Source organism: Stenotrophomonas sp., from assembly GCF_032061965.1.
In the GTDB taxonomy this organism is placed as follows: domain Bacteria; phylum Pseudomonadota; class Gammaproteobacteria; order Xanthomonadales; family Xanthomonadaceae; genus Stenotrophomonas.
Window position 1 is genome coordinate 1 of record NZ_DAMBEF010000019.1, and the last position, 81,963, is coordinate 81,963.

The following is an 81,963-nucleotide window of genomic DNA, read 5'->3' on the forward strand; positions in this document are numbered from 1 at the left end:
CTCGGCAGAGGCCCCACCAGCAATGCCACTGTAGTGCCGAGCCATGCTCGGCAGACGCCCCACCAGCAATGCCACTGTAGTGCCGAGCCATGCTCGGCAGAGGCCTTACCAGTAAAGCCCAAGCCGAGCATGGCTCGGCGCTACAAAACCCGGCTCAGCGCATTGCCTTGGCATGGTGTGCGATGTGCTCACCGATGAAGCTGCTGATGAAGTAATAGCTGTGGTCGTAACCCGGCTGCACGCGCAGCTCCAGCGGATGCCCTGCGGCTTCACATGCAGCCTGCAGCAACTGCGGGCGCAACTGGTTCTCCAGGAACTCATCCGCGCCGCCCTGGTCGATCAGCAGCGGCAACTTTTCCTGCGCGCGCGCCACCAACTCCGTGGCGTCATAAGCCTTCCACAGCTCACGGTCCTCACCCAGATAGGCCGCAAATGCCTTCTGCCCCCACGGCACCTGCGACGGCGCCACGATCGGCGAGAACGCCGACACGCTGCGGTAGCGGCCCGGGTTCTTCAAGGCAATGGTCAGTGCACCATGCCCGCCCATCGAATGCCCGCTGATTGCACGCACGTCGCTGGCCGCCGGATCCGCCTCAACCCAGGCCGGCAGCTCTTCCACGATGTAGTCGTACATGCGGTAGTGCCGTGCCCAGGGATCGCGCGTGGCGTTCACATAGAAGCCCGCTCCCTTGCCCAGGTCATAGCCCTCGGCATCGGCGACCGATTCACCACGCGGGCTGGTATCCGGCACCACCAGAATGATGCCGTGCTCGGCCGCGTAACGCTGTGCACCGGCCTTGGTGATGAAGTTCTGCTCGGTGCAGGTCAGGCCGCTGAGCCAATACAGCACCGGGCACGGGCCGTGCTCGGCCTGCGGCGGCAGGTAGACACCCACCGTCATCTCGCAGCCCAGCACCTTGGATTCGTGCCGGTAAACGTCCTGCCAGCCGCCGAAGCAGGCGCGGTGTTCGAGTCGTTGCATGGTTTGGAATCCTTTCTTGCTGGTTGCTGGATGCTGTGCGACGGAGCGGCGCCGACTTCGCGGCTTATGCCGTTCCTGCACGCGCTTGTATCAGTAGTGGATGACCGAGCGGATCGACTTGCCTTCGTGCATCAGGTCGAAGGCTTCGTTGATCTTGTCCAGTTCCATCGTGTGGGTGACGAACGGCGCCAGTTCGATATCGCCCTTCATCGCATCCTCCACCATGCCCGGCAGCTGGCTGCGACCCTTCACGCCGCCGAATGCCGTGCCCAGCCACTTGCGGCCGGTCACCAGTTGGAACGGGCGGGTCGAGATTTCCTGCCCGGCGCCAGCAACACCGATGATCACGCTCTGGCCCCAGCCACGGTGCGCACATTCCAGCGCCGCACGCATCACGTTGGTGTTGCCGATGCACTCAAAGCTGTGGTCCACGCCCCAGCCGGTCATTTCAACGATGACCTGCTGGATCGGCTTGTCGTGGTCCTTCGGGTTGACGCAATCGGTGGCGCCAAACTGCTTGGCCAGCTCGAATTTTGACGGGTTGGTATCGATGGCGATGATGCGGCCGGCCTTGGCCTGGCGCGCGCCCTGGATAACCGCCAGGCCAATACCGCCCAGACCGAACACGGCAACGCTGTCGCCTTCGGCCACCTTTGCGGTGTTGTGCACGGCGCCGATGCCGGTGGTGACGCCGCAGCCCAGCAGGCAGACGTGCTCCGGGTTGGCGTCCGGATTGACCTTGGCCAGCGAGACTTCGGCCACCACCGTGTACTCGGAGAAGGTCGAGCAGCCCATGTAGTGGTAGATCGGCTCCCCGTTGTACGAGAAGCGGCTGGTGCCGTCCGGCATCACGCCCTTGCCCTGGGTAGCGCGCACCGACGTACACAGATTGGTCTTGCCGCTCTTGCAGAACAGGCACTCGCCGCACTCGGCGGTATACAAGGGAATCACGTGATCACCCGCCTTCACCGACGTGACGCCCTCACCCACCTCGACCACGATGCCAGCGCCTTCATGGCCCAGCACGCAGGGGAACAGGCCTTCCGGATCGTCACCCGACAACGTGAAGGCATCGGTATGGCAGACACCGGTATGGGTGATCTTGACCAGCACCTCGCCGGCTTTCGGCGGCGCGACATCAATCTCGACAATCTGCAACGGCTGGCCCGGGCCAAAGGCGACGGCGGCACGTGATTTCATGACTTTCTCCTGCGGAAATGACGAAGGACGGCGCAACGCACCGACCAGAATTATTTGAGATAGGAACGGATCAGGCTGGACATCTCGGCAACACGCGTAGCGCGCTGCGCATCGGAGCGCGCAGGCTGGCCGAACTCCTCGCGCAGGTGGGCTTCCATCACCTCGGACATCAGCCCATTGACCGCACCACGGATGGCCGCGATCTGCTGCAGCACCGGGTTGCAATCGGCACCGGCCTCCAGGGCACGCTCCAGCGCATCGCACTGGCCACGGATGCGCTTGACCCGGGCCAGGACCTTTTTCTTCTCTTCAGGGGAATGCGGCATGCCAGCGCCCAATATCCTGTACTGGGGGATAGTATATTTGGACTGCGGGACGAATGCCATTCGGCTGCGGAATGTACGGATAGCCATAGTCAGTGCCTCATGTACGGACCATGGCTAATAGTGGGTGTACAGACTATGGCTGATGCCCTCTACGAGGGCCCTAGCAACGGACGCAGGTCCTGCGGTCCAGAATGGGGGCGAATCTATTCCGTTCCGCGGCACCACTGATCGCTTCCGGCCAGGAGCGGACGTCAAACCATCAGTGAAGCCATTGATGTGATCAGCTAACGTCGGCAGCAAATCGGGCGGACATCAATCTTGCAAAAGCGATAGCGAGCCAAAGGGTCTTTACCATCCCAATCAGGGGGCATGCGTTTTATTAGCGAACCGGAACCGTCGGCCAATCGCGCCTTGAGCAATTCATCTTCCTTCTCCGTCAGCCACGCGAGCGCCGTTGAGGCTCGGATGATCTTGACGACAAGAGCGATACGAGGATTACCTGGAAATCCATCGAGTGCGCCGGGCTTGGCTATTACGGCCGCCATCTCTTCATCGAGCCGTTCCTTTGCCTCTGCCAATGACTCTGCAGAGTACGGGGTTGAAAGGGCGGCGACAATCTCATCGCGTATGCACGTGACTGGAATCGCATGTTCCTTGCGCAGCCCACATCCTTCCCATGTTCCTCCGTTAGTCACACATACCTTTAGAGCCTCCACGCTCGCGTATGGCACGCCATTCTTTCCAGTGAGAGTGTCTGTTGCTCTTCGCACTGCAAAAAGTAGTACGGCTCGCGTTGCAGTTGTACCGGGCATGTGCTCGATGAGCTGAGCTATGGTGGCGCAGTACCAGTAGAAGTGCACCATCTCACTTGCAGTAGACATCAGTAAGACCTCGTTTTTCACTCTGGGCTGTATCAGGAAGTTAATTCGTCAGAGCACGGCCAGGCGCGGTCGGTCGCAGCAGGTACCAAGACCGAACCGCGAAGCGGCTTCGGCTTGAATTGCCTGCCAGGTGCCCGCCGCGGGGTCATATCTGATCTTGCGTGCGTTCCACTCTTGAGCCAAACCTCTGCCACAGACGACATGCTCATCTACCTCCATCTCAGCATCCCAGTCGATCACTCTGTCGGTCTGGTCGATGCAAACTAGCTAGTACGTACCGATGCCGTCGTCTCCGAGCACCACTGATCGTTGGATCAAGTCGGGGAAGTAGCGTTCTCCGCGTAACCAAACATTTGTCTCGATATTGAATAGGGGCGGCCCACGCACAGTAGCGACATCTTCCGCAGCAGCAGAATGAAAACACATGCCTGCCTATTCCTCCCGCGCCCAACGTGACAGATCCTGCTTGATCTTGTCCATGCCTTGCCACGGGTCCTTGCGACGCCGCCTGAGTGTGGCCGGGACGTCGCGAAGCGTGAATACGTCGGCCGCTTCCAGCTTCCCCAACGCCGCCCACGCCAAAGGCATCGCCACGGGCGCGCCGGGCCGCGCGCGCAACGAATAGGACGCTACGGCGGTGGCGCCCCGACCGTTGCGCAGGTAGTCCACAAAAATACGCCTATTGCGCAGGCGCTTGCTCGCCGTGGCGAGGAATCGGTCAGGCTGCGACTGCGCCAACGCCTCCGCAAAGCTGCGTGCAAAACGCTTGGTCAAGTCCCAGTCGCAGCCGGGGCTCAGTGGCACCACGACATGCAGACCTTTACCGCCGGATACCCTTAGGAATGACTCCAGCTCCAAGCCTTCAAGCAGCTTGCGGATGTCTCGCGCAGCCTGTTTGACCTCAATGAAAGGAACGCCGCTGCCTGGGTCCAGATCGAACACGATGCGATCCGCGCGTTCGGCGGCCCACGCATGCGATCCCCATGGATGGAATTCCAGCGCGTTGAACTGCACCAGTTCCATCAGGCCCGCGACATCTTCCACCACCAGATAGTCGGCGTTGGCACCGGATTCTTCCTTCAACCTCACCGTGGACACACGCTCGAATCCAGCGGACAGGTGCTTCTGGAAGAAGCACGCCTTGCTGATACCCGATGGGCAACGCACCACCGAAAGCGGCCGTCCTGCGATCTCTGGAAGTAGCTCATCCGCGACGGCCAGGTAGTACTCCCACACCTCCTTCTTGGTGGCCTTGATGTCCGGGAAAACCACCTTGCTTGGGCTGGACAAGGTGGGTAATGCTGCAGCCTTCACCGTTGCGGACTTCCTGGGGGCGGCTTTCATGGTCTTGGCATCCTGGGTTGCCGCACTGAACCGGGGCGCGGCAGCGCTATCGCTATCACGCAGATCGGCCGTGGATTTGTCAGCGCGCAGCGCCTTGAATGAGGGCTGGCGCAGCAGTTCCTGGCGGCCAGTGCCGCGATAGAAAACCTCAACCACAAAGCGCGGCGGAAACCAGGTGGCTGCACGGAGTTCCGGATCGCTGACGGTGAGGCGAACCGATGGCTGCTTCATGCCATCGTTGTGCAGCTTTGCACTTACTTCGCGGATCAGCGCATCGTTGAAGCCCGTCCCCACCCGTCCTGCGTACACCCAACCATGCTCGGAGTCCGGACGCGCCAGCAATAAAGAACCAAATCCACTACGACTGCCTTTGGGAGCCGTATAGCCGACCACCGCGAACTCGTCGCTGCTCATCTGTTTGGTCTTGCGCCAGTCATCGCTGCGGCCGGGGTGATACGCCCCGCTCGCACGCTTTGAAATGATACCTTCAAAGCCATGTTCGCCTGCCAAGCGAAACGCGCTGTCGCCATCTCCGATCACATGCCCACTGAAGGACAGATGGCCTTCCGCCCCATCAAGCACTTCACGCAACAGCAGCTTGCGCTCTTCCAGTGGCGCACGCGTGATATTCACGCCATCCACGTAGAGCAGGTCGAACAGCACGTAGCTCAAGCGCGCCTGACGTTCACCTGACAACGTGGCTTGCAGCAAATTGAAATCGTCCGTGGTGCCTGCGCCCGCGATCAACTCACCATCCAGAGCTGCGGATTTGAGTGCCAGCGCCTCGACGGCTTCGCGGATTTCAGGCAGCCTTTCGGTCCATTCCAGCGCATTGCGTGACCACAGTTGCGCCTTCCCATCGGTCACTGTTGCCAAAATTCTGTAGCCATCCCACTTGATCTCATGCAACCACTGCTCTCCTTTCGGTGGTGCCCCCCCAAGCTTGGCCAACTGCGGTGAGTACCCAGTGGATGGCGCCGTTTGTTTGAAAGCGGCGGAAAGACCAAGCGCCCTGGTTGCCCATGCACGCGGTTTACGACGAACGCTGGCTACGCTGCTGTGCTTGCGCACGGTCTTCTTTCCAGCGCCTGCACGCTTCAGGTCTTCAGCCGGCGGCGCAACAACACCGCCCAGCAGATCGTCGGCCTCCAAGGTTCCTGCGTAGGCATCGTCGTCCTTGAACAGCAGCCACTGCGGCTGCTTGGCCGGTCTACCGGAACGCACCAGATGCCAGCCACCCTTGAGCTTGTCGCCAAAAAGCTCGAAGCGCAGATGACCGTCGATCAATTGCTGCTCGGCATCTCCCTCAGTGCACCAGACTCCTGAATCGAACTGCGCGACGTGCCCGCCGCCGTACTGTCCCTTGGGGATCTCCCCTTGGAAATCCGCATAATCCAAAGGGTGATCCTCAACCTCAACCGCCATGCGCTTCACCGCAGGGTCGTAACTTGGCCCCTTGGGCACCGCCCAGCTACGTAGCACCCCGCCCACCTGCAACCGGAAGTCGTAATGGCGACGACTGGCATGATGCAGCTGCACCACGAAGATGGCGCGCCGCCCGTCATCGCGCATCCCGCCCTTCGGTTCGCGGGTGCTGTCAAAACGACGCTTTCGTCGGTACTGCTGCAGGCTCATGCCAACGACCTCCGATCATGATGGTGACAGGCTGTTGCGTCGGAGCCAGGCCTGCAAGGCGGGCGATACGGCATCGTCCAATGGAAGCTGAAGCACATTGCAGGCATCCAAAGCGTCGCGCAGCGACGACAACGTGGGATGCACCCTCGCCGCCGGCCAGGTTTCAACCGCTCCAAGCTGAGCAACCAGATTCCGCTCCACGCCATCGAGCTGATCCCGCCATGGCTGCAGCTGCTCTCTTACCCAGGCGGATAGCCGCATGTGCACCGGGAAGCCCTGTGCAGCGAGCTCGTCACGCGCCTGCTGCAATTGCGTCGAAGCGCCGCGAAACCATTCGGTGTGGCCGCCGGCCCGCAAGGACACCGTGAGGGGCGCAGGGGCGCTGTGGCTACGCAGCTCTCGCTTCCAGCGTGTCTCCCACGCGCGGGCTTCGCGTGTGGTTTCCGCTTCCACCAGCCAGCCGGCTCCCAGCTCGAAAAAGTCGTAATACCTTGGCGAGAACGCCTGCAGCCGAACCAGAGGATCACGGGCGATTCCAAGCTTGGTGAAATCCTCCCCCGCGCGCGGGAACGCATACAGGAACGTCCGCCCGTGGGGCCCCGACCCAATACCATCCAGTGGCACGACCTGGCGTCTCACGTTGCGCCTTCACCTTGCGGACGTCTTGCGTGCGGAATTTTTGGGAGATTTTTTGGCCGCCTTGGCCGGCGACTTCTTCGCCGCCTTCTTGGTCGCCACCTTCTTCGCTGCCGGGGTGCGACGGTTGCTGTCGAGGCTTTTTTTCAGCAGCGTCATGAAATCCACTACGTTGGTAGTGGCATCTTCGTGTTCGGTCGCACCTTCATCGGCGATCCTGGTGGTAGCACCCTTTGCCTTGACGCGTTTCTTGATGATGGCTTCCAGCCGTGAACGAAACTCGTCGTGATATGCCTCCGGCTCCCAGTGGGCGGTCATGGAGCCGATGAGATCCTTGGCCATCTGCAACTCCTTGGGGGCGATGCGGTATTCGCTGGCCTTCCCCGCCGGCAGCTTGTAGTCACTGGGCTCCACCAGCTCCTGCGGGTAGCGCAGCATCATCAGCACCAGTGCGTCATCCTCGGGGACAACAGCGCAGAGATACTCGCGGGTGCGAATCACCACACGTGCTACACCCACCTTGCCGGTGCTCTTCAGGGTCTCACGCAAAAGTACATAGCCTTTTTCTGCCTTCTTGCCCGGCACAAGGATGTAAGGCTTCTCGTAGAAACGCATGCCGATCTCATCACGATCGACGAAGGCCTCCACGTCCACCGACTCATGTGTCTGCGGCGCAGCGGAGGCAATGTCCTCTTTTTCAACCACGACATAACTTCCCTTGTCGTACTCGAACGCCTTGACGATGTCCTTCCAAGGGACTTCTTCACCGGTATCCGCGTTGACCCTCTCAAAGCGGATGGGCTTCTTGTCCCGCGAGTCGAGCATTCGAAAACTCAGGTCGACGCGTCGCTCGCCCGACATCAACGAAACAGGGATATTCAATAGCCCAAAAGACAGCGTTCCGGTCCAGATAGGGCGTGCCATGGCGGCCCCCACGAAATGAGCAGTAACGTAAAGCTGGACATATCCGCCTAAAGCGCATGTGAAGAACCGTGTATTTACTCGCACATGCTCTTGTGGGGTCAGCTTTCACGAGGAGAATGCGAGCGTCAAAGGCGGCGTGAGTTGTACCTCGCCGGCACGCCCGCCATGAAAAACGTCACTGAATCAGGTCGAATCAAGGTCTATCCGACCGGTACGAATCGATTTTGGGGACGTGGGATTCAGCTAGCGAATGGTCACAACGGCCGTTGCCAGGGGACATATGGCACAGACAACCATGCACTCTGTTGTCCGGGGTGCATGAAGCCCTGCAGCCAATTGGGGGCATCAGCATTCATAGACGGTATTGACCTTCGCCTCAATACGTAACATCATTTGTTACATGAAAAAAGACAGCCGACTTTCAGCCGTTCTCCATGCCTTGCTTCACATGGCCGAACGCACCGAGCCAATGACCTCGGACGAACTGGCGCTGTGTTTGGGCACGAACCCCGTCGTCGTCCGACGAACCATGGGGCTACTGCGCGAAGCAGGGCTCGTTGCTTCCACGCGGGGGCATTCGGGTGGTTGGCACATCACCGCCGATCTGTCCAAAGTGAGCCTGCGCCAACTGCACGAAGCGCTGGGCGAACCTACGTTGTTGGCTACAGGAAACCGGCAGGAGAACCCCGCCTGCCTGGTCGAGCAGGCGGTGAACTCTGCCCTCAATGACGCTTATAACGAAGCCGAGGCGCTGCTCCTTGAGCGCTTGGCATCGGTGTCGCTGGCGGACCTTGCGGCTGACTTTTCACGCCGACACAAGCAACATCTGAAGAAGGCAGCGCCATGAAAAATTACGACGTCATCGTTGTGGGCGGCAGCTATGCGGGTATGGCGGCTGCATTGCAACTTGTACGCGCGCGGCGCAGCGTGCTGGTCATCGACGCGGGCAAACGGCGTAACAGGGCAGCCTTGCACTCGCACGGGTTTCTCTCCCAGGACGGTGTAGATCCTGCGGTAATCGCCAGCACAGCACGAGCGCAGCTGGAGCGCTACCCGACATTGTCTTGGGTTGATGACCTTGTAGTGAAAGCATCGGGATCGCGCGATGCTTTCACCGTCGAGCGGGCGGGTGGCGATATCCATGGTGCTCGCCGGCTGCTGCTGGCAACCGGCGTCTCAGACATATTGCCGGCGGTGCATGGTTTGGCTGAGCGTTGGGGAACAAGCGTCTTCCACTGCCCCTACTGTCATGGATATGAATTGGATAGGGGACGGATCGGCGTGATCGCCGCCAGCCCCTTGTCTGTCCACCAGGCGCAGCTACTTCCGGAGTGGGGATCCGTCACGTTCTTTACCAATGGCGTGCTGGAGCTGGATGAGGCGTCACAACAGGATCTCTCGATGCGAGGCGTAGAGGTAGAGACTGCCCGCATCGATAGAATCGAGGGGCATGCCGAAGTGATGATGGCAGATGGCAGGCAGCTCAGCTTCGCCGGTCTCTTTACCGCCCCGAAGAACGCACCATCCACTTCGATAGCGGAAGATCTGGGGTGCGTTCTTGCCGACACGCCGATGGGCACGCAGATCCAGACCAGCGATAGCAAGGAAACCAATATCGCTGGCGTCTTCGCATGTGGCGATGTCGCGCGGGTTCCGCATTCTGTCTCCCTTGCCGTCGCAGACGGAGCATGGGCGGGCGCGCAGATACACCGCTCGCTGGTGTGGCCCGAAAACTAGTTGCGCCCAAATCGCCTGAGGTTGGACGCAAAGAGTGGCCCCCTCACCGCGTAGTCAACAACCCCTGCCCGCCTGCCCATTGGTTGATGTCATCCCGACGAATCGCGGCAGCCATCAAGCCGGGAAACGCATCTGGCGTGCAGGCGAATGACGGCACGCCCAGTGCTGCCAGCTTTGCCGCCAATGCATGGTCGTAGGACGGCGTGCCTTCGTCGCTAAGCGCCAGCAGCACGATGAACTGTACGCCGGCTTCCAGCAGCTCGCGCGCACGCGCCAGCAGGCCATTTTCCACGCCGCCTTCGTACAGGTCGGATATCAGCACCAGAATGGCGTTATGCGGTTCGCGGATGCTGCTCTGGCAATAGCTGACGGCGCGATGGATGTCGGTGCCACCGCCCAGTTGCACGCCGAACAGCAGGTCCACGGGGTCATCGAGCTGTTCGCTCATGTCCACTACTTCGGTGTCGAATACCACCAGGCGCGTGGATACCGCCGGCAGCGACGCCATCACCGCGCCGAAGATACTGGAGTACACCACCGACGCCGCCATTGAGCCGCTCTGGTCGATGCACAGCAGAATCTCGCGCTGCGGCTTGCGTGCCTTGCGCCCGTACCCCACCAGCTCCTGCGGCACCACGGTGCGCAACTCGGGCTGCCAATGCCGCAGATTGCTGCGGATGGTACGGTGCCAATCGATCTCGGCAAGGCGCGGTCGGCGATTGCGGCGGGCACGGTCGAGCGCGCCACTGACGGCCGAGCGCATCGGTTCTTCCAGTTGCCGCAGCAGGTCTTCCACCACCTTGCGCACGACCAGCCGCGCCGTCTGTTTGGTCTCTGCGGGAATCACGCGGCTCAGGCCGATCAGGTTGGCCACCATGTGCACATCCGGCTGCACCTGCTCCAACATTTCCTTTTCCAGCAGCATCTGGGTGAGATCCAGACGTTGCAGGGCGTCGCGCTGCATCACCTGCACCACGGACGACGGAAAATAGCGGCGGATGTCTCCCAGCCACCGCGCGACATTGGGCGAGGACGCACCGCGCCCGCCGCGCCGGCCCAGGCCACCGGGGCTATCGGGCTCGTACAAGGCCGCCAGCGCCTGATCCAGGCCCTGCAGGTCCTTGGGCAGCGCGCCGCAGCTATTGTCGGCTTGCTGGCCCAGGATCAAGCGCCAGCGCTGTTGCCGCGTGGTGGCGGCGATATCCAGTGTCTCGGGGGCATCACTCATGCGGGTAGTCCCAACAGTTCACGCAACATGGGAAGCGCGCGTTCGGCGCGGGCCGGGTTCCAATCCGGGACCAGTGCGGCCACCGCCTTCTCGACGGGCGCCTGTTGCACGCGGCTGCCCAGATCACGGCGGTCGGCCGGCTCGAAGGTCGCAAACGTGCGCCGCACCAGCGGCAACACGCGCACCAGCTGCGCCTCATCCAATGCCATCACCCACGCGTCGATCATCTGCCACACCGCGTCGTCATGCAGCAGCACGGTGGCGTTGCGGTTGAGGAAGCCGTCCAGCCATTGCGCGGACTGCAGCGGTTCGGCGCCGGGTGACAGCTCCTGCTGTAACTGCACGTGTACGACGTCTGGCGCAGCGGTCTGCGTATCGAACAGTAGACGCAGCGCGACGCCGCGCAACAGTGCGCTGCACGACGGCGACATGGCTACCCGCTGCAAGGCCTGTTGCCATGCCGCGCTGCCGTCGGCATCGTTGCGCAGGCTGATGGCGCGGTCGGCATCCAATACAACGGTTCGCGCCTGCTCGGCGCGTGTCTCGTCCAGGCTGGACAATGCCAACGTTAGTCCTATGACCGCGCGCTCCAGCATGCTGTCAAACAGATGTGCGACCTGTACACCCTCGGTTTGGCGCACATTGCCGTAGCGGTGGATGTTCGCCAGCGGCGGCAATGCGCCGAGCAGCGCCAACGGGTCGGCATCGGTGGCGGCGCGCGCCTCCAATTCGGCCGCGATAACACGCACGGCATCAGGCAGGTCGGCCAGCAACACCTGGTCAACCAGGGCAGAAAGTTCGGGCAGGTCTTCGGCCGCTCGTGCCTGGCTGATGGCCTTGCTGGATGCCGCGTCCAGCAGCGTCTGGCCATGACGACTGGCTTCCACCAGATCAACCAGGAATTGCGGCTGCCATGCCAGCTGCCAGACTTCGTGGAAGGTGCCGCGTGCGGAATGCCCGGTGCGCGACAGGCGGCCCCAGCCAATGCCCAACAATTGCAGGCGGTGCAGCAAGTGGCTGCGGGCAAGGTCATTGTCCTTGCGCAGATCCAGGTCCAGGGTCTTTTCAAGTGCTTCGGGCTTGAGCCGCAGCCGCTTCTGCTGCGCCTCCAGATCCCGCTGCAATGGAACCACCGGCACGCTCGCCGGCACCTGCCCCAGCGCATCGCCCACCATCAGGCGTTCACGGATCAAGCGCATCGGCGCATCGTCGCCATTGCAAATGACCGCTAGGCTGGCCTCGCCAATGTCATCAAGCCCCGGGGCCGGTCGGCCGCGCAGTGCCGCCAGGGTATCGGCCAGGCGCGTTGCTTCGATCAGATGCGCCGACGAGCAGTCCAAACCGTGCTCGCGCAATAGCCGCCCTACCCGCGCATACCAGCCAACGGCACGCTGGGTGTGGTCGCCGGCGTTGCGCCACAGGAAGTCGTACCAGCCGGGGGCATTCACGCCTGCGCCATAGCCGCTTTCCACGCTCAGGTGTCGATACGTCCACGGCACCCAGGTACTCTGCGTCTTGCGTTTGGGCATGCCTTTCAGCAGACGGTTGTCCGCCGCGGCGCTGTTGCTGCGCAATGCCGACGGCTGCAGCGCCGGCACATGCCACGCACCACAGACCACGGCAATGCGTTGGAATTCCTTGCAGGCGGCACGCAGTGCGGCCCGCATATGCGCCTCGCGCACGGCCTCATGCTCGCCGCGCAGGCCGGGATGCTCGGGGGTACGCTCACGCACCGCGGCCATGGCATCGGCGATGGCGTCAAACAGGCCCTGGCCGTCACCGCGCTCTTCGACCATGTGGTTCCACCAGGTCTCGCCGTCGGCGTGACCGGCCGCACGCGCCAACCAATCCAACGGGTCGGCCGGCCGCCCCTGTTCGTCGTCATCGATACCACTGACGGCGGCTGCGTCCGGCTCTGCTTCGACGTCGGTCGCAGCCTCAGGTTCAGTCGCTGCGGCCAACGGCACGTCGTCCAACGCATCAGGCACATCGGCAACGCCTACGGGCGCATTACCCGCCCGCGCCTGGGCCTGCCATTCCAGCGTCAACGCCGGCGGCACATCCATGAAACGCACCGGTACGCTGTTGCGCAGCGCCCACGCCATCGCCTGCCACTCCGGGGAGTACAGCGCGTAGGGATGGAATACGGCCAGCTGCGGATCGTCCACGCCATAGGACAGCAGCGCCACCGGCGGCTGCATGTCCGCATCCACTACGTGCGCCAGCAGCGCCTCGGTACCGGCCGGCCCCTCGATCAATACGCAATCCGGCTGCAACGCCTCCAGCGCGGCCAGCAGGCTGCGTGCGCAGCCCGGGCCGTGGTGACGAATGCCGAACAGGGAGATGCCTTCACTCATTGGCGCCGGCCTGATCAGACGTGTTCGCGGAATGCGCGGTACAGGTCCTTCCACTCATCGCGTTCCTTCACCACCGTCTCCAGGTATTCCTTCCACACCAGGGCGTCCTGCACGGGGTCCTTCACGATCGCACCGATCATGCCGGCCGCCATGTCACCCGGGCGCAGCACGCCGTCGCCGAAGTGGCCGGCCAGCGCCATGCCATTGTTGATCACCGAGATGGCCTCGGCCGTGGACAGCGTAGCGGTGGGGCTTTTCAGCTTGGCCTTGCCGTCTTCGGTAACGCCATTGCGCAACTCGCGGAAAATGCGCACCACACGCGCGACTTCCTGCAGTGCCGGCGGCTCGGCCGGCAAGTCCAGCGCGACGCCCATTTCGCCGACGCGCTTGAGCACGATCGCCACCTCATCTTCCTCGCTGGAAGGCACCGGCAGAATCACCGTATTGAAGCGGCGCTTCAGCGCGCTGGACAGTTCATTGACGCCCTTGTCGCGGTTGTTGGCGGTAGCGATCACGCTGAAGCCGCGCACGGCCTGCACTTCGCTGCCCAGCTCCGGCACTGGCAGGGTCTTTTCCGAAAGCACGGTGATCAGCGCATCCTGTACATCGGCCGGAATGCGGGTCAGTTCTTCGATACGCGCGATCTTGCCCAGGCGCATGGCATTCATCAGCGGGCTTGGCACCAAGGCCTTCTCGCTCGGCCCGTTGGCCAGTAGCTGGGCGTAGTTCCAGCCATAGCGGATCTGTTCCTCGCTGGTGCCGGCGGTGCCCTGCACCAGCAAGGTGGAATCACCGCTGATCGCGGCGGTCATATGCTCGGACACCCAGGACTTGGCCGTGCCCGGTACGCCAAACAGCAGCAGCGCCCGGTCGGTGGCGATGGTGGCCACCGCGATTTCCATCAGGCGACGGTCACCGATGTACTTGGGGCTGATGACGAAACCGTTCTCCAGCGTGCCACCCACCAGATAGGTCACTACCGCCCAGGGCGACATGGTCCAGTTGGCCGGGCGCTGGCGGTTGTCCTGGCGGCGAAGCTCTTCCAGTTCTTCGGCGTATTGGTGTTCGGCGTGCTGGCGCAGGACGGCAGTGGTCATAGGGGCTCCAGTGAAAGGCTTTGATAATCAGAATGTGGAATGCAGCGTCTGCCGCGTGGCCAGCAGCTGGCGGGCCTGTTGCAGGCAATCGAGCATCGCTTCGGTCGCTTCGGTGGGCGCGTCGGCAATCTGCACGCGCGCCAAGGCCGATGGATGCAGCACGGCCAGCAGCTCCAGCAGCGGTTCCCGCTGGTAGTAGTCGTAGCGCAGGGACGGGTCGCCAAACTGCTGGCCCAACCCGGCCGCCAGCTGCTGCGAATAGGCTGCACTCAAGGTCTGGCCCGGGCCGGTACTGGCCAATACGTCGCCCAGGATGCCTTGCTGGTGCAGTTCCTTGACCGTGGTCGGCCAATGCCGCTCGCGCTGCGCTGCCGGCAGCATGGCCAGCAACTCGCCCAAGCGCAGCTGCCGTTGTTCCGTCGCGATCAGGGCTTCCACCCAGTCCGGCGCAGCAGGCCCCACGCGTTCCATCCAGGCGCGCAGCAGGGCGTCGTACCAATCGGTACCGCGCGCCCACGCCAGCACCTGTTCCGGGGTCTTTTCCAGTGTCTGGCACCACCAGGCCAGCGGCAGTTGCCGGGCAATCTGGTAAAGCCACCACGCGCGCTCGCCCAGCAGATCACTGTTCGGGCGCTTGCCATCAATGGCAGCGTCGGACCAACCTGCAGCCGCAACAGTGGGGGCATCCAACGCCCAGCTCATGCGGCGCAGCAGGCCGCTACGCTGCTGCTGCAACAATCCAAGCATCTGCGCCCGCACATACTGCGCATGCGGCGTGTCGGACAGCTGCGCCAGCATCGGCCCGACCAACATGCGGACCTCGCGGCTGCGATCCTTCAACAGTGGCTGCAGCAGCCCGGCGTCGCCGTCACTCAGCTGCGGCTGCAGTGCGGCGACGAAATCCTGCCGTTCGCGCGCGGAAAGGTCCTTCAGCGTGCCTTGCAGCCGCAACCGTGCGTTTTCTGCGTCCTGCGCACGTAACTTCTGAAAGGCATCGACGCGTGCATCGGCGCTGCCTTCATTCCACACCTGCTCCAGATCCGCCGCCGCACTTGCTGCCGTCGTTGTCTGTATCGCGTAACTCCAATCAGGATTACAGGCGGCCAACCAACGGCCACGCACACCCAGCACCGGCCGCAACGCGGAGCGCAGTACGTTCAAGCGCGCGCCGGCATCCAGCGCCTGTGGCAACACGGCGACCGGCAGATGCCGACCGTGGCTGGCGAGCTGCAGGCAGGCTTCGTGGCGGGTGCGCTTCATCCACTGCGGCGGCATGCCACTACTGAACAAGGCCTTCAACAATGGCAGCCAGGCATGATCCGCCGGCATCACCAGGGGATCGTCCTGTGCCACCGGCGGCATCTGCACCGGTGCGGCCATGCGCAGGGCGGCGCGGCGACATGCTGCCAACACACCGACTTGCTGGCTGTAGGCCAGCGCCGCATCGTCCTGCGCCGCCAACGAAGCCAGCACCTGCCCCAATGCGCCCTCCGCGGCAATCACCTGCGGGCGGTCTATGCCCAGCAGCGCCGGCTTCAACCAGAGATCGTTCATGCCGCGCTCCTTTCCCAACGATCACCTTGTGCATTCCATGCAGATAGCGGCAGCAGCGACTGACCATCCCATTCGCCCATCACGCACAGTGGGTGGCCGCCGGCAAACGCCAGCAGGGCCCAGCCCTGCGCAGGGCCCACCTGCAGTGCCAACGTGCCCTCGGCGTGTTGCAACCAGCCGTGGCGACCATCGTGGGTCACATGGACCTCACGCAGGTGCATGGGGATCTGCCCGAGCCAAGGGTTGTTTGCATGCCCCAGGGCCGCGGTATCAAGGGTGTCGTCCTGCGGCGGTGCGCTGCTGGACTCCGCAGCGGGGCCCATCTCACCGGCTACCGCGCGCAGCGGTACGGTGCCGGCATGGAAATGCAAGCTGCCCGCGTACACGTGGCCCGTGCGCCAATGCTGCTCCCAGCCACGCCCACTGTGGCTGTAGTCCTGCAGCAGCGCTGCACGCCCACTGTCCAGACCCAGCAACCATACGCGGCGTTCAAGCAGGTTGCCGGCCTGTTCCAACAGGTGTTGCCCCTGCACATACCAGCGATCGTGTAGCGCCTCGCCCTCGCGTAGCACCACCTCACGTTCAACCGGCCAACCCAGGGCAGCGCGCAGATCCGCCTGTCGCGCCACGCCGAAGGCGTCAAATCGTGGGACCGCCTGCGTCAGCAACTGCAACAGGCCCAGGCGTTCGCCCAGTTCCGCCAGATCGGCCACGCCGCGCCCACCATCACCCAACGCCTGTTCCAGCTGGCTCGCCAGTCCAGGGGCCTGTGCGTCGACCATGCGCGCCATCATGCGCCGCGCGTCCTGCTCGAAACCCGCCCCAAGATTGGCCAGGCCTTGCCTGAACTGGTCGGCGATCCAACGTTGCAGCTCGGCCGCGCCCGCCTGCATGCGCGTCCAACGCGCCTGCTCGCGCTTGGCGGTGGCCGCCGCCTGCACTTGCGGATCCGGCGGCGGGGCGGTTGCGGCGGAGTCAGCGGCCGCCTCCTTGCGGGCGGCGCGGTCGCGTCGACCCTGCATCCATTCCTCTACCCAGGCTGGGCGCGGTTGCGATACGCAGCGCGGGTTGCCGTCGGCGTACAGCATCAGCAGCGCCAAGCCATGCTTGCAGGGAAATTTGCGACTGGGGCAGGAACAGCGACTGACCAGCGCAAGCAGATCCACCTGGGTCTGGTAAGGCTTGGCTCCGCTGCCCTGGCATTCACCCCACAGCGCATCGGCGTCGGCGCCAAGCAGGCCCCATTTTCCGTCCGTGGCCAGCCCTCCGGCCGCCTTGCTTGACGATGCATCAGGTGCAAGCGCGAGCACCTGCTCGCGCGTGAGTCGCACTTCCATATCCGTACTCACATCAGGTCCGGCAAGATCATAGCCGAGGTTGGGTTACAACCTGCAGCTCGGTCACGGACCTGTATTAGAAAGACGGCGTCCTCATGCGATCAGGCCGTCGCCATCGCCCCAGATCAAGGCCTCCAATACTTCACATTGCCATCACTCGAACTGATCGGCCCTCGGTTCACAGCCGCGTCTCCAACTCAAGCGGACGCCTGGTCCCGTTTGCTATTGGGCAGGCATCTGCACGTTGAGGAGAAGATCATCTTGCCCGCGACAGGAATCGCTCCAGCAAGCTCAGGGAATACCAATCCCGCGAAGCCACTGAAGCGCATCATCGGTCCAGCGATCGGCATCCTTTCCCTGCTTCCTGACACCAAACGCATGCCCGCCTGTTTCGTACAGCTTGAGCTCAACGCTGCCCCCAGCACGCTTCAGGGCCCTCTCATATACCTGGGAATAATAGGAAGGATCGACCGGATCATCCTTGGCATGTATCAGCAGGGTTGGCGGGACAGCGCTTGAAACTTCGATATCCGTATTCAGCTCCTGCGCCGCAATGGATCTTGGGGTCTTGTTCTTGTGTTCCATCGTCAGATGCCCTGGATACACGGGTATCGCGAAGTCGGGACGACGACTGACTTCATCGACATCATCGATTGCGTCATACGATCGGTGCGCGAAAGCCGTCGACGAAAGAACGGCCAGGTTTCCTCCCGCCGAGAAGCCCATGACACCGATCCTGTCAGGGTCCAGGCCATATGCTTCCGCGTTGTAACGCACAAGCGAGATGGCCCGCTGCGCATCCTGCAAGGCCATGGGGATCTCTGGCTGCTCGTGCCGCCTGGTCACGCTGTTCCAGTTGCACCCGGTGTTTGGCACGCGGTACTTCACCAGGATGCAGGTGATACCCGAATCGGTCAGCCACTTGCAGACATCAGCACCGTACAAGCCAAGCGTACTGCTGGGGCCTATGGCCAGCGCCTTGTAGCCACCGCCCGGGAAAACCAGGATCGCAGACCGTGACGTGTTGACCTTCGGCGAATAGACGAGATACGTCGGGCGCGTCCACGCCCATGTCTCGTGGGCAAGCGCCTTTATCCCATCCTGAAGGACCTGCGAGCCTTCTGGCCACAGTGCAACCTCTTGCGAGTAGTTGATGACCGGTTCGGCTTGGATGGTAGCGCTTGCTCGCTGCATTGCCTCCGCCCGGCGCTGCTCGAGATCCGGACCATCGGCGGCGATGGCGTTGGCGAATGGGATCCACAGAGCCACGGCGTACAACAGGGCGGTGAGGGGATTTGGCACGCGAACCTCCTTTATTGCGGGAGCCGGGGATCGCAGTCGGCGCGTCGGGACTGCTTACCCGATGCGCCGAACAGGGAATCACGGCGAGAATCCATCTCAACGCGCAGCGTTGCGCTCCTTCCGCAACTGCTGCTCGAAGCGCAAGCGGTAGTCGGACACCATCGTCTGCAGCAATCCCGGCTCAACGAACGCGTCCTCTTCACCCGCCTGCCGGCGCCGCTCCCGGCCCAGCACATCGGTCGTCTCCGGGTGGCCACTGAGGACGATATCCGCCTGCATGTCGGCAAGTTTCGCGAATGTTGCCTGGAAATCCTCGGCAATGGCCGGATAGCCGCGATTGCCCACCAAGGTATTGCCGGCAACGGTGATACTGCACAAGAACAGCAGCTGTCGCGGGGTGCCGCGATCATTCACCGTCATGCTCCAACTGGTACAGCCGCGCGTATGCCCGGGGGTAAGGTGCGCGGTGAGCTCCAGCTCGCCCAAACGAACCTTCTGGCCATCAGCTACCTCTTCATCGACGGTGACCGCTGCAAAAGGCTGGACGCCGTAGTTGGTGTCGCCCTGGTTGCGCCCGTTCTCCAGCGCCCAGCGGTCTCCGGCGCTGGCCAGTACACGGGCGCCGGTAGCGTGCTGGAGTGCAGCCATCGCGCCGACATGGTCGGCATGGGCGTGATTGCTGAGCAGCAGCCTGACGTCACGCAAGGGCACGCCAACGCTTTCGATGTTGTCCTCGATCTGCCGGGCGTTCTCTGCCAGGGTGGCGTCGAGCAGGATTGCCCCCTGGCGAGACACGATCAGGTAAGCCGCCAGCCCTTGGGTGCCGACGTAGTAGACGTTGTCGACGATACGGAAGGGTTTGTTTGGCGCAGTCCACGCCGGCGGATCGGCAGCCCACGTCGCTGGGCACCCCAGGCCCGCGGCCAACAACGCGGCTGCGCGCAGCCCCCAACGAACACCCTGCCCTGCTTTCATCGCTGCACCTCGTCTGGTATCTGCAGCCACTTTCGCCTGCCGCCACCGCTCCCACAAATGCGAAGAACTGGGCCGAGTCATGAGTTTTTTCAGGGGCGGCTGCCGTTCGCAGGCAGTCGTTCTGCGCTACCCGGCAGGAAGCGCGGCAAGCACGTGATCGGCAACGCCGAACGACCACCGTCCGCAGCGCACTGTAATTGCGATTTCCCGCAGCGCAATTTTTACGGGCTTTTCTACAGAACTGTATCGACGCCTGCTTGCAGCCGGACGTACATTCGCGTCCATCCGCCCCGAGAAGCCACAATGATCCGTCGATCCTTGTCCCTGCTGCTTCCGCCGCTGGTCGGCGCCGTGCTGCTGTGTGCGTGTGACGCCAGCAAGCCGAAGGCGGTTGCCGACACGCAGCCCGTTGCCACGCCTGCCGAGCTCCCGCTATTTGAAACCTTCGGCGATCTGCATCGCGATATCGCCAGCAAGGTGCCCCTGGCCCAGCGCTACTTCGACCAAGGCATGCGCCTGGCGTATGGCTTCAACCATGAAGCAGCTGGGCGCGCGTTTGCCGAAGCCGCGCGATTGGATCCGGCCTGCGCGATGTGCGTGTGGGGCCAAGCGCTGGTATTGGGGCCCAATATCAACCTGCCAATGGACCCGGCCGCCGCCAAGGACGCTACTGCCCTGGCTGCGCGCGCCGCCAGTCTGGCCGGTAATGCCCGGCCCGTGGACCAGGCACTGATCGCCGCCTTGCAGAAACGCTACGCCGATCCCGCACCGGATGACCGCAAGCCGCTGGACCGTCGCTATGCCGAGGCGATGGCCGCCGTGGTTGCGCAGTACCCCGAAGACGATGACGCCGCCGCCCTGTATGCCGAAGCGCTGATGGATCTGTCGCCATGGGCCTATTGGGAGAACGGAAAGCCCGGCAACTACACGCAGACCCTGGTGGCGGAACTGGAGCGTGTGCTGGCGCGCAATCCACGCCATATCGGTGCCATGCACTACTACATCCATGCGATGGAGTCCTCGCCCGAACCCAAACGCGCCGAGCCACAGGCCGATGCACTGGCCGCACTGGCACCGGGATCGGGCCATCTGGTGCATATGCCCGCGCATATCTACATCCGCACCGGCCGCTACCACGATGCCACCCTGACCAATCTGTCGGCCACCACCGCCGACAAGGATTTTCTGGCCGTCTGCCGTGGCAGCAATGGCGTCTACCCGCTGGGCTACGTGCCGCATAACTGGCACTTCGCCACCATGACCACCGGCCTGACCGGCTCGCGCACGCTGTCCATGCAGGCCGCCCGGCAGACCGCCGAACGCGCCGACCGCAGCGCAATGGGCGAGGCGCCGATGCAGTTCATGCAGCAGTTCGTGGTGACGCCTCTGCTCACCCAGGTTCGCTTTGGCGACTGGGACGCCATTCTCGCCGACACCGGCGCCGCGACCGAGCTGCCCTACCCCAGCGCGATCCGCCACTTTGCGCGTGGCATGGCACATGCCCGCAAGGGCAACCTGGAACAGGCCGAAACCGAGGCCGGTGCGCTGCACGCAATTGCCGCCGACCCGGCGATGGCACAGATCAGCTTTTTCGACATCAACCATGCCGATGGCGTGTTGCGCGTTGCCGACGCACTGCTACGTGGCGAGCTGCTGCGCGCGCAAGGCAAGCACGACCAGGCCATCACCGCCCTACGCGAAGCCGCTGCAGCCGAGGACGCATTGGCCTACAACGAGCCTGCCGACTGGCCATTGCCGATACGGCCCTATCTGGGCGCCGCATTGCTGGATGCCGGTGACGCCAAGGGCGCGAGCGACGCCTTCCAACAGGATCTGACCACCTATCCCGCCAATGGCTGGTCGCTGTATGGATTGGCACAGGCGCAGCAGGCGCTGGGCCAGAAGGAGGCTGCACAGGAAACCCAGCGCCAGCAGACACAGGCCTGGCAATGGGCTGACGCTCCGCTCACCGCAGCGCGCTACTGAGCAGCAACCAACGAGGGCGGCGTTGCCCGGCTTTCATCGGGTTGCGCCGCTGCCATCGCTGCCATTGCCAGCGCCTCGCGCTGCTGCCAGCTGCCGCTCAGTTGCCGATAGGGAATCTGCCTGGCGTCGAGCTCACGCAGATACCAGGCGTGTTGCCACTGGCGGAATGCCTCATCGCGGCGGGTGCCATCCTGCACGAAGGGAACATCGGGATCACACAACAGCACCAGGTCATAGGGACGCGCGGCCAGCGCCTGTAGCAATAGGTCGGCGCGACCAAACATCGCTTCGGCGTACATCAAGGTGGTCAGCGGCGTGGTATCGCAAACCAGCCAGCGCGTGGCCGATGCCTGTATCTGTTCCTCGCGCGCCACCTGGGTCTGCGCGATGTGCAGCAGGTCGGCCTCCTGCAGTTGCCCGTCCTGCGCCTCCCACAGTTCACGGCCATATTCGGCCGCGTGAAGGCTGCCCAATCGCTCGGCCAAGGTTCGGGCAAGCGTCGATTTGCCCGTGGATTCGCCACCGATCAATGCTACCCGCCGCACGAAATGGCGGTATACCTCCGCCGCAAGCTGGTCACGTTGCCCATGCAGGTCGGCACGCAGTGCTGTCCCCGATACGGGCACTGCGGCGCGCGCAGGATCGACCGAAACGTGCGCCACCGCGCGCCCGCCACGCAACTGTTGTTGCTGCGACAACACGGCCGCGAAACCCGGGCCATAGTCTTCGCTGCTGAAAACAATGTCGACCTCGCGCTGGATCACCTCGCGCAGCAGCCACGCCATGAACTGGCGATGTGCATCATCGCCAGCGTCATTGCCAGGCAAGCGACGCGAGGCCAGTCCGCATTGTCGGCAATGCGCAGCCAGGCGCGCATCATCCAGCACCCAAAGGCTGGCGGCCGGATACAGCGCCTGCAACCAGGCCTCGCGCTGCTCCGGTGCCATGCCGGGGAACTCCGGCTTGGTATAGCTGACCACGATCAACTGCGCGCAGGCTGCCTGCGCGTGGTCCAGCAACAGTTGGTGGCCGCGATGCAAGGGGCAGAACTTGCCAACCACCAGCCCCGTCCCGCTCCCACTCATGCCGCGGCACCCTGCTCACGCCACAGACGGCGCCAATGGCGCCATGCAAGCCAGGCATTGATCCAGTACGCGGCATACAACACCGAGGTAAGGGTCAGCCCGCGCGAGGCGTACAGCGGCACGGCGATGGTATTGACCAGCACCCACACCGGCCAGGTCTCGATGCGCCGACGCATCAGCAGCAACTGCGCCAACACCGACAGGCATAGCACCGACGAATCCGCGAACGGCGCGTAGGCATCCGTATACACGTGCAGGACCAAACCATAGACGGCACCGGCGCAAAGCGCCGCCGCCCCCATCAGCGCAAAGCTGCGCACCGGCGTCCGCCGGATGGGCAACGCCGCGTGGCTGGCACTGGCATGCCAGTTCCACCAGCCAAACAGGCTGGCCACCACGAAGAACGCCTGCAGCAGCACGTCGGCGTACAACTGGGTATGCCAGAACAGCAGCCCGAACAACGAGCAGCCGATGATGCCGGTCCACCAGGTGTGTACGCTGTTGCGCGCGGCGAACAGGATCGAAGCGGTTGCCAGCAGGTTGGCAGCGATCTCCAGGGCACTCATGCGCCCAGGCCTTCGATCAGATCGGTAGTGTATTGCAGCACTTTGTCCTCGGCATCCATCAGCACGACCTGTACCGACAGGCCTTCCAGGGTAGTTTGCAGTGCGGCTTGCGACTGCGCGGCATGGCCGGCTTCGGCGGTTGGCACGTGCAAGCGCACGCTGCCGTCGGCGGCTTGATGCACCCGGAAGCGCGACAGCGGTATCCCGGCCAGTGCATGGGTAAGGTCGATATTGTTGATCCAGCGGCCAGCAGCGGTGCGGTAACGCACCGGCCGCCGCCCCTGCAGGCCGACGATCATCGGCGTATCGCCGCACATGGCCAGTGCCCCCTGGTCGCCGGTGCGGTAACGCAGCAGCGGCAGGCAGAAGTTGAAGCCGCCGGTCAGGGTGATCTCGCCCACCTGCCCCATTGGCAGCGCGGCGCCATCATCGTCCAGCACTTCCACGTACATGCCCGGCTGCAGCAATACATGGCCGCCGCATGCCGGGTCGTATACCGCCAGCGGCCCGGCCTCGTTCATCGAATAGATATCCAGCACCGGGCACTCAAAGCGCTGCTCCAGTGCCTGGCGCAGCCCCACCGACAAGGCCATCGATACCGATAGCAATGCGCGTGGCCGGTGCGACAGGTCCAAGGTCAGCAAGGTCGCAAAGGAGATAGGGTCGCCGGCGATCACCTCTGGCTGCAAGGCATCGATGTAGGTGCCGCGATCATCGGGATGACGCCACTCATCCGGATACAGGTTGATCTTGGCCAACCCGGACTCGTCCATGGTTGGCGTCACCGATACATAGGTAAAGCAACGCTGCTGCATGCCCAGCAGCATCACCCCCATCTGCCCGCGACCGTGCTGCAGGCACACCCCAAAGCGTGCCAACGCGCGCTTGTGGTGGGCCAGGTAGCGCGCGGCCACCAGCGGGTGCGAGGGCAGTACCAGCGGGTGCCCGGTGGTCCCGGTGGTACGGAAGTTCATCATCCGCTGCAGCGGCACCGGGTCGGGAACAAACTGCGCGATATCGGCTGCCAGGTCGGCGCGCTGCGTGGGAGCGATCTGCGCGAAATCCATCTCCGGACCGCGCGCCCTGAAGTACGGAACCTGTGCATGAACGTTGGCGACAAATGCGTCCAGCCACGGCGGCGGCGCGCCCGGTTGCCACTGGAACTTCGCCTGCAGAATCTCCCGCTCATACGCATGCAGCTGCTCCACCTCCTCGGCCAGAAGGCGGTTGCCGCTCTGGTTGCGATATCGCGGCGCAGCCGGATGTTCGCGCATACGGTGCAGCATCGCCCTGCCCGCCTCGCTCAAGGTGGGATAGCGCTCACCGTCATGTGGGCCCTGGTTCACTCGCGCGTCCACTTGTCCGCTGATTCTTCGGCCGCCTTGCGCGCCAGTGCTTCGCGGATGGCCCGCGCGCGCGCTTCGGCCGCACGACTGGCCTCCAGCAGGCGGCGCCGCTCGACGCTGCTGACACTCGCCAGCCGGTCGGCGGCCTGCGCGGCCGTCTCGCCTTCTGGTAACAGCCCCAGCCGGGCGATGGCGGTGCGCGCCAGCTCTTCGCGGCGATCAGGATCATGCAGGTAACGCGCCACCGGCGCTTCGGCGGCCAGCGCCGGTACGACATCGGTGAACAAGGGCAGCAGCAGCTCGCGTTGGAAGCGCCGTTCGCGCCAGCCTTCATCGGCCAGCAACCACGCCATCACCGCCGCCAGGCTGAGCTGATTCGCACTGACAGCAACAAGTTCGCCGGACAGGCTTGCCCGCAATCCCGCCGGCAGCGCAACGCCATGCAGGGCAAGCACATCGTTGACCACCGCCGCGACCTGCAGCTGGCCTTCGCGCCCGCGGCGCGGTGGGTCCAGGAAGTCCGGCGGCGTATCGATCAAGCAACGCAGCAAGGCGTCGAGTGCAGCGGTCGTACTCATCACCATGTCCGTCCTGTTGTGTCGTCATCGCGGGCGGCATTTGCCGGGAACATACGTCGCTGGCTCATTGCCGCCCCCCATCGTTCTGCTGGTAGTGGCGCTGGCTGAAATCACGCGCAAAGCCGAGCAGGTCGCTCATGTCGCGTACCACATGGATGTCCCAGCCTTGCTGGCGCGCGCGCAGCAGATCCGCGGTCCAGCCCTTGGCGCCTGCCAGCGTGGCCGGCAACGGGCTGTACAGATTCAACGCCATGCTGCCGCCGGCACGTGCCGCGCGCAGTGCTTGTGCAGCGATGTCCCAGCCACTGTTGCCGCGCTCGTCCTGCTCGAACATGGTGGTGATGCCGTCGTCGGAGATATGCAGGATATGCACCGCACGCGCGCCGGCCGGGCGCTGTGCGTAGGTGCTGCGCAGGCGATGGATGGGGAACGCAGTGGCGCCACCGAAGTACCCCACCAGCACCTTGAGGATGTCGTCCTCGCTACGCACGAAGCCATCGGTATGCAGGCATTGCTGCTTGCCACTCCACAGGGTGGCCTGCACGCGCGCACCTGCACGCAATGCTGACAACGCGATCACCGCACCGGCCAGTGTCAACCACGAGGTGACGTGCTGCGGGTCGGGCATGGAGCCGGAGCTGTCCACGTAAAGGTCAAGGTCGATGGGCTCGCTGGCGGGCTCGTTGCCCGGCGCCGGCCCCATCACCCGCCGCACCGTGGTCACGCCCGGCACCACCGTCGGCGATTGCACCAGCGTCTGCATCCAATCCACCGCATCCAGCGGGTCACCCGGCTCCCACGGCTCCAGCCCTTCCAGCTCAGGCTCCATCGCCTGTGGCTGCGGGCTCACCGGGAAGCGGATCAGATGTGGCAAGGCACGTTCGCGGTAATAACGCACTGCGAACTGCTGCGGGTTCAGGTCCAGGCCGGCGGCACGCAGGATCTCGCCATACTCGAATGGCTCGCGTGTCTGCCCGGGCCCGGAAGCCGTGCCCACAGCCTCCGCAGGTGCTTGCCCGGTCTCGTCTTCGAGCGCCTCGCCGGTGATGCGCGGGTCCAGCGCCGGGTGTATCGCCGGGGCCAGTTCATCCTCTTCCAGACGATCCAGCCCCACCGGCTGGCTGCCGCGCCCGGCGTGACGTGTGTCCATCAAGGCATCCACGCGCGCATCGCTGACCGTCTCCAGCAGGTGCGGTAACAGCAACGCGCTGAAGCGGCTGGCGCCCTCCATCCATTCGCTGGCATACGTGCGGATCACCCGCGCGCCCAGCCACGCGTCGCCGCGCAGGCTGGCATCCTCCACCGGCCCGCCGAGACTGCCGGCCGATTGCTGCCAGAGTTGCTCGTAGATGCCCATGTACAACTGCCATAGCGGCGAGCTGGCGGCGGACGCAGCCGCCAGGCGTTGGTAGATCTCGGCCATACGCAGGCCGCATTGCCGCTGCAATCGATCATTGATCAGCAGGTCGGTGTACAGATTGGCCACCATTGGCGCGTGCGCTTCCAGCGTCGGCAAGGCGCGGCGGATACGCGCCAACAGCCGCGCGTGGTCTGTGGCGGTGGCCGGCGCCAACACGTGGTGGCCGATTTCGTGGGCCAGGATCTCGCGGGCGTGATCCTGCAAGCCCAACCGCAGCACCTGCGGCAGATCGATCACGACACGCTGATCGGCCAGCCGGATCATCGCGAAGCTGCCGGTCAATCCTTCGCGGGCAGCTTCCACGCTGCTATCGCACAGACGGGGATCCTGCAGCCGGGTAAAGCGGCTCCAATCAGCCAGCGCCAATGGCCATGCCGCACGCCACTGCTCCAGCACGCGCTGCTGATCCAGCGGGTTCATGCCGTCCCCGGCAACAGGCACACCTGGTGCGACCACGGTGAGTACACCGCCACACCGGCAGGGCCGGCAACCGCGGCCAGGCCATCGGCCGGCGCTGCATAGGCAATGACGGTGCTACCGATGCGCGCGCCCTGGCTGTCGAATGACACCTGCGTCGCCGGCGTTTCACGCGCGGCGGCAAACTCCGCCGCGCTGGCCGGCAACACCACGCCACCGAAGGCATCGGCAATCAGCAGGAAGTGGCGCCCACCGCTGCGGGCGATGAATCCTTCCGCGCTTGCACGCAGCTGCGGCGGGGTAGCGAAAGGACCACCCAGGCCAGTGAAACCGCCCAGGCGCTGTCCCTGCACATTGGCGGCAGCCCCTTGCGGATGCCACCAGCGTTCGCTGTGGATCTGGCTGCGCGTCGCAGTCCATTCGCCCTGCTCGACCCCCAACGCCGCTGCCGCCAGCCCGGCAGGCAAGCGATCGGCCTGCGCCAGGGCGGCCACGCGCAGGTGTGCCATGCCCGCCTGCCACGCGCACAAGGCGCCAACCGCGCGCAATGCCGCCGTGTCTGCGCAATCGGGCAGCAAGGCAGCCATCCGTTGCAGCCATTCGGCAACACGGACACCGGGGACTTCATCCATGCGGACGACGGCGTTGCTGATCGCGCCCAAGGTTTCCAGCGGTGCCACCGCGAGCAGCGGCGCCGCGGGTACCGCCAGCTGCTGCCAGGCCGTGTCCACCCATGGCAAACGCGCGGCGGGGCCAGCCAGTCCCTGTGCCACCAGTTCCAGGCCCAGTTCAAACGCCACTTCCACAACCATCGGCACTGCGGCTTCATCCACCCCAGCCACCGCCACGCACAATGGGTCCAGGCTCTGGCCGATGAATGCCGACAAGGCCGTCGTGTCCAACGCCGGCCAGCGCTGCCGCGCCTGTGCCACGCGTTGATTGAACAGGCTGCGGCGCGACGCCAGCACGCTGGTCAATACAGGCGACAGCATCTCAGCGCGCCTGCTGCCAATGCAGGTAGTTGGTATAGCGTTGATGCAGGTACTTGAGCTTGAGCAGGTCGTCGTAGAGATGGCCGTACAGCTTGCGTCCCTTCACCCGCTCCTCCACCAGGCGCTCGATGCGGGTCAAACGCGCGCGCGTCTCGCGCTCGCTCACGCCATCCAGGCCGCGCGCGAACTGCGCGGACAGTTCGCCCACCGGGTCATTGCGGTCAAGGTCCAGGCGATCGTACTCGGCGTTGGAACTGTCCAACAGCCAGCGCAGCCAACTGAGCCGGTCGCTGCGATAGGCCACGTTCTCTGGCAAGGCGAAGAACGGCGCATCCAGATCCGGCTGCAACTTGTCGTTGAGTACGAAGGGCAATACCTGGCGCACGTCGTCCAGCGCGACCGCGGCATTGCCACGGAACCAGGCCAGCGCCTTGGCGAACATCAACAGCGTCATCAGGTTGCGCACCGACAGACCGTTGCGGGTCTGGCAGCCCAGGTCCTTCATGCGATCACGGCCGGAATCGGCGGCGACCGCCTGTGCCCAATCGATACCGGCCAGGCGCACGGTGTCCTTGGTCAGGTACTCGAACTGCGCGCCAGCCGTTTCCATCAGCTCGAACTGGCTGCAGAAGAACTCGATGCGCCGACGCACATCCTGTGGCACCTCGACCGCGCGGATCTGCTGCAGCATCTGTTCGCATTCGCCATCGTTGAAGATGATCTCGCGCGGCACGACTTCTTCCGGGCGGATGTTCTGCTCGATGCGCAGCAGCATCTCTTCCAGGAAGCGCGGGTTGAAGGCCAGCGCCTGCACCACCACGTCGATACGGTCGCGCAGTGCTTCGATCACCTGGTAGGTGCCGCCGCCACGGTCGTCATTGGCCGTCAGGTACCACGCCGATTCCGGGCATTCGTAGACCTGGTTGAGCACCTCGGCGTAGTTGTCACCCATCACCGTCAGCAAGGCACTCTGGGTGCGGGTGGGGATGCGGTTGTACTCATCGATGATCTTGACCCGCATGCCCAACCAGCTGCGCCAGGCGATGCGTATCTGCGACATGTCCTGCGCAGCAACCAGATCAGCCGGCAGCGGATTGCCCAGCAGGTCGGCGATGGTCATCTGCGGATGGCCATGCTGCATGGCGCGGCGCACCTCGCGCACCGGATAACCGGCCAGCACGCCCATCAGAATCGCGCTGGCAGTCTTGCCACGGCCAGGGCCACCCACGAACAGGCATTTGCGGCGCGTGGCGAAGGTCAGCAGCGGCAACAGGACGTAGCTGGAATAGCTCTGCGCCGAGGGCAGGGTCAGGGTGCGATGGGTATCACCGACGCTGAAGCTGGCCGCCGGCCCCTGGTGATACTCGATATCGTAATGCGGGCTGATGATCGCGTTGTTGACGATCCAGAAGTAGGCCTGCCGCAGCTTTTCGTCCAGCGCCAAGGGCGGCGCATCGGCGCTGTCGCCCAGCTGTACCGGTCCCTCATACAACTCGGCCACATCAAAGGTCCGCGCAGCGGGCTCGGCCTTCGGGTTGGTAGGCGCCTGCGACAGGCGCTGGAACAGGTTGAATGGCGACACCCGGGCTTCCCTTCATCAAGTGGCCCGGATTCTAGCGTGGTCGCCGTGAGTAAGGCCGCAGCTCAGTCAGCGGCTTGCGCGGAGAGGGTGAACTGAAAGACCTGTTCGCGTGTACCGCCGGAAACGGTGGCGGTGAGCTGCCGGCCCTCCCGGCGATACGCGATCCGCTGTGGATAATCGTGCTGCGGGTTCTCGAATACCGCCGACTGGTCGCCCTGCTCCACCAGTCCGAAGCGCACCGGCGCCGGATTGCCGGGCACATCGGCGACGTAGTAGAGCAGCCCGCCGTCTTCGATGATGCGCAGTCGTTCTTCAAACTGCAGTTTGCCCTGCCGATAGCTGCGACCTTCACCCACCAGCGCATCGGCCTGCCGTCTCCACTGCTCGCTACCGCTGCGATCAGCCGCCAGGCCGGTGCGCTGCCAATCACCGAGCAGCCATCCCAGCGAGCTGACCTCCGCCGCAGCGGCAATACCGGGCAGCAGGGAGAGGACGAGCATCAAGGCGGATCGGGACATGGGGTTACGCTCCTGCCGGCTCAGGCACGTGGCGGAATCAGCGCGTCGTCCAGCGCGGCGGCGCGCTGCCACGCCGGACGGCTGCGCAAGCGTTCCCCGTAGGCGGCGAACGCGTCACGCTCAGGCATGCTCTTGAACATCTGTCCCCACAGCACCTGGCTTCCCACATAGACATCGGCGGCACTGAAGCGCTCACCCAGCAGCCATGGCGATGCGGACGCGGCAACCGTTTCCAGCGTGTCCACGGTCTGTTCGAAGCTGCCATAGCCGACCATGCCGGCCTTTTCCGGCGGCGCCAACAGGCCCATGGCCTTGGCACTGACCGCCGCTTCCACCGGTCCAGCGGCGAAGAACAACCACCGCAGGTAGCTACCGCGCTGCGGATCGTCCAATGCCGGGGCCAACCCCGCGCTGGGGAAGGCATCGGCCAGGTAGGCGCAGATCGCCGCCGCTTCGGTCACCACCACCCCGCGATGCACGATGGCGGGCACCTTGCCCATCGGGTTGACCGCCAGGTACGCGGGGGACTTCATGCTTTCCCCATACACCATCACCTCGGTGCGGTACGGCTGCCCCAGTTCCTCCAACATCCAGCGCACGATCCGACCACGCGACATGGGGTTGGTATGGAAGATGATGTCTTCTGCTGCAGCACTCATTGGTCGGCCTCCCGGGGTGATTGGTCGGGAGTCTAGCGCTGCGGGTGGAGATGCGCTCGGGCTGTGCATGGCTGTCGCTGGCTGTGGCTGTGGCTGTGGCTGTGGCCGTGGCCGTGGCCGTGGCCGTGGCCGTGGCCGTGATTTTGACTCTGCTTGAAGCCGTCATTCCCGCGCAGGCGGGAATCGCTCTGGCCCTGGCCCTGGCCCTGGCCTTGGCTTTGCTTAAAAGCCGTCATTCCCGCGCAGGCGGGAATCGCTCTGGCTCTGGCCCTGGCCTTGGTTTCGCTTAAAAGCCGTCATTCCCGCGCAGGCGGGAATCGCTCTGGCACTGGCTTCGCTTTGCTTAAAAGCCGTCATTCCCGCGCAGGCCCGAATCGCTCCAACTCCAGCCCTGCCTCCTCATTCATTCGCAGCGCTGGGCTGCACCCCCAACCCACATCCGCCTCAACGGTTGGATTGCGCCATTTTCGGCAAAAGACAAAAGCCAAGCCAAAGCCAAAACCAGAGCGATTCCCGCCTACGCGGGAATGACGGCTTGAATCAAGAGACAAGGCAGAAGCAACGACAAAAACAACGGCAAAAGCAACGGCAGAAGCAAAGGCAAAAGCAAAGGCAAAAACAAACCAAAAGGCAAAACCAAAAGCAAAATCAAAAAGTGAAAGGAGCAGCAAACCACTGCCCCAGTCACCCTCCCCATCATGCAATGCAAACCTCAGCGCGGACGACCCGCTGGCGGCGCCGGTGGTGGCTCGATGCCCTTGCCCCGCAGACAGGCCTCCATCGCTTCATGATCCAGCCGCGGCGGCTTGGCTCCATCGGCAGGTGCGTTGCCACCGGGCGGCTTCTGCGTCACGCCCTGCTCGGCCGCACAGGCTTCAAATGCCTTGGCAACTGCCGGGTCCATCGGCGGACCATGGCGCGGCCCAGCCGGCGGACCGCCGGGGGGGCCTCCCTGTGGACCGCCCGGAGGCGCACAACCGGGACCTCGGTGCAGCGACGCGCAGCCGCTGACGGCCAACACCAACACGGTGGTCAAAGCCACGCCAAACGGGCGCGGGGTATGCATCGACATGTTTTTCTCCATTGGATCAGGCAGCCGGGGCAAACTGCGCCACGGCGGGAATGGGCAGCAGGCCGGCGCGAATCTCGCGCTGCTGCCCGGGGGTGAACATCTGTTCGAATTTGCGGCGGTCCTTCAATGGGCCTGCCGCATCGGACTTCCACGGCTCATCAGGCCGTACCAGGTTCAACGGTGCGTGTGTCCCGTGCGATGACGGCATTGCATCGCCAGTTGCCAGCCCCATGAATGCATGCAACTGGCTGATGACCTGCTGCGGCTGTAGCAACAACTGCTCGTAACGCAGCAGCAGATGGTCCGGATGGTGCTGCCAGCGAAGGCTCTCCAGCAGTGCGTGGTTCCATCGGTCCACCGCCAGGCCCAGGTCGGCGAACCGATGCCAATCTGCATAGCGACGCGCGGCACCATGCAGCGATGCAACAACCTCGGTGCCATCGCGCAACAGATGGATCACGCGCGCACCCGGTACATGACGCTGGATATGCCCGAGGTAGAAAAGATGGTCCGGGGTTTTTTCCAGCCAGAGCTGGCTTCCCGTCATTTCGCACTGCCGGTCCAGGGTTGCGACGAATGTGCTTATCTGCGTGCTTACCCGCGTACAGCCACGTATGTGGGCAGGCATCAACGCGTCAGGCATGCCCGCCCATGCGCGGCGCGCCTGTGCCGCCGGTACCCAACACAGCCGCGCCAGTACATTGCGCCGCTGTTCCTGCAACAAGCGGCCCATCGAACGCCTGCGAGGCTGCTGACGCCGATGGTCTTCACTGCGCAGCAGGTTCTGCACAAAGTGGGTTTCCGGCAAGGTGAAGATACGCGTGTCGGCAGCCAGTAGATGCTGCAGCAGCGTGGTCCCCGAACGCGGGCATCCCACCAGAAATACCCGACCGGGCGCGGCTGTCACCATCACTCGATTCCGCTTGCCGGAATGCCCGCCATTTCTGGCATGAACGCGTGTACCTCGCTGCGGAAACGCTGCCGGAAACTGCGACTGTTAGCCAGATAGTGGGCGCGTGCATTGGCTGAAATCCGCTGCAATGCCGCTACGTCCATCGCCAGCGCCTGTTCCACTGCGGCAACGATGCCGGCAGCGCTGACGAAATGGCGCCGTACCAGTCCGTCGTTGCGTACATCCGCCACTGCGATGGGGATGCCCCGCTGTGCGCTGACCAGTTCGTCCATGGGCTCGCCGTCGGTGGCCAACACAACGGCACCCACGCTCAGTCCTTCCATCAGGTAGTGGCCGAAACCCTCGGTTTCCGACGGACAGATGTGGAACTGGCAGGCGTTCTGCAGTATCTGCAGCTGGGTATCGTCCAGGTAGGTGACGCGATGATCGATGTTGTGCGCAACCACCCGCTCCCTGACGCGCTTGGGGTGCTGCACGACGACCAGCAGCGGCCAATGCGGATGCCGCTTCCAGGTATCAATGAGCACCTGCGTCCCTTTGGCCGAGCTGCGCCCGGCAAGATGCGGGAATACCCGCTGCCGCTGCACCTGCGTGAGCATCCTGTCGGCGCTGGTGAAACCTACATAACGCACCTCGCTGCCCAGCGCGCGGAAGATACGCTCGGCATGCCGGGTTTTGCACAGCACCGCGTCGAAGCGCGACAACGACGGCATCCAACGCGGCAGGAACCACTCCGGGTTGGGAACCAGCAGGTTGCGCTCGGCCAATGGCAGGAAGTGGCGATACACGCGTTCGCCGAACAACTGCACCGGCACCTGCCCTTGCAGCGCGCGCCGGCAGCATAGCTTGCCCAGCTGCCAGCGGGTCTGGCCGCGCCCGCCCAGGCCGATCCGCTCGGCCTGCACCGGGCCGGCTAGTGCATCCAGCATCAGGTCCAAGTCGCGACTCAGGCCCACACCATTGTCGCGACTGATCAAACGTACCTGGGGCAGCATGGACGGGCTCGGTATCGGGAGGGCCCAGTCTGGCCAGCCTGCCTGACCTGGCGATGCCCGCTTCCTGTCAGCCTCCACAACAGCTGACATGCACTGACAAACAGCGACGCTATGATCGGCGATCCACATCGCCGCCCCACCCTGCGGGCAGCCGAAGGTAGCCCATGCCCGCCCACATCCTGGTGGTCGACGACGACCCGGACCTGCGCCGGTTGATCGTCGATTTCCTTGCCCAGCACGGATTCAACGTCAGCAGCGCTGAAAACGCTGCACAGCTGCGCCTGGCCATGCGTGACCAACGCCCGGACCTGATCGTGCTGGACGTGATGATGCCCGGCGAAGACGGGCTGACCGCCGTGCGCCAGCTGACCAGCGAGCGTCCGGCCCCGCCGGTGATCATGCTCAGCGCGCTGGGCAGCGATACCGACCGCATCATCGGCCTGGAGGTGGGGGCCGACGACTACCTGTCCAAGCCGTGTAATCCGCGTGAGCTGCTGGCGCGTATCCGGGCCCTGCTGCGCCGTGCACAGGCGACAAACGAGCGCCAGTCCAGCGCTACCCAACCGGTCTATGAGTTCGGCGGCTGGCGCCTGGATGCCTTGCACCGTGACCTGCGTGATCCCGACGGGGTGTATGTGTCGCTGTCCGACGGCGAGTTCACCCTGCTGCGCAGCTTCGTGGAACACCCGCAGCGGGTGCTGAGCCGCGACCTGCTGCTGGTACAGGCACGCGGCCAGGATTGCGACGTCTATGACCGCGCCATCGACAGCCAGATCAGCCGGCTGCGGCGCAAACTCAACGAACGCGGCTACCCCGAATTGATACGCACCATCCGCAACGAGGGCTACCTGCTGTTGCCGCCGGTGCGGCGGCTGTGAAGCGGCCACTATCGATTTTCGTCCGCACCTTCCTGTTGCTGCTGGGTGCGTTGCTGGTCGCTTTGGCATTGGGCATCGCCCTGCTGCTGACGCAGCCGCCGGTGCGACCGGTAGGCGTGCCGCTGTCGGAAGTAGTGGCCTTGCTGTCCAGCGAGCTGCCCTCGGCCAACAATCGATTGACCGTATCGGACAGCGCGCAGGCCCCTGCGTGCCCTGAAGGACAGCAGGGCGACCCGTTCATGCGGGCCCGGCTCGCCGGCTGGCTGGGCGTGGCCGCTACCCAGGTGTTGTACTGCCGCGGCATGCACCGGCCTGGGCCGGACGGCCCGCTACCGGCGCCGCCGATGCGGGGCCGGCGCTCCGGTGACGATGCGATGCGCGGCGCTGGGCCCGGCCCCATGGATCATCCGCCACCGATGCCACAGGACGCGCGACCCGCCGAGCATGGCTTGCTCGCCGGCGCGCCGTTGTTCGGCGACTTCATGGTCGCCCTGCGCAAACCCGACGGCCAGTGGCGCAGCGTCGCCCATCGCATGCCGGGGCCGTTGCCCAGCGTGGCACGGCACGTCCTGCTGCTGTTTTTGCTGGGTGCGCTGGCGATGCTGCCCTTGGCCTGGTGGTTCTCGCGTGCCCTTTCGGCCCCCATTCGCCAATTCGCGCTGGCCGCTGACAGCCTGGGCCGCCACCCCGACGCCGCGCCGCTGAACCAGCGTGGCCCGGCCGAGTTGGCCCGCGCGGCGGACTCGTTCAATGTCATGCAGGCCCGCATCAACCGCCTGTTGACCGAACGCACCCGCACCATCGGCGCCATCGCCCATGATCTGCGCACCCCGTTGGCACGCTTGGCTTTCCGCTTGCAGGCCCTGCCGGAGGAGACCCGCGACAAGGCCAATGCCGACATCGAAGAGATGAACACCATGATCTCGGCAGCGCTGGAGTTCCTGCGTGGGCAATCACAGCATGGGCCACGCAGCCGGCTGGACTTCGCCTCGCTGGTGGAAAGCGTGGTGGATGATCTTGCCGATACCGGCCATGACGCCGCCGTGGTGGGCTACAACGAGCCGGCATTGCTGACCGGAGATCCGCAGGCATTGCGAAGGGCGGTAGGCAACCTGATCGACAACGCGCTCAAGTACGGCGGCCAGGCCCGTCTGCAATTGCGCCGCGAGGACGGCAACGTGGTGTTGGACGTCGACGATGACGGTCCCGGTATCGACCCGGCCCGCGAAGAAGAGCTGCTGCTGCCGTTCGCGCGCGGGGATGAGTCACGCAACCGCGACACCGGCGGCATTGGGCTTGGTCTGTCGGTCGCGCACGGCGTGGCATTGAGCCATGGCGGCAGCCTGCAGCTGCGCAACCGCAGCGAAGGCGGATTGAGGGCGACGCTTAGCCTGCCTTGCGGGTAGGTTCTGGGGCTTTTGGGTTTTGGGGCTTTTGGGGCTTTTGGGTTTTGGGGCTTCTAAGCCGTCATTCCCGCGCAGGCGGGAATCGCTTTGGCTTTGGCTTTGGCTTTGGCTTTGGCTTTGGCTCTGGCTCTGACTCTGGCTTTGGCTCTAGCTCTTCTGGCCCGTGCCCTCGCCTTTTGCTCTGGCTCTTGGTCCTGCACTTGCCTGCCCGCCCTCAAGCCAAGGCAAGAGCGATTCCCGCCTGCGCGGGAATGACGGCCAGAATCAAAAACAACGGCAAGGACAACAGCAGCACAGCACAACCCAAAAACTCAGTACGCAAACTCGCCAAACAACGGGTCCACGCTACCGTTCCAGCGTCCATGGAACAGGTCCAGCTTGCGTTCGGCTGCGGTCTTGCCCGAATCCACGATCTCCTGCAGCACATCCAGGAAACGGGTCTCGTCCTGGCCATCGGCATTGAGCGCGGCACGACGACGCAGGCCATCACGTGAAATCGCCAGGGCCTCGCGCGCCAGGTCACGCACCGTGCCATTGCGGAACGGCAGGTTCATCGCATGCTTGGGCACGCCATCGCGCAGCACATTGCGCTCGGCAAGGCTGAAATCCTTGACCAGGTCCCAGGCGGCATTCAATGCGGTCTCGTCGTACAGCAGCCCCACCCAGAATGCCGGCAAGGCACAGATCCGGCTCCACGGGCCGCTGTCGGCACCGCGCATTTCCAGATACTTCTTCAAGCGAACTTCCGGAAAGGCCGTGGTCGTATGGTCCGACCAATCGCGCAGGGTCGGCATTGCCCCCGGCAGCACCGGCAACCTGCCCTGCATGAAATCGCGGAAGCTCTGCCCGCTGGCGTCGTGATAGATGCCATCGCGGTAGGAGAAATACATCGGCACATCCAACAGGTAGTCGACGTAACGCTCGTAGCCGAAACCATCCTCGAACACGAAATCAAGCATGCCGGTACGGTCCGGATCGGTATCGGTCCAGATATGCGAGCGGTAGCTCAGGTAGCCGTTCGGCTTGCCCTCGGTGAACGGCGAATCAGCGAACAACGCGGTGGCAATGGGCTGCAATGCCAGCGACACGCGGAACTTCTTCACCATGTCCGCTTCACTGGCGTAATCCAGGTTGACCTGCACCGTGCAGGTGCGGGTCATCATGTCCAGGCCGAGCGAGCCGACCTTGGGCATGTAGCTCTTCATGATCTGGTAGCGGCCCTTCGGCATCCACGGCATGTCCGCGCGGGTCCACTTGGGCTGGAAGCCCATGCCCAGGAAACCCAGCTGCAACTCGCCGGCCACCTGTGCCACTTCATTGAGATGGCTGCCGGTTTCCACACAGGTCTGGTGGATGGTTTCCAGCGCGGCGCCGGACAACTCCAGTTGTCCGGCCGGCTCCAGCGTCACCGAGGCGCCATCGCGCAGCAGGGCGATGGTGTTGCCGTTCTCCTGCACCGGCTCCCAGCCGAAACGGGTCAGCCCGTTGAGCAGCGCGTTGATGCCGCGCTCGCCTTCAAAGGTGGGTGGCCGCAGGTCATCCAGGCGGAACCCGAACTTCTCGTGCTCGGTACCGATCCGCCATTGCGAGCTGGGTTTCTCACCGGACGCGATGCTCTCGACCAACTGGTCGCGGTGGGTGATGGGGGTATCGGCGACGTGGCTCGGGCTCGACAAGGGCAGGCTCACTGAATTCTGGGCTGGGCGCAAAGGTGGGGGCCAGCCCCCGCCAACGCAAGATGCGCACTATATCGTGGCGGTCCTTGCCATCATGTCACGAAGGCGGTTTTCAGCATCCTATCGATGCAGACTTGACCGATGTCAGGCCGCGCTGTTTCCACAGCTGACTGCGCCACCGGTCTACACTTCAACGATGAGCCGCGCCCACCACAGTGAAACCCATCGGTCCGACCGCGTAGGCTGGCTGCGTGCTGCCGTGCTGGGCGCGAACGACGGCATTGTCTCGGTTGCCGGCCTGGTCGTGGGCGTGGCCGCCAGTGGCGCCAGCGCCTCGACCCTCCTGGCCACCGGGGTGGCCGGTACCGTGGCCGGCGCCATGTCGATGGCCGCGGGCGAATATGTTTCAGTCATGTCCCAGGCCGATGCCGAACGTGCCGACCTGGCCGTGGAACGACGCGAACTGCACGAAGACCCGCATAGCGAACTGGAAGAACTGGCAGGCATCTACCGGCGGCGCGGGCTCAGCCCCGTGCTGGCGCAACAGGTTGCCGAGCAGCTCACCGCCCACGACGCCCTGGCCGCGCATGCGCGCGACGAGCTCGGCATCACCGAGGAACTGCGCGCTCGGCCGCTGCAGGCGGCACTTGCTTCGGCCTGCGCCTTCACCGTCGGCGCTGCCTTGCCGGTGCTCAGCGCCCTGCTGGCACCGGCTGCGCTGGTAGCACAGGTCACCACCGGCGCGACCTTGATCGGCCTCAGCATCACCGGCGCCTTGGCGGCACAGGCCGGTGGCGCTTCACCCCTGCGTGGCGCGGTGCGGGTGGTGTTCTGGGGTGCGCTGGCAATGGGCGCAGCGGCGGCGATTGGTCGCCTGTTCCCCATCGCAGCCTGAGCGCCGCACATGCAGACCAGCGCCACCACCGACCTGCTGGCACAGCTGTCCTCATTGGTCGATTGCGAACGTGCCGAAGGCTATGCCTGCATCACCGCACGCCGCGAGCACGGTGCCAGATCGGTGGATATCCCGCAGCCACAGCTGGCCATCCTGCTGCAGGGGCGCAAGCAGGTACGCACCACGCGACAGGCGCTGGAATTCGGCCCCGGCGACCTGTTCCTGATAACCCGTCGCTGCCGCATCGACGTGGTCAATAGTCCGGACCCTGCCAGCGGCCTGTATCTGAGCGCCATCGTGCCCCTGTGCACTGAAGTATTGGCCGCGGCGCGGGCACTGTGGACCGACGCACTGCCGGATGCCGGCAGCGCGATCGCCCGGCTGCCCTTGCTGGACCACGGCGCCGCCCTGCTGCAATGGCGGCAGTCCTTGCAACACGGTCACTACACCGAGGCACGGCTGGCCCTGGCGGCGCTGGTGGTGGCGTTCTGCCGGCGCGGCCACGGCAGCCTGCTGGCCGCACCCGAGCCCGGCCTCGGCGATCGCATCCGCGACCTGGTCGCAGCGCAGCCGGAGCGGGAGTGGCAGTCACGTGATTTCGAAGCCCACCTGGGTATCAGCGGTGCCACCCTGCGCCGCCGCCTGGCCGGGGAAAACCTCAGCGTGCGTGAGCTGGTCACCGATGCCCGGCTGGCCCATGCCATGCAATTGCTCTACACCACGCGCCTGCCGCTGAAGACCGTGGCCGCGCGTGCCGGTTATCGCTCGCTGGGCAGCTTCAACAAGCGTTTCAGCGCGCGCTATGGGTTGGAAGCGGCCGCCATCGGCAACAACTGATCGTTTCGCGCAACACAGTGAGCGAAACACGCCGCCGGCCGGGCGCAGCATAAAGGTCTCGCGGCCCCGCCGCTCCTGCAGGCCCCCCCCATGCCCCTCCCTCGCTATCCGCTCGCCATCGCCTTGCTGGGCCTGGCCATCGCAGGCTCCGCACTAGCGCGCAGCACAGCCCCAACCCGGCAACAGGTGGCCGGCGTCTACCACCAGCAGATCGGCCAGTTGCACGTCACCGCCTTGTTCGACGGTACGGTGGCCCTGGGTCGACAGGAACTGGTGGGAATCGATCCCACCACCGTCACCCGCCTGCTTGAGCACCGCTACGTCCCCGAAGACGCCAAGGGACTGCAGACCGCCGTCAATGCCTACCTGGTGCAACGCGGCGACCACCTGAGCCTGATCGACACCGGCACCGCGCACTGCTTCGGTCCGGGCCTGGGACAGGTGCTGAGCAACCTGCGCGCCGCTGGCCACGATCCGTCCGAGGTCGACGACATACTGCTCACCCACGCCCATCCAGACCATATGTGCGGCCTGCTGGATGCCCAGGGCAAGCCCGCCTTCCCGAAGGCCACCGTGTGGCTGTCCAAGGCTGATGCCGACTACTGGCTCAACCCGGCCAGTGAGGCCAGCGCGCCGCAGGGCCTGCGCTTTGCCTTTGGCCTGGCCCGTACTGCGGTTGCCCCGTATGTCAGCGCGGGCACCCTGCACACCTTCACACCGGGCGAGCCACTGCCCGCTGGCATCACCGCCGTGGACAGTCATGGACACACCCCGGGCCACGTGTCCTATCTGCTGGACGGTGGCGACAGCCAGCAGTTGCTGGTGTGGGGCGACATCGTGCACTTCCACGCGGTGCAGTTCGCCCGCCCGGATGCAGCCTACGAGGCCGACAGTGACCGTCCCGCGGCCATCGCCAGCCGCCGCCAGCTGATGGAGCAGGCCGTAGCGCAAGGCTGGTGGGTGGCTGGCGCCCACCTGCCCTTCCCGGGCCTGGGCCATGTCCGCCGTGACGGCGAGGCGTTCGCGTGGGTACCGGCGGAGTTCTCGCCACTGAAGTAAGCGGGTGAGCCGCCCTTGAAAACAGGAACGCCGCCCTGGACAGGGCGGCGTCTGCGATCCAACGGGTAGCTGACAGCCCCTGCGCTGGCGGCTTACACCGCGTCTGCCGGGCTGGCGTCCTCGGCCGCCGGCGGCGGGTTCAGGCCCAGCCAACCGCCGATGATGCCGCGCGCTTCGTCCACACCCTGGCGCGATTCACCGGAGAAGGTCTGCACACTGACCGTATCGCCGAAGCTGGAGTGCAGCTCCTTGCGCACCTTCTGCAGGGTCTGGCCCTGCTGGCCACGGCCCAGCTTGTCGGCCTTGGTCAGCAGCGCATGCGCCGGCAGGCCGCGCTGCACGGCATAGCCGAGCATCTGGCGGTCGTAGTCCTTCAGCGGATGACGGATGTCCATCACCACCACCAGGCCCTTGAGCGCGTTGCGGGTACGGAAGTACTGGTCGATGAAGGCCTGCCAGTGGGCCTGCAGGTCCAGCGGGACCTTGGCGTAGCCATAGCCCGGCAGGTCGACCAGGCTGGCCTCGGGGGTCACCTGGAAAAACACCAGCTGCTGGGTACGGCCCGGGGTCTTGGAGACACGGGCAAGGGCGTTCTGGCGGGTCAGCGCATTGAGCGCGCTGGACTTGCCGGCGTTGGAGCGACCCGCAAAGGCTACCTCGGCCCCAAGGTCCGGCGGCAATTGCCGGGCGTTGTGGGCGGAGAGCTGGTAACGGGCGCGTTCGATGAGCAATGACATGTGCATAGGATCGCATGTTGCGGCGCCGCGCGCCGGTTCGGCCCCACCCCGGGCGGCAAAATGCTGCGCTGCTTCGTTGACCGTGCCGCAAAACGCCGTTGATAATCCGGGCGATGCCGGCGGAACGCCCCGCTGGCCCGGTCCACACGGAGCTTCAGCATGCGCCATGCTCGTGTTCTTGCCGTTGCTGCATTGGTTGTCCCCGTAATCGCTGCCGTCGCCTTTGCCCAGAGCTCGGTCGTGCCTGTCCCTGACAATGCGCCGGTGCAGACCGCCTCGCTGGAGGTGGATTTCAGCAAGACCAAGCCCGGTGACGCGGAAGCGGGCCAGGCCAAGGCTTCGACCTGTGCCGCCTGCCATGGTGCCGACGGCAATTCGCCGGTGGAGATCTACCCACGGCTTGCCGGGCAGAGCGAACGCTATATCGCCAAGGAGATCGCCCTGATCGCCAACGGCCAGCGCAATGAAGGCGCGGTGGCGGCAATGCTGCCGTTCGTGCAGGGGCTGACCCCGCAGGACATGCGCGATATCGGCGCCTACTTCGCCACCCAGAAGGCCGGCGCCGGCGTCGCCGATGATGCCGCGGTGGGCGAAGGCCCCTATGCCGGCATGAAGTTCTTCGAGGTGGGCCAGAAGCTCTACCGCGGCGGTGATGCCAGCCGCGGCATCCCGGCCTGCATGGCTTGCCATGGCCCCGCCGGTGCCGGCAACCCGGGCCCGCCCTACCCGCATATCGGCGGCCAGCATTCGGGCTATGTGGCCCAGCGCCTGCAGCGCTACAAGGCGGGGCAGACTGGCGAAAGCGATGCCTCCCAGTTCAAGATCATGGCCCAGGTCAGCCACGCCTTGAGCGACCAGGAAATCCAGGCACTGGCCAGTTACGTGCAGGGCCTGCATGATCGCGCCGACGATGCCAAGGTAGTCGCCAGCGCCTCACAACCTTGATCCTGCGGGTCGTTGCGACGGCCCGCTGCTTTTGACCACAGGCACGCCGGCCGCTGGGCCGGCGTCTGCTTTTTCACCGGAGATTCCCTCGAAATGAAGCTGTTCCCCCGACTGATGTTGCTGTTGCTGGCACTTAGCCCGCTGGTCGCCTGCTCTGCCCCCAACGCCACCCCGGTCGAGGGAGAGGACTACGAGCTGATCGCCGACCCCGCCCCGTTCGCACCGCTGGCCGGCAAGATCGAGGTAGTGGAGATATTTGGTTATACCTGCCCGCATTGCGCCCATTTCGAGCCATTGCTGGAAGCCTGGGTTGCCAAGCAGCCGGCCGATGTCCGTTTCACCCCGGTACCGGCCGCCTTTGGTGGCTACTGGGACTCCTATGCCCGTGCCTTCTATGCCGCCGAACAGACCGGCGTGCTCAAGCGCAGCCACGCCGATGTTTTCAAGGCGCTGCACGAACAGCGCAGCCTGCCGGTGCAGAACGTCACCCCGGACGAGTTGGCTACCTTCTACAGCAGCTATGGCGTACAGCCGGCACAGTTTGTCGCGGCCCTGCGCGGCCCGCAGGTAGATGAGAAAGTAAAGAACGCCCGCGCCTTTGCCATCCGCGTACGCCCGCCGGGTACCCCGTCGCTCATCGTCAACGGCAAGTACCTGGTCAAGGGCAGCGATTTCGAGGACACCCTGCGCATCGCCACCGCCCTGGTGGCACGCGAGCGCGCTGCGGCAAGCCGCCGCTGACCCCGGCGGCGGCGAACCACCTGTTCAGCCGCCGCGTCCAATAATGGCATCATGCGCCCGCAACCCGCGCTGCGCCGCGGCTGATGCACCAATGAATCCCCGCTGGAGACCCCACCCGATGAAGATCCGCCTCGCCCTGGCCCTGACTGCCCTGCTGCCCTTGATGGTTGCCTGCAAGGCCCAGGATGGCACCGCCAACGCTGTTGCCCCGGCCGCAACACCGGCTGCCACCGAAGCCGCGCCGGCTGCCGATGCTGCACCGGCCCCGACCGAGCAGGCCGGCGAACAGGCCCCGGCTGCGGAAGCCAACACTCCCGTCCCGGCCCAGGCCCGTCTGGTCGGCCCCGAGCCGGTTGCCGGCACCGACTACATCGCCATTGATGGCGGCCAGCCGTTCCAGCCGGCCACCGGCAAGGTCGAAGTGGCCGAGATCTTCGGTTACGTCTGCCCGGCCTGTGCCCGCTTCCAGCCGCAGGTCAGCTCGTGGAAGGCCGGCCTGCCTTCGGACGTGAATTTCGTCTACGTGCCGGCCGTGTTTGGTGGCATCTGGGACAACTACGCCCGTGCCTTCTATGCCGCCGAGACCTTGGGCGTGCAGGAAAAGACCCATGACGCGCTGTATGCCGCCATCCACGTCGAGCAGACCCTGAAGGGTGAGCGCGGCCAGGATTCGGTGGAAGACATCGCCAACTTCTACGGCAAGCACGGCGTGAACCCCAAGACCTTCTCCGACACCATGGGCAGCTTTGCCGTGGCCGCCAAGGTCAACCGCGCCAAGCAGTTCGCCCAGCGCAGCAAGATCTCCGGTACCCCGTCGCTGATCGTCAACGGCAAGTACCTGGTCAAGGGCAAGAGCTACGACGACATGCTGCGCATCGCCGACCACCTGATCGCGCGCGAACGCGCCGCAAACACCAAGTGAGGTATCAAGGGCCTCGGTAACGAGGCCCTTGAGTTCGACCCGCCGTGAAATCCCCCAATCACACCCTGCGGCTGTTGACCGCCAATATCCAGGCTGGCTCCAGCACCCGCCGCTACAGTGACTATGTCACCCGCAGCTGGTCGCATGCGCTGCCTGCCGGTCAGAAGCGCAACAGCCTGGACGCCATTGCCAAACTGGCCAGCGGCCGCGACATCGTTGGCCTGCAGGAAGCCGACCCGGGCAGCCTGCGCTCTGGCTTCACCAACCAGACCCACTACCTGGCCGAGCGAGCCGGCTTCAACTATTGGGCGCACCAGCCCAACCGTCGCATGGGCGGCGTGGCCTCCAGCGCCAATGGCCTGCTGAGCCGACTGGAACCGGTGGAAGTACAGGACCATGCCCTGCCCGGCCGCATCGGTGGCCGCGGGCTGTTGGTCGCACGTTATGGCGATGGCGATGAAGGCCTGACCGTGGCGGTTGCCCACCTGTCACTGGGAACCGGATCGCGCATGTCGCAGTTGGACTTCATTTCCGATGTCCTGTCCGATTATCCCAACGCAGTGCTGATGGGCGACTTCAACTGCAAGGCTGATCGCCCCGAGATGCGCGCCTTGTACAACCGGACACGGCTGCAACCGCCCAGTTGCCTGGTGCCAACCTTCCCCAGCTGGGGACCGGACCGCGCCATCGACCACATCCTGATCTCCGACACCATGAAGATGCTTGATACGCGGGCGGTCGCCGCCGCGTATTCGGACCATCTGGCGGTGGAAATGGAAGTCCAGGTGCCGGCCAACAGTCTGCGCTGAGCCGCCGGCCTCACCCTGCCGCGCCAGGCACGGCCTGCGGTCGCCGCGCGGTCATGGTGCTGCCCACCGATGCAATCACCGTGCAGCCAATGGCCATCCATTGCAGGGCACTGAGATGTTCGTGCAGCAACAGCAGCGCCCATAGCGCAGCCACCGCCGGCTCCATGCTGATCAGGATGCCGAAGGTCTCCTTGGGCAAGCGCTTGAGCGCCATCATCTCCAGCGACATGGGGATGGCGCTGGACACCACCGCGACCACAAAGCCGGCCAGCAGTATCTTCGGCTCCAGCAAGGCCGCACCTGCGTGGAGCACACCTACCGGCACCACCACCAGCGACGCCGCCAGCAAGCCCAGCGACACGCTGTGGCCCGCATGCAGATGCCCTGCCCGCTTGCCGAAGATGATGTAAAGCGCCCAGCAGAAGGCCGCACCCAGCGCATAAAGCACGCCGACCGGATCCAATGCCTGGCCACCGTCGAGCGGCAGCAGCAACAGCAGTCCGACCAGGGCACAGCCCACCCACACGAAATCGATGGCGCGCCGTGATGACAGCATGGCCACCGCCAACGGCCCGGTGAACTCGATGGCCACCGCGATGCCAAACGGAATCGTACGCAGCGCCATGTAGAACAACAGGTTCATCGCGCCCAGGGTCAACCCGTAACGCAGGATCGCGGCGGCATCGACGCGACTGGTATGCCAGCGCCACGGCCGCCACAGCAGCAACAGGAACAGCGCTGAAAAGCCCACGCGCAGCGCACTGGTTCCTTGCGCGCCGATGAGCGGGAACAGGTTTTTGGCGTAGGAAGTGCCGATCGACAATGAAGTCACCGAGCCGAGCACCGCCAGCACCGGCAACAGCGATGCGAATCGGGAATTTTGCATGGCCGCAGTGTATTCGGCTAGGACGATGCGTGGCGCTTTCGCCCAGAAATTTGTCTGCGAACGCCGGTTTCATGCAGCGCCGGCGTGTGACTTCCCGGGATGGGGATCAGCCACCTCGTCCGGTGGCTGATCCGACAGCAACCCCTGCTTACTGGATGAAGGCAATGCGTTCCATATGCGCATTGTTGGCGGCCGCCAATATCGTGGCCATCTGCTGGTACTGCGCGTCCGGCGAAGCATCGATACGCAGCTCCGGCAGATTGCCGGCATGTACCTGCGCCTGCTCCTGCAACCGCGCTTGCAGCTCACCGATAGGCATCGGCTGGCCATCCCAGTACAACTGGTTTGACGCATCCAGGCGCAGTGCAATCGGCGGCGGCGGATCAAGGCGCTGCACGGCCTTGTCCGTGCGTTGTGGCAGGTCCACCGGTATGGGAATGCTCACCATCGGGGCGGTGACGATGAAAATGATCAACAACACCAGCATCACATCCACCAGCGGGGTGACATTGATGTCGGCCAAGGGACGTCCGTTGTTGCCTGCTGCGCTGAAAGCCATTGCAGTTCCCCCAGGACGAGGCCGGCTGCCTCAGCCCTGAAGCTACGCCTGCGCCGGGACCGATGGCAGCGCCCCAATGGCCTATCGTTCAGCCCCCGTTTGCCTCCTGGCCACAACTTGTTCATGCGCGGGCAGGTCTATCGCTCGGCCGTTGACACCCAGCCCGCTATCCTTCTGGCATGAAACGACTCTCCCTCATGCCCTTGGCGGTTCTGGCCGCGCTGCTCTGTTCCAGCGCCAACGCGCAGAATCTTGACGCGCAGCGCACCGCGCTGCGTACTGCGATCGACAACGCCGAACGCGGTCAGTTCGATGCCAGCGCAGCCGCGTCGCTGCGCAACCATCCGCTCTATGGCTGGCTGGAATATGCGGCGCTGCGCCGGAACATCGACACCCTGGGCACGGCACAGGCGCAGGACTTCCTGAAGCGCTATCAGGGCCAGGCTGTGGCTGAGACCTTCCGTGCCGCGTGGCTGCCGGCCTTGGCCCGTCGTCAGGATTGGCCCACGCTGCTGGCCAACTGGAAGCCTGCGGATGACGCCGGCCTGCGCTGCGCTGAGCTCAACGCACGCCAGGCCACCGGCAAGGCGGATGCACAGTGGGTGACGGATGCCCAGGCCTTGTGGCGCAGCAGTGGCAAATCGCTGCCCGATGGCTGCGACCCGGTGTTCGCGGTACTCGCCAGTCGCGGCGGCCTGCCACCCGCCTTGCGCTGGGAGCGCATCGACGCTGCTGCCGATGCCCAGCAGGCTGCCGTGATGCGCTCGGCCGCGCGCGGCCTGCCGGCCGCCGAACAGGCCCAGGCCAACGACTACGCCGCCTTCGTCGACAAACCCGACGCGCGTGCGCTGAACTGGCCGAAGAACGACCGCAGCCGGCGCATCGCGGTCGATGGCCTGCAGAAACTGGCCAAGGCAGACCCCGGCGCCGCCGAGCTGCAGTTGCCACAGTATGCGCAGCGCCTGGGACTGAGCGCCGAGCAGCAAGGCCAGGTGCTGTACGAAATCGCACTGTGGACCGTCGCCTCCTACCTGCCGGATTCGGCAAGGCGCCTGGCCGCAGTGCCCGAATCGGCCTATGACGAGCGCCTGCACGAGTGGCGCACCCGCGAGGCGATGGCACGCGGCGACTGGCCGGCAGCATTGGCCGCCATCCGCAAGATGCCAGCCAAGCAACGCAACGACTCGCGCTGGCGTTGGTTCGAAGGCCGCCTGCTGGAGAAGACCGGCAAGCCCGCCGAAGCCACCGCGCTGTACAGGGCCGCAGCCAGCGAACCCACCTTCCACGGCTTCCTGGCTGCCGACAAACTCAAGCAACCCTACGCCTTGTGCCCATGGAACCCGGGCGATAGCGCGCAGGCCAAGAGCGCGGTAGCGCGCGACCCTGCACTGGTGCGCGCGATTGAGCTGTCCAAGATCGAGCGTCCCAGTTGGGCGGCGCGCGAATGGGCAGATGCCCTGACCCGTTTCGACGACAGCCAGCGACGCATGGCGGTGGAAGTAGCGAGCAACAACGGTTGGTTCGACCGTGCCGTGTTCGCCTTGAAGGGGCCGCAGGAGCTGCGCCTGTACAACCTGCGCTTCCCGCTGCACCACGACGACACGATCCGCCGCGAGGCCGCGCGCAACGCTTTGGACCCGGCCTGGATCGCCGCGGAAATCCGCGCCGAAAGCATCTTCAACCCGAAGGCACGCTCGCCCGCCAACGCCATGGGCCTGATGCAGGTCCTGCCCGCAACCGGCGCCAGCGTTGCCAGGAACATCGGCCTGAGCGGCTATGGTGGTGCGGCCAGCCTGTACGACTCGGACACGAACATCGCCATCGGCACCGCCTATCTGCGCCAGCTGATGGACAAGTACAACGGGCTGCCCTACGTCACCATTGCCGCCTACAACGCCGGCCCTACACCGACCGCACGTTGGCAGACACAGCGCCCGAACTACGACCCGGATTTCTGGATCGAGACGATCAGCTACAAGGAGACCCGCGAGTACGTTGCGCGGGTGTTGGCCTTCAGCGTGATCTACGACTGGCGCCTCAACGGCAACGCCCTGACCTTGAGCGACCGCATGGTCGGCAAAACCCAAGGCGCCCGCAAAGCCTTCAGCTGCCAACAAAGCCCCTGAAGCGCAGCACCGTAATGCCGAGCCATGCTCGGCTGAGGTCCCACCCATGTAGTGCCGAGCCATGCTCGGCTGAAGCCTTACCCATGTAGTGCCGAGCCATGCTCGGCTGGAGCCTTACCCATGTAGTGCCGAGCCATGCTCGGCTGGAGCTTTACATGTAGAGCCCCCTGCCGAGCATGGCTCGGCACTACAGGTACAGCACGTCTTCCGCCTTATCATGGCTGCATGAAGACTTATCTCGTCGGCGGCGCTGTCCGCGATTCCCTGCTCGGCCAACAACCCGGCGATCGTGACTGGGTGGTGGTTGGTGCCACGCAGGCGCAAATGGAATCACTCGGCTTCAAGGCCGTGGGCAAGGACTTCCCGGTATTCCTGCACCCGGACAGCGGTGAGGAATACGCCCTGGCACGCACCGAACGAAAATCCGGCCGCGGCTACCGCGGCTTCGTTGTCGATGCCGATCCTTCGGTGACGCTGGAAGAAGACCTGCAGCGCCGCGACTTCACCATCAACGCTATTGCCAGAGACGAGGAAACCGGCGAGCTGGTGGATCCCTGGGGCGGCGTGCGCGATATCAAACAGCGCGTGCTGCGCCATGTCGGCCCGGCCTTCGTCGAAGATCCCCTGCGGGTATTGCGCGCCGCGCGCTTCATGGCGCGCTTTGCCCCGCTGGGCTTCACCCTCGCCCCGGAAACAGCTGAGTTGATGCGGCAGATGGCCGCCAGCGGCGAACTGGACGCCTTAGTCCCGGAACGCATCTGGCAGGAACTGCGCCGGAGTCTGGGTATGAAGCAACCCTCAGCCTTCCTGCGTTGCCTGCACGATACCGGCGCGCTGGCTGCGATCCTGCGGGAAGTGGATGCCCTGTACGGCGTGCCGCAACGCGCCGAGTTCCACCCGGAAGTGGATACCGGCGTGCACCAGGAAATGGTCAGCGACATGGCCGCACACCTGGCGCCGGGCGATGACCTGATCGGCTTCGCCGCGCTCACCCATGATCTGGGCAAGGCGCTGACGCCGACCGATGAACTGCCCCGCCACATCATGCATGAGCAGCGTGGCCTCAAGCCGCTGGCCAAACTGTGCGAACGCCTGAAGATTCCCGTCGATCACCGGCTGCTGGCCGAGGCGGTCTGCCGTGAACACCTCAACGTGCATCGCATCGACGAACTTCGCGATGCCACCGTGCTGGAACTGATCCAGCGCTGCGATGGCTTCCGCCGGCCCGAACGCATCGCGCAGATGGCCCTGGTCTGCGAATGCGACAAACGCGGCCGGCTCGGTTTTGAAGACAGCGACTACCCGCAGCGCGAAACCCTGCAACGCCTGCACGCCGCTGCACTGGCTATCAACGCACGTGATATCGCCACCGAAGGCTTGCACGGCCCCGCCATCGGCGAGGCCCTGAAGAAGGCGCGTATCAAGGCAATCAGCGCAGCACGCTGATTGTCGGGTGCGATGCGCGCTGGAACAGCTGCGGGGCCAACGAAGCAGAAGACGCCGTTGGATTGTGCAATTGCAGCTACTGCGGTTGGCGATGTATCACCCGCCTGGCGAGTTACGCCGCTCCTGCAAGCCGCCGGCTCAGATCTTGAGATAGATCCTGCGTCGGTCCATCCATGCCATCGGCAGCCACCACAACGCGACGAAGCTCAGCGCCATCGCCAACGAGGCAAAGGGCGCGCCGCCCAGCGGGGTCAGCCAGCGGTTGAACAGGTGTTCCCACAGCCAGTTCCAACTGCCGGTGGCCATCATCGCCAGCACCATCGCCGACGAGCCTGCATATGCGGTGATCGCATTGACGCCGAAGCGGCGACCCAGTGCCGGCCATTGCCGGCAATCAATCAGGATGTGCGCCAGCCACAGCCCCGCGAATGCCCAGCCGCCGGTCCACAGCACGTAGGACGGGGTCCACAGGTTCTTGTTCAAGGGCAGCCATTGCGCCCATACGCCACCTGCCAGCAACAGCAGCAGTGCGGCGGGCAACAGTCGCCAAGGGCGTTGTCGCAACATGGCACCGGCGCGCAAACCCAGCAGGGTCGATGCCAGCGCACCCAGCGTGGAGATCAGTCCCTCCGGGTCGTGGCCGTGCCCGCTCATCGGGTCATACCGATACAGCAGCGATCCAAACAGTGCCGTGTCCACTTGACTGGCGATATTGAGCCAAGGCTCCAACGAGCCGCCCGCCGCCAGCAGAGCCGCGTAACCCAGCAACAATGCGCCAAGACACAGCGTCTGCGCCTTCGGCTTCAACCAGATCGCAACCGCACCGGCAAACGCAAAGCAGAGCCCGATACGTTGCAGCACGCCCCACGGCCGGTAGTGCGGCAAGTCCAGCCACCACCAGGCCAGGAAATGCAGCAGAAGGCCCAAACCAAGAATACGCGCGGCGCGGATCAGCACCGTACGGGTCAATGCGCCGCGATCTGCGCCCTGCTCCACCCGCGGCACCACGCCCAGCGCGATGGACACACCGACGATGACCAGGAAGAACGGGAACACGAGGTCCGTCGGCGTGCAGCCATGCCATTCCGAGTGCAGCAGCGGCGCATAGACATGGCTCCAGCTGCCGGGGTTGTTGACCAGCAGCATGGCCGCCACGGTGATGCCACGCAGGGCATCCACCGAGGCATAACGGACGGCTTTGTTCATGGCGTTGGGCTCAGTCGCGTTGACCGGCAATCCAGGTGGCCTGCACCTGCAGGTCGGCATCGAGCAGGACGAAGTCGGCCTGGTAGCCGGCCGCGATCTGGCCGTAGCGATCATCCAGGCCCAGGAACTGTGCCGGATACGTCGATGCCATGCGCGAAGCTTCGGCCAGCGACAAACCCAGCAAACCAATCGTGTTGCGCACGGCAGTAATCATGTCCAGCGCCGAACCCGCCAAGGCACCGGCGGCGTTGCGCACCACGCCATCAACGGCGGTGATCACTTCGCCATACAGCTCGAAGGCCGGATTGTCCGAGCCCACCATCGGCATCGCATCGGTCACCAGGAACACCTTGCCACGCGGTTTGGCTGCCAGCGCAACGCGCAGGCTGGCCGGGTGCACGTGCACGCCATCGACGATCACGCCACACCAGCTGTCGGCGTCTTCCAAGGCCGCGCCCACCGCACCGGGATCACGCCCCTGCAGCGGCGACATGGCGTTGTACAGATGGGTGAAGCCGGTGATGCCTGCATCCAGACCTGCGCGGATTTCGTCATAGCTACCGGCGGTATGGCCGGCGGCCACGATGGCGCCATTGGCCACGATCTGCTGGATCGTTGCCAGCGGCACGCGTTCGGGCGCCAGCGTGATCAGGGTGACGCCGTTGGCCAGGGAGGTGGCCATGCGCACTTCGTCGGCATCGGGCACGCGGAACTTGCCGGCATCATGCGTGCCCTTGCGGGCCGGCGCGATGTACGGGCCTTCCAGGTGAATGCCAAGCACGCCCGGCACCTTGGCGGCGATGGCCTCGCGCGTGGCCTGTACCGCGCGCGCCATCACCTCGGCATCGTCACTGATCAGGGTCGGCAGCATGCCGGTGGTGCCGTAGCGGCGATGCCCGGCCACCATCGTGCGCAGTGCATCGACGTCGGTCTGGTTGTTGAACAGCGCACCGCCACCACCGTTGACCTGCGCATCGATGAAACCGGGCAGCAGCCAGCCGCCGCCCAGGTCCACCTGCGCATCGGCCGCAGCAACGGCCGGGTCGTCGCTGGCCACGACCGCGGTGATGCGGCCGTCTTCGATCAGTACCGCGACATCGTCACGGAAGTTCTCGCCGGCAAGTACCCGGCCATTGCGCAGCGCGGTTTTCATCAGACGGTTTCCGTCACCTTGTTGAGGTGCGGCGGCAGATCCGGGTTGTTGCCACGGCGCAGCGCCAGCGCATTGATCGCGCGGTAGAAACTCTGGATGGTCAGCAGCGGTGCGCACAGCGGGTGCGGCGCGGTGGCAGTCGGCAGGTTGCCGCCTTCGCCGGTCAGCCACACCTGCGCGCCGCGTGCGCCGAACTCTTCGGCCACGGCACGGGTGCCGGCGCCGGTTTCATCGGGCTGAGCAAAGGCCAGCACCGGGAAATCGCGACCCACCAGCGCCATCGGGCCATGCTTCACTTCGGCCGAGCTATAGCCTTCGGCATGCAGGCCGCAGGTTTCCTTGAACTTCAATGCCGCTTCCTGTGCGGCGGCCAGGCCAGGGCCACGGCCGAGCACGAACAGGTTGTGCGCGTCGACCAGACCGTCGGTCACCGCGCTCCAGTCGCAGGCCCAGGCCTCAGTCATCGCGGCCGGCAAGGCGTCCAGCGCGGCGATCAGGGCCGGATCATTCTTCCAGTACGCGCCCAGCTGCAGGATCGCTGCCAGCGAGGCGAGATAGCTCTTGGTTGCCGCGACACTGCGCTCGGCACCGGCACCCAACGGGATGACGGTTTCAGCCAGCAATGCCAGCGGCGAGTCTTCTACATTGACCAGCGCCACCACGCGCGCGCCGGCGGCCTTGGCGGCTTCGGCATTACGCAGCAGGTCCGGGCTCTTGCCCGATTGCGAGATCACGATGTACAGCGCGCCGCGCAGCTGCAGCGGCGCTTCATAGACCGAGCCCACCGACGGCGATGCCGACGCAGTCACCAGGCCGAGCTGTGTCTCGAACAGATACTTGGCAAAGGTTGCCGCGTGATCGGAACTGCCGCGTGCACAGGTAACAACGAAGGGCGGCGGGTTCTGGCGCAGGTCTGCGGCCAGGGCCTGCACCACGTCGCGGTTGCGTGCGAACTGGGCGGCGATGACAGAGGCGCTTTGTGCCGCCTCGTTGAACATCAGGGTTTCGGTCTCACTCGGCAGTGCCATGGATCGTTACTCGGTAAGGTCGGGGGGAGATGAAGGAGGTCGCGAGGATTGCTGGCGCAGCGGCGCGGTCGAGCCACGCACCACCAGCTGCGGTACAAAACCCTGGTTCTGCAGCTGTGCCGGGCTGTCCTCGTAGGCGTCGGTTCGCAGTTGGCTGATCAACAGCCGCGCGGCGTGGCGAGCGATGTCGCCGGTTGCCTGCTTGGCAGTGGTCAGTGCCGGCCACGACTGGCGCGAGAACGGGCTGTCCTCGAAGCCGGCAATGGACAGGTCATACGGCACGTTCAAGCCGGCCGAATTGGCTGCCGCCAGCACGCCGGCGGCGATCTCATCGTTGGAGCCGAAGATGGCGGTCGGCGGCTCACGCAGCGCCAGCAGCCGGCGCGCACCACGGAAGCCATCGTCGAAGGTGTAATCGCCCGGGATCACCAGATGCTTGTCCAGCTGGATGCCGTAGTCCTTCAACGCCGCCTCGTAGCCGGCATAGCGCTCACCGCTGGAACGGTGCGAGGTGCCACCCCACAGGAAGCCGATGCGCTGGTGGCCCAACTGGATCAGGTGCTCGGTGATTTCGTACGCCGCATCGCGGTCGTCGACGAACACGCAGGGGCCATCGCCCGGGTCCTCGGTGGCGGCAATGATGCGTACGGTCTTGATGCCGCGCGCGTTGAGCGCAGCCACCAGTTCCGGCCGCTCGGACATCGGCGCGGTCAGCACCAGTCCGGCCAGGCGCGAACGCTGTACCCAGTCGGCCAGCTCCTCGGCCAGCATCGGCGAGGTCGAGTCGCAGGGATGGATCTGCAGGCCGAAGCCGGTCTCGCGGCAGGCCGACAGCACGCCGTTCTGTACCCCGATGATGTGGTACGGATTGGGGTTGTCGTAGACCAGCCCGATCACGAAGGTGGTGTTGCTGCGCAGGTTGCGGGCCGAAGGATCGGGCTCGTAGTCCAGCTCGGCCACCGCCCGCAGTACGCGCGCGCGGGTGGCCTGCATCACCGACGGTTCGTTGTTGATCACCCGCGAGACGGTCTTCAAAGAGACCTTGGCACGCTCGGCGACGTCCTTGATGGTGGGTCTACGCATTACCGGTTCCCGCGTTGGCTCGATTGCCGCCATGATGCTTGATTCAGGCGCCACGTGCCTTGCCCGCGTTATGACCTACGGTGCCGAAGTACAGGATGTACAGGTAGCAGGGGATCATCAGTGCGGCGAACACCAGCTGGAAGTGTTCCGGGTAGGCGTGCTTGAGCAGGGCGAAGGCCTGCGGGATGATCGCGCCGCCGGCAATACCCATCACCAGCAGGGCCGAGCCGGTCTGAGTGAAACGGCCCAGGCCCTTGATCGCCAGCGGGAAGATCGCCGGCCACATCATGGCGTTGGCAAAGCCCAGCGCGGCCACGAAGCCCACCGACACATAGCCATGGGTGAAAAACGCCCCCAGGGTGAACAGCACGCCCAGCACCGCCGACACTGCCAGGTACTTTTCCTGCGAGATGACACGCGGGATCAGCAGCAAGCCGATCACATAGCCCACCAGCATCGCGAACAGGGTGTAGGAGGTGAACAGCTTGGTCTGGTCCAGCGGCAAGCCGAAGGCATTGCCGTAGGTACCAATCGCATCACCGGCCATCACTTCCACGCCGACGTAGACGAACAGACACATCACGCCCAGCCACAGGTGCGGGAACTGGAAGATGCTGCGCTTGGCGGCCTTGCCGTCATTGCTGGTGGCATTGGCCTGGTCCGCCTGCACTTCCGGCAGCGGCGAGAACAGCACGCCCACGGCCACCAGCAGCAGCACACCGGCAATCACCATGTACGGGGTGTGGATCTTGGCGGCAAAGGCATTGAGCAGGTCGGCCTTGGTAGCGGCGTCTGCGGCCTGAACCTGGGCTTCCAGGTCACCGATGCCATGCAGCACGAAAGTACCGATGATCACCGGTGCGAGGATGCCGGCAATCTTGTTGCAGATGCCCATCAGCGCGATGCGCTGGGCGGCGCCCTCGATCGGGCCGAGGATGCTGATATAGGGATTGACCGCGGTCTGCAGCAGGGCCATGCCGCCACCAATGACGAACAGGCCGCTCAATGCACCGCCGAACCAGCGACGGGTAGCAAACTCGCCGAAGGCCATCGCCCCCACCGCCATCACCGCCAGGCTCAACGCCAGGCCCTTCTTCATGCCAGTGCGGTTGAGGATCCACGACGCCGGCAGTGCGAGGAAGAAATAGGACAGGTAGAACACCATCAGTACCAGGAACGCTGATACCTCGCTGACATCAAACGCCAGCCGCACGAAGGTGATCAGCGGACCGTTGATCCAGGTACAGAAGCCGATGATGAAGAACAGCACGCCGACGATGGCGATCGAAGACGCCATGCTGGTGCGCGGCGTGGAATCGGGGATTGCAGACATGTGGGCTCCAGCGATGCGGAAGACGGGCGTCGCCGTCTGGCGAGAACGTGGGAACAACGTTGTCACATTCTCTGTTTGCATCGGACAGGTTTGTCAACAACGCATCAGCACGCAACGCGTAGTCGCAACTGCAACCAAGTGGCGCAAGTGTAGACGCGGGAATGCTTTGTAGGAAAAATCCCCGGTATTGCTGCATCTAACGCTGGCGGCGGATGAAACCGCTTGCAGCTCGGCGGTCGCGCAAGTGCGCTGCAGCGCAGCATCGAAACCTTCAATTATTCGTTGACATCGTTGTCAGAAGGATTACAGACTCCGCCCCGAATGGCGTCCTTCCGGGCGCTCCCCATCGCCATAGGGAAACCGAGTGACCGCTGTCGTCCCCCCACTGCAGACCACCCGTCAGCATCCCGCACCGCGGCCGTTCTTTGCGGCCGATGTGGGCGGCACCCACGTCCGCGTCGGCCTGATCCAGGCCGGCACCGGCAACGGGCCTGCCATCGAAGTGCTGTCCTACCGCAAGTACCGCAATGCCGACTACAGCGGGCTCGGCGAGATCCTGGCCGACTTCGCCGGCAGCCACCCGCCCGTGTCGCAATGCGTGATTGCCACCGCCGGTTACGCATTGGCCGATGGCACCGTGATCTCCGCCAACCTGCCCTGGCCGCTTTCGTCCACCCGCATCCGCGAGGACCTCGGCTTCGAAGCCGTACATCTGGTCAACGACTTCGAAGCGGTTGCCCACGCTGCAGCCCACATCAACGCCAGCCAGGTCCTGCAGTTGACCGGCCCCGCCGACGCCGAGCGCGGCCCAACCCTGGTGGTCGGCCCTGGCACCGGCCTGGGTGCGGCGGTCTGGATCCCGCTGGGTGACCACTCCGTGGTGTTGGCCACCGAAGCAGGCCAAGCCGCGCTGGCGGCCACCACCGAACTGGAAATGGCAGTGCTGCAGGAAATGCAGCGGGATAGGCCACATGTCTCCATCGAACATGCACTGTCCGGACCGGGCCTGCTGAACCTGTACAACGCATTGTGCGCAGTACGCAGCGTGGCGCCGGTGCACAGCACCCCGGATGCAGTCAGCGCCGCCGCCTGCGATGGCAGCGACCCGTTGGCGGTGGAAACCCTGCAGCTGTTCTGCGGCATTCTCGGCTCGACCATCGGCGACATGGCCCTGTTGTATGGCGCGCAGGGCGGCATCTATCTGGCCGGCGGCATCCTGCCGAAGATCAGCCAATTCCTTTTGAACAGCAGCTTTGTCGATCGTTTCCTCAACAAGGGGCCGATGGGCAAGGCGTTGCAAAGCATTCCCGTGAAGCTGGTAGAGCACGGGCAACTGGGCGTCATCGGCGCTGCCAGTTGGTATCTGGAAAAGTCGGCCACGTAAGCCGTCAGCAGCATAAGCAACAGATCCACCAGCAGGACCCGTAGTCAAGCGGCACAACGTGCCAAACCATCAGATGTTGAGGAGAGACAACATGCATCGCAAGACCCTGCTTTCGGCAGCCATCGTCAGCTGCCTTGCTTTCAGTGCACACGCGCAGGAAGCCACCCCGACCGCCACCGACCTGGACACCGTGACCGTCACCGGCATCCGCGGCTCGATGGAAAAATCGCTGGACACCAAGCGCGAAGCCAATGCGCGCGTGGAAGTGGTCACCGCTGAAGACGTGGGCAAGCTGCCGGCACACAACGTGGCCGACACCCTGCAGCGCCTGCCGGGCGTCAACATCAGCTCGTCCTCGGCCGACGAAGGCGGCTTCGACGAAGCCGACCGCGTCAGCCTGCGCGGCACCAGCCCCAGCCTGACCCAGACCCTGATCAACGGCCACACCGTAGGTTCGGCGGACTGGTTCGTCCTGTCCCAGGCCGGCAACGTCGGCCGCAGCGTCAGCTACTCGCTGTTGCCGTCGGAGCTGGTCAGCTCGGTGGAAGTGAACAAGTCCTCGCAGGCCAAGCTGATGGACGGTGGCACCACCGGCACCATCAACATCATCACCCGCAAGCCGCTGGAATTCTCCAAGCAGTTCACCGCCGAAGCATCCATCGGCGCAGTGCGCTCGGACCAGGCCAAATCCAACGACCCGCAGCTGTCCGCCCTGTTCAACTACAAGAACGAAGACGGCACCTTTGGCGTGATGGTTCAGGGCTTCAGCCAGAAGCGTGAGCTGCGCCGTGAAGCCCAGGAGTTCCCGGGCGGCTGGTTCAAGCTTGGTCGCAACAACGATGGCACTGTCAACGCCCTGGGCCAGAGCAACCCTGACCTGGTCGACGTATGGGCCCCGAGCCTGCTCGGCTCCACGCTGTTTGAGCAGACCCGCGAGCGCAAGGGCGGCCTGGTCGAAATCCAGTTCAAGCCCAGCGATGACCTGACCCTGGGCGTGAGCGGCTTCAGCTCCAAGCTCGAAGCCAACAACTACAACCGCAACTTCATGCTCTGGGGCGGCAACTTCGCCAACTCGCAGGCACCTGAAGCGGGTTATGTGGTCAAGGACGGCGTGCTCACCGACGTCACCTATGCAGGTGTTGCAGGCACCAACTACGGTGTCTACGACATGATCTATCGTGAGTCGTCGGCCAAGACAAACTACCTGACCTTCGATGCGGACTGGCAGATCAACGACAACCTGACCTCCAAGTTCCAGGCAGGCAGCACGACGGGCGAAGGCAAGACAGCCCGTCAGTACATCGCCGAAGTCACCCTCGCCAATGGCGGCGGCGCCAGCTGGAGCACCCACGGCAACGGCTCGCCGACCGACTGGAGCCTGGGCGGCGACCTGAGCCCGTCAGGCGTCACCAGCTTCGGCACCTGGGGCAATCAGCAGATCATTGCCGAGGACAAGGAAAAGTGGGCCTCGCTCGACTTCAACCAGTACATGGATACCGGTGTGCTGAGTTCGCTGGACTTCGGCCTGCGCTATGCCAAGCACAGCCGTGAAGCCATGTCGCCGGAAGGCGCCAGCCCGGGCGATATCTGGTCGGAGCTGCAGAACGGTGCCACTGCCAACTACCCGAGTGGCTTCGCCAGCGGCATCGGCGGCAAGTTCCCGCGCAACCTGTGGTACTTCACCCCGGGCGCACTGAAGGACGCTGTCACCAACAACTCCACCTGGCTCTCCAATGACGACGGCCCGAACGGCCGCCGCAACTACGGTTCGGAATGGAAGGTCGAGGAGAAGAACCTGGCGGCATACATCCAGGCCAACTTCACCGGCGACAATTGGGCCGGCAACGTCGGCTTGCGTTACGTCAGCATCAAGCAGGACATCATGAGCTATCGGGCCGTGTCCGATATCGCCAATGCCGACGTTAGCAGCCTGTTCGCCCAGGGCCCGGGCCCGGTGTGTGGCTGGGCCTGCCCGGTGTGGGGTGGCTGGAACATCATCAACAACAGCAACACCCACCGTCGCCTGCTGCCCAGCGCGAACTTCAAGTTCGACCTGGCTGACAACCTGGTGTTCCGCGTTGCCGCTTCGCAGACCCAGACCCTGCCGGACTACTCGGCACTGGGCGCCTCGGCATCCGGCTCGGACCTGGACAAGACCGGCTCGGCCGGCAACCCGAACCTGAAGCCGGTGGTCTCCACCAACTTCGATGCCAACCTTGAGTGGTACTTCATGCCGCGCGGCCTGCTGTCGTTCGGCGTGTTCTCGATGAACATGAAGGACTACGTGGCCTACGGCACCGAGAAGCAGATGCTGTTCAGCGAGCTCACCGGCCAGCTGGAGCAGTACGACATCTCGCTGCCGACCAATGCCAACGCGCAGGTACAGGGTCTCGAGCTGGCTTATCAGCAGCCGATCGGCGAAAACTTCGGTATCGACGCAAACTACACCTACTCCGATGGCAGCACGTCGCACACCTGGGCGGATGGTAGCAATGCACTGCTCGGCAACTCGAAGGACACCTACAACGTGGGCGCCTACTTCGAGAACGACACCTTCGGTGCCCGCGTCGGCTACACCTACCGCTCGTCGTTCCTGATCGGCCTGTCCTCGGTGAATCCGTACTATCAGGATTCCTTCGGCACCGTGTCGGTCTCGCTGAACTACAAGGCCACCGACTGGTTGAGCTTCAGCCTCGACGCGTTGAACCTCAACGACCCGACCTACAAGTACTACCAGAGCTCGACCATTCCGGTTGCGTTCTACAACAACGGTCGCCAGTACTACTTGAACGCTCGCTTCAAGTTCTGATCCATGCCGGCATGCAACATCGCCGGTTAGCGTGACCCGCCGGGCCTGGATCATTCCGGGCCCGGTTTGTTTTGGGGAGTGCTGTGCCGAGCCGTGCTCAGCATTGGTGTCGCCCCACGCTTCATGTAGTGCCGAGCCATGCTCGGCAGCCGTTACGTTCGGCAATGCGTGCGTTGCCGAGCATGGCTCGTTACTACACGAGCAAAGGCTTGCCGAGCATGGCTCGGCACTACAACTGCCACAGATTGCCGGACATCCTTCGGCACTACACAAGATCCATGCGGCAGGACACACTGCCGCCCATGCAAAGACAGACAGGAGCTCCGCCCATGACGAAGTCCCTCCACCAGCGCAGCCGCGCGCCGTGGCTCAGCAGCTGCGTATTGCTGGGCATGACCGCCCTGCAGGTACAGGCGGCCGACACCACCTCCGCCCCTTCGCTTATCCCCCTTCCCGCCAACTACCAGGCTGACGGTGGCAAGGACTTCGTGCTGCGCACTTCAGCCCGCGCGGGCGGCAACGATGAGGCTGCGCGCCGTGCCGCCGCACAGTTCATCACCCTGCTCAAGCAGAACGGTGGCCCCACCCTGGCCGTGGCCGACAACGCGAGCAATGCGCAGATCCGCTTCCGCCTCGACCCCTCGGCAACCAATACCGCCGAAGGCTATGCGCTCAAGGTGTCCAACACCGGCATCGATATCAGCGCCGGTGACGACGTCGGCCTGTTCTACGGTGCGGTCACCGCCGCGCAGTTGCTCACCGGCAATACGCCCGGCCATGTTGCCGCGGCCACCATCAATGACACCCCGCGCTTCCCATGGCGTGGTTTCATGCTGGACTCGGCGCGCCACTTCCAGAGCATGGACGAGATCAAGAAGCTGCTTGATGCCATGGCGCAGCACAAGCTCAACACTTTCCATTGGCATCTCACCGATGACCAGGGCTGGCGCATGGAGATCAAGCGCTACCCGAAACTGACCGAAGTCGGCAGTTGCCGCGTGCCACTGGGTGACGCTGGTCGCAACGCGGCCACCGGCGAGACGCGCCAGTACTGCGGCTATTACACGCAGGAGCAGATCCGCGAAATCATCGCCTACGCTGGCGAGCGCCATATCCAGGTGATCCCGGAAATCGACGTACCCGGCCACGCCACCGCTGCCATCGTTGCCTATCCGGAACTGGGCACCACCGATCAGCAACTGGTCATCGACAACCAGTGGGGCGTGTTCCCGAACCTGTTCAATACCGAGGAAAGCACCTTCCAGTTCCTCGAGAACGTGCTGGAAGAAGTGATTGAGATGTTCCCGTCCAAGTACGTGCACGTCGGCGGCGATGAAGCGGTCAAGGACCAGTGGATCGCCTCCAAGCGCGTACAGGAGCGCATGCGCGAGCTGGGCGCCAAGGACGAGATGGAAATGCAGAGCCACATCATCAAGCGCCTGGAGAAGTTCCTGGAGCAGCATGATCGGCGCCTGATCGGCTGGGACGAAATCCTTGAAGGCGGCCTGCCGCCGGAAGCGACGGTGATGTCCTGGCGTGGCACCGAAGGTGGGCTCAAGGCCGCCAGCGAAGGCCACGACGTGGTGATGTCGCCGGTCACCCACATGTACATGGACTACCTGCAGACCGACTCGCCGAACGAGCCACCGGGCCGCCCCACCACCATCCCGCTGCAGAAGGCCTACGAGTTCGAACCGGTGCCGGCCGAGCTGGCCGCCGACAAGCGTTCGCACATCCTTGGCCTGCAGGCCAATATGTTCAACGAGCACACCCGCAACGACCAGAACCTGGAGCACAATCTGTTCCCGCGCCTGGCCGCGGTAGCCGAAACCGGCTGGAGCCCGCAGGACAAGCGTGTTTTCAGCAACTTCCTGCAACGCCTGCCGCGCCAGCTGCAGCGCTATCAGGCAATGAACATTGCCTACGCCAAGACACCGTTCCAGGTGGACATGCAGGACAAGGGCGAGTACCGCACCGGTGCGGTGCAGGTGAGCCTGGCCAATCCGCTCGGCTACCCGGTGCACTACACGCTGGATGGCAGCGCGGTCAGCGCCAGCTCGCCGCTCTACAGCCAGCCGCTGCAGTTGAAGGTGCCAGTGCAGCTGCAGACGGCCGCCTTCTTCGACGGCAAGCCACTGGCTGCCGCCCGGACCTTCAAGCTGGATGCCGAATCATTGCTGGTCCGCGAAGACACCCAGCTGGGCCTGTGCCCGAACGGCGGCAAGCTACTGCTGCGCCTGGAAGATGACGGCCCCGCCGAAGGCGAGCGCGAAGTCTTCAACGTCAACATCTTCAACCCCTGCTGGTTGTGGAGCGACGTTGATCTGTCCGGCATCGCCCGGGTGCAGGTGCGTGCCGGCCGCATTCCGTACAACTTCCAGCTGGCCCACGATGAGCCTTCGCGCAAGTTCGCGCCGGCACACAGCGCACACGGCGAAATGGAAATCCTGGCCAACTGCGAAGGCAAGCCGCTGGCAACGCTGCCGCTGCCAGCCGAGCCCGGCCCGGATGGCTTTGTCGAGTTCGATGCTGCCCTGACCCAGCCCGCACGCCGTGGCGACCTGTGCATCCGCTTCACCGGTGACACCCGCCCCAATATGTGGACACTGGACTGGATCAAGCTGCAGCCCGCCGACTGACACGCACACACCGCAACACCACAATGGCCATCGCTTGCGATGGCCTTTGTCGTTTGCGCCCACGCGTAGACAGACAGGAGCACTGCCCCGGGTCATCCTTACCCGGGCAGCAGGACGACCTGGCGCCGGCGCCGGTGTGATGCCTTCCAGGCCTTCGGGGACGCGCTGCTCTCTGCCAAAAATCTGCCAAAAAATTTCACCCAACCAAATTATTTTCATCGCAGCCGGTTCCTTGCGTGAAAATAAATTGTCGCTACATGAAAATCACCCGCAAATTCAGCGATGTAGCTCTGAAAATACGCAACAAGCGGGAATGAAAATTTTTTGCAACGCACCTTGACATCGTTGTCACCAACCACGGACACTCCGGTTGCCGTAGCGCCAACAGGCACTGCGCTCACTTTCAGGGGATGTACGACGTGGTTGCCAGCCCGCCAGCAGCGCCCAAGCTGAGTTCCAAGCTACCGGCCACGCCATTGCTGGCGGCCGATGTGGGTGGCACCCACGTGCGCGTTGGGCTGCTGCAAGCGGGACAAGGCGCCAACCCCGACCTGCAGATGCTGGACTACCGGCAATACCGCTGCGCCGACTACCCGGACCTGGCCAGCATCCTGGCCGCCTTCCGCGCCGACCGTCACCACGTGCGCGAGTGCGCCATCGCCAGCGCCGGCTATGCACTGGCTGATGGAACCGTGATCTCGGCCAACCTGCCCTGGTCGCTGTCCTGCGATGCCATCCGCACGCAGCTGGGCCTTGATGCCGTGCATCTGGTCAACGACTTCGAGGCCGTGGCCCACGCCGCCGCCTACATGCAAGCAAGCACCCTGCTGCAGCTCAGCGGTCCAGCCCACGCGGTCAATGGGCCGGTGCTCATCGTCGGCCCCGGTACCGGCCTGGGTGCGGCATTGTGGATTCCACGCGGCGAGCAGCCCGTTGTACTGGCCACCGAAGCCGGCCAGGCGTCGCTGGCAGCCAGCAGCCCACTTGAGATCGCGGTGTTGCAGCAGATGCAGCAGCGCCATCGTCACGTCACCATCGAACACGCGCTGTCCGGACCAGGAATGGTCAACCTGTACACCGCGCTGTGCGACGTGCGCCACGCCAGCGCAACGCATTGCACACCCGATGCGATCACCGCGGCTGGCTGCACCGGCGAAGACGCATTGGCTGTCCAGACCATGCAGCTGTTCTGCGGTCTGCTTGGCTCAACCCTGGGCGACATGGCACTGCTCTATGGCGCACAAGGGGGTATCTATCTGGCCGGCGGCATCCTGCCGCAGATCCGCCAGCTGCTTGAGAACAGCAACTTCGTCGAACGCTTCCTCAACAAGGGGCCGATGCGCGAAGCGCTGCAGCACATCCCCGTGCGCCTGATCGAACACGGGCAACTGGGCGTCATCGGCGCCGCCAGTTGGTACCTGGGACGCGGGGGCAACAGCGCCTCCGCGTCGCCGCACACAGTCCCGCAGGTGCACCGCGACAGCCGCGCGTGCACGGTTTCCAGTGAAGCAAATCCCGGCTACGCCGCCGGCATCCATCAATGATGAGGAGAGACATCATGAGGTACCGCAAGTCCGTACTATCCGCCGCCATCGTCACCTGCCTGAGCTTTTCCGCACACGCACAGGACGCTGGCAGCGAAGCCACCGACCTCGACCGCGTGGTCGTCACAGGCATCCGCGCCAGCCTGCAGCAATCGCTGGATACCAAGCGCAATGCCGATGCCATCGTCGATGTGATCACCGCCGAGGATGTCGGCAAGTTCCCGGCCACCAACGTGGCCGAAGCGATGACCATCATTCCGGGTGTAACCATCGACCGGGCATATGGCCAGGGCGAGAAGGTGTCCATCCTGGGAACGGACCCGGCCTTGAACCGCACCCTGCTCAACGGCCAGTCCATCGCCTCGGGCGACTGGAACATGTCCGACTTCCCGACCCGTACGTTCAACTACTCGTTGCTGGCGCCGGAACTGGTCGGCAAGCTCGAAGTCTTCAAGTCACCCGAAGCCCGCATAGACGAAGGTTCGATCGGCGGCACGGTGATCGTATCCACGCGCAAGCCGCTGGACATGCCGGAGAAGGTCAGCGTGTCCGGCCGTGTCAGCTACGGCCGAAATGACCGCGTTGAAAAGACCGACCCCAGTGCCTCGGCAGCCTTCGCATGGAAGAACGAGGCAGAGAACTTCGGCTTCATCATGTCGGCACAGGCATCCAACGAAAGCATCCGTCGCGACGGCATCGAATCGTACGGAATTGTCCGCGCCAAGGACTACATCGGCGGCCTTGGCGGCTCCAACGGCTCCGTCACCAACCTGCCACCCGACTGGTCGGTAGCGCCGAATCCGGATGGCTCACAGCCCACGCTGCCGGCTACCTGCACCGGCACCTGTGCCGACACGCTGTACGCCAACCCCGATGCAGTTGGCCCGAACTCCACCAGCGCCCACTTCTTCGAACAGGAACGTCAACGCAAGACCTACTCGCTGGCCCTGCAGTTCAAGCCGGTAGAGCAGATGAACATTGAGTTGAACGCGCTGAAGATCGATGCCAATTTCGATCACATGGCGCAGTCGATGTTCACCCACCAGGGCAACACCTGGAACAGCCTGAAGACGCTCAGCGACATCACCGTCAAGGATGGCCTGATCACCAGCGCCAGCCACAAGAACGGCCTGGTCGTATTCGACCTGCAGAATCGCCGTGCGCAGGTGGATTCGGCAACCTATGACATCAAGGTGGACTGGAATGACGAACGCTGGTTCGCCTCCACCCACGTTGGCCGCACGAAGGCCGAAGGTGGACCGAAGCAGGTGTTCGGTGAGTTCCTTGCGCGCACGGACTACACCTGGTCCATCGCCGATGCACCCGGCAAGCCGGGCAGCGTGGAGTTCACCGGCTCCAATCCCTTCGTCAACCCCGACCAGTTCCAGATGGATGGCGGCTGGGGTGCAGACCCGACCCAGTCGACCTGGAACACCGGTTGGGGCGGCAACCTTGTCGAGAAGCCGACCACCGACAAGGAAACCTACGGCCAGGTCGATTTCGGCATCAAGCTGGACTCGCCGATCTACTTGCTGCGCTTCGGCTACAAGCAGCGCAAGCACGAGACCACCCAGATCCAGCGCGGTATCGGCCTGGCATCGGTGGCCGGTTATGGCGACGCCAAAGCCTCTGACTTCGATCCGCGCGTGCTGCCGGACAACTACCTGAAGGGCTTCAGCGGCTACGGTGACCTGGGCGATCGTTTCACCATCGACGGTTGGAAGCTGGCCGACTACATCACCAGCGGCAAGTGGCTGGCACCGTGGCAGACAATGCCGGTGGTCTCACCGTTCAGTGCCGAGGAATTCGCCCGCAACAACTGGTCCATCAACGAAGACATCGGCGCGGCCTATGTGCAGGCCGATTTCAGCCTGGACCGCGTGCGCGGCAATATCGGCGTCCGCTATGTCACCACCGACCTTGAGTCGGGCAGCTACGCGTGTAATACCGGCCTTGCCGGCTGCACCCAGCCCAGCTGGTCTGCCGAAAAGCTCGCTGCGTCCTACGACCATGTAGTGAAGAAGAACAAGTACAACAACCTGCTGCCGAACTTGAACGTCGCCTTCGACGCGACCGACAGCCTCGTGCTGCGTGCTTCCGTGGCCAAGACCATGGCGCGCCCGAACTACACGGATGTCTCGTCCTACCTGTGGCTGTCCGACACCGCCCTGACCGGCGGCGGCGGCAACCCCAGCCTGAAGCCCTACCTGTCAACCAACGTGGACTTCTCGGCGGAATGGTACTTCTCGGAGAACGCCATCCTCGCCGGCTCGGTCTTCTACCGTGATGTTTCCGACTACATCCTCACCGAGTCGACCCCGGAAACCCATTGGAACCAGAACCAGAACAAGAACGACACGTATCTGGTGGATCGCCCGCGCAACGCAGGCGACGCCAAGATCAAGGGGTATTCCATTGCATGGCAGCAGAACTTCGGTGCCGGCTTTGGCGTGGTCGCCAACTACACCTATTCCGATGGCGAAGCCACTGACGGTCGCCCACTGCCGTTCAACTCGAAGAACCAGTTCAACATCAGCCCGTTCTTCGAGAATGACACCTGGACCGCGCGTGTCACCTACGGTTGGCGTGACAAGTACTTCACCCAGGTCAGCGCGGCGCGTGAGCTGTGGACGATGGACTACGCTTCGCTCGACGCGTCGGTGGCATTCAAGATCACCGAGAACCTGTCGGTCGGCCTGGATGCGATGAACCTGCTGGATGAGGAATACCACTCCTACTCCGGGGTGGAGCAGCTCACCCGCGGCGCCTACCTGGGTGGCCGTCGCTACAACGCCTCGCTGCGTTTCAACTTCTAAACCCGATCTACCCGCATCACTGCTTTTGCTTGTTTTCTCCTCCAGCGGGCCTGGGTTTTCCAGGCCCGCTTTTTTTCGTATGCGACACCGCGCCTGCCTGGTACTTATGGGATTGGCCCGCTACATCCGCATGCGCAAGGATTGGACCATTGCCTGAACGACAACGGCCCGCAGCGTAACGCAACGGCCCAACTTCGCTCCAAGGATCACCGATGAATCGAGACAGACGCTCCGTCCACGCACTGCACGCTGCCTTGCTGCTTGCGCTCGGCGCCGCCAGCCTTCCCTCCGTTGACGCGGCCGACAACCCGCCGTCGCAGCAACCGCTGCCGGTCGAGCTCACCGGCGCCAGCATCATCCCGCGCCCAGCTTCGGTGCAGCCGGCCCCGGGCAGCTTCGTCGTTAACAACGCAACGCGGATCCAGGCGGGCGCTGGCACCAACGACGTAGCCCAGCAGTTCGCCGGATTGCTTGGCCGGACCACGCCACTCCAGTTGCAGACCGCCAGCAACGGCACGGCCAAGGGAGCGATCCAGTTCCGCATCGGTACGCCGGCGACCACAGTGTCCCCGGAAGGCTATTCGCTGCGTATCAATGGCAATGGCATCCTGGTCGAGGCCGCCGACGCGCGCGGCCTGTTCTACGGCGCGATGTCGCTGTGGCAACTGCTCGCCGCTGCGCCATCGGCTGAAGTCACGCTACCGGCGATGCAGATCGATGACGCCCCGCGTTTCAACTGGCGCGGCTTCATGCTCGACTCGGCACGTCATTTCCAAAGCATCGAGGACATCAAGTTGATCCTCGACGCGATGGCCACGCACAAGCTCAATACCTTTCATTGGCACCTCACCGATGACCAGGGCTGGCGCATGGAGATCAAGCGCTACCCGAAGCTGACCGAGGTGGGCAGCTGCCGTGCCGCTGCCGGCGAAGCTGGCGTTGGCCCTGACGGCAAGCCGCATCTGTATTGCGGTTACTACACGCAGGAGCAGATCCGCGACGTGGTGGCCTATGCCGCCGCCCGCCACATCACGGTGGTCCCCGAGATCGACGTGCCCGGCCATGCACAGGCCGCGGTTGCTGCGTACCCGGAACACGGCGTGGTCGATGGCCCGACCCAGCCGTCGGCCAACTGGGGCGTGAACCCCTATCTGTTCAACCCGCGCGAGGAAACCCTGCAGTTCCTGGAAAACATCCTGGCCGAAGTGCTGGACATGTTCCCCGGCCAGTACATCCATATCGGTGGCGACGAGGCGGTGAAATACCAGTGGCAGGATTCGCCACAGGTGCAGGCCTACCTCCGCGAGCTGGGCCTGAAGGACGAGGAAGCACTGCAATCGCATATGCTCAAGCGTCTGGAAAAATACCTGGAAGATCACGACCGCAAGCTGATCGGCTGGGACGAGATCATCGAAGGCGGGCTGCCGCCGCAGGCCACGGTGATGTCCTGGCGCGGCATCGAGGGCGGCATCGAAGCGGCCACCCACGGCCACGACGTGGTGATGGCGCCGGGCAATACCCTGTACCTGGATTTCCTGCAGACCAATCTGCCGGAAGAACCGCCGGGCCGTCCCAAGTTCACCTCCATGCAGCGCATATATGCATTCGATCCAGTACCGGCGGAACTGACCGAGGCGCAGCGCAAGCACGTGATCGGCGTGCAGGCCAATATGTGGACCGAGCACACCCGCAGCGGCGAACACCTAAAGCACAACGTATTCCCACGCTTGGCTGCGCTGTCCGAGATCGCATGGACACCGCTGCAGAACAAGAGCTACGACGACTTCCTCACCCGCTTGCCGGCGCAGTTGCAGCGCTACAAGGCGCTGGGCATCGGCTACGGACAAACCGCGTTGTCGGTAGCGATGAAGCGCCAGGATGACCGCGCCGGCAACAAGGTCACGGTGGAGCTGTCCAACCCACTGAGCTACCGCGATATCCGCTACACCACCGACGGCAGCACCCCCACTGCGCTGTCACCGGCCTATCCCGGCGCACTGACCTTGCCGGTACCGACCGTGCTGACCGCGCAGACCTTCTTCAACGGCGAGCCGGTGGCCGACAAGCCCAGCCAATGGAACTTCGATGCGGCGTCACTGCTGGGTCGCAGTGACAAGACCCTGGCGCAGTGCCCGCAGGGCGGCCGCCTGCTGCTGCGCCTGATCGACGACAACCCGCTGCACGGTGAGCGCGACAATTTCGACGTCACCATCTTCAACCCGTGCTGGTTGTGGGAAGACGCACAGCTGCAGGACATCGCATCGATCAAGGTGCGGGCCGGTCGTATCCCCTACAACTTTGGCCTACTGCATGAAGATGAGGCAAAGCGCAGCTACCACAAACCCAAGGCCCGCCATGGCGAGTTCGAGGTGCGCGCCAGCTGCGAAGGGCCGGTGCTGGCAACCGTGCCGTTGCCCGCGCAAACGGGTGCCGATGGCTTTATCGAGTTGGAAGCACCATTGCGCGCGAATGGCGTGCAGATCAGCGACCTGTGCATGACCTTCAGCGGCGATACGCGGCCGCAGATGTGGGTACTGGACCAGGTGTGGTTGCAACCGAAGGACTGAAACGGGAAGGCGCGATGCGGTACGTAGGGTCCTCTCCTCCCCCCGCCCCGCACCGCGCCTTCAAGGCCAAACCTGCAAGGTGTCCACGACCTTGCAGTGGCACAGAAACTAGCAGCCAATTCCCGCCCGCGAAAGTGCTTTTTGCCCTTGAAAAAAGGCACTTTTGAAACTAAACGGTTGCAACGGAAAGCGCCGCGCATTCAGCGCGGCTGCAACCTCAGCAGCAGATCACGCAGCGGCGTGAAAGCCAGTAGCAGGCCTGCGACCACGCCGGTGGTATTGGCCAGTGCATCCATCGGGTCGGCCATGCGGTCGGTGGTCAGCGCGCCCTGCGCCCACTCGATGCCGATACCCATCGCCACCAGTCCCACGCCAACCCACAGCAAGGTGCGCCGCGGGGTAAACAACTGCACCGCGCTACCCGCCAACAGGAAGTAGGCCAGGAAGTGTTCGACCTTGTCGCTGTTCTGCGGCAACGCCAGCGGCGGCGGCGGAATCAGGCAGACCACGATCACTGCCAGCACCGCCGCACACCACAGCGCCAGCCACAACCCGCTGCGCCGCAAAGGCTTGAGCATGTTCACAGGCGCCAGGTCAGGTCGCCCAACAGGAATGAGGCAGACATGTCCACGTCGCGGCTGAAGGCCATCACCTGGAAACGTTCGCCCATCTCGGTCGGCAGGGTCAGCTGCTTGAGCTGGCTGCGCATGCGCATGCGACCCACCTCATCCAAGCGCTCCTCGGCAGCCTCCAGCAACTGGGTGATGCCATTGCCCAACAGGAAGTTGGCCTGGTTGCAGTAGCCGGCCAGGTCGAAACCGGCGTTGGTGCCGGCCTCGGCCAGTGCGGTGAAGTCCACCGAGGCGGTGATGTCCTGCAGGCCGGGCCACAGGAATACGTCGTTGTGCACGCGATGGCGATAGAACGCGCGCAGCGTGCCGTCGTTGCGGTCGTGCTGATAGAACTCCGCACGTGGATAGCCATAGTCGACGAACAACATCGCGCCACGCTTCATGCCACCGGCTACCGCCTGGATCCAGTACGGCAGCTGCGGCAACACCTCGGAACGGTAGCCATGGGCGAAGGGTCGCTCAAGGTAACGCTCTACGTGGCGAACGGCGCCCAACAACAGCGGATCGGCCGGCTGCGCGCCACGCACGAAGCGGCCTTCACCATCGAGCGCTACGGTTTCTTCGTAGATCTCGCCTTCGTCGCAGACAAAGCGCGGTGTCGGCAGCGCGTCAATCACCTCGTTGGCGAACAGCACGCCATCCCAGTCGTCATCGAACGGTCGGTCCAGCCATTCCACCAGCGCGAACACCGGCGGAATCAGCGCCTTCTCCAGACGCTCGCGCTGGCGCTCGCGCAGGTCGGCACTGGGCTCAAGGATGGCATAGCGCTCGGGCAAGGCATCCAGTTCCAGCAGGCGTTTGAGCAGGATCTCGGCAAAGGCACCGCTGCCGCCGCCCAGCTCCAGCATGCGTGCCTGCGGACCGAGCTGCTGCAGCACCGGCGCCACCACATTGGCGGTTGTCGCAGCGAACAAAGGCCCCATCTCGGGTGAGGTGACGAAGTCACCGGCGGCGCCAAACTTGCTGGCGCCGGCGCTGTAGTAGCCCCAACCCGGCGCATACAGGGCCAGTTCCATGAAACGCGAGAATGGCACAGCGCCACCTTGGGCACAGATGTCCGCGCGCAGGTGCGCGGCCAGCTGTTCGCTGTGGGCAAGGGCATCGGTATCGGGCGTTGGCAGATCGGAATGCATGGCACGGCGTTTTACAGAGACAATGCACAGGATAGCCGAGTGAGGAAACCGCAGATGACAGAATCCCTAAAGGTGGCCCTGGTCACCGGCAGCGCGCGCCGCATTGGCGCCGGCATTGCCCGCCACCTGCATGCCCATGGCTACCGCATCGCCCTGCACGCCCACCAGTCCAGCGAGGAGCTGCAATCGCTGGCCTTCGATCTGGAGAGCGAACGACCGGGCAGCGTGCTGGCCATACAGGCAGACCTGCGCGAGCTGGCTGAATTGCCGGATATGGTCGACCAGGTGGTCAGCCACTTCGGCCGTCTGGATGCACTGGTCAACAATGCCTCCAACTTCTACCCCACCCCGCTCGGCCAGGTGAGCGCCGAGCAATGGGATGACCTGATGGCAGTGAACGCACGCGCCCCATTGTTCCTGTCCCAGGCTGCCGCCCCGCACCTGGTCCGCCAGCGTGGCGCCATCGTCAACCTGACCGACCTGCACGCCACCCAGCCGCTGCGCGAGCACCCGGTCTACAGCACCGCCAAGGCCGCGCTGGAAATGCTGACCCGCTCACTGGCGCTGGAACTGGCCCCGCATGTGCGGGTCAACGCCGTCGCCCCGGGCGCCATCCTCTGGCCGGAACAAGGCAAGAGCGAGGCGGCGAAGGAAAAGCTGATGGAGCGTACGCCGATGGGCCGCTTGGGGACGCCGCACGAGATTGCCGCCGCGGTGCGCTGGCTACTCGACGACGCTGGCTATCTCACCGGGCAGGTGCTGCGCCTGGACGGCGGCCGCACCCTCACCTGAACCCGAGGCAGGGACGTCCCAGGCCGTGAAGCCGACGCAGCGGAAAGACCAGAACGGCAAACGCCGCCCCAAAACCTCCACACCACTTCAAACCGTACATCGGCACGGCGGATCGCTGTCGTGGCCACGGGGTCGCGGCTGACGCCGCGCCTACCCGTTCAGGTCGACGGTCTCGAAGGAATGCCCGTACTGCGGGTGCTCCTGCCACATCTGCGCCAGCGTCCGCTGCTGCACAGGGTCGATGAAGTCCGGCGCGATATCGGCCATCGGCTTGAGCACGAAGGCGTGCTTGAGTTCCGGTCGCGGGATGCGCAGGTGCTTGGGGCCTTCCATCACCAGGTCGCCGTAATAGACCACGTCGATATCGAGCGTACGGTCGCTGAAGCGCGGGCCGGAACGGTCACGGCCATGGGCGTCTTCCACCGCATGCAACCAATCGTTGAGGTCCAGCAACGGCATGTCGGTCTGCACCAGCACGGCGTTGTTGAGGAAGTCCGGCCCTTCGAAGCCCACCGCCGGGGTCAGGTATGCCGGCGATACGCGGATGTCACCAAAGCGCTGGCGCAGCACTTCGACGGCAGCCTGCAGGTAACGCCGGGGTTCAACATTGCTGCCCAGGCTCAGGAGCACGGTGGTCATTGGGTTGGCTTGTCCGCAGGCCACGACCGCCCCGCAGGGTGATCAGTGCGCTGCATCATGGGAGGGGGCGCACATGATGAATCCGGCACGCCGGTCAGTCCACACCCAGCGCATCGGCAACCGCTCGGAACACCCGCTGCATTTCCAGCGGCTTGGGCAGTACGTGCACGCTGATGCCGGCCGGTGCCTGGCCGTCGGCAAACACCGGGGCGTGGCTGTCCTCCAGCACGATGGCCGGGCCGCGATAGCCCATGGCCTGCATCTCGGCCAGCAACTGGCTGGCTGACAACAGCGGGATGCCGCTATCGACCAGCACAACATCGGGCAGGCCGGCTTCCTGCAGGTGGCGCATGGCCACCGCGCCATCGCTGGCCAGGCGCATGCGATAGCCCTGGCTGGACAGAGCATTACCCAACAGCGACAGCCGGGTGGCCTCGTCGTCCACTACCAGCAAGCGTTCGCCGCGACCGGGTCGCACCAGCGGCAGGCCTTCGTCGTCGTCGGCATCGGTGGTTTCGTGCAACGGCAGCAGCAGGTCGAAGCAGGTGCCCTCGCCCAGCGCACTGTTCACCTTTATCTGCCCACCAATGCTGTCGATGATGCGGTGGCAGGACACCAGTCCCAGACCGGTACCGTTGGCCTTGGTGGTGAAGAACGGGCTGAACAACCGATCCAGCGTGGCCTGGTCCATGCCCAGGCCTTCATCGCTGACGCGGATGCGCACCTGCCCACCGGCGTCGCCGTCCCCGCGCTCGGCCACCAGCGTGAGGCGGCCCCCCTCGGGCATGGCCTGGATCGCATTGAGTGCCAGGTTCAACAGCACCTGTTGCAGCTCGGTGTAATTGGCCTCGATCGCCATGCGGTCGTCGGCGACTTCAAGGTGCAGCTCGACGTTGCGCGGCAGGCTGCTCTTGAGCAGCATGCCTACCGCCTGGAACAGGCGTTGCAGCACGATGCGCTCACTGGGCTGGCGCGACCCACGCACGAAGGACAGCATCGACTCGACCATCTCATGGCCGCGGCGTCCACATTCGGCGATGACATCGGCCAGACGGATGATCTTGGGGTCTTCGCTACGGTCGCGGATCAGGTCCGGCACAATCAGCAGCGGCTGCAGGATGTTGCGCAGATCGTGGCTCAGCCCCGCGGCCAGCAGGGCCAGGCTTTCCAGGCGCTGGGCACGCATCAGCTCGTCTTCGACACGCTGGCGCTCAACGTCGCTGCGCGCCTCGCGGATGGCCCGCGCCGCCGCCGATGGCAGGCGTGCGGGCTGGTGCTTGATGATGTAGTCGTTGGCACCCTTGTGCAGCGCTTCGACCGCGGTTTCTTCACCCATCGTCCCCGAGACGAAGATGAAAGGTACCCGCGGATGTACTTCGCGCAGGATCTGCAGGGCCTGGTACCCGGAAAAACCGGGCATGCTCAGATCGGACAGGACAATGTCCGGGGCCCAGTCGGCCAGCACCCGGCGCATCTCCACCTCATTGTCCACGCGCTCGAAGCTGGCCTGTAGGCCGGCCTCCAGCAGCTGGTCGCTCAGCAGTTCGGCGTCTTCCGGCGAATCCTCCACCAGCAGGATACGCACGGGGCCCAATGGTGCTCCCTTGTTCGGCATGGGTACTTACTCGGTATCCGGGGCCTGGTTGATCACGGCCCAGAAGGTACCAATGGTTTTGACCGCATTGAAGAACTGGTCGATATCCACCGGCTTGACCACGTAGGCATTCACCCCCAGGTCCCAGCTACGCACCAGGTCGCTCTCTTCGCGCGAGGACGACAGGATCACCACCGGCAGGCGCTTGAGGTCTTCTTCGGCACGGATGCGCTGCAACACCTCCAGCCCGTCCATGCGCGGCATCTTGATGTCCAGCAGCAGTACCGCTGGCAGGCCTTCCTCGCGCTGCGCGAAGCTGCCTCGGCGCAACAGGAAGTCCAGCGCCTCCACGCCATCCTCGACATGCACGATGGGGTTGGCCAGGCGCGCATCGCGCAATGCATCGATCGCCATTTCGGCATCGGCAGCGCTGTCTTCGGCCAGCAGAATGGTTCGCAGGGGGCTCATGCCAGGGAATCCTTTTGGGAAACGTCGGTTGCGGAAGGAACGGTAAAGCGGAAGGTTGCACCCTTGTCGACCTGGGCATCGGCCCAGATGCGACCACCATGACGGGTCAAGACGCGGCGCACGCTGGCCAGGCCGATGCCGGTGCCGGCGTACTCGGATGCCTTGTGCAGTCGCTGGAACACGCCGAACAGCTTGGAGGCGTACTGCATGTCGAAGCCGGCGCCATTGTCGGCGACGCTGAACTGATGACTGCCATCGGGCAACGGTTTGGCGTTGACCTCGATCACCGCCTTGTCGCGACCGCCGGTGTACTTGACGGCATTGCCCAGCAGGTTCAACCACACCTGCCGCATCATGTTCTCGTCGGCCACCACGGTCGGCAGGTTGCCGATATGCCACTCCACGTTCCGCGCCGGGCCGTCGCCAGCCTCGGCCTTCAGGTTGGAGTCCAGCAAGGCGCGGGTGTCGGCCACCAGGGTCTGCATGTCCACCGGCTGCATGCGCATCGCGCCGCGGCCCAGGCGCGAGTACACCAACAAGTCGTCGATCAAGGCCGCCATGCGCTGGGCCGAGCTGCCGATCACCTGCAGGTAGTGCCGGGTCTTGTCATCCGCTGCCTCGCCCAGGTGCCGCCCCAGCTTGTCGGAGAACCCGGCCACATGCCGCAACGGCGCGCGCAGGTCGTGCGATACCGAATAGCTGAAGGCTTCCAGCTCGCGGTTGACGTCAGCCATCTGCTCGACCTTGCCTTCCAGCTGCCGGTTCAGCTCTTCCACCCGTACCTGCACCGCACGCTGCAGGGTGATGTCGCTGACCGTCATCAGCACCACCTCGTCGTCCACATCGGGCAGCGACATGCGCCGCGCGTTGATCAACATGGTGCGGACCATGCCATCGACACCGCGCTGCTGATGCTCGAAGTCCCACAGCTCGCGACCGCGCAGCAATACGTCGGCCAGGCGCTGGCCGATCAAGGGATCGTTCCAGGCGCCCTCACCGATCTCCTGCAGCGGACGCAGGTAGTTGTCCTGTTCCTCGGCGCCGTACAACTCGGCGAACGCGGTGTTATGCAGCACCACGCGCAGCTTGGCATCGAGCAACACGATCGGCTCGCGCACCGTCTGCAGCACGGCACTGGCACGGGCGCTGGCCTTGTTCAGGCGCTTTTCCACCTCGGCCCGGCTGCCGATCTGCCGTTGCAGCAACCACAGCACCAGGGCCAGCAACAGCAGCTGCACCACCAACGCCGACCAGGTAACCACCGAGGCCTGTTGCTGCTGGCGCTTGGCGCGCAGCGCGCGCTCCACCAGCAGCCCCTCTTCGTGCTGCTGCAGCTCGTTGACCAGCTCGCGGATGGGGAACTTGAACGTCATCTCCTCGATCAGCTCACGCTGCCGCGGCGAGTCGCTGCTGGCGGCAATTTCCTTGGCCAGCGCCATGCGCCGCTCCAGCATCAGCTCCATCTTGCCAATGCGCACCAATTGCTCTGGGCTGTCGTTGACCAGCTGCGACAGCTCCTGCAGATTCACCGAGACCCGATCCGCCTGGCGCAGGCGTTGCTGCAAGGCCTGCGAGTCGATGCCCTTGGACAGGGTCAACGCGGCCGACTCGACGTCGCGGATATCGGCTTGCAGGTTGTACAGCCGCGCACCGACCGCCTGGGTGTGGGACACCCAGTTGGCCGCATTGACGCTCTCGCGCGCCAGGTGACGCAGCATGATCGCCGGTACGATGATGATGAGCAGCGCAGCCAGCGCCAGGCCCATCAGGCGCCAGCGGCTCCAATCATCATCGCTGAATCGAGATGCCATCGTTTCCCCTCTGCAGGCGTGCCCGCCGCGCCCTGGCGGCCGGCCTTTCCTCGGCGGCGATGATGCCATCGCCGCACGGATGGTCAAACCCGCTGACCATCAGCCAAGGATTGCATGAATTCCACCATCAATGCACGCCCGCACCTGCTTCCTCGCAGGAAACGCTTCAGCGATCTCACGCACCATCACTGCGCTTGATCGCATGCCCGCCAAATTCGTTGCGCATCGCCGCCAGCATGCGGTCGGTAAACGAGTTGTCCTCGCGCGAGCGCAGCCGTTCCAGCAGCGACAAGGTGATCACCGGCGCGGGCACATCCAGGTCGATGGCTTCGGCCACGGTCCAACGCCCTTCGCCGGAGTCCTCCACATACGGTGCGATGCCATCAAGTACGGGGTTGCGCTGCAGCGCATCAGCACTGAGATCCAACAACCAAGAGCGCACCACGCTGCCATGCCGCCACACTTCGGCAACCTGCCCCAGGTCCAGATTGAACTCGGCTTTTTTCTGCATCAATGCAAAGCCTTCGGCATAGGCCTGCATCATTCCGTACTCGATGCCGTTGTGGACCATCTTGCTGAAGTGGCCCGCGCCCACCGGCCCAACATGCGCCCAGCCACGATCAGCCGCGGGCGCCAACGCCTGGAATACCGGCGCCAGGCGCTGCACCGTAGCCTGCGGCCCACCGATCATCAGGCAATAACCTTCCTGAAGCCCCCAGACGCCGCCGCTGGTGCCGCAATCAACGAAGTCCACACCCTGCTCGGCACAACGCGCCGCACGCTGCTGCGACTGCCGGTACCAGGAGTTGCCTCCATCAACCACCACGTCACCGGCCGACAGCAGCGGCAACAAACTGTCCAGGCTGGCATCGACCACCTTGGACGGCACCATCAACCACAGCACGCGCGGCGCCGGCAGCGCCTGCACCAGCGCCTGCAGGTCCGCCACGGTCGCCATGCCCTTGTCCTGCAACTGCTGGCGCGCCGGCGCGCCCGGGTCGTAGCCGGTTACGGCGATGCCGCCTTGTTGCAGCCGCTGTGCCATGTTGGCACCCATGCGGCCCAGACCAATCATCCCTAGTTCCATGGTTCACCTCGCTTGATGGTGGAAATTGTGGTGGCAGCGCAGGCCCGCAGGCGACTGTCGAGCCAACGCTGGTAGATCGTGGTGTGCAGGTTGTGCAGGGTCAGGTCGATACTGAAGGGCGTACGCGGGTTGCGGTCCAGCAGGCGTACCACGTGGTAGCCCAACGGTTTGATCCCCTTGCGGTGCACATAGAGCATCAGTTGCTGGTAGACCGGATCGGCCAGCAGCGCGTCCAACTGCGAGACCCGCAACCGCTGCTCGGGCGGCAAGCTGGCACGCAGCTCAGGGTCGCGTTCGTACAGCAAGCGCTCGAAGTAGCGCCGGCCCTGCCGCGGGAGTTGCTGGGCAAGCTCCCATAGACGGCGGTTGCGCGCGTCGTAATAGGCCAATCCCCCGTGTCTGGCCAGCGCGTGCGCTGCCGCATCACTGATATCGGTGATGACGAAGTTCTCGGCCTGGTTGTTGATGTCGTCCAGATACTGCTTGCCGAATACATGGGCGATGAAACCCGGCACGCCCATGAATGCCTGCCGTCCCAATGCGGCCGTGCGCACGGCCTTGCCATCGGCGAAAAATTCGCCGGCATTGCCGCCCAGCAGGATGCTGTCGGTATCGTGCAGCGTCAGGAAGGTGCCGATGGACAATTCGCCCGCGGTAAACGCCGTGTCGAAGGCGGTATCGCCGAACAGTTCGCGCAGCGTTGCCAATTGCGCCACCTGGCGGCCGACGCCGCATTCCGAACGCACCCGGCCGGAGTAAAAGGCCTCCAGCGCACGCGAATTGCCACCGACCGGTGCATAACCGCGACCGAAACTGCGGAAGCGCTGCCAGCCCTGCGCCTTCGCACCGCCTGGGCCGAAGCCTATCCATCCCAGCTGCAACGCCGTGAAGCGATAGCCGGGATTGTCCTGCAGGCGCGTGGTGGCACGCCGTGTGGCGTCGCCGAGCTTGAACGCAAACGCACAGACGCTGGCAGGCTGCGCAAGCACCTGCGCCGCCAACTGCTCGCGTTGCGCTTCGTCATAAGCGGCCGGCACCCGCAGCTGCAACTCGCCATGGGCATGCGCCTCGGCCAGCGAGCCGCGTTGGCAGGGGCTGCCCGTCGCCACGGACGGCTGCAAGGAGGCGTCCACGTGCAACTGCCAGCCCAGCTCGCGCAACAGCTCGGCATTGCAGCCGGCCATCGCGTTGCCCATCAGCAGGCCGGGCACCATGCACAACCCGGACATCCATCGACCCGCCGCCGTCACAGCGTGCCGGTGCAACCTCACCGCGTGCCGTCCACGCCTGTCGCCGGTGCCAACTCCCCAACGTACTGCTGCAGTCGCTGGAAGAAGTTGCGGTAGAACTGCGCATCCTGCACCGTACTGCTGGCCACCCGCACCAGCGAATCATCGTTGCTGCCGAAAGGCAGCGACACCGACCCCAGGGCGCCAACGCCTACGCTGGCCGAGGTCGGCGACTTCTTCAGTGCATAGCGATCCTGCACGGCGCTGACGAACACCTGCGCCATGCCATCGGCACGCGCGGCACAGGAGACGCGCAGCACCAACTGCTCGTGCACTTCGTCCTTGGGCTGGAAATTCTTGTTGGCCTCGACGTTGCCTGCGTCGGCACGGGCGATGGCATAGCCCTGCCCCAGCAACGCGCGCCGTGCAGCTTCGCAGGCCTGTGCCGGCGAGCTGTCGATGTTGCGCGAGTAGGTATCGCCGGAGTCGAACGACTCTCGCAGCAAGGTGCTGTCAGCAGCCTTGCCACCACAGCCGGCCAGTGTCAGCAGGGCCAGCGCGGCCAGCGCATGCGGACTGTGACTGCGCATGGGCACTCCTGTTCTAGGAAGGCCCTCAGCATAACGCCGCCAACGTCATGGGACGTTGACGGCGTCGTTCAGCAGCATTGCCTGTTTGGGCGCGGCTCAGTCAGCCCAGCGTCCCGGGCCGGTGGACTGCGGCAATACCTGTGCCGACAGCGGGCGGTCCTTCTCCAGCAGGTTGACCGCATCGGCAAGGATTGCAGCCGATTCACGCAGCAGCGGGTCCGGGCGCTTTTCAGCCGCCTTTTCGCGCGCGGCGTCCTTGACGATATCGCGCTCGTTGCCGGTCAGGCCGTCGTCGCTGCTGTCCTCGGCAAGCGGGTCCAGCGGCAGGCCCAGTTCCTTGCGGATCTGCTGGCGCTGCTTGCGCTGGTTTTCCTGCTTGTCACGCTCGGCGCGGCGCTCGGCCTCGTTGAGCGAAACGTACTTCTTGGCAGCCTCGGTGCGGAACTGCTCCACATCCTCTTCCCACCACTGGAACTCGCGGTCGCTGCGGATGCGCTGGCCATGCAGCGTGTCCAGGCGCGGCACGATCGGTGCGAAGTTGCCGTACTGGGTGTGCGGAACGGCAGCAATGCGGGTCCACGGCAAGGCATTGTCGTAGGTGCTCTCGCCAAACTCACTGGCATCCACGCTGGCCGGGAAGGCCAGATCCGGCACCACGCCCTTGTGCTGGGTGCTGGAGCCGCTGACGCGGAAGAACTGGGCGATGGTCAGTTTGACCTGGCCAAAGCGTTCCTTCTCGCTGGCCGGCCAGCGATCCAACGGCACCACGTTCTGCACGGTGCCCTTGCCGAAGGTGGTTTCACCGATCACAAGGCCACGGCCGTAGTCCTGGATGGCGCCGGCAAAGATTTCCGAGGCCGAGGCCGAACCACGATTGATCAGCACCGCCAACGGGCCGTCCCAGGCCACGGCCGGGTTGCGATCACTGTTGACGGTCACGCGGCCACCGGACTCGCGCACCTGCACCACCGGGCCCTGCTCGATGAACAGACCGGTCAGTTCGATTGCTTCATCCAGCGAGCCACCGCCGTTGTTACGCAGGTCCAGCACCACGCCGTCGAGCTTGTCGGCCTTGAAACCGGCCAGCAGCTTGGCGACATCGCGGGTTGCCGAGGCGTAATCAGCCGCATTGCGTCGACGGCCCTCGAAGTCCTGGTAGAAGGTGGGCAGCTTGACCACACCGATGCGCCGCTCGGGCACGCCCGCACTAGCCGGGATGGTCATGGTTTCGCCCTTGGCGGCCTGCTCGGACAGACGGATCTTCTGCCGGGTCAAGGTCACCATGCGGTGCTTGCCATCGGCACCTTCGGCGGCCGGGATGTATTCCAGACGTACCTGGGTGTCCTTGGCGCCACGGATCTTGGCCACCACGTCGTCGATGCGCCAGCCGATCACATCTTCGACCGGGCCGGAACGGCCCTGGCCAACACCGACGATGCGGTCACCCGCCTTCAAGGTGCCATCCAGCGCCAGCGGGCCGCCGGGGACCACTTCGCGGATCACCACCACATCGTCCTGGCGCTGCAGCTGCGCGCCGATGCCTTCCAGCGACAGCGACATCGCCTGGTTGAAGTTCTCCGCCGTGCGCGGGGTGAAGTAATCGGTATGCGGGTCAACAGCGCTGGTATAGGCGTTGAGATAGATCGAGAACACGTCCTCGTTCTTCCACTCGTTGATGCCCTTGAGCTGGGTGTCGTAACGCTTCTCAAGGGTCTTGCGGATATCCGCTGCCGGCTTGCCGGCCAGCTTCAGCCGCAGCCAGTCGTTCTTGACCGACTTGCGCCACAGTTCATCCAGCTCGGCGTTGGTACCCCACGGCACGTCCTTGCGGTCGTACTCGAAGCGTTCCTCGCGGGTGAAATCGGGTTCCTGGCGCAGCAGGCGGCGCGCGTAGTTGATGCGCTCGGTTACGCGCTGGCGGTACACCGCGAACACCTGGAAGGCCGGGTCCAACTGGCCGGAACGGATGGCCTCACCGGTCTGCGCCGCCAGCGGCGCGAAGCGGTCCACGTCTTCCTTGGTGAAGAACTGCTTGCCGCCGTCCAATGCCTCCAGATAGCGCTTGAACACGTCGGCCGAGGTTGCTGCATCCAGCGGCCGCGGCCGATAGGCATAGCGACTGTCGGACAGCACCCCGTACACCAGCTTGGAGGCAGTCGCCTGGTCAACCGTGGGGCCCGAACTGAGCACCGGGGCATCGGCACGCGCCATCAGCGCGGTCGGTACGGTCAGTGCGAAGGCCAGCAGGAAAGCGGGAACTCGGTAGTTCATCAAAGTACTCGTGGCACCGAATGTTGGGGGAAGACTGCGGGCAGGTCAGACATGCCGACAGTGCCGAAAGTTTCAGCACTTGTCATCCGGCCCACGGCCAGACTAGCCGCAGTGCTGTAGCAGAATGTGAACCGATCGCCCGCAGCGGCGGGCGTCATCGCGGGCACGCCGTTGGCCAACGGCCGCGGCATGCCCGGCAGGGCGGACTCAGGCGACGACGCCGGCACCGGCCGCCTGCTGGTCGGCGTGGTAGGACGAGCGCACCATCGGCCCGGAGGCGACATGGGTGAAGCCCAGTTCGTAGCCGTACTCCTCGAACGCCTTGTACTCCTCCGGCGTCCAATAACGCAGCACCGGGTGGTGGTGGGCGGTCGGCTGCAGGTACTGGCCGATGGTCACCATTTCCACATCGTGGGCACGCAGGTCGCGCAGGGTGGCCTGCACCTGCTCCAGGGTCTCGCCCAGGCCCAGCATGATGCCGGACTTGGTCGGCACGTTCGGGTGCTGTGCCTTGAAGTTCTTCAACAGGGTCAGCGACCACTGGTAGTCCGCGCCCGGGCGCACGTTGCGGTACAGGTCCGGCACGGTT

67 protein-coding genes and 1 pseudogene are annotated in these 81,963 nt (G+C 64.5%); 21 read left to right on the forward strand and 47 right to left on the reverse strand.

The window, feature by feature from the left end; all coding sequences use genetic code 11:
* Window positions 1–154 precede the first annotated feature (154 nt).
* The 7 genes from fghA to RT460_RS11525 all read right to left on the reverse strand — a co-directional run bounded on the left by fghA (window position 155) and on the right by RT460_RS11525 (window position 7,928).
* Complete coding sequence (gene fghA / locus RT460_RS11495; RefSeq protein ID WP_313319094.1) at window positions 155–982, reverse strand: S-formylglutathione hydrolase; 828 nt, start codon at window positions 980–982, stop codon at window positions 155–157.
* 90 nt (window positions 983–1,072) lie between these two features.
* Entirely contained in the window at window positions 1,073–2,182 is a 1,110-nt protein-coding gene (locus RT460_RS11500) for an S-(hydroxymethyl)glutathione dehydrogenase/class III alcohol dehydrogenase (protein WP_313319095.1), read from the reverse strand.
* Window positions 2,183–2,232: 50 nt separating this feature from the next.
* Window positions 2,233–2,508, reverse strand: coding sequence for a metal/formaldehyde-sensitive transcriptional repressor (locus tag RT460_RS11505; protein WP_057627201.1), 276 nt, complete (start codon window positions 2,506–2,508; stop codon window positions 2,233–2,235).
* Between the two features lie 284 nt (window positions 2,509–2,792).
* On the reverse strand, window positions 2,793–3,410 hold the full coding sequence (locus RT460_RS11510; protein ID WP_313319096.1) for a hypothetical protein: 618 nt from the start codon (window positions 3,408–3,410) through the stop codon (window positions 2,793–2,795).
* Between the two features lie 411 nt (window positions 3,411–3,821).
* The gene (ligD, locus tag RT460_RS11515) at window positions 3,822–6,368 is read right to left on the reverse strand and encodes a DNA ligase D (protein ID WP_313319097.1); all 2,547 of its coding nucleotides are present in this window, start codon (window positions 6,366–6,368) and stop codon (window positions 3,822–3,824) included.
* A 15-nt stretch (window positions 6,369–6,383) separates the two neighbouring features.
* Entirely contained in the window at window positions 6,384–7,007 is a 624-nt protein-coding gene (locus tag RT460_RS11520) for a GIY-YIG nuclease family protein (RefSeq protein ID WP_313319098.1), read from the reverse strand.
* Window positions 7,008–7,016: 9 nt separating this feature from the next.
* A complete protein-coding gene (locus tag RT460_RS11525; RefSeq protein WP_313319099.1) occupies window positions 7,017–7,928 on the reverse strand; it encodes a Ku protein in 912 nt (303 codons plus the stop codon).
* Window positions 7,929–8,328: 400 nt separating this feature from the next.
* On the opposite strand from RT460_RS11525, the gene RT460_RS11530 reads away from it, so the two are divergent.
* A complete protein-coding gene (locus tag RT460_RS11530) occupies window positions 8,329–8,775 on the forward strand; it encodes an Rrf2 family transcriptional regulator (protein ID WP_313319100.1) in 447 nt (148 codons plus the stop codon).
* The gene (locus tag RT460_RS11535) at window positions 8,772–9,665 is read left to right on the forward strand and encodes an NAD(P)/FAD-dependent oxidoreductase (protein WP_313319101.1); all 894 of its coding nucleotides are present in this window, start codon (window positions 8,772–8,774) and stop codon (window positions 9,663–9,665) included. Before RT460_RS11530 ends, RT460_RS11535 begins: the two co-directional genes overlap by 4 nt.
* Before the next feature lie 43 nt (window positions 9,666–9,708).
* Here the strand turns inward: RT460_RS11535 and RT460_RS11540 are convergent, their stop codons facing one another.
* The 7 genes from RT460_RS11540 to bla form a co-directional block, all read right to left on the reverse strand.
* Entirely contained in the window at window positions 9,709–10,893 is a 1,185-nt protein-coding gene (locus RT460_RS11540; protein ID WP_313319102.1) for a VWA domain-containing protein, read from the reverse strand.
* Window positions 10,890–13,250 carry a DUF5682 family protein gene (locus RT460_RS11545; protein WP_313319103.1) on the reverse strand — a complete coding sequence of 787 codons (2,361 nt, stop codon included), beginning with the start codon at window positions 13,248–13,250 and terminating at the stop codon, window positions 10,890–10,892. Before RT460_RS11545 ends, RT460_RS11540 begins: the two co-directional genes overlap by 4 nt.
* Window positions 13,251–13,264: 14 nt before the next feature.
* Complete coding sequence (locus RT460_RS11550; RefSeq protein WP_313319104.1) at window positions 13,265–14,347, reverse strand: AAA family ATPase; 1,083 nt, start codon at window positions 14,345–14,347, stop codon at window positions 13,265–13,267.
* Window positions 14,348–14,374: 27 nt separating this feature from the next.
* Window positions 14,375–15,901: a DUF5691 domain-containing protein gene (locus RT460_RS11555; RefSeq protein WP_313319105.1), complete on the reverse strand. Its 1,527-nt coding sequence runs from the start codon at window positions 15,899–15,901 to the stop codon at window positions 14,375–14,377.
* Window positions 15,898–17,250 (reverse strand): SWIM zinc finger family protein, encoded by a 1,353-nt coding sequence (locus RT460_RS11560; RefSeq protein WP_313319106.1) that lies wholly within the window; start codon window positions 17,248–17,250, stop codon window positions 15,898–15,900. Before RT460_RS11560 ends, RT460_RS11555 begins: the two co-directional genes overlap by 4 nt.
* Before the next feature lie 279 nt (window positions 17,251–17,529).
* Window positions 17,530–18,540 (reverse strand): alpha/beta hydrolase, encoded by a 1,011-nt coding sequence (locus RT460_RS11565; RefSeq protein WP_313319107.1) that lies wholly within the window; start codon window positions 18,538–18,540, stop codon window positions 17,530–17,532.
* Window positions 18,541–18,636: 96 nt separating this feature from the next.
* A complete protein-coding gene (gene bla / locus RT460_RS11570; RefSeq protein WP_313319108.1) occupies window positions 18,637–19,515 on the reverse strand; it encodes a subclass B3 metallo-beta-lactamase in 879 nt (292 codons plus the stop codon).
* 303 nt (window positions 19,516–19,818) lie between these two features.
* Between bla and RT460_RS11575 the strand changes: the two genes are divergently transcribed.
* The gene (locus tag RT460_RS11575) at window positions 19,819–21,501 is read left to right on the forward strand and encodes a hypothetical protein (RefSeq protein ID WP_313319109.1); all 1,683 of its coding nucleotides are present in this window, start codon (window positions 19,819–19,821) and stop codon (window positions 21,499–21,501) included.
* Here the strand turns inward: RT460_RS11575 and RT460_RS11580 are convergent.
* From RT460_RS11580 to RT460_RS11640, 13 genes are all read right to left on the reverse strand, one after another.
* Complete coding sequence (locus tag RT460_RS11580; RefSeq protein WP_313319110.1) at window positions 21,495–22,586, reverse strand: AAA family ATPase; 1,092 nt, start codon at window positions 22,584–22,586, stop codon at window positions 21,495–21,497. The two genes, RT460_RS11575 and RT460_RS11580, sit on opposite strands and share 7 nt — an antisense overlap.
* Complete coding sequence (pnuC, locus tag RT460_RS11585) at window positions 22,583–23,152, reverse strand: nicotinamide riboside transporter PnuC (RefSeq protein WP_313319111.1); 570 nt, start codon at window positions 23,150–23,152, stop codon at window positions 22,583–22,585. Before pnuC ends, RT460_RS11580 begins: the two co-directional genes overlap by 4 nt.
* Complete coding sequence (locus RT460_RS11590; RefSeq protein ID WP_313319112.1) at window positions 23,149–24,498, reverse strand: AMP-binding protein; 1,350 nt, start codon at window positions 24,496–24,498, stop codon at window positions 23,149–23,151. The genes pnuC and RT460_RS11590 overlap by 4 nt, the downstream gene beginning before the upstream one ends.
* Window positions 24,495–25,076, reverse strand: a complete 582-nt coding sequence (locus RT460_RS11595) for a hypothetical protein (RefSeq protein ID WP_313319113.1) — start codon at window positions 25,074–25,076, stop codon at window positions 24,495–24,497. The genes RT460_RS11590 and RT460_RS11595 overlap by 4 nt, the downstream gene beginning before the upstream one ends.
* A gap of 64 nt (window positions 25,077–25,140) precedes the next feature.
* Window positions 25,141–26,916, reverse strand: coding sequence for a hypothetical protein (locus RT460_RS11600; protein WP_313319114.1), 1,776 nt, complete (start codon window positions 26,914–26,916; stop codon window positions 25,141–25,143).
* The gene (locus RT460_RS11605; RefSeq protein WP_313319115.1) at window positions 26,913–27,905 is read right to left on the reverse strand and encodes a hypothetical protein; all 993 of its coding nucleotides are present in this window, start codon (window positions 27,903–27,905) and stop codon (window positions 26,913–26,915) included. The genes RT460_RS11600 and RT460_RS11605 overlap by 4 nt, the downstream gene beginning before the upstream one ends.
* Before the next feature lies 1 nt (window position 27,906).
* Entirely contained in the window at window positions 27,907–29,487 is a 1,581-nt protein-coding gene (locus tag RT460_RS11610; protein ID WP_313319116.1) for a MoxR family ATPase, read from the reverse strand.
* A 62-nt stretch (window positions 29,488–29,549) separates the two neighbouring features.
* Complete coding sequence (locus RT460_RS11615; RefSeq protein ID WP_313319117.1) at window positions 29,550–30,005, reverse strand: DUF6265 family protein; 456 nt, start codon at window positions 30,003–30,005, stop codon at window positions 29,550–29,552.
* 20 nt (window positions 30,006–30,025) lie between these two features.
* Window positions 30,026–30,664, reverse strand: coding sequence for a glutathione S-transferase family protein (locus RT460_RS11620; protein WP_313319118.1), 639 nt, complete (start codon window positions 30,662–30,664; stop codon window positions 30,026–30,028).
* Between the two features lie 353 nt (window positions 30,665–31,017).
* Entirely contained in the window at window positions 31,018–31,368 is a 351-nt protein-coding gene (locus RT460_RS11625; RefSeq protein WP_313319119.1) for a hypothetical protein, read from the reverse strand.
* A gap of 8 nt (window positions 31,369–31,376) precedes the next feature.
* Entirely contained in the window at window positions 31,377–31,736 is a 360-nt protein-coding gene (locus RT460_RS11630; protein WP_313319120.1) for a hypothetical protein, read from the reverse strand.
* Between the two features lie 16 nt (window positions 31,737–31,752).
* The gene (locus tag RT460_RS11635; protein WP_313319121.1) at window positions 31,753–32,646 is read right to left on the reverse strand and encodes a sulfotransferase; all 894 of its coding nucleotides are present in this window, start codon (window positions 32,644–32,646) and stop codon (window positions 31,753–31,755) included.
* A complete protein-coding gene (locus tag RT460_RS11640; protein ID WP_313319122.1) occupies window positions 32,646–33,644 on the reverse strand; it encodes a glycosyltransferase in 999 nt (332 codons plus the stop codon). The genes RT460_RS11635 and RT460_RS11640 overlap by 1 nt, the downstream gene beginning before the upstream one ends.
* Before the next feature lie 164 nt (window positions 33,645–33,808).
* Between RT460_RS11640 and RT460_RS11645 the strand changes: the two genes are divergently transcribed.
* A complete protein-coding gene (locus tag RT460_RS11645) occupies window positions 33,809–34,522 on the forward strand; it encodes a response regulator (protein WP_313319123.1) in 714 nt (237 codons plus the stop codon).
* Entirely contained in the window at window positions 34,519–35,928 is a 1,410-nt protein-coding gene (locus RT460_RS11650) for an ATP-binding protein (protein WP_313319124.1), read from the forward strand. The genes RT460_RS11645 and RT460_RS11650 overlap by 4 nt, the downstream gene beginning before the upstream one ends.
* Window positions 35,929–36,239: 311 nt before the next feature.
* On the opposite strand, the gene RT460_RS11655 is transcribed toward RT460_RS11650, so the two are convergent.
* Window positions 36,240–37,604: a glutamate--cysteine ligase gene (locus RT460_RS11655; RefSeq protein ID WP_313319125.1), complete on the reverse strand. Its 1,365-nt coding sequence runs from the start codon at window positions 37,602–37,604 to the stop codon at window positions 36,240–36,242.
* Window positions 37,605–37,800: 196 nt separating this feature from the next.
* Here RT460_RS11655 and RT460_RS11660 point away from each other — a divergent pair, with 196 nt between their 5' ends.
* The 3 genes from RT460_RS11660 (at window position 37,801) to RT460_RS11670 (ending at window position 40,395) form a co-directional block, all read left to right on the forward strand.
* Window positions 37,801–38,499, forward strand: coding sequence for a VIT family protein (locus tag RT460_RS11660; protein WP_313319126.1), 699 nt, complete (start codon window positions 37,801–37,803; stop codon window positions 38,497–38,499).
* Window positions 38,500–38,508: 9 nt separating this feature from the next.
* Window positions 38,509–39,336, forward strand: coding sequence for a helix-turn-helix domain-containing protein (locus RT460_RS11665; RefSeq protein ID WP_313319127.1), 828 nt, complete (start codon window positions 38,509–38,511; stop codon window positions 39,334–39,336).
* 90 nt (window positions 39,337–39,426) lie between these two features.
* Window positions 39,427–40,395, forward strand: coding sequence for an MBL fold metallo-hydrolase (locus RT460_RS11670; protein ID WP_313319128.1), 969 nt, complete (start codon window positions 39,427–39,429; stop codon window positions 40,393–40,395).
* A 92-nt stretch (window positions 40,396–40,487) separates the two neighbouring features.
* Here RT460_RS11670 and yihA read toward each other — a convergent pair whose 3' ends face one another.
* Window positions 40,488–41,132 (reverse strand): ribosome biogenesis GTP-binding protein YihA/YsxC, encoded by a 645-nt coding sequence (gene yihA, locus RT460_RS11675; protein WP_313319129.1) that lies wholly within the window; start codon window positions 41,130–41,132, stop codon window positions 40,488–40,490.
* 159 nt (window positions 41,133–41,291) lie between these two features.
* Here yihA and RT460_RS11680 point away from each other — a divergent pair, with 159 nt between their 5' ends.
* The 4 genes from RT460_RS11680 to RT460_RS11695 all read left to right on the forward strand — a co-directional run bounded on the left by RT460_RS11680 (window position 41,292) and on the right by RT460_RS11695 (window position 44,549).
* On the forward strand, window positions 41,292–42,077 hold the full coding sequence (locus RT460_RS11680; protein WP_313319130.1) for a c-type cytochrome: 786 nt from the start codon (window positions 41,292–41,294) through the stop codon (window positions 42,075–42,077).
* A 93-nt stretch (window positions 42,078–42,170) separates the two neighbouring features.
* The gene (locus RT460_RS11685) at window positions 42,171–42,818 is read left to right on the forward strand and encodes a thiol:disulfide interchange protein DsbA/DsbL (protein ID WP_313319131.1); all 648 of its coding nucleotides are present in this window, start codon (window positions 42,171–42,173) and stop codon (window positions 42,816–42,818) included.
* Window positions 42,819–42,936: 118 nt separating this feature from the next.
* On the forward strand, window positions 42,937–43,740 hold the full coding sequence (locus RT460_RS11690; protein WP_313319132.1) for a thiol:disulfide interchange protein DsbA/DsbL: 804 nt from the start codon (window positions 42,937–42,939) through the stop codon (window positions 43,738–43,740).
* A gap of 71 nt (window positions 43,741–43,811) precedes the next feature.
* On the forward strand, window positions 43,812–44,549 hold the full coding sequence (locus RT460_RS11695; protein ID WP_313319159.1) for an endonuclease/exonuclease/phosphatase family protein: 738 nt from the start codon (window positions 43,812–43,814) through the stop codon (window positions 44,547–44,549).
* A gap of 10 nt (window positions 44,550–44,559) precedes the next feature.
* Here RT460_RS11695 and RT460_RS11700 read toward each other — a convergent pair whose 3' ends face one another.
* Together RT460_RS11700 and RT460_RS11705 are read right to left on the reverse strand one after the other, a co-directional pair.
* Window positions 44,560–45,435, reverse strand: a complete 876-nt coding sequence (locus tag RT460_RS11700; RefSeq protein WP_313319133.1) for an EamA family transporter — start codon at window positions 45,433–45,435, stop codon at window positions 44,560–44,562.
* Between the two features lie 148 nt (window positions 45,436–45,583).
* Window positions 45,584–45,994: a biopolymer transporter ExbD gene (locus RT460_RS11705; RefSeq protein ID WP_313319134.1), complete on the reverse strand. Its 411-nt coding sequence runs from the start codon at window positions 45,992–45,994 to the stop codon at window positions 45,584–45,586.
* A gap of 179 nt (window positions 45,995–46,173) precedes the next feature.
* Here RT460_RS11705 and RT460_RS11710 point away from each other — a divergent pair, with 179 nt between their 5' ends.
* Window positions 46,174–48,120 (forward strand): transglycosylase SLT domain-containing protein, encoded by a 1,947-nt coding sequence (locus RT460_RS11710; protein ID WP_313319135.1) that lies wholly within the window; start codon window positions 46,174–46,176, stop codon window positions 48,118–48,120.
* Window positions 48,121–48,345: 225 nt separating this feature from the next.
* The gene (locus RT460_RS11715; protein ID WP_313319136.1) at window positions 48,346–49,566 is read left to right on the forward strand and encodes a multifunctional CCA addition/repair protein; all 1,221 of its coding nucleotides are present in this window, start codon (window positions 48,346–48,348) and stop codon (window positions 49,564–49,566) included.
* Between the two features lie 138 nt (window positions 49,567–49,704).
* Here RT460_RS11715 and RT460_RS11720 read toward each other — a convergent pair whose 3' ends face one another.
* The 5 genes from RT460_RS11720 to RT460_RS11740 are packed head-to-tail and all read right to left on the reverse strand — an operon-like array spanning window position 49,705 to window position 55,369.
* Window positions 49,705–50,772 (reverse strand): heparan-alpha-glucosaminide N-acetyltransferase domain-containing protein, encoded by a 1,068-nt coding sequence (locus RT460_RS11720; RefSeq protein WP_313319137.1) that lies wholly within the window; start codon window positions 50,770–50,772, stop codon window positions 49,705–49,707.
* A 10-nt stretch (window positions 50,773–50,782) separates the two neighbouring features.
* On the reverse strand, window positions 50,783–51,925 hold the full coding sequence (nagA, locus tag RT460_RS11725) for an N-acetylglucosamine-6-phosphate deacetylase (RefSeq protein ID WP_313319138.1): 1,143 nt from the start codon (window positions 51,923–51,925) through the stop codon (window positions 50,783–50,785).
* Window positions 51,925–52,953, reverse strand: a complete 1,029-nt coding sequence (locus RT460_RS11730; protein ID WP_313319139.1) for an SIS domain-containing protein — start codon at window positions 52,951–52,953, stop codon at window positions 51,925–51,927. The genes nagA and RT460_RS11730 overlap by 1 nt, the downstream gene beginning before the upstream one ends.
* A gap of 6 nt (window positions 52,954–52,959) precedes the next feature.
* Window positions 52,960–54,036 (reverse strand): LacI family DNA-binding transcriptional regulator, encoded by a 1,077-nt coding sequence (locus RT460_RS11735; protein ID WP_313319140.1) that lies wholly within the window; start codon window positions 54,034–54,036, stop codon window positions 52,960–52,962.
* Window positions 54,037–54,079: 43 nt separating this feature from the next.
* Window positions 54,080–55,369 (reverse strand): sugar MFS transporter, encoded by a 1,290-nt coding sequence (locus RT460_RS11740; protein WP_313319141.1) that lies wholly within the window; start codon window positions 55,367–55,369, stop codon window positions 54,080–54,082.
* A gap of 364 nt (window positions 55,370–55,733) precedes the next feature.
* Here RT460_RS11740 and RT460_RS11745 point away from each other — a divergent pair, with 364 nt between their 5' ends.
* The 6 genes from RT460_RS11745 (at window position 55,734) to RT460_RS11770 (ending at window position 69,128) form a co-directional block, all read left to right on the forward strand.
* Window positions 55,734–56,753: a glucokinase family protein gene (locus RT460_RS11745; RefSeq protein ID WP_313319142.1), complete on the forward strand. Its 1,020-nt coding sequence runs from the start codon at window positions 55,734–55,736 to the stop codon at window positions 56,751–56,753.
* A gap of 91 nt (window positions 56,754–56,844) precedes the next feature.
* On the forward strand, window positions 56,845–59,562 hold the full coding sequence (locus RT460_RS11750; protein ID WP_313319143.1) for a TonB-dependent receptor: 2,718 nt from the start codon (window positions 56,845–56,847) through the stop codon (window positions 59,560–59,562).
* 329 nt (window positions 59,563–59,891) lie between these two features.
* Window positions 59,892–62,201, forward strand: a complete 2,310-nt coding sequence (locus tag RT460_RS11755; RefSeq protein ID WP_313319144.1) for a family 20 glycosylhydrolase — start codon at window positions 59,892–59,894, stop codon at window positions 62,199–62,201.
* A 419-nt stretch (window positions 62,202–62,620) separates the two neighbouring features.
* On the forward strand, window positions 62,621–63,745 hold the full coding sequence (gene glk / locus RT460_RS11760) for a glucokinase (protein ID WP_313319145.1): 1,125 nt from the start codon (window positions 62,621–62,623) through the stop codon (window positions 63,743–63,745).
* A 14-nt stretch (window positions 63,746–63,759) separates the two neighbouring features.
* Window positions 63,760–66,561 (forward strand): TonB-dependent receptor, encoded by a 2,802-nt coding sequence (locus tag RT460_RS11765; RefSeq protein WP_313319146.1) that lies wholly within the window; start codon window positions 63,760–63,762, stop codon window positions 66,559–66,561.
* Window positions 66,562–66,773: 212 nt separating this feature from the next.
* A complete protein-coding gene (locus RT460_RS11770) occupies window positions 66,774–69,128 on the forward strand; it encodes a family 20 glycosylhydrolase (RefSeq protein ID WP_313319147.1) in 2,355 nt (784 codons plus the stop codon).
* 200 nt (window positions 69,129–69,328) lie between these two features.
* Here RT460_RS11770 and RT460_RS11775 read toward each other — a convergent pair whose 3' ends face one another.
* Window positions 69,329–69,706 carry a VanZ family protein gene (locus tag RT460_RS11775; RefSeq protein WP_313319148.1) on the reverse strand — a complete coding sequence of 126 codons (378 nt, stop codon included), beginning with the start codon at window positions 69,704–69,706 and terminating at the stop codon, window positions 69,329–69,331.
* A 2-nt stretch (window positions 69,707–69,708) separates the two neighbouring features.
* Window positions 69,709–70,893, reverse strand: a complete 1,185-nt coding sequence (locus RT460_RS11780; RefSeq protein ID WP_313319149.1) for a class I SAM-dependent methyltransferase — start codon at window positions 70,891–70,893, stop codon at window positions 69,709–69,711.
* 54 nt (window positions 70,894–70,947) lie between these two features.
* Between RT460_RS11780 and RT460_RS11785 the strand changes: the two genes are divergently transcribed.
* Window positions 70,948–71,685, forward strand: coding sequence for a pteridine reductase (locus RT460_RS11785; RefSeq protein ID WP_313319150.1), 738 nt, complete (start codon window positions 70,948–70,950; stop codon window positions 71,683–71,685).
* A 150-nt stretch (window positions 71,686–71,835) separates the two neighbouring features.
* Here the strand turns inward: RT460_RS11785 and folK are convergent, their stop codons facing one another.
* From folK to RT460_RS11830, 9 genes and pseudogenes are all read right to left on the reverse strand, one after another.
* Window positions 71,836–72,324: a 2-amino-4-hydroxy-6-hydroxymethyldihydropteridine diphosphokinase gene (gene folK / locus RT460_RS11790; RefSeq protein ID WP_313319151.1), complete on the reverse strand. Its 489-nt coding sequence runs from the start codon at window positions 72,322–72,324 to the stop codon at window positions 71,836–71,838.
* A gap of 94 nt (window positions 72,325–72,418) precedes the next feature.
* Window positions 72,419–73,939, reverse strand: a complete 1,521-nt coding sequence (locus tag RT460_RS11795) for a response regulator (protein ID WP_313319152.1) — start codon at window positions 73,937–73,939, stop codon at window positions 72,419–72,421.
* A gap of 6 nt (window positions 73,940–73,945) precedes the next feature.
* A complete protein-coding gene (locus tag RT460_RS11800; RefSeq protein ID WP_313319153.1) occupies window positions 73,946–74,386 on the reverse strand; it encodes a response regulator in 441 nt (146 codons plus the stop codon).
* Window positions 74,383–76,197, reverse strand: coding sequence for an ATP-binding protein (locus tag RT460_RS11805; RefSeq protein ID WP_313319154.1), 1,815 nt, complete (start codon window positions 76,195–76,197; stop codon window positions 74,383–74,385). Before RT460_RS11805 ends, RT460_RS11800 begins: the two co-directional genes overlap by 4 nt.
* A gap of 175 nt (window positions 76,198–76,372) precedes the next feature.
* Window positions 76,373–77,284, reverse strand: coding sequence for a phosphogluconate dehydrogenase (NAD(+)-dependent, decarboxylating) (gnd, locus tag RT460_RS11810; RefSeq protein WP_313319155.1), 912 nt, complete (start codon window positions 77,282–77,284; stop codon window positions 76,373–76,375).
* On the reverse strand, window positions 77,275–78,513 hold the full coding sequence (locus tag RT460_RS11815) for a hypothetical protein (RefSeq protein WP_313319156.1): 1,239 nt from the start codon (window positions 78,511–78,513) through the stop codon (window positions 77,275–77,277). The genes gnd and RT460_RS11815 overlap by 10 nt, the downstream gene beginning before the upstream one ends.
* A gap of 38 nt (window positions 78,514–78,551) precedes the next feature.
* Window positions 78,552–79,103, reverse strand: a complete 552-nt coding sequence (locus RT460_RS11820; protein WP_313319157.1) for a DUF2242 domain-containing protein — start codon at window positions 79,101–79,103, stop codon at window positions 78,552–78,554.
* Window positions 79,104–79,199: 96 nt separating this feature from the next.
* The gene (locus tag RT460_RS11825; protein WP_313319158.1) at window positions 79,200–81,374 is read right to left on the reverse strand and encodes a carboxy terminal-processing peptidase; all 2,175 of its coding nucleotides are present in this window, start codon (window positions 81,372–81,374) and stop codon (window positions 79,200–79,202) included.
* A 207-nt stretch (window positions 81,375–81,581) separates the two neighbouring features.
* Window positions 81,582–81,963, reverse strand: a pseudogene (locus RT460_RS11830) (lipoyl synthase); the annotation flags it as partial.

Excerpts from the sequence above, each read along its gene's own strand:
- fghA (WP_313319094.1), bottom strand. The coding sequence starts at position 982 with ATGCAACGACTCGAACACCGCGCCTGCTTCGGCGGCTGGCAGGACGTT.
- RT460_RS11500 (WP_313319095.1), bottom strand. The coding sequence starts at position 2,182 with ATGAAATCACGTGCCGCCGTCGCCTTTGGCCCGGGCCAGCCGTTGCAG.
- RT460_RS11505 (WP_057627201.1), bottom strand. The coding sequence starts at position 2,508 with ATGCCGCATTCCCCTGAAGAGAAGAAAAAGGTCCTGGCCCGGGTCAAG.
- ligD (WP_313319097.1), bottom strand. The coding sequence starts at position 6,368 with ATGAGCCTGCAGCAGTACCGACGAAAGCGTCGTTTTGACAGCACCCGC.
- RT460_RS11525 (WP_313319099.1), bottom strand. The coding sequence starts at position 7,928 with ATGGCACGCCCTATCTGGACCGGAACGCTGTCTTTTGGGCTATTGAAT.
- RT460_RS11530 (WP_313319100.1), top strand. The coding sequence starts at position 8,329 with ATGAAAAAAGACAGCCGACTTTCAGCCGTTCTCCATGCCTTGCTTCAC.
- RT460_RS11535 (WP_313319101.1), top strand. The coding sequence starts at position 8,772 with ATGAAAAATTACGACGTCATCGTTGTGGGCGGCAGCTATGCGGGTATG.
- RT460_RS11540 (WP_313319102.1), bottom strand. The coding sequence starts at position 10,893 with ATGAGTGATGCCCCCGAGACACTGGATATCGCCGCCACCACGCGGCAA.
- RT460_RS11545 (WP_313319103.1), bottom strand. The coding sequence starts at position 13,250 with ATGAGTGAAGGCATCTCCCTGTTCGGCATTCGTCACCACGGCCCGGGC.
- RT460_RS11550 (WP_313319104.1), bottom strand. The coding sequence starts at position 14,347 with ATGACCACTGCCGTCCTGCGCCAGCACGCCGAACACCAATACGCCGAA.
- RT460_RS11555 (WP_313319105.1), bottom strand. The coding sequence starts at position 15,901 with ATGAACGATCTCTGGTTGAAGCCGGCGCTGCTGGGCATAGACCGCCCG.
- bla (WP_313319108.1), bottom strand. The coding sequence starts at position 19,515 with ATGAAAGCAGGGCAGGGTGTTCGTTGGGGGCTGCGCGCAGCCGCGTTG.
- RT460_RS11575 (WP_313319109.1), top strand. The coding sequence starts at position 19,819 with ATGATCCGTCGATCCTTGTCCCTGCTGCTTCCGCCGCTGGTCGGCGCC.
- RT460_RS11580 (WP_313319110.1), bottom strand. The coding sequence starts at position 22,586 with ATGAGTGGGAGCGGGACGGGGCTGGTGGTTGGCAAGTTCTGCCCCTTG.
- pnuC (WP_313319111.1), bottom strand. The coding sequence starts at position 23,152 with ATGAGTGCCCTGGAGATCGCTGCCAACCTGCTGGCAACCGCTTCGATC.
- RT460_RS11595 (WP_313319113.1), bottom strand. The coding sequence starts at position 25,076 with ATGAGTACGACCGCTGCACTCGACGCCTTGCTGCGTTGCTTGATCGAT.
- RT460_RS11600 (WP_313319114.1), bottom strand. The coding sequence starts at position 26,916 with ATGAACCCGCTGGATCAGCAGCGCGTGCTGGAGCAGTGGCGTGCGGCA.
- RT460_RS11605 (WP_313319115.1), bottom strand. The coding sequence starts at position 27,905 with ATGCTGTCGCCTGTATTGACCAGCGTGCTGGCGTCGCGCCGCAGCCTG.
- RT460_RS11615 (WP_313319117.1), bottom strand. The coding sequence starts at position 30,005 with ATGTCCCGATCCGCCTTGATGCTCGTCCTCTCCCTGCTGCCCGGTATT.
- RT460_RS11620 (WP_313319118.1), bottom strand. The coding sequence starts at position 30,664 with ATGAGTGCTGCAGCAGAAGACATCATCTTCCATACCAACCCCATGTCG.
- RT460_RS11630 (WP_313319120.1), bottom strand. The coding sequence starts at position 31,736 with ATGTCGATGCATACCCCGCGCCCGTTTGGCGTGGCTTTGACCACCGTG.
- RT460_RS11635 (WP_313319121.1), bottom strand. The coding sequence starts at position 32,646 with ATGGTGACAGCCGCGCCCGGTCGGGTATTTCTGGTGGGATGCCCGCGT.
- RT460_RS11640 (WP_313319122.1), bottom strand. The coding sequence starts at position 33,644 with ATGCTGCCCCAGGTACGTTTGATCAGTCGCGACAATGGTGTGGGCCTG.
- RT460_RS11645 (WP_313319123.1), top strand. The coding sequence starts at position 33,809 with ATGCCCGCCCACATCCTGGTGGTCGACGACGACCCGGACCTGCGCCGG.
- RT460_RS11660 (WP_313319126.1), top strand. The coding sequence starts at position 37,801 with ATGAGCCGCGCCCACCACAGTGAAACCCATCGGTCCGACCGCGTAGGC.
- RT460_RS11665 (WP_313319127.1), top strand. The coding sequence starts at position 38,509 with ATGCAGACCAGCGCCACCACCGACCTGCTGGCACAGCTGTCCTCATTG.
- RT460_RS11670 (WP_313319128.1), top strand. The coding sequence starts at position 39,427 with ATGCCCCTCCCTCGCTATCCGCTCGCCATCGCCTTGCTGGGCCTGGCC.
- yihA (WP_313319129.1), bottom strand. The coding sequence starts at position 41,132 with ATGTCATTGCTCATCGAACGCGCCCGTTACCAGCTCTCCGCCCACAAC.
- RT460_RS11680 (WP_313319130.1), top strand. The coding sequence starts at position 41,292 with ATGCGCCATGCTCGTGTTCTTGCCGTTGCTGCATTGGTTGTCCCCGTA.
- RT460_RS11685 (WP_313319131.1), top strand. The coding sequence starts at position 42,171 with ATGAAGCTGTTCCCCCGACTGATGTTGCTGTTGCTGGCACTTAGCCCG.
- RT460_RS11690 (WP_313319132.1), top strand. The coding sequence starts at position 42,937 with ATGAAGATCCGCCTCGCCCTGGCCCTGACTGCCCTGCTGCCCTTGATG.
- RT460_RS11700 (WP_313319133.1), bottom strand. The coding sequence starts at position 45,435 with ATGCAAAATTCCCGATTCGCATCGCTGTTGCCGGTGCTGGCGGTGCTC.
- RT460_RS11705 (WP_313319134.1), bottom strand. The coding sequence starts at position 45,994 with ATGGCTTTCAGCGCAGCAGGCAACAACGGACGTCCCTTGGCCGACATC.
- RT460_RS11710 (WP_313319135.1), top strand. The coding sequence starts at position 46,174 with ATGAAACGACTCTCCCTCATGCCCTTGGCGGTTCTGGCCGCGCTGCTC.
- RT460_RS11715 (WP_313319136.1), top strand. The coding sequence starts at position 48,346 with ATGAAGACTTATCTCGTCGGCGGCGCTGTCCGCGATTCCCTGCTCGGC.
- RT460_RS11720 (WP_313319137.1), bottom strand. The coding sequence starts at position 50,772 with ATGAACAAAGCCGTCCGTTATGCCTCGGTGGATGCCCTGCGTGGCATC.
- nagA (WP_313319138.1), bottom strand. The coding sequence starts at position 51,925 with ATGAAAACCGCGCTGCGCAATGGCCGGGTACTTGCCGGCGAGAACTTC.
- RT460_RS11730 (WP_313319139.1), bottom strand. The coding sequence starts at position 52,953 with ATGGCACTGCCGAGTGAGACCGAAACCCTGATGTTCAACGAGGCGGCA.
- RT460_RS11735 (WP_313319140.1), bottom strand. The coding sequence starts at position 54,036 with ATGCGTAGACCCACCATCAAGGACGTCGCCGAGCGTGCCAAGGTCTCT.
- RT460_RS11740 (WP_313319141.1), bottom strand. The coding sequence starts at position 55,369 with ATGTCTGCAATCCCCGATTCCACGCCGCGCACCAGCATGGCGTCTTCG.
- RT460_RS11750 (WP_313319143.1), top strand. The coding sequence starts at position 56,845 with ATGCATCGCAAGACCCTGCTTTCGGCAGCCATCGTCAGCTGCCTTGCT.
- RT460_RS11755 (WP_313319144.1), top strand. The coding sequence starts at position 59,892 with ATGACGAAGTCCCTCCACCAGCGCAGCCGCGCGCCGTGGCTCAGCAGC.
- RT460_RS11765 (WP_313319146.1), top strand. The coding sequence starts at position 63,760 with ATGAGGTACCGCAAGTCCGTACTATCCGCCGCCATCGTCACCTGCCTG.
- RT460_RS11770 (WP_313319147.1), top strand. The coding sequence starts at position 66,774 with ATGAATCGAGACAGACGCTCCGTCCACGCACTGCACGCTGCCTTGCTG.
- RT460_RS11775 (WP_313319148.1), bottom strand. The coding sequence starts at position 69,706 with ATGCTCAAGCCTTTGCGGCGCAGCGGGTTGTGGCTGGCGCTGTGGTGT.
- RT460_RS11780 (WP_313319149.1), bottom strand. The coding sequence starts at position 70,893 with ATGCATTCCGATCTGCCAACGCCCGATACCGATGCCCTTGCCCACAGC.
- RT460_RS11785 (WP_313319150.1), top strand. The coding sequence starts at position 70,948 with ATGACAGAATCCCTAAAGGTGGCCCTGGTCACCGGCAGCGCGCGCCGC.
- folK (WP_313319151.1), bottom strand. The coding sequence starts at position 72,324 with ATGACCACCGTGCTCCTGAGCCTGGGCAGCAATGTTGAACCCCGGCGT.
- RT460_RS11795 (WP_313319152.1), bottom strand. The coding sequence starts at position 73,939 with ATGCCGAACAAGGGAGCACCATTGGGCCCCGTGCGTATCCTGCTGGTG.
- RT460_RS11800 (WP_313319153.1), bottom strand. The coding sequence starts at position 74,386 with ATGAGCCCCCTGCGAACCATTCTGCTGGCCGAAGACAGCGCTGCCGAT.
- RT460_RS11805 (WP_313319154.1), bottom strand. The coding sequence starts at position 76,197 with ATGGCATCTCGATTCAGCGATGATGATTGGAGCCGCTGGCGCCTGATG.
- gnd (WP_313319155.1), bottom strand. The coding sequence starts at position 77,284 with ATGGAACTAGGGATGATTGGTCTGGGCCGCATGGGTGCCAACATGGCA.
- RT460_RS11815 (WP_313319156.1), bottom strand. The coding sequence starts at position 78,513 with ATGTCCGGGTTGTGCATGGTGCCCGGCCTGCTGATGGGCAACGCGATG.
- RT460_RS11820 (WP_313319157.1), bottom strand. The coding sequence starts at position 79,103 with ATGCGCAGTCACAGTCCGCATGCGCTGGCCGCGCTGGCCCTGCTGACA.
- RT460_RS11825 (WP_313319158.1), bottom strand. The coding sequence starts at position 81,374 with ATGAACTACCGAGTTCCCGCTTTCCTGCTGGCCTTCGCACTGACCGTA.